Annotated in this window: 110 protein-coding genes and 1 pseudogene (2 of these 111 running past the window's edge); 63 read left to right on the forward strand and 48 right to left on the reverse strand. The window is 72.0% G+C overall.

Going from position 1 to position 112,581, the window contains the following annotated elements:
* The 5 genes in view from AC3DE3_RS11615 to AC3DE3_RS11635 are tightly spaced (at most 11 nt apart) and all read right to left on the reverse strand, a layout consistent with a single transcriptional unit that may run on beyond the window.
* A protein-coding gene (locus tag AC3DE3_RS11615) for a hypothetical protein (RefSeq protein WP_488370086.1) crosses the window boundary here: on the reverse strand, positions 1–327 show its 5' portion. The gene continues 411 nt to the left of window position 1, outside the view; only the first 327 of its 738 coding nucleotides appear in the window; the start codon lies at positions 325–327; the stop codon falls past the left edge of the window.
* Between the two features lie 11 nt (positions 328–338).
* Complete coding sequence (locus tag AC3DE3_RS11620; protein ID WP_488370087.1) at positions 339–1,961, reverse strand: alpha/beta hydrolase; 1,623 nt, start codon at positions 1,959–1,961, stop codon at positions 339–341.
* On the reverse strand, positions 1,958–2,302 hold the full coding sequence (locus tag AC3DE3_RS11625; RefSeq protein WP_488370088.1) for a hypothetical protein: 345 nt from the start codon (positions 2,300–2,302) through the stop codon (positions 1,958–1,960). Before AC3DE3_RS11625 ends, AC3DE3_RS11620 begins: the two co-directional genes overlap by 4 nt.
* A gap of 8 nt (positions 2,303–2,310) precedes the next feature.
* Positions 2,311–2,700, reverse strand: a complete 390-nt coding sequence (locus AC3DE3_RS11630; protein WP_260486592.1) for a DUF2304 domain-containing protein — start codon at positions 2,698–2,700, stop codon at positions 2,311–2,313.
* Positions 2,697–3,449 carry a glycosyltransferase family 2 protein gene (locus AC3DE3_RS11635; protein WP_488370089.1) on the reverse strand — a complete coding sequence of 251 codons (753 nt, stop codon included), beginning with the start codon at positions 3,447–3,449 and terminating at the stop codon, positions 2,697–2,699. The genes AC3DE3_RS11630 and AC3DE3_RS11635 overlap by 4 nt, the downstream gene beginning before the upstream one ends.
* A gap of 63 nt (positions 3,450–3,512) precedes the next feature.
* Between AC3DE3_RS11635 and AC3DE3_RS11640 the strand changes: the two genes are divergently transcribed.
* On the forward strand, positions 3,513–4,409 hold the full coding sequence (locus AC3DE3_RS11640) for a glycosyltransferase family 2 protein (protein ID WP_488370090.1): 897 nt from the start codon (positions 3,513–3,515) through the stop codon (positions 4,407–4,409).
* Between the two features lie 14 nt (positions 4,410–4,423).
* Entirely contained in the window at positions 4,424–4,771 is a 348-nt protein-coding gene (locus AC3DE3_RS11645; protein ID WP_488370091.1) for a hypothetical protein, read from the forward strand.
* Positions 4,772–4,795: 24 nt separating this feature from the next.
* On the opposite strand, the gene AC3DE3_RS11650 is transcribed toward AC3DE3_RS11645, so the two are convergent.
* Genes AC3DE3_RS11650 through AC3DE3_RS11660 form a run of 3 tightly spaced genes read right to left on the reverse strand, consistent with a single transcriptional unit; the run spans position 4,796 to position 9,487 of the window.
* A complete protein-coding gene (locus AC3DE3_RS11650) occupies positions 4,796–6,766 on the reverse strand; it encodes an arabinofuranosyltransferase (RefSeq protein ID WP_488370092.1) in 1,971 nt (656 codons plus the stop codon).
* Positions 6,763–8,112: a polysaccharide biosynthesis protein gene (locus tag AC3DE3_RS11655; RefSeq protein WP_488370093.1), complete on the reverse strand. Its 1,350-nt coding sequence runs from the start codon at positions 8,110–8,112 to the stop codon at positions 6,763–6,765. Before AC3DE3_RS11655 ends, AC3DE3_RS11650 begins: the two co-directional genes overlap by 4 nt.
* On the reverse strand, positions 8,090–9,487 hold the full coding sequence (locus AC3DE3_RS11660) for a M1 family metallopeptidase (protein WP_488370240.1): 1,398 nt from the start codon (positions 9,485–9,487) through the stop codon (positions 8,090–8,092). The genes AC3DE3_RS11655 and AC3DE3_RS11660 overlap by 23 nt, the downstream gene beginning before the upstream one ends.
* A 222-nt stretch (positions 9,488–9,709) precedes the next feature.
* On the opposite strand from AC3DE3_RS11660, the gene AC3DE3_RS11665 reads away from it, so the two are divergent.
* Positions 9,710–10,102 (forward strand): hypothetical protein, encoded by a 393-nt coding sequence (locus AC3DE3_RS11665; protein ID WP_488370094.1) that lies wholly within the window; start codon positions 9,710–9,712, stop codon positions 10,100–10,102.
* Positions 10,099–10,410: a winged helix-turn-helix domain-containing protein gene (locus tag AC3DE3_RS11670; RefSeq protein ID WP_488370095.1), complete on the forward strand. Its 312-nt coding sequence runs from the start codon at positions 10,099–10,101 to the stop codon at positions 10,408–10,410. The genes AC3DE3_RS11665 and AC3DE3_RS11670 overlap by 4 nt, the downstream gene beginning before the upstream one ends.
* A 13-nt stretch (positions 10,411–10,423) precedes the next feature.
* On the opposite strand, the gene AC3DE3_RS11675 is transcribed toward AC3DE3_RS11670, so the two are convergent.
* Complete coding sequence (locus tag AC3DE3_RS11675) at positions 10,424–14,272, reverse strand: Pls/PosA family non-ribosomal peptide synthetase (RefSeq protein WP_488370096.1); 3,849 nt, start codon at positions 14,270–14,272, stop codon at positions 10,424–10,426.
* Between the two features lie 67 nt (positions 14,273–14,339).
* Here AC3DE3_RS11675 and AC3DE3_RS11680 point away from each other — a divergent pair, with 67 nt between their 5' ends.
* The 3 genes from AC3DE3_RS11680 to AC3DE3_RS11690 all read left to right on the forward strand — a co-directional run bounded on the left by AC3DE3_RS11680 (position 14,340) and on the right by AC3DE3_RS11690 (position 16,449).
* On the forward strand, positions 14,340–15,194 hold the full coding sequence (locus tag AC3DE3_RS11680) for an SDR family oxidoreductase (protein ID WP_488370097.1): 855 nt from the start codon (positions 14,340–14,342) through the stop codon (positions 15,192–15,194).
* A 146-nt stretch (positions 15,195–15,340) separates the two neighbouring features.
* Positions 15,341–15,550, forward strand: coding sequence for a PspC domain-containing protein (locus AC3DE3_RS11685; RefSeq protein ID WP_260486601.1), 210 nt, complete (start codon positions 15,341–15,343; stop codon positions 15,548–15,550).
* 35 nt (positions 15,551–15,585) lie between these two features.
* Entirely contained in the window at positions 15,586–16,449 is an 864-nt protein-coding gene (locus tag AC3DE3_RS11690) for a crotonase/enoyl-CoA hydratase family protein (RefSeq protein WP_488370098.1), read from the forward strand.
* Positions 16,450–16,572: 123 nt separating this feature from the next.
* Here the strand turns inward: AC3DE3_RS11690 and AC3DE3_RS11695 are convergent, their stop codons facing one another.
* The gene (locus AC3DE3_RS11695) at positions 16,573–17,085 is read right to left on the reverse strand and encodes an inorganic diphosphatase (protein WP_260486604.1); all 513 of its coding nucleotides are present in this window, start codon (positions 17,083–17,085) and stop codon (positions 16,573–16,575) included.
* Positions 17,086–17,296: 211 nt separating this feature from the next.
* Here AC3DE3_RS11695 and dacB point away from each other — a divergent pair, with 211 nt between their 5' ends.
* The 4 genes from dacB (at position 17,297) to AC3DE3_RS11715 (ending at position 21,893) form a co-directional block, all read left to right on the forward strand.
* On the forward strand, positions 17,297–18,691 hold the full coding sequence (dacB, locus tag AC3DE3_RS11700; protein WP_260486605.1) for a D-alanyl-D-alanine carboxypeptidase/D-alanyl-D-alanine endopeptidase: 1,395 nt from the start codon (positions 17,297–17,299) through the stop codon (positions 18,689–18,691).
* Positions 18,678–19,706: a tRNA lysidine(34) synthetase TilS gene (gene tilS, locus AC3DE3_RS11705; RefSeq protein ID WP_488370099.1), complete on the forward strand. Its 1,029-nt coding sequence runs from the start codon at positions 18,678–18,680 to the stop codon at positions 19,704–19,706. The genes dacB and tilS overlap by 14 nt, the downstream gene beginning before the upstream one ends.
* Entirely contained in the window at positions 19,707–20,264 is a 558-nt protein-coding gene (gene hpt / locus AC3DE3_RS11710) for a hypoxanthine phosphoribosyltransferase (RefSeq protein WP_260486607.1), read from the forward strand.
* Positions 20,265–20,357: 93 nt separating this feature from the next.
* The gene (locus AC3DE3_RS11715; RefSeq protein ID WP_488370100.1) at positions 20,358–21,893 is read left to right on the forward strand and encodes an acyl-CoA synthetase; all 1,536 of its coding nucleotides are present in this window, start codon (positions 20,358–20,360) and stop codon (positions 21,891–21,893) included.
* Between the two features lie 102 nt (positions 21,894–21,995).
* On the opposite strand, the gene AC3DE3_RS11720 is transcribed toward AC3DE3_RS11715, so the two are convergent.
* The gene (locus AC3DE3_RS11720) at positions 21,996–22,160 is read right to left on the reverse strand and encodes a hypothetical protein (RefSeq protein WP_260486609.1); all 165 of its coding nucleotides are present in this window, start codon (positions 22,158–22,160) and stop codon (positions 21,996–21,998) included.
* Between the two features lie 192 nt (positions 22,161–22,352).
* Positions 22,353–22,517 (reverse strand): hypothetical protein, encoded by a 165-nt coding sequence (locus AC3DE3_RS11725; RefSeq protein ID WP_260486610.1) that lies wholly within the window; start codon positions 22,515–22,517, stop codon positions 22,353–22,355.
* 174 nt (positions 22,518–22,691) lie between these two features.
* Here AC3DE3_RS11725 and AC3DE3_RS11730 point away from each other — a divergent pair, with 174 nt between their 5' ends.
* Together AC3DE3_RS11730 and AC3DE3_RS11735 are read left to right on the forward strand one after the other, a co-directional pair.
* Positions 22,692–23,528, forward strand: coding sequence for a sigma-70 family RNA polymerase sigma factor (locus AC3DE3_RS11730; RefSeq protein WP_260486611.1), 837 nt, complete (start codon positions 22,692–22,694; stop codon positions 23,526–23,528).
* 89 nt (positions 23,529–23,617) lie between these two features.
* Positions 23,618–23,854, forward strand: a complete 237-nt coding sequence (locus AC3DE3_RS11735) for a DUF1059 domain-containing protein (RefSeq protein ID WP_260486612.1) — start codon at positions 23,618–23,620, stop codon at positions 23,852–23,854.
* An 82-nt stretch (positions 23,855–23,936) separates the two neighbouring features.
* Here the strand turns inward: AC3DE3_RS11735 and AC3DE3_RS11740 are convergent, their stop codons facing one another.
* Positions 23,937–25,265 carry an amidase gene (locus AC3DE3_RS11740; RefSeq protein WP_488370101.1) on the reverse strand — a complete coding sequence of 443 codons (1,329 nt, stop codon included), beginning with the start codon at positions 25,263–25,265 and terminating at the stop codon, positions 23,937–23,939.
* Positions 25,266–25,418: 153 nt separating this feature from the next.
* Here AC3DE3_RS11740 and ftsH point away from each other — a divergent pair, with 153 nt between their 5' ends.
* The 11 genes from ftsH (at position 25,419) to AC3DE3_RS11795 (ending at position 35,447) form a co-directional block, all read left to right on the forward strand.
* Positions 25,419–27,959 carry an ATP-dependent zinc metalloprotease FtsH gene (gene ftsH / locus AC3DE3_RS11745; RefSeq protein WP_488370102.1) on the forward strand — a complete coding sequence of 847 codons (2,541 nt, stop codon included), beginning with the start codon at positions 25,419–25,421 and terminating at the stop codon, positions 27,957–27,959.
* A 34-nt stretch (positions 27,960–27,993) separates the two neighbouring features.
* Entirely contained in the window at positions 27,994–28,617 is a 624-nt protein-coding gene (gene folE / locus AC3DE3_RS11750; RefSeq protein WP_260486615.1) for a GTP cyclohydrolase I FolE, read from the forward strand.
* A gap of 41 nt (positions 28,618–28,658) precedes the next feature.
* Positions 28,659–29,477, forward strand: coding sequence for a dihydropteroate synthase (folP, locus tag AC3DE3_RS11755; RefSeq protein WP_260489260.1), 819 nt, complete (start codon positions 28,659–28,661; stop codon positions 29,475–29,477).
* Positions 29,477–29,887, forward strand: coding sequence for a dihydroneopterin aldolase (folB, locus tag AC3DE3_RS11760; protein ID WP_488370103.1), 411 nt, complete (start codon positions 29,477–29,479; stop codon positions 29,885–29,887). Before folP ends, folB begins: the two co-directional genes overlap by 1 nt.
* Positions 29,884–30,408, forward strand: a complete 525-nt coding sequence (folK, locus tag AC3DE3_RS11765; RefSeq protein WP_488370104.1) for a 2-amino-4-hydroxy-6-hydroxymethyldihydropteridine diphosphokinase — start codon at positions 29,884–29,886, stop codon at positions 30,406–30,408. Before folB ends, folK begins: the two co-directional genes overlap by 4 nt.
* A gap of 1 nt (position 30,409) precedes the next feature.
* Positions 30,410–30,886, forward strand: coding sequence for a DUF3180 domain-containing protein (locus AC3DE3_RS11770; protein WP_488370105.1), 477 nt, complete (start codon positions 30,410–30,412; stop codon positions 30,884–30,886).
* A 99-nt stretch (positions 30,887–30,985) separates the two neighbouring features.
* On the forward strand, positions 30,986–32,125 hold the full coding sequence (locus AC3DE3_RS11775; protein WP_488370106.1) for a DUF6779 domain-containing protein: 1,140 nt from the start codon (positions 30,986–30,988) through the stop codon (positions 32,123–32,125).
* Positions 32,126–32,297: 172 nt separating this feature from the next.
* A complete protein-coding gene (locus AC3DE3_RS11780; protein ID WP_260486620.1) occupies positions 32,298–33,251 on the forward strand; it encodes a Rossmann-like and DUF2520 domain-containing protein in 954 nt (317 codons plus the stop codon).
* Positions 33,248–34,234, forward strand: a complete 987-nt coding sequence (gene panC, locus AC3DE3_RS11785; RefSeq protein WP_488370107.1) for a pantoate--beta-alanine ligase — start codon at positions 33,248–33,250, stop codon at positions 34,232–34,234. Before AC3DE3_RS11780 ends, panC begins: the two co-directional genes overlap by 4 nt.
* Entirely contained in the window at positions 34,235–34,660 is a 426-nt protein-coding gene (panD, locus tag AC3DE3_RS11790) for an aspartate 1-decarboxylase (RefSeq protein WP_260486622.1), read from the forward strand. It abuts the gene before it with no gap.
* 16 nt (positions 34,661–34,676) lie between these two features.
* A complete protein-coding gene (locus AC3DE3_RS11795) occupies positions 34,677–35,447 on the forward strand; it encodes a type III pantothenate kinase (RefSeq protein WP_260486623.1) in 771 nt (256 codons plus the stop codon).
* A gap of 44 nt (positions 35,448–35,491) precedes the next feature.
* Here AC3DE3_RS11795 and ygiD read toward each other — a convergent pair whose 3' ends face one another.
* The gene (ygiD, locus tag AC3DE3_RS11800) at positions 35,492–36,301 is read right to left on the reverse strand and encodes a 4,5-DOPA-extradiol-dioxygenase (RefSeq protein ID WP_260486624.1); all 810 of its coding nucleotides are present in this window, start codon (positions 36,299–36,301) and stop codon (positions 35,492–35,494) included.
* A 250-nt stretch (positions 36,302–36,551) separates the two neighbouring features.
* On the opposite strand from ygiD, the gene AC3DE3_RS11805 reads away from it, so the two are divergent.
* From AC3DE3_RS11805 to AC3DE3_RS11820, 4 genes are all read left to right on the forward strand, one after another.
* Positions 36,552–36,998 (forward strand): rhodanese-like domain-containing protein, encoded by a 447-nt coding sequence (locus tag AC3DE3_RS11805; protein WP_488370108.1) that lies wholly within the window; start codon positions 36,552–36,554, stop codon positions 36,996–36,998.
* A gap of 49 nt (positions 36,999–37,047) precedes the next feature.
* The gene (gene glsA / locus AC3DE3_RS11810; RefSeq protein WP_488370109.1) at positions 37,048–37,980 is read left to right on the forward strand and encodes a glutaminase A; all 933 of its coding nucleotides are present in this window, start codon (positions 37,048–37,050) and stop codon (positions 37,978–37,980) included.
* Between the two features lie 63 nt (positions 37,981–38,043).
* Positions 38,044–39,681: a lysine--tRNA ligase gene (gene lysS, locus AC3DE3_RS11815; protein ID WP_488370110.1), complete on the forward strand. Its 1,638-nt coding sequence runs from the start codon at positions 38,044–38,046 to the stop codon at positions 39,679–39,681.
* Between the two features lie 22 nt (positions 39,682–39,703).
* Positions 39,704–40,258 carry a DUF6518 family protein gene (locus AC3DE3_RS11820; protein ID WP_472981515.1) on the forward strand — a complete coding sequence of 185 codons (555 nt, stop codon included), beginning with the start codon at positions 39,704–39,706 and terminating at the stop codon, positions 40,256–40,258.
* Positions 40,259–40,263: 5 nt separating this feature from the next.
* On the opposite strand, the gene AC3DE3_RS11825 is transcribed toward AC3DE3_RS11820, so the two are convergent.
* The 5 genes from AC3DE3_RS11825 to AC3DE3_RS11845 all read right to left on the reverse strand — a co-directional run bounded on the left by AC3DE3_RS11825 (position 40,264) and on the right by AC3DE3_RS11845 (position 45,188).
* The gene (locus AC3DE3_RS11825; RefSeq protein WP_488370111.1) at positions 40,264–40,920 is read right to left on the reverse strand and encodes a DUF1801 domain-containing protein; all 657 of its coding nucleotides are present in this window, start codon (positions 40,918–40,920) and stop codon (positions 40,264–40,266) included.
* A gap of 85 nt (positions 40,921–41,005) precedes the next feature.
* Positions 41,006–41,746, reverse strand: a complete 741-nt coding sequence (locus AC3DE3_RS11830; protein ID WP_488370112.1) for a L,D-transpeptidase — start codon at positions 41,744–41,746, stop codon at positions 41,006–41,008.
* Positions 41,743–42,294 (reverse strand): hypothetical protein, encoded by a 552-nt coding sequence (locus AC3DE3_RS11835; protein ID WP_260486630.1) that lies wholly within the window; start codon positions 42,292–42,294, stop codon positions 41,743–41,745. Before AC3DE3_RS11835 ends, AC3DE3_RS11830 begins: the two co-directional genes overlap by 4 nt.
* A gap of 129 nt (positions 42,295–42,423) precedes the next feature.
* Positions 42,424–45,045, reverse strand: coding sequence for an ATP-dependent helicase HrpB (gene hrpB / locus AC3DE3_RS11840; protein WP_488370113.1), 2,622 nt, complete (start codon positions 45,043–45,045; stop codon positions 42,424–42,426).
* Entirely contained in the window at positions 45,042–45,188 is a 147-nt protein-coding gene (locus AC3DE3_RS11845) for a hypothetical protein (RefSeq protein ID WP_260486632.1), read from the reverse strand. Before AC3DE3_RS11845 ends, hrpB begins: the two co-directional genes overlap by 4 nt.
* 223 nt (positions 45,189–45,411) lie before the next feature.
* Here AC3DE3_RS11845 and AC3DE3_RS11850 point away from each other — a divergent pair, with 223 nt between their 5' ends.
* Positions 45,412–48,066, forward strand: coding sequence for an ATP-dependent Clp protease ATP-binding subunit (locus AC3DE3_RS11850; RefSeq protein WP_488370114.1), 2,655 nt, complete (start codon positions 45,412–45,414; stop codon positions 48,064–48,066).
* 119 nt (positions 48,067–48,185) lie between these two features.
* Here AC3DE3_RS11850 and AC3DE3_RS11855 read toward each other — a convergent pair whose 3' ends face one another.
* Together AC3DE3_RS11855 and AC3DE3_RS11860 are read right to left on the reverse strand one after the other, a co-directional pair.
* Positions 48,186–48,725: a flavin reductase family protein gene (locus AC3DE3_RS11855; protein ID WP_260486634.1), complete on the reverse strand. Its 540-nt coding sequence runs from the start codon at positions 48,723–48,725 to the stop codon at positions 48,186–48,188.
* Positions 48,726–48,816: 91 nt separating this feature from the next.
* Positions 48,817–49,995, reverse strand: coding sequence for an ROK family protein (locus AC3DE3_RS11860; protein WP_488370115.1), 1,179 nt, complete (start codon positions 49,993–49,995; stop codon positions 48,817–48,819).
* A gap of 145 nt (positions 49,996–50,140) precedes the next feature.
* Between AC3DE3_RS11860 and AC3DE3_RS11865 the strand changes: the two genes are divergently transcribed.
* The 4 genes from AC3DE3_RS11865 (at position 50,141) to AC3DE3_RS11880 (ending at position 54,133) form a co-directional block, all read left to right on the forward strand.
* Complete coding sequence (locus AC3DE3_RS11865) at positions 50,141–51,391, forward strand: LLM class flavin-dependent oxidoreductase (RefSeq protein ID WP_488370116.1); 1,251 nt, start codon at positions 50,141–50,143, stop codon at positions 51,389–51,391.
* 216 nt (positions 51,392–51,607) lie between these two features.
* Positions 51,608–52,336 (forward strand): ABC transporter permease, encoded by a 729-nt coding sequence (locus AC3DE3_RS11870; RefSeq protein WP_260489261.1) that lies wholly within the window; start codon positions 51,608–51,610, stop codon positions 52,334–52,336.
* Positions 52,337–52,376: 40 nt separating this feature from the next.
* Positions 52,377–53,108, forward strand: a complete 732-nt coding sequence (locus AC3DE3_RS11875; protein WP_260486637.1) for an ABC transporter ATP-binding protein — start codon at positions 52,377–52,379, stop codon at positions 53,106–53,108.
* Complete coding sequence (locus tag AC3DE3_RS11880; protein ID WP_488370117.1) at positions 53,105–54,133, forward strand: ABC transporter substrate-binding protein; 1,029 nt, start codon at positions 53,105–53,107, stop codon at positions 54,131–54,133. Before AC3DE3_RS11875 ends, AC3DE3_RS11880 begins: the two co-directional genes overlap by 4 nt.
* A gap of 84 nt (positions 54,134–54,217) precedes the next feature.
* Here AC3DE3_RS11880 and AC3DE3_RS11885 read toward each other — a convergent pair whose 3' ends face one another.
* Together AC3DE3_RS11885 and AC3DE3_RS11890 are read right to left on the reverse strand one after the other, a co-directional pair.
* Complete coding sequence (locus AC3DE3_RS11885; protein WP_260486639.1) at positions 54,218–54,526, reverse strand: antibiotic biosynthesis monooxygenase family protein; 309 nt, start codon at positions 54,524–54,526, stop codon at positions 54,218–54,220.
* Positions 54,527–54,546: 20 nt separating this feature from the next.
* The gene (locus AC3DE3_RS11890) at positions 54,547–55,413 is read right to left on the reverse strand and encodes an HhH-GPD family protein (RefSeq protein WP_488370118.1); all 867 of its coding nucleotides are present in this window, start codon (positions 55,411–55,413) and stop codon (positions 54,547–54,549) included.
* Positions 55,414–55,451: 38 nt separating this feature from the next.
* Between AC3DE3_RS11890 and AC3DE3_RS11895 the strand changes: the two genes are divergently transcribed.
* Together AC3DE3_RS11895 and AC3DE3_RS11900 are read left to right on the forward strand one after the other, a co-directional pair.
* A complete protein-coding gene (locus tag AC3DE3_RS11895) occupies positions 55,452–56,105 on the forward strand; it encodes a carbonic anhydrase (protein WP_488370119.1) in 654 nt (217 codons plus the stop codon).
* Positions 56,106–56,194: 89 nt separating this feature from the next.
* Complete coding sequence (locus AC3DE3_RS11900; RefSeq protein WP_260486641.1) at positions 56,195–56,851, forward strand: hypothetical protein; 657 nt, start codon at positions 56,195–56,197, stop codon at positions 56,849–56,851.
* Positions 56,852–56,915: 64 nt separating this feature from the next.
* Here the strand turns inward: AC3DE3_RS11900 and disA are convergent, their stop codons facing one another.
* Together disA and AC3DE3_RS11910 are read right to left on the reverse strand one after the other, a co-directional pair.
* Positions 56,916–57,974, reverse strand: coding sequence for a DNA integrity scanning diadenylate cyclase DisA (gene disA, locus AC3DE3_RS11905; protein ID WP_260486642.1), 1,059 nt, complete (start codon positions 57,972–57,974; stop codon positions 56,916–56,918).
* A gap of 52 nt (positions 57,975–58,026) precedes the next feature.
* Positions 58,027–58,599 carry a hypothetical protein gene (locus tag AC3DE3_RS11910; RefSeq protein ID WP_488370120.1) on the reverse strand — a complete coding sequence of 191 codons (573 nt, stop codon included), beginning with the start codon at positions 58,597–58,599 and terminating at the stop codon, positions 58,027–58,029.
* A gap of 198 nt (positions 58,600–58,797) precedes the next feature.
* Between AC3DE3_RS11910 and AC3DE3_RS11915 the strand changes: the two genes are divergently transcribed.
* From AC3DE3_RS11915 to rlmB, 5 genes are read left to right on the forward strand one after another with little or no spacing between them, the layout of a single operon-like run.
* Positions 58,798–59,292, forward strand: coding sequence for a CarD family transcriptional regulator (locus AC3DE3_RS11915; RefSeq protein ID WP_230929935.1), 495 nt, complete (start codon positions 58,798–58,800; stop codon positions 59,290–59,292).
* A gap of 13 nt (positions 59,293–59,305) precedes the next feature.
* Positions 59,306–60,100: a 2-C-methyl-D-erythritol 4-phosphate cytidylyltransferase gene (gene ispD / locus AC3DE3_RS11920; protein ID WP_260486644.1), complete on the forward strand. Its 795-nt coding sequence runs from the start codon at positions 59,306–59,308 to the stop codon at positions 60,098–60,100.
* Positions 60,097–60,579 (forward strand): 2-C-methyl-D-erythritol 2,4-cyclodiphosphate synthase, encoded by a 483-nt coding sequence (gene ispF / locus AC3DE3_RS11925; RefSeq protein WP_260486645.1) that lies wholly within the window; start codon positions 60,097–60,099, stop codon positions 60,577–60,579. The genes ispD and ispF overlap by 4 nt, the downstream gene beginning before the upstream one ends.
* 28 nt (positions 60,580–60,607) lie before the next feature.
* Positions 60,608–62,044, forward strand: a complete 1,437-nt coding sequence (gene cysS / locus AC3DE3_RS11930; protein WP_260486646.1) for a cysteine--tRNA ligase — start codon at positions 60,608–60,610, stop codon at positions 62,042–62,044.
* 1 nt (position 62,045) lies between these two features.
* The gene (gene rlmB, locus AC3DE3_RS11935; protein ID WP_260486647.1) at positions 62,046–63,014 is read left to right on the forward strand and encodes a 23S rRNA (guanosine(2251)-2'-O)-methyltransferase RlmB; all 969 of its coding nucleotides are present in this window, start codon (positions 62,046–62,048) and stop codon (positions 63,012–63,014) included.
* Between the two features lie 7 nt (positions 63,015–63,021).
* Here the strand turns inward: rlmB and AC3DE3_RS11940 are convergent, their stop codons facing one another.
* The 5 genes from AC3DE3_RS11940 to otsB all read right to left on the reverse strand — a co-directional run bounded on the left by AC3DE3_RS11940 (position 63,022) and on the right by otsB (position 67,654).
* Positions 63,022–63,987, reverse strand: a complete 966-nt coding sequence (locus AC3DE3_RS11940) for an aminoglycoside phosphotransferase family protein (protein ID WP_488370121.1) — start codon at positions 63,985–63,987, stop codon at positions 63,022–63,024.
* Positions 63,984–64,832, reverse strand: a complete 849-nt coding sequence (locus tag AC3DE3_RS11945) for a metal ABC transporter permease (RefSeq protein ID WP_260486649.1) — start codon at positions 64,830–64,832, stop codon at positions 63,984–63,986. Before AC3DE3_RS11945 ends, AC3DE3_RS11940 begins: the two co-directional genes overlap by 4 nt.
* 2 nt (positions 64,833–64,834) lie before the next feature.
* Positions 64,835–65,731, reverse strand: coding sequence for a metal ABC transporter ATP-binding protein (locus tag AC3DE3_RS11950; protein ID WP_488370122.1), 897 nt, complete (start codon positions 65,729–65,731; stop codon positions 64,835–64,837).
* Positions 65,721–66,800, reverse strand: coding sequence for a metal ABC transporter solute-binding protein, Zn/Mn family (locus tag AC3DE3_RS11955; RefSeq protein ID WP_488370123.1), 1,080 nt, complete (start codon positions 66,798–66,800; stop codon positions 65,721–65,723). Before AC3DE3_RS11955 ends, AC3DE3_RS11950 begins: the two co-directional genes overlap by 11 nt.
* A 74-nt stretch (positions 66,801–66,874) precedes the next feature.
* Positions 66,875–67,654 carry a trehalose-phosphatase gene (otsB, locus tag AC3DE3_RS11960; protein WP_260486651.1) on the reverse strand — a complete coding sequence of 260 codons (780 nt, stop codon included), beginning with the start codon at positions 67,652–67,654 and terminating at the stop codon, positions 66,875–66,877.
* Positions 67,655–67,782: 128 nt separating this feature from the next.
* On the opposite strand from otsB, the gene AC3DE3_RS11965 reads away from it, so the two are divergent.
* The 6 genes from AC3DE3_RS11965 to AC3DE3_RS11990 all read left to right on the forward strand — a co-directional run bounded on the left by AC3DE3_RS11965 (position 67,783) and on the right by AC3DE3_RS11990 (position 73,082).
* Entirely contained in the window at positions 67,783–69,279 is a 1,497-nt protein-coding gene (locus tag AC3DE3_RS11965; protein WP_488370124.1) for an amidase, read from the forward strand.
* A complete protein-coding gene (locus tag AC3DE3_RS11970) occupies positions 69,276–69,959 on the forward strand; it encodes a GntR family transcriptional regulator (RefSeq protein ID WP_260486653.1) in 684 nt (227 codons plus the stop codon). The genes AC3DE3_RS11965 and AC3DE3_RS11970 overlap by 4 nt, the downstream gene beginning before the upstream one ends.
* 105 nt (positions 69,960–70,064) lie before the next feature.
* Positions 70,065–70,940: an ectoine/hydroxyectoine ABC transporter substrate-binding protein EhuB gene (gene ehuB, locus AC3DE3_RS11975; protein ID WP_260486654.1), complete on the forward strand. Its 876-nt coding sequence runs from the start codon at positions 70,065–70,067 to the stop codon at positions 70,938–70,940.
* Between the two features lie 9 nt (positions 70,941–70,949).
* Positions 70,950–71,645, forward strand: coding sequence for an ectoine/hydroxyectoine ABC transporter permease subunit EhuC (gene ehuC / locus AC3DE3_RS11980; RefSeq protein WP_260486655.1), 696 nt, complete (start codon positions 70,950–70,952; stop codon positions 71,643–71,645).
* On the forward strand, positions 71,645–72,301 hold the full coding sequence (gene ehuD / locus AC3DE3_RS11985) for an ectoine/hydroxyectoine ABC transporter permease subunit EhuD (RefSeq protein ID WP_488370125.1): 657 nt from the start codon (positions 71,645–71,647) through the stop codon (positions 72,299–72,301). The genes ehuC and ehuD overlap by 1 nt, the downstream gene beginning before the upstream one ends.
* Positions 72,302–72,323: 22 nt before the next feature.
* Positions 72,324–73,082 (forward strand): amino acid ABC transporter ATP-binding protein, encoded by a 759-nt coding sequence (locus AC3DE3_RS11990; protein WP_260489263.1) that lies wholly within the window; start codon positions 72,324–72,326, stop codon positions 73,080–73,082.
* 4 nt (positions 73,083–73,086) lie between these two features.
* Here AC3DE3_RS11990 and AC3DE3_RS11995 read toward each other — a convergent pair whose 3' ends face one another.
* Positions 73,087–73,704 (reverse strand): LuxR C-terminal-related transcriptional regulator, encoded by a 618-nt coding sequence (locus AC3DE3_RS11995; RefSeq protein ID WP_488370126.1) that lies wholly within the window; start codon positions 73,702–73,704, stop codon positions 73,087–73,089.
* 93 nt (positions 73,705–73,797) lie between these two features.
* Here AC3DE3_RS11995 and AC3DE3_RS12000 point away from each other — a divergent pair, with 93 nt between their 5' ends.
* Positions 73,798–74,073, forward strand: coding sequence for a WhiB family transcriptional regulator (locus AC3DE3_RS12000; RefSeq protein WP_260486658.1), 276 nt, complete (start codon positions 73,798–73,800; stop codon positions 74,071–74,073).
* Between the two features lie 16 nt (positions 74,074–74,089).
* On the opposite strand, the gene AC3DE3_RS12005 is transcribed toward AC3DE3_RS12000, so the two are convergent.
* Genes AC3DE3_RS12005 through AC3DE3_RS12015 form a run of 3 tightly spaced genes read right to left on the reverse strand, consistent with a single transcriptional unit; the run spans position 74,090 to position 79,871 of the window.
* Positions 74,090–75,553: an NAD-dependent succinate-semialdehyde dehydrogenase gene (locus AC3DE3_RS12005; protein ID WP_488370127.1), complete on the reverse strand. Its 1,464-nt coding sequence runs from the start codon at positions 75,551–75,553 to the stop codon at positions 74,090–74,092.
* Positions 75,550–78,585 (reverse strand): FAD-binding and (Fe-S)-binding domain-containing protein, encoded by a 3,036-nt coding sequence (locus tag AC3DE3_RS12010; protein ID WP_488370128.1) that lies wholly within the window; start codon positions 78,583–78,585, stop codon positions 75,550–75,552. The genes AC3DE3_RS12005 and AC3DE3_RS12010 overlap by 4 nt, the downstream gene beginning before the upstream one ends.
* Positions 78,582–79,871 (reverse strand): aspartate aminotransferase family protein, encoded by a 1,290-nt coding sequence (locus tag AC3DE3_RS12015; protein WP_260486660.1) that lies wholly within the window; start codon positions 79,869–79,871, stop codon positions 78,582–78,584. Before AC3DE3_RS12015 ends, AC3DE3_RS12010 begins: the two co-directional genes overlap by 4 nt.
* 86 nt (positions 79,872–79,957) lie before the next feature.
* Between AC3DE3_RS12015 and AC3DE3_RS12020 the strand changes: the two genes are divergently transcribed.
* The gene (locus AC3DE3_RS12020; protein WP_260486661.1) at positions 79,958–80,962 is read left to right on the forward strand and encodes a D-2-hydroxyacid dehydrogenase; all 1,005 of its coding nucleotides are present in this window, start codon (positions 79,958–79,960) and stop codon (positions 80,960–80,962) included.
* A gap of 110 nt (positions 80,963–81,072) precedes the next feature.
* Entirely contained in the window at positions 81,073–81,936 is an 864-nt protein-coding gene (thpD, locus tag AC3DE3_RS12025; RefSeq protein WP_488370129.1) for an ectoine hydroxylase, read from the forward strand.
* A 39-nt stretch (positions 81,937–81,975) separates the two neighbouring features.
* Here thpD and AC3DE3_RS12030 read toward each other — a convergent pair whose 3' ends face one another.
* Entirely contained in the window at positions 81,976–82,887 is a 912-nt protein-coding gene (locus tag AC3DE3_RS12030) for a LysR substrate-binding domain-containing protein (protein WP_488370130.1), read from the reverse strand.
* Positions 82,888–82,980: 93 nt separating this feature from the next.
* Here AC3DE3_RS12030 and AC3DE3_RS12035 point away from each other — a divergent pair, with 93 nt between their 5' ends.
* Complete coding sequence (locus AC3DE3_RS12035) at positions 82,981–84,306, forward strand: Glu/Leu/Phe/Val dehydrogenase dimerization domain-containing protein (RefSeq protein WP_488370131.1); 1,326 nt, start codon at positions 82,981–82,983, stop codon at positions 84,304–84,306.
* A gap of 167 nt (positions 84,307–84,473) precedes the next feature.
* Here the strand turns inward: AC3DE3_RS12035 and kstR are convergent, their stop codons facing one another.
* Positions 84,474–85,196 carry a cholesterol catabolism transcriptional regulator KstR gene (kstR, locus tag AC3DE3_RS12040; protein ID WP_260486665.1) on the reverse strand — a complete coding sequence of 241 codons (723 nt, stop codon included), beginning with the start codon at positions 85,194–85,196 and terminating at the stop codon, positions 84,474–84,476.
* Between the two features lie 199 nt (positions 85,197–85,395).
* On the opposite strand from kstR, the gene AC3DE3_RS12045 reads away from it, so the two are divergent.
* The 7 genes and pseudogenes from AC3DE3_RS12045 (at position 85,396) to AC3DE3_RS12075 (ending at position 93,584) form a co-directional block, all read left to right on the forward strand.
* Positions 85,396–87,567, forward strand: coding sequence for an acyl-CoA dehydrogenase family protein (locus AC3DE3_RS12045; RefSeq protein WP_488370132.1), 2,172 nt, complete (start codon positions 85,396–85,398; stop codon positions 87,565–87,567).
* A 50-nt stretch (positions 87,568–87,617) separates the two neighbouring features.
* Positions 87,618–88,709, forward strand: a pseudogene (locus AC3DE3_RS12050) (acyl-CoA dehydrogenase family protein); the annotation flags it as partial.
* A 105-nt stretch (positions 88,710–88,814) separates the two neighbouring features.
* Positions 88,815–89,978 carry an acyl-CoA dehydrogenase family protein gene (locus tag AC3DE3_RS12055; protein WP_488370241.1) on the forward strand — a complete coding sequence of 388 codons (1,164 nt, stop codon included), beginning with the start codon at positions 88,815–88,817 and terminating at the stop codon, positions 89,976–89,978.
* Between the two features lie 44 nt (positions 89,979–90,022).
* Positions 90,023–91,099, forward strand: coding sequence for a bifunctional MaoC family dehydratase N-terminal/OB-fold nucleic acid binding domain-containing protein (locus AC3DE3_RS12060; RefSeq protein ID WP_488370133.1), 1,077 nt, complete (start codon positions 90,023–90,025; stop codon positions 91,097–91,099).
* Entirely contained in the window at positions 91,096–91,542 is a 447-nt protein-coding gene (locus AC3DE3_RS12065; RefSeq protein WP_488370134.1) for a MaoC family dehydratase, read from the forward strand. The genes AC3DE3_RS12060 and AC3DE3_RS12065 overlap by 4 nt, the downstream gene beginning before the upstream one ends.
* Positions 91,539–92,711: a lipid-transfer protein gene (locus tag AC3DE3_RS12070; RefSeq protein ID WP_488370135.1), complete on the forward strand. Its 1,173-nt coding sequence runs from the start codon at positions 91,539–91,541 to the stop codon at positions 92,709–92,711. The genes AC3DE3_RS12065 and AC3DE3_RS12070 overlap by 4 nt, the downstream gene beginning before the upstream one ends.
* A gap of 57 nt (positions 92,712–92,768) precedes the next feature.
* A complete protein-coding gene (locus AC3DE3_RS12075) occupies positions 92,769–93,584 on the forward strand; it encodes an oxygenase MpaB family protein (RefSeq protein WP_488370136.1) in 816 nt (271 codons plus the stop codon).
* 43 nt (positions 93,585–93,627) lie between these two features.
* Here AC3DE3_RS12075 and AC3DE3_RS12080 read toward each other — a convergent pair whose 3' ends face one another.
* Positions 93,628–94,710 carry an alpha/beta hydrolase gene (locus tag AC3DE3_RS12080; protein WP_260486671.1) on the reverse strand — a complete coding sequence of 361 codons (1,083 nt, stop codon included), beginning with the start codon at positions 94,708–94,710 and terminating at the stop codon, positions 93,628–93,630.
* Positions 94,711–94,902: 192 nt separating this feature from the next.
* Between AC3DE3_RS12080 and AC3DE3_RS12085 the strand changes: the two genes are divergently transcribed.
* Positions 94,903–96,555, forward strand: coding sequence for an AMP-binding protein (locus AC3DE3_RS12085; protein WP_488370137.1), 1,653 nt, complete (start codon positions 94,903–94,905; stop codon positions 96,553–96,555).
* 70 nt (positions 96,556–96,625) lie between these two features.
* Here the strand turns inward: AC3DE3_RS12085 and AC3DE3_RS12090 are convergent, their stop codons facing one another.
* Positions 96,626–98,011 carry a maltokinase N-terminal cap-like domain-containing protein gene (locus AC3DE3_RS12090; protein WP_488370138.1) on the reverse strand — a complete coding sequence of 462 codons (1,386 nt, stop codon included), beginning with the start codon at positions 98,009–98,011 and terminating at the stop codon, positions 96,626–96,628.
* The gene (gene treS, locus AC3DE3_RS12095; RefSeq protein ID WP_260486674.1) at positions 98,008–99,807 is read right to left on the reverse strand and encodes a maltose alpha-D-glucosyltransferase; all 1,800 of its coding nucleotides are present in this window, start codon (positions 99,805–99,807) and stop codon (positions 98,008–98,010) included. Before treS ends, AC3DE3_RS12090 begins: the two co-directional genes overlap by 4 nt.
* 34 nt (positions 99,808–99,841) lie before the next feature.
* Here treS and AC3DE3_RS12100 point away from each other — a divergent pair, with 34 nt between their 5' ends.
* The 3 genes from AC3DE3_RS12100 to AC3DE3_RS12110 are packed head-to-tail and all read left to right on the forward strand — an operon-like array spanning position 99,842 to position 101,509.
* Complete coding sequence (locus tag AC3DE3_RS12100) at positions 99,842–100,114, forward strand: hypothetical protein (protein ID WP_185951185.1); 273 nt, start codon at positions 99,842–99,844, stop codon at positions 100,112–100,114.
* Entirely contained in the window at positions 100,111–100,455 is a 345-nt protein-coding gene (locus tag AC3DE3_RS12105; RefSeq protein ID WP_185951186.1) for a hypothetical protein, read from the forward strand. The genes AC3DE3_RS12100 and AC3DE3_RS12105 overlap by 4 nt, the downstream gene beginning before the upstream one ends.
* A 10-nt stretch (positions 100,456–100,465) precedes the next feature.
* Positions 100,466–101,509, forward strand: coding sequence for an LLM class F420-dependent oxidoreductase (locus tag AC3DE3_RS12110; protein ID WP_488370139.1), 1,044 nt, complete (start codon positions 100,466–100,468; stop codon positions 101,507–101,509).
* Positions 101,510–101,548: 39 nt separating this feature from the next.
* Here the strand turns inward: AC3DE3_RS12110 and AC3DE3_RS12115 are convergent, their stop codons facing one another.
* From AC3DE3_RS12115 to kstD, 8 genes are all read right to left on the reverse strand, one after another.
* Positions 101,549–102,760: a glycerate kinase gene (locus AC3DE3_RS12115; protein ID WP_260486678.1), complete on the reverse strand. Its 1,212-nt coding sequence runs from the start codon at positions 102,758–102,760 to the stop codon at positions 101,549–101,551.
* 27 nt (positions 102,761–102,787) lie between these two features.
* Positions 102,788–104,320: an SLC13 family permease gene (locus AC3DE3_RS12120; protein WP_260486679.1), complete on the reverse strand. Its 1,533-nt coding sequence runs from the start codon at positions 104,318–104,320 to the stop codon at positions 102,788–102,790.
* Positions 104,317–104,979 carry a response regulator transcription factor gene (locus AC3DE3_RS12125; RefSeq protein WP_067711728.1) on the reverse strand — a complete coding sequence of 221 codons (663 nt, stop codon included), beginning with the start codon at positions 104,977–104,979 and terminating at the stop codon, positions 104,317–104,319. The genes AC3DE3_RS12120 and AC3DE3_RS12125 overlap by 4 nt, the downstream gene beginning before the upstream one ends.
* The gene (locus AC3DE3_RS12130) at positions 104,976–106,469 is read right to left on the reverse strand and encodes a sensor histidine kinase (protein WP_488370140.1); all 1,494 of its coding nucleotides are present in this window, start codon (positions 106,467–106,469) and stop codon (positions 104,976–104,978) included. Before AC3DE3_RS12130 ends, AC3DE3_RS12125 begins: the two co-directional genes overlap by 4 nt.
* Positions 106,450–106,845 carry a hypothetical protein gene (locus AC3DE3_RS12135; RefSeq protein WP_260486681.1) on the reverse strand — a complete coding sequence of 132 codons (396 nt, stop codon included), beginning with the start codon at positions 106,843–106,845 and terminating at the stop codon, positions 106,450–106,452. Before AC3DE3_RS12135 ends, AC3DE3_RS12130 begins: the two co-directional genes overlap by 20 nt.
* Before the next feature lie 11 nt (positions 106,846–106,856).
* Entirely contained in the window at positions 106,857–107,156 is a 300-nt protein-coding gene (locus AC3DE3_RS12140) for a hypothetical protein (protein WP_488370141.1), read from the reverse strand.
* 184 nt (positions 107,157–107,340) lie between these two features.
* A complete protein-coding gene (locus AC3DE3_RS12145) occupies positions 107,341–108,201 on the reverse strand; it encodes a MaoC/PaaZ C-terminal domain-containing protein (RefSeq protein WP_488370142.1) in 861 nt (286 codons plus the stop codon).
* 1 nt (position 108,202) lies between these two features.
* A complete protein-coding gene (kstD, locus tag AC3DE3_RS12150; protein WP_488370143.1) occupies positions 108,203–109,936 on the reverse strand; it encodes a 3-oxosteroid 1-dehydrogenase in 1,734 nt (577 codons plus the stop codon).
* A 51-nt stretch (positions 109,937–109,987) separates the two neighbouring features.
* Here kstD and AC3DE3_RS12155 point away from each other — a divergent pair, with 51 nt between their 5' ends.
* Positions 109,988–110,773, forward strand: a complete 786-nt coding sequence (locus tag AC3DE3_RS12155) for a 2-keto-4-pentenoate hydratase (RefSeq protein ID WP_407335648.1) — start codon at positions 109,988–109,990, stop codon at positions 110,771–110,773.
* On the opposite strand, the gene AC3DE3_RS12160 is transcribed toward AC3DE3_RS12155, so the two are convergent.
* The gene (locus tag AC3DE3_RS12160; protein WP_488370144.1) at positions 110,770–111,537 is read right to left on the reverse strand and encodes an IclR family transcriptional regulator; all 768 of its coding nucleotides are present in this window, start codon (positions 111,535–111,537) and stop codon (positions 110,770–110,772) included. The two genes, AC3DE3_RS12155 and AC3DE3_RS12160, sit on opposite strands and share 4 nt — an antisense overlap.
* A 113-nt stretch (positions 111,538–111,650) precedes the next feature.
* Between AC3DE3_RS12160 and AC3DE3_RS12165 the strand changes: the two genes are divergently transcribed.
* On the forward strand, positions 111,651–112,581 hold the 5' portion of the coding sequence (locus tag AC3DE3_RS12165) for an HNH endonuclease signature motif containing protein (RefSeq protein ID WP_488370145.1). It continues 617 nt past the right edge of the window; only the first 931 of its 1,548 coding nucleotides appear in the window; the start codon lies at positions 111,651–111,653; its stop codon lies beyond the right edge, outside the window.

Consider the following 112,581-nt stretch of genomic DNA (forward strand, 5'->3'; position numbering starts at 1 on the left):
AACCGGCGCCACGGTCGGCACGCTGGTCGCGGGCGACACCGGCTCGGTCGGCTCGTCTACGGAGGTTGTCTCCTCGGTCTCCCCGGCCGGCTCCTCGGTGCCCGGTGCCGTGCTGGTCTCGGAGGTCGTGCTCGCGATCGGCTCGGCGGTGGGCCCGGTGGCCTGCGCGGACTCGACCTGCGCGCGGGCCCGCTCGACGGCCTCGGCGCTGCGGTGCGAGTCGTACCAGAGGCCGGTGGAGATCAGCCCGACGGACAGGGCGCCCAGGGCGCCCATCCCCACGGCGGTGAGGGACGGGCGGGTGAACCGGGTGTCGAGCGAAGCCATGGGCCCCAGTATCAGACAGCCCCCGGGCTAACGCCAACCCCTTCCCCCGCCGCGCGCGTCGCCGGCGGGACCATGGTCAGTCGCTCGGGTGCCTCCCAGAGCACGGTCGGCGCACCATAGGGATCCGCGTCGCGACGGAGCAAGAGGCCCACGGTGTGTCGGAGGACGACGGGGACGATCCGCCCCTCCTCACCGCGGTCGACGCGGGTGTGCCGGGCCCGGATCTCCCGCTCCCGCCACAGGGGGGCCGGGCCGCCGAGCATGACGGCGAGCATCGCCCGGAACGCCCCGCAGTCGCGGTCGAACACGCCGCCGTGGCCGCGGGTGCCGTATACGGGCGTGCCGTCGGCGAAGTAGCCGGTGTCGAGGCGGACGGCACCGCCACCGAGGTCGGAGTGGGACCAGCGCCGACGGAGACCAAACCGGACCTGCAGCAGTTCGACCGGGTCGCCGGGTGCGGTGAGGGAGTACCGGCGCACCGGCCCGGGGGCCCGCCAGTCGGCGGGGATCTCCACGCCCACCCCGAGATCGGGCGACTCGGCGTAGATCACCCGGTCGGCACGCAGGCCGAGCCGTTCGGCGGTGCCCACGATCCGCCCGCCGTACGAGTGCCCCACCACGGTGAGCGAGGCGCCGGGGCACTCGATCTCCATGACCCGGCCCACCTCGCGGCAGAAGCGGACCAGCCGCGGCGCCATGGCCTCGGCGAACCGGGGATCGCCGGCATCGGCCATGATGTCCTGCGGGAACTCGCCGTCGAGGAACGCCACTACGGCCAGGCGCCCGCCGCCCGCCGTAACGAGGTCCCCCGCGACGTCGGTGTTGACGTGGGACATGTCCAGATTGGTGCCCGTGCCGGGCACGTAGACCGCCACCGCCTCGGTGTGCGGGCCGAGGTCGCCCACCACCTCGATCATCCGCCCACCGCGCCGAGGCGAGAACGCAGGAAAGGAACGACGACGACGAGCATCGCGTCGCGCCATCGTCTCCAGACGCCCGATGCGCGGACTCCACGGCGTCCCCACGAGCTGCTCGCGGTGGAGCGCCCGGCGCACGGCCACCGCGTTGGCACGGGCCCGCACGGGCCAGGGCACGCCGTACGTCCCGCCCACGGCCTCCGGCTCGGCCAGGGCGAGGACACGCCGGTCGGCGACGGGCATGTGCTCGAGGCCCGAGTACACCTCGTCCGGCTCCGCTCCGGCCCAGCCCGCGACCGTGGCGGCGGTGTCGAGCCCGCCGTGGCCGCCCCACCCGCCCGCCGCCTCCGGACCGCCCGACGTCATCCCGGTGAGCCGGGCCAGATCGGCGAACGCGTTGTCCGTGGCCCGGTCCAGCCTCGCCCGCAGGGCCGTTCGCTCCGGCTCGGGGAGCGGGTCCGGGCCGTCGAGGTCGTCCCAGGAGTCCTCGGCGAGCTCGACGAGCCGGTACACGCCCGACAGGACCTCGGTCAGTCCGCGGGCCTCGCCGTCGACGGCGTCGGCCAACGCGTCCAGGGCGGGGGAGTGGGTGGTGGAGGTGAGGAGCGCGTCGCGCGCGGTCGCCAGGGCGTCCCTCGCCGAGACGACCCCGTCGGCCAGCTCGAGAAGCCGGGTCACCCGGGCCGGCGGCGGGTTCTCCGGAAGTGCGCCGGTCACCGCGGCCGCCGCAACGGCTGGGAGCCCGAGACCGCCCGTGCGGCCTCCTCCGCCTCCGCCTGGGACAGCGCGCCGTCAACGACGGCCCCGGTCAGCTCGAGCAGGCGCGTGATCCGGGAGGCCGCCGGGCGGAGGAGGGCGCGGATCTCGTCGTCGTCGTCGTCGATTCGTGCGACACCCCCGCGCGCCCCGGCGTCCCCGCCGGCGACGGCACCCACCTCGCCCGTTCCGGGGTCGCCACCGGCACGGAGGACCGCGTCGAGTCGGTCGCGCGCGACCGCGAGTCGGCGACGCAGGCGCGCGGCCTCGCCGCGGACGTCCTCGTTCGCGCCCCCGTCCACGGCTGCGGTCAGGGCCGCATCGGGTCGTCGTCGTGCGGCGCCGGCTTCATCACCTTCGCGTCCACCCGGTCCTCGGGGCGAACCGCGTTCTGCAGGGCGATCGTCCGGGCCAGGCGCGAGTAGCGCAGCTCCTGCTCGCGGAAACGCACGTACGTGGACACGGTGACAAAGGCGAAGCCCATGACCAGCGCGTACAGCACCAGGTCGGTGCCGCGCTGCACCCCGAGCGCGTTGGCGACCACGGTGAGGTCATCGGGGCGGATCACGGCGTACACCATGAACACCACGAACAGCACGAAGCCGATCTTCACCCCGGCCTTCGCCCGCGCCTTGCGGCGGTTGGCCAGGAAGAACACGACCAGCGCGGCGCCGGCCAGCAGGAGCAGGACCTTGATCATCGGGGCAGCCTCTTTCCCACGAACCCGTCGGAGAGGATGTTGATGCCGTTGAGCAGCGACTGGCCCTTGGACATCGAGTACTCGGTGTAGAGGATGTCGACCGGTTGCTCGGCCACCCGCCAGCCGCGCGAGTCCATGAGCTCCACGAACTCGCTGGCGTGGCTCATCCCGTTCATCCGCAGGTTCAGCTCCTCGGCGACGCGGCGGTTGAACACGCGCAGACCGTTGTGGGCGTCGGTCAGGCCCAGTCGCCGGGTGCGCGGACTGAGCAGGACCACGGTCCGCAACACGAGGCGCTTGATCAGCGGGACCTGGTCGTCGTCACCGCGGGGCCGGCCGAAGCGCGTGCCCACGACGATGTCCACGGGCTCGGACCGCAGCCGCCCCACCATGGCCAGCACGTCCTTGACCTGGTGCTGCCCGTCGGCGTCGAAGGTGACGAAGTAGCGGGCCCCCGGCTGGGCGCGGGCGTACTCCACGCCGGTCTGGATCGCGGCGCCCTGGCCCAGGTTCACCGGGTGGCGCACCAGATGTGCGCCCGCACGGTGGATCGCCGCCGCCGAGTCGTCCGCCGAGCCGTCGTCCACGGCCACGATGTTGGGGAACGTCCCGCGCGCCGAGCGGAGCACCTCCTCGATCACGGTGCCCTCGTTGAAACAGGGGACGACCAGCCATACGTCGCGGTGACCGACAGGGGAATCCCCTCCCGTCGCGCCCGACTCCGTATCCCGCACACTGTCACTGCTCATCGGAGGTCGATACTATGCGACCGGACGGACAATCCGGTGACGAGAAGGACGGCGGTTCCCCTGATGGCCATCGACGTGATGCTCCCCTACTACGGGGACGTCGACCACTTCAAGAAGGCCGTGGACAGTGTCCTGGCGCAGAGCTACCGCGATTTCCGGTTGGTCGTGGTGGACGACGGCTACCCGGATCCGGAGCCTGCCCGCTACATGGGCGAGATCACCGCGCGCGACGAGCGGGTGACCTACGAGAAGAACGAGACCAACCTCGGGGCGAACGGCAACTACCGCAAGTGCCTCGGGATGGTCACCGCGCCGGTCGTCGTGGTGATGGGCGCCGACGACATCATGCTGCCCAACTACCTGCAGGTCGTGGCCGACGGGTTCGCCGCCGTGCCGGATGCCGCCGTGATGGAGGTCGGCGTCAGCGTGATCGACGAGCACGGCGCGCCCGTCCGGGGGCTGTCCGACTCGGTGAAGGCGTTCACCCAGCCCAAGGCGCAGGGCCGCACCGTGCTGCACGGCGAGAAGCTCATGACCTCGCTCATGCACGGCAACTGGACCTACTTCCCGTCGCTGGCGTGGAACTCCGAGTGGGTCAAGCGGATCGGGTTCCGTGAGGGCCTCGACGTGGTGCAGGACCTCGCGCTGCTGGTCGACGTCATCACCGGGGGCGGCCACATGATCTACGACCCCACGCTGGCGTTCCTCTACCGTCGGCACTCGGCGTCGGACTCCTCGGTCCGCGCCCTCGACGGTCGGCGGTTCGACGAGGAGGCCCGCTTCTTCGCCGGTGAGGCCGACGCGTTCGGCGCGCGCGGCTGGAAGAGCGCGGAGCGTGCCGCGCGCCTGCACGTCACCTCGCGGCTCAACGCGCTGTCGCTGATCCCGACCGCGGCCAGGGCCGGCAAGCTGACCGAGGGCGGCAAGAAGCTGCTCGGGCACACGTTCCGCAAGTTCTGACAGGCGGGTGACGCGTGATCCCCGAGACGTGGATCCCGCACCGCCGCGACGACGGCGAGGTGGTCGGCTGGGTCGACATGACGGTCGCCGAGCCGGCACTCGTGCCGATCGACAGGCTGGGTCGCCCGATGGGCCCGGTCGACGACTGGCACGAGGCGGAGGCGGCGCTCGAGCGGGTCGGCCTCCGCTTCCTCATGGACCGCTACCTCGTCGATGAGGGCGGACGCGACACCGCGGTCCGCATCGCCCACGTCTACGACGACCGCATCGTGCTGTCCACCGCGCTCACCGACGCGGTCGAGGACGTGGGTCGTGAGATCGTCGTGCCGTTCCCGGCGCCGGCGTCGCTGCGGCAGACCTGACCCCGCCCGACGGACCGCCCCGCGTCACCGGCGCACGATCACCATCCGCTCCCCGACCTCACGGACGTCGAACCTGGTGGGGTCATCGAACTGCCGCGGCCGGAAGACGATCTCCTCGCGTGAGTTGTTCCGGGGCCGCGGCATCTGGTTGACCATGACGGACAGCACCCAGCGCCGGGACCCCTCGCGGGTCAGGACCAGGACGTCGGGGCTGCGGAACACGCTCGACTCCAGTGCCTCGGTCAGCTCCTCGGGGGTCCCGGTCTCCGCCCACCGGCGGATCTCATCGAGGCGCTCCTCGTACCGACCGGCCGGCGTCGCGTATGCCTGGGCCGGCGCCTGGAAGGAGAAGTAGGGGCGGTAGGCGTAGAGGGTCGGATCCGATGTCAGCACGACGAGGTCCGAGGGCACCCGGTCGCCGGTCAGGTCGTCCACCGCGTCCAGCACGTCGCGGGGCATCGCGGGGAACGCGCGGGCCGCGGCGGCGAACTCCGCGTCCTCCTCGGACACGTGCTGCACTATCTGCACGGCCGCGAGACCGGCGACGACCACGGCCGCGGCGAGGGTCCGGCCACGGGACCTGTCCGGAGAGGTGTGCACCGCCCACCGGGCCAGGGTCAGCGCGCCGACGACTCCCGCCAGGGCGAGGACCAGCGTGATGACCGGGATCATCCGGAACGGCAGCAGCGTACTGCCGGTGACCGCCCGCAGCCCCGAGAGCACGTACCACCCCAGTACGGTCACCGTCGCCAGTCCGAGGGCCCGGGCCAGGACGAGCGTGCGGTCGGTCGGCGGGAGGGGGCCGTCGTGGTCGGGGACCACGTCGGCGTCGGGGTTCGTCCCGATCCGCGCTCGCAGCGATCCCGCGACCCGCTCGGCGGCGAGGTCGGCGCGGGCGGGCCACACGGTGACCACCAGCCACACGACGCCGATCAAACACAGCAGCCCGGCGGCGGACACCTCGAACATCGGAAGCGGCCACCGGGAGGCGACCTCGGGCGCGAAGTCGTTGGCCACCGACGACTCGGTCTCGGCGCCACCGAGGACGGCCAGCAGGAATCGATGCCAGAACAGCAGCGCGATCGCGGCGGAGATCCCGGCCATGGCGGCCAGTCGACCGAGTAGCGCGCGGACCACCGCTCGGTCGGCGCGGTACCGCCAGGAATGGAGGACGACGACGAGGCCCACCATCAGCGCCGCGACACCCGCGATGAGGGTGTAACCGAGCGCCGCCCAGCCGAGGTACACACCGATCGTCACGACCAGCGGCCACGTGGGCCGCCCACCGTCCGGGTCGTGCGCCCGCGCGGCGGCGCGGGCGCAGAGCAGGAACGTCGCCACGACGACCTGCGGTAGCAGGCAGATGAGGATCCACGAGTAGGGCTCGTAGGCATTGGTGTGCACACCGACCACCGCGGTGACCAGCCCGAACAGGACCGCGAGACGCGTGGGCACCAGCCAGCGCCAGGCGACGAACGCGATCGCGCCCGCGATGGCCATGGTGACGATGGCGTACGGCTTGTAGAACTCCCAGCCGTCGACGCCCGCGATCCGGGCCAGCTGACCGCCCACCCAGAACCACTGGGGCGGATAGAAGGGCGCGGCGTCGGCGTAGAAGGGGTCGGCGAGGGCGGGGGAGTCGGCGAAGCGGGTGACGTAGGCGACGCGGTTGAGCTGGTCGCCGCCGAGGCCGAACAGGTAGTGCGGCGTGCCGTTCAGCAGGAGGCCGAGGTGGGAGGAGGCCAGGAAGGCCGGCCCGGCGGTGCCGAGGAGCCACAGGGTCCGGCCGCTCGTGGCCCTGCGCAGCAGCAGCCACCCGGTGAGGATGACGACCCCCGCAGCGAGGGTCGCACCGAACGTCTCGGGCAGCCAGCTGGGTTCGACGAACGGCAGCGCGTCGACTCCAGCGAACGTGAGGGCGCCGACCACCGCCGCGACCAGGAGGGCGGCGAGGAGTTCGCCGGCACGGCGGGCGAGCAGGCGGGCGTCGGTCATCCGGCGGGCTCCCCGTGGCGGGAGGACGCGACCAGGCCGACGACGTGGACCGCCACCCCGACGCCGGGGCCGGCGAGCAGCGCGATCGCCGCGCGCACGTCGAGCGCACCCGGGACCGCGACGAGCAGGACCGCCGCGGCGATGACCGCGACCCACCATCCGGAGTTGTAGAGCAGGTGCCGATCGAAGGCCAGCGCCGCATTGCCCGTCACCATCAGGGCGGCGGTGCCCACGGACGCGGCGGTCAGGGCGGCCAGGACGGCGCCGGGGAGCTCGAAGTCACCGCCGAACAGGACGCGGATCAACCACGGTCCCACCAGCCACGCGGCTCCCGCTCCCACGATCCCCACGGCCGTGACCAGGCCCAGGGGCGTGGCGAGCGAACGCGGTCCACGGGCGCGACGTCGGACGAAGTAGACGATGATCGCGCTCTGGAAACTGGTGAGCGGCACGAGCAACGGCGCGCGGGTCAGGGTGATGGCGAGGATCACCGCGCCGACGAGCGGGGCCGGGTCGTCGGCCCGGACGGTGGCGGTGACGAACAGCGGGAAGCCGGTGACCAGTGCCGAGGTCCCCGCGGAGGCGAGCATCGCCGCACCGGTGTTGCGCCAGAAGCGCCGGCGACCGGCGTCGACCGCCGAGGAGAGCGCGTCGCGGGTGGCGGGGGACAGCGCGATGAGCAGTGCCCACGTCACGGCACCGGCCACCGTGGCCACGGCGAACCCGAGCCCGGCGTCGCCGAGCCACCACGCGACCCCGGCGACGGCCAGGCGCAGCGCCGCGTCGACGGTGAGCAGGACCGCGTACAGACCCCAGCGTTCGGTGCCCGACAGGGCGCCCGCCGTCGCGGCCTGGAGGGTGAAGCCGAGGATGCCGAAGGCCATGATGGCGACGCCGACACCGGAGAACGTGGGCAGGCCCAGCGCGGGCCAGGCCGGTGCACTCACGGCGACGGCGGCCGCGAGGGCCAGGCCCAGCGCGAGCCCGGCCGGCAGCAACCGGACGTCAGACCGCGGCGGCCGCGCACCGGCGGTGTCGGGGCCCCCGGCGCGGGCCCCGAGCCCGCTGCCGACCCCGGGGGCCGACGTGTCGCCCTCACGAGCCGAGCGGACGGCTCGGGTGACCTCCTGCATCAGCCCGTTGGCGACGCCGCCGAGGGCGAAGAACGCACCCCAGTAGGTGGCGAACAGCGGATAGTCGGCCGGGCCGAGGGCACGGCCGGCGACGAGCATCACCAGGTACCCGGAGGCCGCGGCGAACAGGGTCGCCAGCGTCAGTGCCCGCATCCCGCCCGCGGCCCCGCGGCCGGTGGTGGGCGTCGGCTCAGCGGCTGCCGGTGTCGTCATCGGGCATACCGAGGGTCGGCGGCAGGGGCTCGGAGAACAACCAGGCGTCCCACAGCGGGCGCAGATCGAGGGTGGTGTGGTCGGCGGCCATGTGGAGGAAGTCGGCGGTGGTGACGGTCTTGCCGGAGTACTTCGCGACCCACGCGCGGAGGAGGTCGAAGAAGCGGTCGTCGCCGATCGTCAGGCGCAGCGCGTGCAGGGTGAGGGCACCGCGCTTGTAGACGCGGTCGTCGAACATGTCCTCGGGCCCGGGGTCCGACAGGAGGATGTCCTGGGGGGAGTCCTGCAACTTGGAGTAGTAGCGCAGGGCGTGGCTGCCCGCGTCGACGCCACCGGAGAATTCCGTCCACAGCCACTCGGCGTAGCAGGCGAAACCCTCGTGGAGCCAGATGTGTTTCCACTCGGCGACGGTGACGGCGTTGCCGAACCACTGGTGCGCGAGCTCGTGGGCGATGAGCCGCTCGTCCGAGTCCGGTCGGCCGGCGGCCTCACACGTGTTCCGGCCGAACGTCGACATGCCCATCGCCTCGAGCGGGATCTCGAGTTCGTCGTCGGTCACCACGACCTTGTAGCTGTCGAACGGGTACGGGCCGAAGAGATCGGAGAAGACCGTGAGCATCTCGAGCTGCCGGGCGAAGGCCTCCTTGAATCCGCGTTTGAGGTCGGCGGGGAGGAAGGCGTGGAACGGGACCGGCCCGTCGGTGGCCTCGAGGTGCTCGTACCGGCCGAGGTTGACGGTGACCAGGTAGGTGGAGGTGGGGTACGGGAGGTCGAAATCCCAGGTGGTCGTGCTGCCGCTGCGCTTCTTGCCGACGAGCGCACCGGTGACGACGGCGCGGTACGGCGAGTCGGTCGTGAGCCTGATGCGGAACGGGGCCTTGGATGAGGGATGGTCGTCGCAGGGGAACCAGCTGGCCGCGCCGTTGGGCTGGTTGGCCACCAGGACACCGTCGGTCAGCTCCTCCCACCCGACCTCGCCCCATGCGCCGCGGATCGGCTTCGGGTTGCCGGAGTAGCGGATGGTCAGCGTGAACGCGGAACCCACGGCGAGCGGCTCGGCCGGGGTGATCGAGAGCTTGTCGCGGGGCCGGGTGTAGCGGGTGATGCGGCCCCGGTCGAGGAGCACCTTGGACACGGTCAGGTGTGGGGAGAGGTCGAGCTGGATCGTCTCGAGCGGCTCGGTGGCGGTCGCGGTGATCACCGCTTCGCCACGCAGGTTGTTGGGGCTCACCTTGTAGTTCAGGTCCAGCTCGTAGCGCGTGACGCGGTACCCGTGATTGCCGGCGCCGGGCAGGTAGGGATCGACCGGGTCGGAGCCCGACGGGGTGCGTGGGGCCGCGATTCTGGCGACGAGGTCTCTCTTGACTGCCTTCAATTCCATGACCCGCGCGAGTCTAGAGGACCGGGGGCCGGTGCCGAGGCGCCCGCCGAGCGGCTCGCCGAGGGGTTTCAGAAAATACTTGCCAAGTAGGAAAGTACTTGCATAGGCTGGCGGCAGTGCCCCGGCGGACGGCCCGGTGGGAGCGGAGAGGGCGGTGCCGCCATGGACACGCAGAACCACACATCGGATCCGGTGGATCGGGCAGAGGCTTCGCGGATGCTGGCGCATGCCGAGGGGTACGGGCCGGTGGACTCCCGCCGCGACCGCCGGGTGTACGCGGGCTTCACCGCGGCCGTGTCGGTGGCGATGGGCCTGGGCACCGTCCTGATGATGCTGTCGCCGTGGATGGTGATCCCCTACGTCGTCGTCATCCTCGGGCTCGTGTGGTGGCAGATGGGGGCGCGCCAGGCCAGTCCCCGGGGCGCCAACCGGGCGTATCTGTGGGGGATCCTGGGCGCCGGGGTGATGATCCTGCCCGTCGTCTTCGGGCTCAACGTCGTCCGTACGGAGCTCGGCCTCACCGCCTGGTGGTACCTCCTCGGTGCGGTGGCCGTCGCGCTGCCCGGACTGGTCGCCGCCTCGGTGATCGCGCGGCGGGGTGTCGCGTGACGAGCGAGCCCTCGGCGGGGCACGCCCGGCATCGGCTCGACGAGGTGATCCACGCTCCGGTGCGGTTCTCGATCGTCGCCGCGCTGGCCGGGGTCGACGACGCGGAGTTCGCGCGGATCCGCGACACGGTCGAGGTGACCGACTCGACCCTGTCCAAGCAGGTCGCGGTTCTGGAGAAGGCCGGGTACGTCAAGGTGAAGAAGGGCTACGTCGGCAAGCGCCCCCGCACGTGGCTCTCACTCACCCGGGACGGTCGTAAGGCGTACGAGTCGCACCTGGCGGCGCTGCGCGCGATCGCCGGCGGCTGACCCGCTTACCGGCTCACCCCCTCCAGGGCGCGATCGGGTTGCCCTGCCAGCGGGTGCCGGGCGGAATGCGGTCGCCGCGCATCACCAGCGAGGCGGGACCGACCGTGGAACCGTCTCCGATGGATGACGCCGGCAGCGCGACGCAGTGGCACCCCAGTGTTGCCCCGGCCTCGATCGTCACCCGGTCGATCTGCATGATGCGGTCGTGGAACAGGTGGGTCTGGACCACGCAGCCGCGGTTGATCGTGGCGCCGTCGCCGAGGGAGATCAGGTCGGCCTCGGGCAGCCAGTACGACTCGCACCACACGCCGCGGCCGATGCGCGAACCCAGGAGGCGCAGCATCGCGTTCATCACCGGGGTGCCCGTCGCGGGCCGGGCCAACCACGGCGCGGCCAACAGTTCGATGAACGAGTCGGCGACCTCGTTGCGCCACACGAACGACGACCACAGCGGTTGCTCGCCCGCACGTATGCGACCCACCAGGATCCACTTGGCCAGCACGGCCACCACCAGGGCGACCAGCCCCGCGTAGGCGAGCGTCAGCCCGGAGGTCAGTGCGGCCACCCCGAAGCCCCACTCCAGGTGGATCTCCTGCAGCACGACCAGGACGCTGAGCAGGAGGAGGAATGACATCCACACGGGGATCAGCCGCAGGGTCTCCCACGCCCCGCGGGCGACCTTGAGACGGCGTGGCGGCTGGTAGGTGCGGATGTCGTCGGTGTCGGCGACGGCTCGCGGCAGTCTCTGCGGCGGGGATCCCAGCCACGAGGTGCCCTTCTTGGCCTTCTGCGGTGCGGAGGACAGCACGGCGACGAGACCCCGTGCGGGCACCTTCCGGCCGGCGGAGGCGATACCGGAGTTGCCGAGGAAGGCGCGCTTGCCGACCCGGGCGTGCTCCAGCCGCATCCATCCGGAGCCGAGCTCGTACGGGGCGACCATGGTGTCGTCGGCGAGGAACGCCCCGTCGCGGACGGTGGTGAGTGCGGGGATGAGCAGCACGGTCGAGGCCTCGACGTCCCTGCCGATCTTCGCCCCCAGCAGGCGCAACCAGATCGGGGTGAGCATCGAGGCGTACAGCGGGTACAGCCAGTTCCTGGCGGCGTCCATGAGGCGTTCACTGCACCACGCCTGCCAGGCGATCCGCGAGTGGACCGGGTGGAAGCCGGGGTTCAGCCCGATCGACAGCACCCGGACCGCGACGAGTGTGGCCGCGGCGAAGACCGCGAGTGCGAGGAGCGTGGCGGGGACCGACCACAGCACGACGTGCAGGACCAGCTCGCCCGGGCCGCCGGCGCCGCGGGCTCCCCACGCCACCAGAGCGAGACCCGCGAGCAGGGCGGCCAGCGGCATCGCACCGAGCGCCACGGCGGAGAACTGGTAGACCAGGCTCCAGACCCGGTTGTGGGGCGCGGGCTCGGCAGGCCAGCTCGACCCCCGCTTGCCGCGCTTGAGCGCGGGGGAGCCCGCGTAGCGCTTGCCTGCCTTGACCGTGCCGACCACCGCGGAGCCGATCTCCACATGTGCCCCGCGGCCCACCACCGCGCCGGGCAGCAGGGTGGACCGGGCGCCCACCACCGCGTTCTCGCCGATCTCGACGGAACCCACGTGCACGATGTCGCCGTCGATCCAGTACCCGGCCAGGTCCACCTCGGGTTCGATCGAGGCCCCGTCGCCCACCCGGAGCAGGCCGGTGACCGGCGGGAGGGTGTGCATGTCCACACCGTGTCCGATCTGCGCCCCCAGTAACCGCGCGAAGGGGGTGAGCCACCCGGCACCCTCGAGGTTGGCGGCCCCGGAGACCTCGACCAACCGCTCGGCGGCCCAGATCCGCAGGTGCACCGACCCCGCCCGCGGGTACATCCCCGGGGTCACTCCGGCGGTGAGCACCCGGCACAGGCCGGCGGTGACCAGCATGCGGCCGGCGGGCAGCAGGAGCAGTACCGCCAGGACCCCGAGCACCCACCACGACACCGGCCGCGCCCAGGCGAGCCCGAGCGCGGCGGCGGCGTTGTTGGCGATGCCCACCCAGGTGAGCCACTGCAGGCCGGTCAGGGTGAGCAGCGGGATCGTGGCGAGCACCTGCAGGAGCTGCGCGCCGCGGCCGACGGGCCGGACGTGCCGCGGTTCGACCTCGGCCTCGGGCTCGAGCTCGTCCAGGAACCCGGCGAAATCGCCGAGGCGCGAGCGGTCGTAGATGTCGCCGACCGTCACCGAGGGGAAGCGTTCGCGAACCCGGGCCACCACGTGCGCGGCGGCCAGCGATCCGCCGCCGAGGGCGAAGAAGTCCTCGTCGACCCCGGAGACGTCGGCCCCGAGGGCCGCCGACCACAGTTCGGCGACCCACGCCTCGATGCCGTCGAGCTCGGACTCGGCGGCCGAGGTCTGTGCCAGCGGCCACGGCAGGGCGGCGCGGTCGACCTTCCCGGAGGTGCGGGTCGGTAGATCGTCGACCAGGGCCAGGCGCGGCACCACGCCGGCGGGCAGGTGCTCGCGCAGGCGCCCGGCCGCGTCGGCGAGGTCGAAGCCGCCGGGGTCCTCGGCGACGAGGTAGGCCACGAGCACGGGCTGGCCGGCGTCGGTCTTCTTCACCGCGGCGGCGCCGGCGCTCACGCCGGGCAGCGCGGACACGGCGGTGTCGACCTCGCCCAGCTCGAGGCGTCGCCCGCCGATCTTGACCTGGTCGTCGACCCGGCCGGTGAAGTACAGGCCGTCCGCCTCGAGTCGCACCACGTCGCCGGACCGGTAGGCCCGGTCCCATCCGAGTGTCCCCATCGGCGCGTACTTCTCGGCGTCCTTCTCGGGATCGAGGTAGCGGGCCAACCCCACGCCGCCGATCACCAGCTCACCGGATTCGCCGTACGCGACGGGCTGACCGGCGGCGTCGACCACCGCGAGGTCCCATCCGTCCAGGGGTAGCCCGATCGACACCTCACCGCGGCCGTCCAGCGGGGCGGCGCAGGCGACGACGGTCGCCTCGGTGGGGCCGTAGGTGTTCCACACCTCGCGCCCCTCGCCGGCCAGCCGCGCGGCCAGCTCGGGCGGGCACGCCTCGCCGCCGAGGATCACCATCCGGATGTCGCGGAGCATCGAGTCGGGCCACATCGAGGCCAGGGTCGGCACGGTGGAGATGACGGTGATCCGGCGGTCCCGCAGCCACGGGCCCAGGTCGAGGCCGGATTTCACGACTCCGCGCGGCGCGGGCACCAGGCACGCCCCGTGGGCCCAGGCCAGCCACATCTCCTCGCAGGAGGCGTCGAACGCCACGGACAACCCCGCCAGCACGCGGTCGCCCGGGCCCAGCGGCGCGCCCTGCAGAAAGATCCGGGTCTCGGCGTCGACGAACGCGGCGGCGCTGCGGTGCGTCACCGCCACGCCCTTGGGCAGGCCGGTGGTGCCGGAGGTGAAGATGATCCAGCAGTCGTCGTCGACCGTCGGGCCGCGGTGCCGCGTGGGGTCGGCGGGTCGGTCGGGGTCGGTGACGAGCATCCCGTCGGCGCTGTAGACGGCCGCGACCTGCGCCTGTCCGAACACCAGCTCGGCGCGTTCGGCGGGGTCGTCCACGTCGACGGGGACATAGGCCGCGCCGGCGGCGAGGGTGGAGAGGATGGCCAGGTAGAGGTCGGCGGAGCCGGACGGCATGTGGATGCCCACCCGATCGCCGGCGCCCACCCCCTGCTCGTGCATCCACCGGGCGGAGGCGTGGATCGTCCGCGCGACCTCGTCGTAGGTCAGGACCCGGGTGCCGTCGTCGATGCACGGAGCCCCGGGGTGGCGGGTCGCCGCGGCACCGAACACGTCGAGGAGTGTCCGGGGCTCCGCGGCGTATGAGCTGCGAAGATACTGCTCTCCAATGGTGGCCACGTGCGGATCGTATCCCGCGTAGGTGAACTGCCCGCCGCGGTCACCCGGGGCTGGTTAAGTGAGTCGGATGACAGAGAGCCTGAGTGACAAGACCATCGTGATCGTGGGGGCGGGGCCGGGATTCGGTCGCACGCTCGCCCTGCAGGCCGCCGCGAAGGGGGCGATGGTGGTCGTCGCCGCGCGGACGGAGTCGCGGGTCGTCGAGATCGCCGACGAGGTTCGTGCGGCTGGCGGAAGCGCGATCGCCGCGGCCGTGGACGCGACCGACCCGGAGTCGGTGCGCGCACTGCGGGAGACGGTGGAGGGTCACACCGATGCCGTCCACGGGCTCGTGTACAGCGCGTTCGCGGTGCCCAGCATGAAGCCGCTCGCGCAGACCGACCACGAGCAGATCTCCCGTGGCATCGATCTGTCCGTGCTGGGCGCGCTGCGCACGACCCAGGAGTTCACCGCGCTGCTCGAGGCCGGCGCCGCTCCCGCCACCGGCACCGCAGCTGGCTCCGCCGCCGCCACCACCGAACCCGCCGCCCCCGCCCCCGCCAGCGCGTCCGTCGTCATGATGGCGTCCGCGGTGATCCACCACTCCCGGGAGCGGTACGCGGGATACAAGATCGCCAAGACCGCCCTGGTCGCGCTGGGCCACTCGCTGGCCACCGAACTCGGCCCGCGCGGCATCCGGGTCAACACCGTCGCGCCGGGCTACATCTACGGCGAGACCCTCAAGGCCTACTTCGAGCACCTGGCCACCAAGTACGGCGGCACGGTCGACGACGTCTACGCCCACACCGCCGAGAAGATGGATCTGCGCAGACTGCCCTCCGAGCGCGAGATCGTCGACCCGGTGTTGTTCCTGCTCTCGGACGCCGCCTCGGCCGTCACGGGCCAGACGCTCACGGTGGACTGCGGCGAGTTCCACACCTGACCCTCGGGGGCAGCACCCCGATGCCGCATCAGGGTCTCGGAATCGGGTCTTTCCCCGATGCGGAGCGGGTGCTCGGGGGGGAGAGTGGAGGTCACCGGGGAGAGGTCCCCGATCCCCCTTTCCCGACGACGACGAGGTGTGACGTCATGACCTACTTCCCGGACTCCCGAGCCAAGCGCCTGACCAGGTCCTCCGACCGCTGGATCGGTGGTGTGTGCGGTGGCCTGGCCGACTACTTCGGGCTCGACCCGGCGTTGGTCCGCGTGCTGTTCGTGGCCTCGATCCTGCTGCCCGGCCCGCAGCTGCTCATCTACGTGATCCTGTGGTTCGTCATGCCCGATTCCCGTGCCTCCTGAGACCGCGCCCGAGGGGCACGTGGCAGGCTGAGTCCATGAGCACTCCAGACACCTCAGCAGCCCCCGGCGAGTACGCCTCCGTCCGCATCGAGAAGGGCGCACGGCACCCGCACGTCGCTCAGGTGACGCTGATCGGCCCGGGGCGCAACAACGCGATGGGTCCGGACTTCTGGGCCGAGATGCCCCGCGTGATGGCCGAGCTCGACGCCGACCCCGAGGTCCGCGCCGTCGTCCTCGCGGGCGAGGGCCGCAACTTCACCTACGGCCTGGACCTGATGGCGATGATGCCGCAGTTCATGGAGTTCCTGCCGCAGGACACGACCCCGGACGCCTCGCGCAACGAGCGCATCCTGGATTTCGTGGAGAACATGCGTCAGGCCGTCGACGCGGTCGCGTCCGCGAAGACGCCCACCGTCGCCGCGATCCAGGGCCGCTGCATCGGCGGCGGCATGGACCTCATCTCCGCCTGCGACGTCCGCCACGGTTCGGCGGACTCGAGCTACTCGGTCCGCGAGGTGAAGGTGGGGATCGTCGCCGACATGGGGTCGCTCGGGCGCCTGCCGTACATCATCGGCTCCGGGCTGACCCGCGAGCTGGCGCTGACCGGCCGCGACATCGACGCGGAGACCGCGCTGCGCTACGGCCTGGTCACGCACGTCGCCGACGACGCCGCGGGCGTGCTGGACTCGGCCCATGCGACGGCCGCCGAGATCGCGGACAACCCGCCGCTGGTGGTCCGCGGTACCCGTGAGGTGCTCAACCGGGCGATCGAGGGTCCGATCTACGAGTCCAACCGCTACGTCGCCACCTGGAACGCCGGTTTCCTGGCCTCGGCGGACATGATGGAGGCCATCGGCTCGACGCTGGAGAAGCGCGAGGCGCGCTACACCGGCCGCTGACCGCGCACGCCGGACCCGGCAATCCGCCCCCCGTCCGACGAGAAGACAGTTCCGCACACCCGCCTCCCGGGCGATGTGTGCGGAACTGTCTTCTCGACCGCGGAAGGGCCGGGCCTGACGGCGTCAGCCGCGGAAGGGCTCGGCCTTCTCCTCGGGGTGCTTCTTGAAGTTCTCGATCCCCTCGACGACCAGCTTCTCGCCGTGGGCCTTGTCCCGCCACTCGCCCGGGGTGACGTGCTTGCCCGGCTCGAGGTCCTTGTAGTGCAGGAAGAAGTGCTCGATGGCCTTGAGTTCGAAGTCCGGGACGTCGTCGACGTCCTGGATGTGCTCCCAGCGCGGGTCCAGAGCGGGCACGCACAGCAGCTTGTCGTCGCCACCGGCCTCGTCGGACATCGTGTACACGCCCACCACGCGCGAGTTGACGATCACGCCGGGGTAGACGGACTCGTCGAGCAGGACCAGGGCGTCGCAGGGGTCGCCGTCGTCCGCGAGGGTCTCGTCGATGTAGCCGTAGTCGGCCGGGTAGCCCATCGAGGTGAAGAGGAAACGGTCGAGATAGATCTTGCCGGTCTCGTGGTGGATCTCGTACTTGTTACGCGAACCCTTGGGGATCTCGATGGTCACTTCGACGGTCACGGGCTACCTCACAAATCGTCATTCTCCGGACCCGGGACGGCTCTCCCGGACAATCCGGGCCGATTCTAGTAGGCCGCCCCGGCTCCGGGGGTGGCCGCCGTCACGCGGGCCGCTAGCGTGGGTCTGATGCACCCGGCAGGAGCCGGGGACCACCGGCACCGGCCGGTGGCGGTGACAGCGGAGGCGACAGCGTCCGGGAGGGTGGGCACGAGTGACCGAGCGCGGAGTGTGGCGCGGGCGTGGGCTCGTGTGGCGGGGCGGGGTCGTCCTCGTCGTCGTCGTACTCCTCGTCGCGGGACTCGTCGCGGCGGCACTGTTCACGGACGTCGAGGACGAGGTCCGCGCGGTCGTCGACGCCCCGGCGGAGACCACGACGGAGCTGAACCCCGGACTCCACGCCGCGGACGGGACGGCGCCGTTGCCCGACCCGGCCGCGCTCGCAAGGCTCCTCGGCCCGCTCGCGACGTCCCCGGCCGTCGGCGACCTCACCGCCAGCGTGGTCGACGACGCGACGGGCCAGGTGCTGTGGGAGCGTCGCCCGCGCGACGCCAAGGTGCCGGCCTCCACCACCAAACTGCTCACCGCGGTCGCCGCCCTGACCCGACTGCCCGGTGACACCCGTGTCGACACGGTCCTGGCCACCGGCGCCGAGCCGGACACCCTCGTGGTGGTCCCCGGCGGCGACCCCACCATGTCCGGGGGCGCCGAGCCCGGGCCGCTCTTCCCCGACGCGGCCACCCTGGTGGGAGCCGCCGACGTCGTCCGTGCCGCCGGGGTCACGCCGTCGCGCATCGTGGTGGACCCGGGTCCGTACACCGGGCCGAGACTGGGTCCCGGGTGGCCACCCTCGGAGATAGCGGCCGGCAACATCGCACCCGTCGACGCGTGGATGCTCGACTCCGGCCGCCTCGACCCGGCCGACGAGTACTCGCCCCGCTCGGGCGAACCCGCTCTCGCGGCGGGTAGGGCCCTGGCCCGCGAACTGGGCGTGGACCCCGAGCGCGTACGGGTCGCGTCCGAATCGGTGGAGACGACCGGCGAACTGGGCCGGGTGTCGTCGGCGGAGCTCACCGAGCGCCTCCGCTCGATGCTCGTCCACTCGGACAACGTGCTGGCCGAGGCGATCTGCCGCGAGGTGGCCCTGGACCGGGATCCGGACGCCCGCGCCGACTTCGCCGCGGGGACCGCCGCCGTGCTCGACACCCTCACCGAACGCGGTCTGGACATGTCCGGGGTCCGCCTGGACGACTGCTCCGGGATGAGCAACGGCAACCGCATCTCGGCGGCCGTCCTCACCGACGTCCTGCGCACCGCGTCCGCCCCCGACGCCACCCGCGAGATGCGGGACCTGCTCGACACCCTGCCCGTGGCGGCCGGGTCGGGGACGCTCATCGACCGATTCACCGGCCCCTCCGCCGCCGGGGCCGGCTGGGTGCGCGCCAAGACGGGCACCCTCGCCGGGACGAGCACGCTGGCCGGCTCGGTGACCAGCGCCGACGGCCGCACCATGAGCTTCGCCCTCCTGTCCTCCGGCACCGACCCGGCCGTCGCACGGCCGGTCCTCGACCGGATCGCCGCCGAGATCAGCGCCTGTGGCTGCCGCTGACCCCGTTCGGCCCGGTGGGGACTGGACCGGACCGGCCTGGGCCGTGCGCGCGGCGGTGCGGGCCTTCCGCCGTGCGCACCCCGAGGTCGGCGACGACGTGTGCGTGGCGCTGTCCGGGGGAGCGGATTCGCTGGCCCTGACCGCCGCGGCCGCCGTCGAGTTCGCCGTCGTGACCGCCCTCGTGGTCGACCACGGACTGCAGGAGGGCTCGGATGCGGTGGCCCGGGACGCGGCCGCCGCGGCACGCGGGCTCGGTGCGTCCGCGGAGGTCCTCGTCGTCGTCGTGGATTCCGACGGTTCCGGCCCCGAGGCCGCCGCCCGTACGGCGCGCTACACCGCGCTCGACACCGCGCGCCGGGGACGTCCCGTGCTGCTCGCCCACACCCTCGACGACCAGGCCGAGACCGTCCTGTTGGGCCTGGGGCGTGGTTCCGGTGCCCACTCGCTGCGCGGGATGGCCGCGTGGGACGCGCCGTGGGGGCGACCGCTGCTCGGCGTCCGCGCCGTCGACACCCGCGACGCGTGCCGTGACCTGGGCCTGGAGGTCTGGAACGACCCGCACAACACCGACTCGTCGTTCACGCGGGTGCGCCTGCGGCACGAGGTGCTGCCGCTGCTCGAGGACGTGCTCGGAGGCGGCGTCGCCGAGGGGTTGGCGCGCACCGCGACGCTGCTGGGGGTCGACGACGACGAGCTGGACCGCCTCGCCCGCGCCGTGCCCGTCGGCCCGGACGGCGCCCTGGAGGTGAGCCGACTGGAGCCGCTGCCGGCCGCCGTCCTGACCCGTGTCCTGCGGCACTGGCTGCGGGATCGGGGGATCACCTCACCCACCTACGCGCACCTGACGGCGGTGGCCGCGCTCGTCACGGACTGGCGCGGGCAGGGCGGGGTGGCGGTCGGTGGCACCGGCCCCGGGGACGCGGGTGGAGCGGGGCCCTCGGCCAGGTTGGTCGCCCGGCGTCGACGTGGAAAGGTGGTCGTGGAGAACGACCGGGCTAGCGGAGCGGGGACGTAGATGACCACGGACAAGTACGCCGACGAGATCGAGTCGGTGCTGCTCGACGAGGACGCGATCCGCGCGCGGATCGTCGAGATGGGCGCCAGGATCGGCGAGCGCTACGCGAACTCCGAGAAGGAGGTCGTGCTGGTCGCCGTCCTCAAGGGTGCGGCGATCTTCGTCTCCGACTTCGCCCGGGCGCTGACCATCCCCTCCGAGCTGGAGTTCATGGCCGTCAGCTCGTACGGGTCCTCCACCAGCTCCTCGGGCGTGGTGCGGATCCTCAAGGACCTCGACCGCGACATCGCCGACCGCGACGTGATCATCGTCGAGGACATCATCGACTCCGGCCTCACCCTGTCCTGGCTCATGCGGAACCTGCGCACCCGGAACCCGCGGTCGCTGGAGATCGTCACCCTGCTGCGCAAGCCCGACGCGGTGAAGGCGGACCTGGACATCCTCGAGATCGGGTTCGACATCCCCAACGAGTTCGTGGTGGGGTACGGCCTGGACTTCGCCGAGCGCTACCGCGACCTGCCGTATATCGGCAAACTGCATCCGCGCATGTACTCCTGATCCGCCGCGGTCTCGATCCGGGTTCTCCGGACTTCTGGACACGTGTCTGCCTAAATCGTGATCTAGATCACGTCGGGCGGTTAACCTGACGACATGTTCCCAGGTACCTTCGCCGCCACCACCCCCGACAAGCCCGCCGTCATCCGTCCCGCGACCGGCGAGCAGATCACCTACGCCGAGCTCGAGGCCCGCTCCGCGCAGCTCGCGCACGTCCTGACCGACGACTGGGGCCTGCGCCCCGGCGAGACGATCGCGGTGGTCTCCGACAACACCCTCGAGATGATCGAGATCTATTGGGCCGCGCTGCGCGTGGGTCTGTACATCGCCGCCATCAACCACCACCTCACCGCGGACGAGTCGTCGTACATCATCGGAGACTGCGGGGCGCGGGCGTTGTTCGTCTCCGCTCCGGTCGCCGACCACGTGGACCTCACCCCGGGCGCCCATTCCGACGTCGAGCACCGGGTGGTCTTCGGTGGCGAGCTGGAGGGCTTCGAGGACTACCGCGGCCTGCTCGAGGGCAAGCCGACGGATCCTCCCGCCGACCAGCCCCGGGGCCACGACTTCCTCTACTCGTCCGGCACCACCGGCCGGCCGAAGGGCGTGCGTGTGGACCCGCCGGAGGGGCAGATCGACGAGGTGCCCGACGTCTACACCCCCGTGTTCAGTTTCCTGTACGCCTTCGACGCCGACAGCGTCTACCTGTGCCCCGCGCCGCTGTACCACGCGGCCCCGCTCCGGTTCTGCGGCGTGGTCAACTCCGTCGGCGGGACCGTGATCCTCATGGACCGCTTCGACGCGGAGGAGTCGCTGCGACTGATCGAGGAGTACCGGGTGACGCACTCGCAGTGGGTGCCGACGATGTTCGTGCGGATGCTCAAGCTGCCGGAGGAGACGCGGGCGCGCTACGACGTCTCCAGCATGACCCACGCGATCCACGCCGCCGCCCCGTGTCCACCGGAGGTCAAGCGCCGGATGATCGAGTGGTGGGGCCCGGTGATCCACGAGTACTACTCGGCGACCGAGGGCATGGGCATCACGTTCATCAACTCGCAGGAGGCGCTCGACCATCCCGGTTCGGTGGGGCGCGACGGGCTCAAGGGCATCGCCCACATCTGCGACGAGGAGGGCAACGAGCTCCCCACCGGCGAGATCGGCACCATCTACTGGCAGCAGGACGAGGGGACCTTCGAGTACCACGGCGACCCGGAGAAGACGGCGTCCGTCTTCCATCCCGACCACCCCAACTGGGCGACCTTCGGCGACGTGGGTTACCTGGACGAGGACCGTTTCCTCTACCTCACCGACCGCAAGGCGTTCACCATCATCTCCGGCGGCGTCAACATCTACCCGCAGGAGATCGAGAACGCCCTCGTCATGAACCCGGCGGTCGCGGACGTGGCGGTGATCGGCATCCCGGACGAGGAGATGGGGGAGAAGGTGCACGCGGTGGTGGTGCCCGCCGCCGATCGCGCCGGCGACCCGGGCCTGGCCGACGAACTCCTGGCCTCCCTCCGGGGCACGATCTCCGACTTCAAGATCCCGCGGAGCCTGGACTTCGTGGACGAGCTGCCCCGCACGCCCACGGGCAAGCTGGTCAAGCGCCGGATCGTGCAGCAGTACGTCTGAGCCGGGGCGTCTACGCACAACGAGAGAACCGTCGACCGGTGGTCGACGGTTCTCCGCGTATCGCGAACGAGCTGATGGTCTTCTTCCCCCCGATCGGTCGGCTCAGTCGCCGACACTCGCCGTGAGATCCAACGACGTGCCGAATCCGATCATCCCGAGGATCCTGAGGAGGAACGACGGTGCAGTGGTGAGCGCGTCGAGCAGGACTGATCCCGAATCGAGCGCGAATTCACTGGAACCTTCGGCGAATACTCCGAGACTACCCATGGTGATGGTCCTTTCCCTTGCCGGACGAGGGGCGGCCCGGAGAGCGGTTCTCCAGAGTGACGAAACCGCGAAAAAGTGATGGAGATCACTTCCCTCGCGGAAGATGATGCTCTCTTTATCAGGGCGAGTCAAGGCTCGTGGCGAAAATGGAAAACGCCATGATGTCGGTCCCTGCGCGGCGGCTACCGGGCGTCAGTCGCCGACGCTGGAGACGAGGTCACCGGCGATCCCGTTGAACAACATGTCCGCGAACTGCAGGAGCAGCGACGGCAGTCGACTACCCATGTCGGCGAGGGTGGATCCCGAGTCGAGGGCGAACTCGGCGGAGCCGGCGGCGAGGATTCCCAGGCTTCCCATGATCGTTCCTTCCTGACGGCGCCCCGGTGGGGGTGCCGGTTGGCGAGAGGTGGACGGTCGCGCCGCGGGAGCGGCGCTGGCCTGATGCTAACCAGGGCTCCGCCACGGGTCCGGGGGATCGCGAAGACTCCCGTCACGCCGTCGGATCGACGGCGCACGGGGGACACTGTCGAGGTGGACAGGACCTCCGAGTTCGAGAGTGAACGTCCCCGGCTCGTCCGGATCGCCGCGCACGTGCTCCGTGACCCGACGGAGGCCGAGGACGTGGTGCAACAGGCGTGGCTCCGGTTGGCGCGCACCGACGCCTCCGCGATCACCACCCTCCCCGCCTGGTTGACCACCGTCGTCACCCGTTTGTGCCTGGACAGGCTCAAGGCCGCGGTGCCGCCGCCCGTCGAGCCCACCGACCGTCCCGGCGCCGACCCCGGCCCGTCCGACGAGGCCCTCCTGGCGGAGTCGATGGGGTCGGCGCTGCACGTGGTCCTCGACCGGCTCACCCCGGCCGAGCGGGTGGCGTTCGTCCTCCATGACTCGTTCTCGGTCGACTTCGCCACGATCGCCGCCGTCCTCGACTGCTCGCCGGCGGCGGCCCGCAAACACGCGTCGAGGGCGCGCGCGAAGATCGCGGAGGCGGGTCCCGGCGCGGGCCGGGCGGACTGGCTCGTCGTCGACGCCTTCCTCGCCGCCGCCCGACGCGGCGAGTTCTCCCGACTCCTCCGGCTCCTCGCGCCGGACGTCGAGGTGGTGGGCGACCCGCTCGCGGTGGGCCTCGGGACGCCCGCGCGCATCGAGGGACGCGAGGCGGTCGCCGGGTTCTTCGACGGCGCGGCGGCGTCGGCGCTCCCGGTGTTCGTCCGCGACCGCCCGGGAGCGGCGTGGTTCGACCGTGGCGTGGCCCGCGTGGCGTTCGACTTCCGGGTCCTCGACGGGGTGGTCCGCCGGATCGACTTCCGCGCGGACCCGGACGTGCTCGGCTCGATCCGCCGGCGTCGTGACGGGGAGCCGAGGTGAGCCACCCGGTCACACCCGGGGCGCGGCGCTCGTCATCAGGGTGAGGCGACGCGACCCCGCGCGCCTCTCGACCGGGAGGATCAAGTGCCATGAAGACCATGACCTGCAAGGACCTGGGCGGCCCGTGTGACCTCGCCCATCGCGGCGAGAAGGCGGACGACGTGATCAACGCCCAGGACGCCCACCTCAAGGAGCGGGTCGGGGCGGGCGACGAGGCCCACGTCCCCGCGCGCGAGGACATGAAGAGCCGCTGGCGCCGGCCGCGCCAGTCACTCGGGTGGTACCGGGACGTCAAGAAGCGCTTCGCCGAGCTGCCGGAGGACTGACCGGCCCGGCCCGCCCGGCCCGGCCCGCCCGGCCCGGCCCGCCCGGCCCGGCCCGCCCGGGCCGCGCCCGCCGACCCGCGCCCTAACGCCCGCCGGCCTCGATCACGGCCGCCAGCGCGAGCAGTGTGGCCTCCGAGCCGGGCCTGCCCACCAGCTGGACCGAGGTGGGCAGGGCCCGGCCGAGGGGGCTGTGGGTGGTTCCGCACGGGACGGACACCGCGGGCCACCCGAGCACGTTGGCGAGCGGGGTGAACGGGGAGAACCGCATCGACGCCCACAGCGACCGGCCCCAGGACCGCCGGTGCCAGTCGGTCGCCTCGGGAGGCACGTCCGCCAGCGACGGGGTGAGCCACACGTCGACGCCCGCCGAGTCCATCGCCCGGCCGACCTCGGCGCGCAGTGACTCCACACCGCGGTTCCAGCGGGTGTCCCCGTCGGACGCGCCGCCGCGCCGGAACACGGTCCGGCCGAGCAGGGCGTGGTGCCGGGTACGCCTCTCCATGGCGGACAGGGGCAGGTTCTCCTCCTCGGCCGCCCGTGCCACGCCGGTGGTCCAGCGCGCGAGGTAGAGGACCGGGTCGGACGGGGAGGGCAGGGTGGTGTCGACGACGACGAGGTCGCTCGCCCGCAGCAGCGCCGCGGCCTCCCGCGCCGCGCGCGTCCAGGGTTCGTGGATGCGCACCAGGTCGCGGCCGAGCCGGATCGGGCTGGTCACGGACAGGCCGATGCGCGTCCCGCCGGGCACGGGGCCGATGTCCGCGAGCTCCGGTCGGCCGGCCATCACCGACAGGGCCAGCGCGACGTCAGCGACTGTCCTGGCCAGCGGGCCGGACTCGGCCAGGCCTCCCCAGTTGTCGCCGGACAGACGGGTCGGCACGACGCCCGGTCCGGGTTTGATGGTGACGATCCCGCAGGCTGCGGCGGGGATGCGCAGCGATCCCATCCCGTCGTCGCCCACCGCGAGCGGGACCATGCCGGAGGCCACGGCCGCCGCCGACCCCCCCGAGGACCCGCCCGCGGACAGGGCGAGGTCGCGGGGGTTGCGGGTGATGCCGTGGGCGTCGGAGTCGGTCATCCCCCAGGCGCACAACTGGGGTGCGGCGGTGATGCCCACCGGCACCGCGCCCGCGGCGAGCAGCGGAGCGACGACGGGGTTTCCCAGGGTGACGGTGCTCTTGATCGCGAGCGGCACCCCGGCCAGGGGCAGCGCCGCGCGCTCCGCCGGGGCCGTGGCGTCGACGGCGGCCCCGGCGGCGCGACCATCCGCCCGCAACAGGGTGGTGAAGGCGCGCACCGACGGATCGAGGTCGGCCACCCGGTCGAACGCCGCGTCGAGGGTGGCCAGCGCGCCGACGGCGCCGGTGCGTACGGCCTCGGCGGTCTCGGCGGCGGAGAGGGGGTCGGTGGTCACGGTCACGATCGTACGACGGTGACCGTGTCCGCCCATGGCGATCATCACGGTGGACGGCCCCGCCCGGCGGGTAGCCTGGGGCGATACCGACTCCGGTCGGATGCACGACCGGGCCCGTCGACCGGCTGGGCCGTCCTTCCACACGAGGACCGAATGGAACGCAAGAGCAACACCGTCTTCCGCAACGTCGCCATCGCGGGCGTGATCATCCTGGCGATCGTCGGCTTCTCGTTCTTCGCCAACGGTGACCGCGACTACGCCGAGGTCGACACGTCGGTGGCGTTGGCGCAGGTCGACGCGGGCAATGTGAAAGAGGCGCTGATCGAGGACCGGGAGCAGCAGCTCCGGCTCACCCTCGAGACCCCGATCGCCCCCGCGGACGGTGCGGACGAGACCGACAAGCTCCTGGCCAAGTACCCGGAACGGGCGGCGGACCAGATCTTCGACCGGGTGGCCGCCGCGGAGCCGGAGAAGTACGACACCGCTGTGAACCAACAGGGTTTCCTGTCGCAGATGCTGTCGTTCCTGCTGCCGATGCTCATCCTGTTCGGGCTGTTGTTCTACTTCATGTCCCGGATGCAGGGCGGCAAGGGCGGGCTGTTCGGCGTGGGCAAGTCGCGCGCGGTGGAGTTCACCAAGGACATGCCCCAGACCACGTTCGCCGACGTGGCGGGTGAGGACGAGGCGGTCGAGGAACTCAACGAGATCAAGGACTTCCTCCAGAACCCGGCCCGGTACGAGCGTCTCGGCGCCAAGATCCCTCGGGGTGTGCTGCTCTACGGCCCGCCCGGAACGGGCAAGACCCTGCTGGCCCGGGCTGTCGCCGGTGAGGCGGGCGTGCCGTTCTACTCGATCTCCGGCTCCGACTTCGTCGAGATGTTCGTCGGTGTCGGCGCCTCGCGGGTGCGGGACCTCTTCGAGAAGGCCAAGCAGAACGCGCCCTGCATCGTGTTCGTCGACGAGATCGACGCGGTGGGCCGGCACCGCGGCTCGGGCACCGGCGGCGGTCACGACGAGCGGGAGCAGACGCTCAATCAGCTGTTGGTCGAGATGGACGGGTTCAGTGACCGCGAGACGGTCATCATGATCGCCGCGACCAACCGCCCGGACGTCCTCGACCCGGCACTGTTGCGCCCGGGCCGTTTCGATCGTCAGGTCCCGGTGACCAACCCGGACCTCAAGGGTCGTGAGGCGATCCTCGCCGTCCACTCCGTGGGCAAGCCGCTGGCCGAGGACGTCAACATGACCTCGCTGGCCAGGCGCACGATCGGCATGTCCGGGGCGGACCTGGCCAACGTGCTCAACGAGGGCGCCCTGCTCGCGGCCCGGCTGGGGCGCGACGAGATCGACATCGACATCCTCGAGGAGGCGACCGACCGGGTGGTGGGTGGTCCGCGCCGCAAGCATCGGGTGATCAGCGAGCACGAGAAGAAGGTCACCGCGTACCACGAGTCCGGGCACGCCCTGGCGGCGTGGGCGATGGAGGATCTCGAGCCCGTCCACAAGGTGACCATCCTCGCGCGCGGCCGCACCGGTGGTCACGCGTTGGTCGTCCCGGAGGACGACAAGTCCTTGATGACCCGCGCGGACATGATCGCGCGGGTCGTCATGGCGATGGGTGGCCGTGCCGCCGAGGAGTACGTCTTCGGCGAGCCCACCTCGGGTGCGAGTTCGGATATCGAGCAGGCCACCCGTATCGCGCGGACGATGGTCGCCGAGTACGGCATGAGCGCGAAGCTCGGTGCGGTGAAGTACGGCGGCGAGGGCGGGGACCCGTTCCTCGGCCGCGGTGGTTCCGCGGCGGGGGAGTACTCTCCCGAGGTCGCGAAGACCATCGACGACGAGGTGCGCCGGATCATCGACGCCGCCCACACCGAGGCGTGGCAGGTCCTCGAGGCCAACCGTGACATCCTCGACGCGGTCGCGGGTGAGCTCCTCGAGAAGGAGACCCTGCGGCAGGACGATCTCGAGAGGTTGTTCGCCGACGTGGTCAAGCGGCCGCGGATCACGGAGTTCGACGATTTCGGCGGACGCATCCCGTCCACCCGTCCGCCCATCAAGACCCCGGGCGAGCTGGCCAAGGAGCGCGGCGAGCCCTGGCCCCCGCCGGTCACCGACCCGTTCGCCATGCCCGTACTCCCGGCCGGCCGGGAGGACGAGGGTGACCGCGGCCCGGGCGAGGGCAGCGGCCCCGCGGATCGGGAGGGTGACCGCAACGGCGTGGGCGCCCCCGCCGGGATGACCGGTGGCCGAGGCGACTCCGGTCGCGGCGGTCTCGCCGGTGGCGGCCAGCGACCGACCGGCATCCCGGCCTATGGCACACCGCCGCCCCCGGGCTGGTCGGCGCCGGGTTGGCCCCCGCGACAGCCCGCCCACCACGGGGACCGGGGGCCGAGCGGCGCCGAGACCACCCGTCTGCCGGCCGCACCGGTCAACGGGCAGGGGCATCCCGGCTCCGGGGACACGGGGGTGCGGGACGGGGCCGGCCGGGACGAGCAACCGTCCGGGGCCCGGACCCGGGCGTGGTCCGCGGTCGGCGACGGCGACTCGTATGGTGACTCGACCGGCGACGCACCGGGCGAGGCGTCGGGCGAGGCGACCGGAGACCCGGCCCGGGACTCGGCGGAGCGCGGTTCGCACCGCCGTGAGGACAAGGACCCCGACTGGCGTGCGCCGTGGGAACGTGAGGACTGACCGCACGGTCGGCTCCGTGCGAGAAGAGGATTGAATGACGACTCCTGACCTGATACCCCCTGCCGACGCCCGGTCGATCTCGACGGGACAGACCTTCGACGCCGAACGCGCCGAGGCCGCCGTCCGAGAGCTGCTCCTCGCCGTGGGGGAGGATCCCGAGCGCGAGGGGCTGCGGGACACGCCCGCACGGGTGGCCAGGGCCTACCGTGAGGTCTTCGCGGGGTTGTACACCGATCCGTCGGACGTGCTGTCCAAGACCTTCGACGAGGACCACCGCGAGCTGGTGTTGGTGCGGGACATCCCCATCTACTCGACCTGTGAGCACCACCTCGTTCCGTTCCACGGAGTCGCCCACATCGGGTACATCCCCGGACAGTCCGGCGCGGTGACGGGTCTGAGCAAGCTCGCGCGTCTGGTCGATCTCTACGCCAAGCGCCCCCAGGTCCAGGAGCGGCTCACCAGTCAGGTCGCGGACGCGCTGGTCGACAAGCTCGACCCGTCGGGGGTGCTCGTGGTGATCGAGTGTGAGCACCTGTGCATGTCCATGCGCGGGATCCGGAAGGCGGGGTCCATCACGACGACTTCCGCCGTCCGCGGCATCATGCGGTCCAACGCGTCCACCAGGGCGGAGGCCCTCGGCCTCCTGCGCGGGACGTGAGCGCTCCCGGTCTGGTGCCCCACCCGGACCGGTGCGCGGTGATGGGCGTCCTCAACGTCACCGCGGACTCGTTCTCCGACGGTGGTGAGCACCTCGCGTTCTCCGACGGGGTCGCGCACGCCCGGCGGATGGTCGCCGAGGGCGCCGACATCATCGACATCGGTGGGGAGTCCACCCGGCCCGGTGCGATCCGGGTCGAGGAGTCCGACGAGGAGCAGCGGGTGGTCCCGCTGGTCCGCGCGGTGTCCGGGCTCGTGCCGGTCTCCGTGGACACCATGCGCGCCGGGGTCGCCTCGCGTGCCCTGGAGGAGAACGCGGCGATCATCAACGACGTCTCGGGTGGGCTCGCCGACCCCGACATGCTGCGAGTCGTGGCCGATCACCGGGCCTCGGTCATCCTCATGCACTGGGTGTCGCCGGACGAGTACCGCGCCGGCGCCGGCGGCCGCGCCGACTACGGCGGGGACGTGGTGGGCGCGGTCCGCGACCACCTGGCCCGCCGGGCCGACGCGGCGCTCGCCGCGGGGGTCGACGCCGCGGGCATCGTGCTCGACCCGGGCCTGGGCTTCGCCAAGAACGCGGACGACAACTGGGCGCTGCTGCACGGACTGGACCGGCTGATCGAGCTCGGGTTCCCGGTGCTCGTCGCGGCGTCCAGGAAACGGTTCCTCGGGTCGCTGCTGCCCGGCGTGGACGGGCAGCCACGTCCGGTGTCCGGTCGGGATCCGGCGACAGCCGCGATCACGGCACTGTCCGCCGCCGCCGGGGCGTGGGCCGTCCGTGTCCACGACGTGGCGCCCAGTGCGGACGCGGTGCGGGTGGCCGCGGCATGGGCTGCCGGCGGGGCGGGGGCGCACTGATGGCCGATCGCATCGAACTCGACCGGATCGAACTGCGGGGCCTGAGGGTGCGGGGCACCCACGGGGTCTTCGAGCACGAGAAGCGCGACGGCCAGGACTTCCTGGTGGACGTGATCCTGTGGACCGATTTCACGGCCGCCGCCGCGTCCGACGACCTGGCCGACACCGTCGACTACGGGGCGCTGGCGCTGTTCGCCCGTGACGTGGTGGGCGGGCCGTCCTTCGACCTCATCGAGACCGTCGCCTCGCGGATCGCCGACGGGATCATGGAGATGGCCCAGGGTGCCCACGCGGTGGAGGTGACCGTGCACAAGCCCCAGGCGCCGATCCTCGCGGAGTTCGCCGACGTCGCCGTCGTGGCCCGACGCTCGCGCCCGGGCGTGGCCGGCGCCGCGGGGGGAGAGCGGTGAGCTGCAGGGCGGTGCTGTCGATCGGCGGCAACCAGGGGGACGCGCTCGCGCTCCTGCGCGGCGTCGTCGACGCCGCGGCCGCGGACGGGATCCTGCGCGCTGTCTCCGCGGTCTACGCCACCCCGCCGTGGGGAGGTGTGGAGCAGGACGATTTCCTCAACGCCGTACTGGTCGTCGACCACCCAGGCTCCCCGGCGGATGTCCTCGAGTGGGGTTTCGCCCGCGAACGGGCCGCCGGCCGGACTCGTGACGTGCGCTGGGGCCCGCGGACCCTCGACGTGGACGTGGTGTCGGCCGAGGTGGACGGGGAGCCGGTGACCTCGGACGCCCCGGCCCTGACGCTGCCCCATCCCCGGGCGGCCGAGCGCGCGTTCGTGCTGGTCCCGTGGCTGGAGATCCAACCGGGCGCCCGGCTGGGCGGGGTGCAGGTGACGGAATGTCTCGACGCGCTCGATCCCGGCGACGTCGCTGCGGTCCGCCGCCTCCCCGGCCCCCTGGTGCGAGACGGCGAGGGGGCCTGAGGTGACCCGCGTCGCGAAGTCGACCCTCGCGCTGGTGGCCCTCGTCGCGGCAGTGGCCGCGTACGTCCTCGTCGGCGCCTTCCTCGGTGCGCTGACGCCGATCGGTTTCGGCTGGGTGACCCTTCTGGCGGTCACGGCGGTCGACGTACTGCTGGCCCTGCGGATCCGGGCGGCGATCTCCGATGGTGGCGTGGGGCAGGACCGTAGTCAGATGCACCCGCTCACCGTCGCCCGCAGCGCAGCCCTCGGGCAGGCCTCCGCGGTGCTCGGCTCGGCCGCCACCGGGATCGGGGTCGGCCTGACCTCGTACTTCCTGACCAGGCTCGGCGACCTGGCGGTCGCGGGCGCTGAGCTCCCCGCGTCCGTCGCCGTCCTGGCGTCCGGTGCGGTGCTGGTGGGAGCGGGACTGTTCCTGGAATCGGCGTGCGAGACACCGCCCGACGACGACGAGAACGGCGGGCTGGCCGAACCCGCCTGAGGCGGGGAGGGCCGAACCGGCGGGGTGACGCCGCCCCCGTTACCGCGGACACGCGCTGGTTACCCGTGTGACCCGTGATTCTCCGCGTATCATGCGGGCATGAGTTCCGACGGCGCGATGGACAAGCCCCGGTCAGCTCGCCCGACCCGGGGCGACGACCGTGGACTGGCGAGCATCGCCCTGGGGGTGCTGCTGGTCCTGGCGCTCATCGCCACCATCGTGATGGTCTTCTCCGACAACCCGGTGTGGATGCGCATCGGCACCCTCTCGGCACTGTGGGCCGCGTTCCTGGGTGCGTTCCTCGTCGCCAGGTACCGCCGTCAGGCCGCGGCCGAGGCCGCTCGGGTCCGGGACCTGCACACCGTCTACGAACTGCAGCTCGAGCGTGAGATCTCCGCGCGTCGCGAGCACGAGTTGGTGGTGGAGCGGGATCTGCGGGCCTCCGTCCGCGCCGAGACCGGTGATTCGATCGTCGCGCTCCGGCAGGAGATCGCAGCCCTGCGCGAGCAGCTCGGGGCGCTGGGCGTGACCCTTCCCGAGGACCGCTTCGCAGTGGGCGGGGCGGGGCCCGCCGCGCAGCTGGGGGCGGGGTCGTCCCTGCCGTCCGTCCCGTCCGAGCGGGTATCGCCCCGTCGCCGTGCACCCGGCTCCGAGTCCGGGCCGGCCGGCGGGTTCGGATCGGATCACTCCGCGACACCGGCCCCCGGTGTCGGCCCGGACGCCACCCCGAGCACGGAGCGCACCGAGCGCCTCTCACCGGTCGCCGATCGGGCGTCCCGGTCGGATTCGCCGACGTCGCATCCCCGTCGCCCCGCCGTCCGCCCCACGGGCGGCGACAGTGGGTCACGTCCGTCGTCCGGAGCCCCCCGGCAGCCCCAGGTCCGACCCGGGGCGGCGGCGACCGCCGGCAGTGCGGTCACGTCAGACAGGTCCGCGAGGCCCGAGTCCGCGAAGCCCGAGGCCCCGGTGACAACCGGCGGCGCGGCGGCGTCCGCCACGACGGGGGCGTCCGACAAGACCGACAAGACCGACAAGCCCGGCAGGCACGAGTCCCCCGCGGCCTCCACCGAGACGGCCGCCCAGGCCCGCGCCCGCTCGAAGCCCGCGCCGGCCGGCGAGTCCGCCCCGTCGAGCCGCCACGGGGAGGGGTCCGGCCTGTCGGTCGCTGAGCTCATGGCGCGGCTGGGTGACGGCTCCGCTCCCACGTCGGGGCGCCGCCGGCGTCGCACCGAGGACTGAGCAGGACCCGGCGGGTGCCGCCGGTCGGGCGACGTCCGTCGAGCGGGTTCTGTGAAGTACGCCACTGAATGCTGCTCGTGGCCGCAGTCAGGACTACTCTCGCCAGCGAGATGTCCGGGACCCACCACCAGTGAGTGGGCCTGGAACGGATCGAGCACTGGAGCACCCTGAGATGTCCGACAACGGCGTCACCGGAACACCCCCTGCCCGCCTGTCCATCGGCCTCGTGTCCGCGGGACGCGTGGGCACCGCGGTGGGCGCGGCCCTCGAGCGGAGGGGCCACGTCGTCTCCGCCCTGGTCGCCCGCTCGGCGCAGTCCCGGGACCTCGCCGCCCGGCGCCTCCCCGAGGCCCGCATCACCGAGCCCGTCGGCGTGGCGGAGGCATGCGAACTCCTCATCCTCGCGGTGCCGGACGCCGCCCTGTCCGCAGTGGTGGCGGAACTCGCCGAGGCGAACGCCTTCCGCCCGGGCCACATCGTCATCCACGTCGCCGGTGCCGTCGGCGCCGAGGTGCTGCGTCCGGCCGCCGACGCCGGTGCCGTGGTCGTCGCCGCGCACCCGGCCATGACGTTCACCGGGGGATCCGCCGACGTCGACCGCATGGAGGGGTGCTCGTGGGCGCTCACCGCCCCGGACGAGATCGGGCTGGTCGTCGGCCAGATGCTGGTGATGGAGACCGGGGGCCTGCCCGTCACGGTCGCCGAATCCCATCGAGCGCTCTACCACGCGGCGCTCGCGCACGGCGCCAATCACCTGGTGACCCTCGTGAACGACGCCGCCGAGGCGCTCGCCGCGTCCTTCTCCGTCCTGCCCGGGGGCGGGGTCGAGGGTGACCCCGACGGCATGCTCGGCCAGGACGCGGAGGCGCTCGCGCGCCGGACCCTGGAACCGCTCCTCCGGGCCGCTCTCGACAACGTCCTGGCCTCCGGGGACTCGGCCCTGACCGGTCCCGTGATGCGCGGCGACGCCGTCACCGTCTCCCGGCACCTCGACGCCCTGGAGGACGTCGACGGCGGTATCGCCGCCGGCTACCGGGCGCTCGCGTTGCGCACCGCCGACCGCGTCGGTGCCGGACCCGACGTGACCGACCTGTTGGCCCCCGACCTCACGGAGCAGCTGCGATGACCCCCACCTCCTTCCCGGTCCGGACCGCGGTGCCCGGTCGGCCCGACACCGGGTACACCCGGGGCGAGCTGACCGTCCACCACGAGCCGTCCTCGTTGCGCGCCGTCACCGAGTCACTGCGCAAGGTCGGCAAACAGATCACGTTCGTCCCCACCATGGGCGCACTGCACGAGGGGCACCTCGCACTGGTCGAGGCGGCCCGCCGGACCCCGGGATCGGTGGTGGTGGTGTCGATCTTCGTCAACCCGCTGCAGTTCGGGCCCGGAGAAGACCTCGACGCCTACCCGCGCACCCTCGACGAGGACGTGGCCCGGCTCGCCGACGCCGGCGTGGAACTGGTCTTCGCCCCCAGCGCCGCCGCCATGTACCCGGACGGTCCCCGCACGACGGTGCAGCCCGGGCCGACCGGTGAGATCCTCGACGGGGCCGCTCGTCCCGGCCACTTCTCCGGGATGCTCACCGTGGTCAACAAGCTGTTCAACATCGTCGCCCCCCACCAGGCCTTCTTCGGGGAGAAGGACTACCAGCAGCTCGTCCTGATCCGCCAGATGGTGGCGGACCTGGACATGGACGTGCGCGTCGTCGGTGTCCCCACCATCCGCGAGTCGGACGGCCTGGCGATGAGTTCCCGTAACCGCTATCTGTCCGCCGACGAGCGGGAACTGGCCACCGTCCTCAACGCGGCCCTCGTGGCGGGGACGTTCGCCGCCAAGGGCGGCCGGCAGGCCGTCATCGACGCCGCCCGCGCCGTGCTGGCCGAGCGACCGCAGATCTCGATCGACTACCTCGAGCTGCGGGCCGGGGACCTCGGGGAACCGCCGGAGGAGGGCCCCGGCAGGCTCCTCGTCGCGGCCCGCATCGGGGGCACCAGACTCATCGACAACGTCGGCGTGGCCATCGGAACCGGCTTCCTCGCCGCCGCCGAGGCCACCGTCGCCGCCCAACAGGCCGAGATGGCCGAAGACCTCCAGGAAGGCCTGTAGATGCAGCGCACCATGCTCCACTCCAAGATCCACCGTGCCACCGTGACCCAGGCCGACCTGCATTACGTCGGCTCCTGCACGATCGATGCCGACCTCATGGACGCCGCCGATCTGCTCGAGGGTCAGCAGATCGACATCGTCGACGTCGACAACGGTGCCCGCCTGACGACCTATGCCATCACCGGCGAGCGCGGCTCCGGCGTGATCAGTATCAACGGCGCCGCGGCCCACCTCGTGCACCCCGGCGACCTGGTGATCATCATCGCCTACGCCCAGATGTCGGACGCCGAGGCGCGGGCCTACAAGCCCCGGGTGGTGTTCGTCGACGGCGACAACCGCACGCTCACCGAGGGCACCGACCCCGCGGACGTGCCCGAGGGGTCGGGCCTGAAGAACCCCCGCGTGCCGGAGCCCGCCGCCGTCTAGGCGGCGCGGACAGAAGATGCTGCTCACCGTCGACGTCGGCAACACCCACATCCGGCTCGGCGTCTTCCCCCCGGGCGGTGGACCGCTCCAGCGCACCTGGAGTATGCGCACCTCGCCGGCGGTGACCTCCGACGAGTTGGCATTGACGATCCGGGGACTGCTGGGGGACTGTGCGCTGCAACTCACCGGGATCTCTGCGATGTCCGTGGTGCCGTCGGTCACCGGGGAGCTACGCCGGATGGCCGCCGACTACTGGCCGGGGCTGCCGGCCGTCGTCGTCGCGCCCGGGGTGAAGACCGGGGTGCCCCTCAAGGTGGACAACCCGCGGGAGGTGGGCTCGGACCGCGTGGTCAACGCGCTCGCCGCCCACTCCCTGTTCGAAGGGCCCGTCGTCGTCGTCGACGTCGACACGGCGACCACCGTCGACGCCGTCTCCGCCCGTGGTGAGCTGCTCGGCGGGGCGATCGCGCCCGGCATCGACATCTCCGTCGACGCCCTCGCCGAACGCGCCGCCGCCCTGCGCAAGATCGAGGTCGTGCGCCCCAGGGGCGCTCTGGGCAAGAACACGGTCGCGGCGCTGCAGGCCGGCATCGTGATCGGGTTCGCCGGTCAGATCGACGCCCTGGTGGACCGGCTGCGCAGCGACGTGGCCGAGTTGGCCGACGCCTCCGTCGTGCTCACGGGGCTGCGTGCGGATGTGGTGGCGGAGGAGTCGCGGACCATCACCGACGTCGAGCCCGAGCTCGCGCTGGAGGGCCTGCGGCTGGTGTTCGACAAGAACGTCTGACCGCTCACCCCGGGCCGGCGGTCAGGCCGACCCGGGGCTCGCGGTCACGCCGCTGTGCGGTAACTGGTCATGGAGACCGAGCCCCAGGCGTAGCCCTTGCTGAACGCCTCGAGCGTTTCGCCGGAGCCCGCCGCCATGCCTGCCGTGTACAGCAGCGGCAGGAAGTGGTCCGCCGTGGGCACCGCGAGCCGCGCGTCGGGGTGCTCGGTCAGTGCGAGGGCGTCCTCCGGTCGGGAGGTGAGCAGGTCCTGGGCGTGATCGTCGAACCGGTGCGCCCAGTCCACGCCGTCGTTCCCGCGCGAGGGGTCCACCGCCGCGAGGTTGTGCACCACGTTGCCGCTGGCCAGCACGAGCACCCCCGAGTCGCGCAGCGCGGCCAGCCTGGTGCCCAGGTCGAAGTGGTAGCTCGCCGGCTTGGACGCGTCCACGGACAGTTGCGCCACCGGGACGTCCGCGTCGGGGAACACGTGGGTCAGCACCGACCAGGTGCCGTGGTCCAGCCCCCAGGAGTCCTGGTCGGCGCCCACCCAGGTGGGCTTGACGGCCTCGGCCACCTCGGCCGCGAGCTCCGGTGCGCCCGCGGCGGGGTAGTCGAACTCGTTGAGCTCACGGGGGAATCCGTAGAAGTCGTGGATCGTGCGCGGTGCGGACATCGCGGTGACCGCCGTGGCGTTGATGTACCAGTGCGCCGACACGGCCAGTACGGCCCGCGGCCGCTCGGGCAGGGACGCGCCGAGGGCGGCCCACTGGCGGGTCCACTCGTTGACCTCGAGCGCGTTGAGGGGGACGCCGTGTCCGATGAAGACGGCGGGCTGGCGTGCGGTCGAGGATGTCGGTGCGGTCGAGGCGGTCATGGTTCTCCTTCTCTCGACTACATGATGCATCAACTACATGGGTGTGCGCCAGTGCGGGTCGGGACGTCCACCCCCTGGGCGGTAGCCACCCTTGCGGCGGATAGACCGGTCTGTCTATTATTTCCCGCATGACCACGCGACGAATGCCCCCGGCCGGACCGGCGGCGTCGGTGCGCGTGCAGCACTGGTGTCCCCGGCCGGCAGGCCCCCGCCCCATCCCAGCCGACCCCACCACTCCCGGGAGCACCGTATGACCACCACCACCATTCGCGCCGCCGCCACTGCCACTGCCACGACGTCGTCCACCACGACGGCCGCGACCGTCATCGCCGCCGTGGACTATCCCGCCGCGGTCCGCTCGGGCGCCCTCGTCGTCGACATCCGGTCCCGCGCCCAGCGCGAGCGTCAGGGAGTGCTCGCGGGCGCCGTCGCGGTGGAGGCGCGGCCCGTCGTGGACCTCCTCGATCCCCGGTCGGCCGCACCCCTCGCCTCCGTCGTCGAGGGGCGGTCGGTCGTGCTCGTCAGCGACGACGGCCTGGACGCCGAACTCTTCGCGCTGGAACTCCACTCACGCGGCGTCCGCGGTGTCCGCGCGGTGGACGGCGGCCACGATGCACTCCGGGCCGTCCGGGCGCTGGGCCTGCTGTCCGAGGCCGACCACCTGCTGCGGGAGCGCTCCGCCATCTCGGCCCACTGAGCCCGGGCGACCGGGGGCGCCGCCCCGGCGACGCCGGTACGGTCGCACCATGACGGACATCTCCGCAGACCTGCTGGCCGAGATCCTCGACGAGGTCCGCGAGGACTCGTCCGGGGACGTCGTGCCCCACCTCGGTGACTACGAGCACCCCAACCCCGACGCCCTCGCGCTGGCGGTCTGCGATCTGGACGGCCACGTCGTCTCTGCGGGCGACGACGAGGTCCTCTTCGACCTGCAGTCCGCGTCCAAGCCGTTCGTCTACGCGCTCGCGCTGGACCAGAAGGGCGTCGAGAAGGTCGCCAAGCGCATCGGGGTGGAGCCGTCCGGGGACCCGTTCAACGAGATCTCCCTCGAGGTCGGCACCGGCCGCGCGCCCAACGCCCTCGTCAATGCCGGCGCGCTGGCCGCACACGCGCTGGTGGGGGAGGAGGACGACGACGAGGACTCCCGTTTCGAACAGATCCGCGTGTTGTTCTCCCGCCTCGTGGGCCGGGAGGTCGAGGTGGACGAGGAGATCATCGACATCGAGGCACGGAGCGCCCACCGCAACCAGGCGCTGGCGCATCTGCTGGCGGAGGAGGGCAACCTGGCCGACGACCCGCACCAGGTGGTGTCCGGGTACGGCCGTCAGTGCGCGATCCGGGTGGACACCCGCGAGCTGGCGCACATGGCCGCGATGTTCGCCGACGGCGGTCGGAGGCCGGGCGACGGCGAGCGGATCCTCGGACGTAGGGCCGTGCGGTACGCCAACAGCGTGATGTTCACCTGCGGGATGTACGACGCGGCCGGGGATTGGGTCTACCAGGTGGGGCTGCCCGCCAAGAGCGGCGTCTCGGGGTGCCTGTTCGCCGTGGTGCCCGGTCGGCTCGGGGTGGCGGCCTACTCGCCCCGGTTGGACGAGCACGGGAACAGCGTCCGGGCGGCCGCTGCGATCGAGGCACTGTCCGATCGGCTGGACCTGCACGTCCTCGACCGGGTGTGAGGCCGTCGGGGCGGGTGCCCACGGGTTCGGCCCCCCGGCCGGGGACGACTATCCTCGACAGTCGTGACCGATTCGACTCCCGCCGCGCCCGGGGCCGCCACCGGTGAGCCCGCCGACGACACCCCTGAGCAGCTGCGTATCCGCCGCGACAAGCGGCAACGCATCCTCGACGCCGGGGGGCAGGCCTACCCGGTGCAGGTCCCCCGCACCCACGGGCTCGCCGAGATCACCTCGGACCCCCGTTTCGCCGAGCTGGAGCCGGGCGAGGAGACCGACGCCCGAGTCTCGGTGGCCGGCCGCGTCCTGTTCGTCCGCAACACCGGGAAGCTGTGCTTCGTCCGACTGCAGGACGGGCTGGATCCCTCCGCAGACCTGTCCGCCCCGGTGGCGGAGGGCGAGGTGGGGCCCCTCACCCCGCAGCTGCAGGTGATGCTGTCGCTCGCGGCCGTCGGCCAGGAGCGGCTCGACGCGTGGAAGCAGGATGTCGACCTGGGTGACCACGTCTCGGTGACCGGCCGTGTGGTCCGGTCCAAGCGCGGTGAGCTGTCCGTCATGGCCGACTCCTGGGTGCTGGCGGCCAAGTCGCTTCGCCCGCTGCCGGTGGCGCACAAGGAACTGAGCGAGGACACCCGCGTCCGCCAGCGCTACACCGACCTCATCATGAGGGACGCCGCCCGGCGGAACGCCGTCACCCGCATCAAGGTGGTCCGCGCCCTGCGCCAGGCTCTGGAGGCCCGCGGCTTCCTCGAGGTGGAGACCCCGATGCTGCAGACGCTGCACGGCGGCGCCGCGGCCCGGCCGTTCATCACCCATTCCAATGCGCTCGATCTGGATCTGTACCTGCGCATCGCCCCCGAGCTGTACCTCAAGCGTTGCGTGGTGGGCGGTATCGAGCAGGTCTTCGAGATCAACCGGAACTTCCGCAACGAGGGCGTGGACTCCTCCCACAGCCCCGAGTTCGCGATGCTCGAGACGTACCAGGCCTACGGGGACTACGACACCTCGGCCACGATGATCCGCGAGGTCATCCAGGAGGTCGCGATCGCGGTGTTCGGCTCCACCACGGTCACGCTCGCCGACGGCAGCGAGTACGACCTCGGCGGGCAGTGGCGCGAGATGCGGATGTACCCGTCCCTCAACGAGGCGCTGCGCGCCAAGCACCCCGAACTGGTGACCGGCGACAACGGCGAGGACACCGTCACGGTCGACTCGACGGTCGACGAGCTCACCGAACTGGCCGGCAGGGTCGGGCTCGAGGTCCCCACCGGCCAGGGGTGGCTGCACGGCAAACTCGTCGAGGAGCTGTGGGAGCACCTGTGCGGCGATCAGCTCGAGGGGCCGGTCTTCGTGCGGGACTTCCCCGTGGAGACCTCGCCTTTGACCCGCGATCACCGCACCGATCGCGGCGTCACCGAGAAGTGGGACCTCTACGTCCGCGGTTTCGAGCTGGCGACCGGATACTCGGAGCTCGTCGACCCCGTGATCCAGCGGCAGCGTTTCGAGGACCAGGCCCGGCTCGCCGCGGCGGGTGACGACGAGGCGATGGTGCTCGACGAGGATTTCCTCGCCGCGATGGAGCAGGGCATGCCGCCCACCACCGGGCTCGGGATGGGGATCGACCGACTGCTCATGGCGCTGACCGGCCTGGGCATCCGCGAGACCATCCTGTTCCCGATGGTCAAGCCGCTGCCTCGGGAGTGACCCGCCGCTGGACAGCTCCGGCGTGAGCACGCGCGCGCTGGCAGTCGGACTGCTCACGGGTGTCGTCCTCACACTCGCGCACGCGGTGCTCCCCGATCGGTGGGCGGTCCTCGCCGGCACGAGTGCCCTGTGGGGAGTCGTGCCGATGCTCGTGTCCCGCCGGCCGGGTGCCAGAGGGATCGACGGGGCCGTGTGGGGAATTCTGGCCATGGTCGGAACGCTGGTCCCGTGGCTCGTCGTCCACGCCGACTCGACGTCGGCTGCCGAGCTGGGGCTCTGGCTGGTCGTCGGACCGGTCGCGGGTGCGGTCTGCGGTACAGCGGGAGCCGCGTCCGCGCGTGATGGTGGCCGTGGCGCGCTCGCCGCGGGCCTGGTTCCCGGGATCGTCGCAGGTGAGGCGGTCTACGGCCTCGTGCTGGTCGGCGGACCGGCGTGGGGTCTCGAATTGGCCGTTGCGCTGGTGCTGCTGGCGGTGGTGTCCCGACCGGCCCGGCGGGCCCCCGCTCTCGGATCGGCGGTGGTGGCGCTCGCATTGGTCTACTTCGCGTGCCTCGGATACGACGCGCTGCTCAGCTGAGCGGTTCAGCCGCCCTCGTTGCCGTCCTCGTCGTTCTCCCACCCCGCCCAGGCCGCCGCCACGAGGTCACGCAACACCTGTTCGTCGACCTTGGCGAGCGTCGTCACATAGAGGCAGCCCTTGCCGGTCTTGTGCGGCCCCAGTTTCGCGAGAAGCTCCTCCGCCCCCGGGGCCCCGAGCAGGCCGTAGAGGGTGAGGGCGGAGGCTCGGGGGCTGAAGCCCACCACGAAGGTGTCGCCCTCGCGGCCGCTGTCGTAGACGTAGTGGCTGTGCCCGTATCCGATGATCGAACCCGCCCACATCGCGGCCGCCGCCCCGGTGACCTCGTCGAACATCGCGAGCAGTCGCAGGCCGTCGTCGACGCGCCGGCCGGCGGGCAGGCCCTCGATCCACTCGCGCGGCCCGGCCCCGGAGGGCAGGAACGCGGTGTTGTCGTTGCGGCCGGTGGCCGGGGGCCGGGACACGGGGTCCGAGAACGCGAGTCCGGCGGCGGTCAGCGCGCCGCGCAGTACCCCGAGCTGGGACGGCCCCACCCCGTGGAGCGCGAGCACCTCCTTCTCCGGGGTGCCGTCGAGCTGTCGCAGGTCCGTGATGCCGGCGGAGTCGAGCGCGCGCGTCGCCGGGGCCGAGAGCCGCGGCAGGGGGAGCGGGGAACCTGTCATGGCCACGACGCTAGACCCGTGGGAACGGCCCGACCAGGCTCGCGTGGAAATCGATCGAGGCCGGATCTGATCACGGCCGGATCTGTCAGAACGCGACGATCTCGTCACCGACCCGCAACTGCTCGAAGAAGTGCGCGGCGGCGTGGTGCCCCAGGTGGACGCACCCGTGCGACGGCTCGTCCAACCGGCCCTGGTGGAACGCCATGCCGCCCACGGTGAAATACGTCGAGTACGGCATTGGGGAGTCGAAGACCCGGCTGTGGTCGTGGCGCACGTGCCGCAGGATCCGGTGCGCGCCCCGGGCGGTCTCGTAACCCGGCTTACCGGTGGTGACGGGGACGGGGCCGTACGTGATGCGGCCGTCGTCGACCATCCAGGCGCGCTTGCCGTCGACGTCGACGCACGCCCGGGCGGTGGGCGGGCACCGTGGCGGTGCCGGCGTCCCGGGCGCGGCGGCGGCACCGGGGCCGTCGCCCAGCAGGGTCTCCCGGGTGAGCCGGTCCACCTCCCCGACCTCGACCGGGCCGCCGGCCAGCACGTCGCGGGCCACGAGGTCCACGTCCGTGAGGTGTTCGGACCGGCCCTGCTCGACCAGGATCCGGCGCGCGACGGAGCGCACCATCCGGTCGTCCACGATGACGGGCCGGGGTGGCTCGTCCGTCACCTCGGCGCCGGCGGTGGTGAGCGCATCCGACGTCGCGGCCCGGGTCGGCGCGGTGGACGGCCCGGTGGACGGCACGGTCGCGGACCCCGCCACTGCGGCGCCCAGCAGCGCGGCGGCGGAAAGACCCGCGAGCCTGGCCCGGCCGGGTGGGCGGGACCTCACTCGTCCCCGTGCGCCACGGGGGAGCGCAGGTCGGGGAAGGCGTACTCGGCCGCCCGCGCGGCCCACGCGGATCCGGCTGCCACCAGGAGGAACCCGAGTGCGGCCACGAAGGGCCCGTAGGTGACGGACGCGTCGGCGGGCAGGCCGGACAGGGTGGGGTCGTCGCTGCCGGTCGAGGACATCAGCGTCCACACGAACGCGAGGTGGGCCGCGAGGACCCCGAGGGCCACGACGGCGGCGGCGGCCGCGAACGCGCCCAGTCGGGTCATCGCCGCGACCCCCACCAGGAACAGGAGGACGACCAGCCCCAGGAACAGCACGGGGGCGACGCTGCGGACGTCGATGACCTCGGTGATGCCCAGGCCCGTGATCCGATTCCCGCCGCTGCTGAGCCAGGGCAGGTACAGGCTGACGAGCGCGAGCGCGAGGCCCACGACGGCGACGAGCGCGCCGAGTCGGTTGGTGACGTGGGGGATGACCTTGGTCCTGGACGGGGTCCGGGTCGGCAGAGGGGTGCGGTGCGGGGAGGGGGGCGTGTACGCGGTCACTGCGATCACCCTTTCGGCGACGAGCGCGTTGTGGTACAAGTCACACCCTAGTCCAGGGGGCTGCGCGGATCCACCGCTCACACCCCGCCCGACGTGCCCGCTCCCCCCGCCGGTGGGGGCGGCCGCGCGTCAGCGTCTCGGGTTGGTCCGGCGGGTCGGTTCGGCGGACATGGGGTCCTCCGGCCACGGGTGCCTGGGGTAGCGGCCCCGCATCTCCGCCCGGACCCCGGGATAGGCCTCCCGCCAGAAGAACGCCAGGTCCCGCGTCACCGCGAGCGGCCGGCCCGCCGGCGAGAGCAGGTGGACCGTCACCGGCACCCGGCCGTCGCAGATGCGCGGTGAGGTGGTCCAGCCGAAGCACTCCTGGAGCTTCACCGCGAGCACCGGCGGGTCCTCGGAGCCGACCTCCGGGTAGTCGACGCGGTACGACGACGAGGAGGGCACCTGCACCCGGTCGGGCACCAGCTCGTCGAACCGACCGGCCGCCGGCCAGGGCAGCAGCCGGCGCAACGCCGGGCCGAGGTCCCGTCCCGCCAGGCGGGAGCCGTGCGCCAGAGCGTCGATCTCCGGCCCGAGCCAGTCGTCCAGTCGATCCGCGAGCCCGTCGGCGGACACGTCCGGCCACGGCGGGCCCAGCTCGCGGTGCGCGAACCCGAGGCGGCGCAGGAGCCGTGCGGCGTCGTCATCGGGTCCCAGGGCGGCGAGTCCGCCGGCCCGGACCGCCGTCGCCACGGCCTGCCCGGCGGCCTCGGGGGAGGGTCGGACCGGTGTCGAGGACAGCTCGATCGCCCCGAGCCGCCGGATGCGTCGCCCGGCGACGGAACCGCGATGGAAGACGGCGGTCTCGTCGTCGTCGAGCAGGTGTGACGCCGCCCGTTCCGCGCCCTCGCGGTCCACCGCCGCGCCGGCGCGGATCACCGCGCCCGCCTCTCCCGCCGCGCGTCCGGAGGCGCGCCCGACCTCGGCCACCGCGAGCCACTCGTGGCCCCCGAGCGCGGAGCCCGGTGGCAACACGGCACCGGTGCCGGACGCGAAGGTGTACTGGTCGCCCCGTCGACGCGCGACGCGGTCCGGGTGGGCGAGCGCCACGACCGTGCCGACGGCGTCCGCCAGCGCGATCCCCCCACCGTGCCCACCGTGCCCGCCGCTCCCGGTGGCCAGACCGGCCCGGCGGTCGCCCTTCGCGATCCGCTCGAGGCGGCGGACCTCCCGTTCCCACGCCGGGGAGTCCGGCGTGCGTCGCGCACGCAGCGCCCGCAGGTCGGCGACCAGGTCGCCACCGGGGGAACGTCGCCCGGACGCGAGCAGCGCGACCACCTCGGCGGCCACCGTCGCCCCGACCAGCCCGGCGCCGTCGAGCAGCGCGCGGGCGTGGCGCGGGTCGGCCGGGACCCGCGCGAGGTCGCGGCCGCGGTCGGTCACGCGGCCGGCGTGGTCGAGCGCACCCACACCGCGCAGCACCGCCTCGGCGCGGGTGATCTCTCCGGCCGGCGGCGGATCGGGCAGCGCGAGCCCCTCGCCGCGGGGAGCGCCCCAGCACGCGACGTCCAGCGCGAACGTGGTGAGGTCCGACGTCGCGATGGCCGGGGTGCGGTGGTCGGGCAGGTGCGCGTATTCCTGCTCCGTCAGGCAGCGCACGGCCACTCCCGGGCCGAGGCGGGCGGCCCGTCCCGCGCGCTGCACGCACGAGTCCCTCGACGCCGAGACCGTCACCAGGCCGGTCATGTCCCGCGCGGTGTCCCGTCGCGGTTCGCGGCTCAGGCACGCGTCCACGACCAGCCGGACGCCCGGCACCGTCAGCGAGGACTCCGCCAGGTCGGTCGACACCACGACCCGCGGCCGGGCGCCCCCGCCCGACCCGACCCGCCTCCCGGATCCGGACACCGCCCGGTCCTGGGCCGACGCGTCCAGGCCGCCGTGCAACGGCAGGACCTCGGCGGCCTCACCCAGCCGCGCCGACAGCGCACGCACGACCCGGTCGATCTCGCGTACACCCGGCAGGAACACCAGCGCGTCGACGCCACTCGCGGCGACCTCGTCCGCCGTCACCGAGGCCACGTGGTCGAGGAATCCGTCGGTGACCCCGCGGGCGTCCAGGCGGGCCGTCGGCGGCGGGGCGTACCGGATCTCCAGGGGGTGCAGTACGGCGGGGACGTCGACGACCGGCGCCGCACCGCCGACCGCCGCACTCCCGACCGCCGCACCCCCGACCGCCGCACCGCCGAGCAGTCGCGCGAAGCGACCGGCCTCGACCGTCGCGGACATCGCCACCACCGGCAGGTCGTCGCGCAGCTGCCGCACCTCACACAGCAGTGCGAAGGCCAGGTCGGACTCGACGTCGCGCTCGTGGACCTCGTCGAGCACCACGGCACCGACGCCGGGTAGATCGGGATCGGCGATCAACCGTCGCACCAGGACCCCCGGCGTCACGAACTCGACACGCGTGTTCCCGCTGACCCGCGAGTCACCGCGGACCGAGTACCCCACCGGGCCACCGGGGTCGGTGCCCGTGAGCTCGCCCAGCCGCCGCGCGGCCGAGCGGGCGGCGACCCGACGGGGCTGGGTGACGATGACCCGCCCCGTCACCCCGTCGGCGACGGCGACCGCGGGCGGCACGAGGGTCGTCTTACCGGTGCCGGGCGGCGCCTGGACGACCGCCGCACCGGCGGTGGCGAGGGCGTCCCGCAGTGCGGGCAGCGCGTCGGCGAACGGGAGTCCGCGGCCGATCCGCTCGAGGTCGAAGGTGTTCACCCCGGCTCGGGCAGGTGACGGGCGCCCCGGGGCCCGGGCTCCTCGGCGTCCGGGTGGATGGTGTCCGAGATGGCATCGAGCCACAGCATGAGCCCGGCCATCGCGGCCGGACCGACCTCGGCGACGCCGACGGCGCGGCCCATCCTGAATCCGCTCCCGCGCACCGCACCTCCGCTGCTCAACCGTGTCCGGGCCATGCTAGTCGGGCCCGGTCCGGGGCGTTCGCTGTCGGCGTACACGTATCGGCAATCATTCACCCACCTGCCGCGTTGCACATTCATGACGGACCTACTGCCACTCCTGTGGCTCCCGTCGTCAGACCGGGCCACTACAGTGGTGAAAACCCGAGGAATGTGAGGTAGCACGATGTTCGAACGGTTTACCGACCGCGCGCGTCGCGTCGTCGTCCTGGCCCAGGAAGAGGCCAGGATGCTCAACCACAATTACATCGGCACCGAGCACATCCTGCTGGGTCTCATCCATGAGGGCGAGGGAGTGGCCGCCAAGGCGCTCGAGTCCCTCGGGATCTCGCTGGAAGCGGTGCGGAGTCAGGTCGAGGAGATCATCGGCCAGGGCCAGCAGGCGCCCAGCGGGCACATCCCGTTCACGCCGCGGGCCAAGAAGGTCCTGGAGCTGAGTCTGCGCGAGGCGCTGCAGCTCGGCCACAACTACATCGGTACCGAGCACATCCTGCTCGGCCTCATCCGTGAGGGCGAGGGCGTCGCCGCCCAGGTGCTGGTCAAGCTCGGAGCGGACCTCACGCGCGTGCGTCAGCAGGTCATCCAGCTGCTCTCCGGTTACCAGGGCAAGGAGGCCGAGGCCTCGGGTACGCCCGCGGGCACCGGTGGTCGCGAGGCCGGGACCCCGTCGTCGTCGACGGTCCTCGACCAGTTCGGCCGCAACCTCACCCAGGCCGCCATGGAGGGCAAGCTCGACCCGGTCGTCGGTCGCGCCAAGGAGGTGGAGCGCATCATGCAGGTGCTCTCCCGGCGCACCAAGAACAACCCGGTGCTCATCGGTGAGCCCGGCGTGGGCAAGACCGCCGTCGTCGAGGGCCTGGCGCAGGCCATCGTCAACAACGAGGTCCCCGAGACCCTCAAGGACAAGCAGCTCTACTCGCTGGACCTCGGCTCGCTCGTGGCCGGCTCCCGCTACCGCGGTGACTTCGAGGAACGCCTGAAGAAGGTCCTCAAGGAGATCAACCAGCGCGGCGACATCATCCTGTTCATCGACGAGATCCACACCCTGGTCGGTGCGGGTGCCGCCGAGGGTGCGATCGACGCCGCGTCGATCCTCAAGCCGAAGCTGGCCCGCGGTGAGCTGCAGACAATCGGCGCCACGACGCTCGAGGAGTACCGCAAGCACATCGAGAAGGACGCGGCGCTCGAGCGTCGTTTCCAGCCGGTGCAGGTCCCCGAGCCGAGCGTGGAACTGTCCATCGAGATCCTCAAGGGGCTCCGGGACCGCTACGAGGCGCACCACCGCGTCACCATCACGGATGCGGCCCTGGCCGCGGCGGCACAGCTGGCGGACCGGTATATCAACGACCGCTTCCTGCCGGACAAGGCCATCGACCTGATCGACGAGGCCGGTGCCCGCATGCGCATCAAGCGGATGACCGCTCCGCCGGACCTGCGTGAGTTCGACGAGAAGATCGCGGAGGCCCGTCGCGAGAAGGAGTCCGCGATCGACGCGCAGGACTTCGAGAAGGCCGCCGGTCTGCGGGACACCGAGAAGAAGCTCATCGCCGAGCGTGCCGAGCGCGAGAAGCAGTGGCGTGCGGGCGACATGGACGTGGCCGCAGTGGTCGACGAGGAGCAGATCGCCGAGATCCTGGGCAACTGGACCGGCATCCCCGTCTTCAAGCTCACCGAGGAGGAGACGACCCGTCTGCTCCGCATGGAGGACGAGCTGCACAAGCGGATCATCGGCCAGGAGGACGCCATCAAGGCGGTCTCGCGGGCGATCCGTCGTACTCGTGCGGGGCTCAAGGACCCCAAGCGTCCCTCGGGCTCGTTCATCTTCGCCGGCCCGTCCGGTGTCGGTAAGACCGAGCTGTCCAAGGCGCTCGCCAACTTCCTGTTCGGCGAGGACGATGCGCTCATCCAGATCGACATGGGCGAGTTCCACGACCGGTTCACCGCGTCGCGGCTCTTCGGTGCACCCCCCGGGTACGTCGGCTACGAGGAGGGTGGACAGCTCACGGAGAAGGTGCGGCGCAAGCCGTTCTCGGTCGTGCTGTTCGACGAGATCGAGAAGGCGCACTCCGAGATCTACAACACCCTTCTCCAGGTGCTCGAGGACGGTCGTCTCACCGACGGTCAGGGCCGCATGGTGGACTTCAAGAACACCGTGCTGATCTTCACCTCGAACCTCGGGACGAGGGACATCTCCAAGGCCGTCGGTATGGGATTCCAGTCCTCCGACAACACCGAGGACGCCTACGAGCGGATGAAGCAGAAGGTCAACGACGAGCTGAAGAAGCACTTCCGCCCGGAGTTCCTCAACCGCATCGACGAGATCGTGGTGTTCCACCAGCTCACGCAGGAGCAGATCGTCCAGATGGTCGACCTCATGGTCAGCCGCGTCGGCGTGGCGCTCAAGGCCAAGGACATGACCATCGAGGTCACCGACCGGGCCAAGCAGCTGCTGGCCAAGCGGGGCTTCGACCCGGTCCTGGGCGCGCGGCCGCTGCGTCGCACCATCCAGCGCGAGATCGAGGACACGCTCTCGGAGAAGATCCTCTTCGGAGAGGTCGCGGCCGGCGAGCTGGTCACGGTTGACGTCGAGGGCTGGGACGGCGAGTCCGACAAGACCGAGGACGCCAAGTTCACCTTCTCGGGCGCCCCGCGTCCCGACGCCCCCGCGGACCGCGAGGGCGAGGCGATCACGGCGAGCGTCGCTCCCACCGGCGAGGCCGGCCCGGGTGACTCGCTCCCGCCGAGCACCGGTGGCTTCGGCGGCGGTTCGACCGGAGGGCCCTCGGGCACCGGCGGCGGGGCGGCTCCCGCCACCACCTGATCCGGTGCCGGTCCGATCGGACCGGGTGACGAAAGAGAACGGCCCCCGCCTCGGCGGGGGCCGTTCATCGTGTACGTCACGGGCGCGTCTCCGGCCCGCGACCACGTCAGGTGGCGCGGTCAGACAGTCCGCGGCGGGATCGTGCTGAGGCCGCCGTCGACGATGATGAGCGGATCAGTGGGATCCTCGTCGAACCACGCATCGAGAAGGCGGGCGATCACCAACACGTGGTCCCCGGCGGGGACGAGACGGTCGAGGGCCACCCGGAGCCGCGCCCGGCCACCGTGGAGCAGGGGCTCCCCGGTCTCCGCCCGGGTCCATACGGCCGTGTCGGCGAACCTCAGATGCGCGGGCCCGGCGAAACGCAGTGCCAGGTGCTCGTCCCCCTCGCCCAGGAGATGGACGACCGCGGTGCGCGCCTCGAGGACCGCGGCCAGGCTCGACGAGGAGATGCCGACGTTGAAGCTGATGAGCGCCGGCTGGGACGAGAGGCTCGAGGGTGACGACGCGGTGAAGCCGACCGGCCCCTCGGCACCGTCGAGGGTGATGACGGTGACAGCCGCGGGGTGCATCCGCATCGCGCGGCGGTGGACCTCGGGGGCGACGGACGGTTGGTCGGTGGACGGCTGGGAGGTCGACAACGACTGGTGTTCGGTCATATCGAGGAGTCTGCGGCCCACCCGCCACGGGTGTCGAACCTTCCGTTCGCGATGATGCAAAACGCTCGTCGGGATCTCCCGGCCCGCGACGTCAGGAGGCGGTCGAGAGGCGGCGACTCGCCAGCGCGGCGGTGGGGTCGGCCGCGATCACGTCCAGTGCCACGGCCATCGCGGCGAACTGCTGGATCCGGCCCCCGGCGGTCGACACGCGCAGATCGGGCGCGCCTCCGTTGAGGCGGGTCTCACGGGTGGCCCTGATGAGCGGGGACAGGTAGCGGGGATGGTCGGTGAACGCCTGGCCGCACAGGACCACCGAGTCCGGTCGCGTGATGGACGAGATCAGCCCGACGAGGCGGCCCAGGACGGTCGCACGCTCGACGAGGATGGCCTCGGCGACCGAGTCGTGGCGGGCCCGCGCGGCCAGTTCCGGAACCGAACCCACGCCGATTCCGTGGAGCGCCGCGGCCCGGACGAGGCCGGAGTCGCCCACGACGTCGAGCAGACCTGCGCCACGGTCGTCGAGCAGGTCGACCCCGCCCGCCGGCAGGTGTGCGAGTTCGGCGGAGCCCGCCCGCGGCCGGTGCACGGCGCCGTCGATCACCAGGGCCGAGCCCAGGTGCTCACGGGCGTAGACGACCAGCGTCGTGCCCTCGTGGGTCTCGTGGCCCACCAGCAGTTCGGCCGCGGCCATGGCCTCCACGTGTGGGGCCACGGAGAACGGGACCCCGATCCGGTCGGCGAAGAGCTCGGCGACGGGGACGTCGACCCAGCCCAGGAGTTCGTGGTCGATCCGCCCCGGGCCGGTCAACCGGGCGGCGGTCGCGATGCCGCCCCAGACCAGCGGGCGGTCCCGGTGGCCGTCGAGTAGACGGAACGCGACCGCGGACAGCTCGTCGGCGATCTGTTCCGGGTCGCGGCCGGGCGTGGGGATCGCGTGTTCGGCGAGGATGCGGCAAGCCAGGTCGCAGATCGCCACGACGCTGCGGTGGAGGCCGACGTGTACCGCCACGGCCACCGGTCCCGTGGGGTCGACATCCACGGGGATGCTCGGCCGGCCGACGGATCCGTCGTGCATGAGCTCGGGTCGCTCCCGGATGACGCCGGCGGCGGACAGGGCCGCGGTCGCCCGCCCGACGGTCGCCACCGACAGGCCGGTCGTGGCTGCGATCTCCGGGCGGGAGACGGGTCCGTGGAAGCGGATCGCCCGCAGGACGCGCGCCGAACTGGCGTCGGAGAGGCGCAGGTCAGCGGCGGGGGAGTGGGTCGTCATGGCCCGAGAATAACACACAAGATAGACCGATCGGTCTACTTGTGTTTAGGGTTTCGTGCACGGTGATCGGAATGGTGGCAGCCACTACGGCGACGGTCCCACGATGAGTCGGTCCGAACCGAGCCCCGACCCCGAGGAGTCATCCGTGGCCACCGACCAGCCCGTCACCTCCACCCCCCACGAGGAACCGACCGGGGACCTGCGCTTCCACTGGTTCCTGCCCACCTACGGCGATTCGCGGAACCTCGTGGCTGGCGGGCACGGCACCTTCATGGCGGGGGACAGGCCGGCGACCCTGCCCTACCTGCGGCAGATCGTGGCCGCGGCCGAGTACAACGGGTTCGAATCCCTGCTCACACCGACCGGCGCGTGGTGCGAGGACGCCCTCATCACCTGCGCGCTCCTGGCCGAGTCCAGCGAGCGCATCAAGTTCCTCGTCGCCCTGCGCCCGGGGCTGATGAGCCCCACGCTCGCAGCGCAGATGGCCGGCACCTTCCAGTGGCAGACCCACGGCCGGCTGCTGCTCAACGTGGTCACCGGTGGTGAGTCCCGTGAGCAACGCGCGTACGGGGACTTCCTCGACAAGGAGGGGCGCTACGCCCGGGCGGACGAGTTCCTCGAGGTGGTGCGCCGGCTGTGGTCGCAGTCGGAGCCCCTGACCTTCCGTGGCGACCACCTCGCCGTCGTCGACTCCGTTCTGGCGCGGCGACCCGATCCCGCGCCGCCGATCTTCTTCGGCGGCTCCTCCGCCGCCGGGATCCGTGTCGCCGCACGCCATGCGGACACCTATCTGACCTGGGGCGAACCGCTCGCCGCGGTCGCGGAGAAGCTCGACCGCGTCCGCTCCGCCGCCCGGGGGATCGGCCGCACCCTCGATTACGGGATCCGCCTCCACGTCATCTCCCGCGACACCTCGGAGCAGGCGTGGGCGGAGGCCGAGCGGCTCCTGCGTGGGGTGGACCCCGCGGACGTGGAGCGAGTCCAGGCGTCACTCCGCGCGAGTGAGTCGGAGGGGCAACGGCGGATGCTCGAGCTCCACGGTGGGCGCACGGACGCACTGGAGATCGCGCCCAACCTGTGGGCCGGGGTCGGGCTCGTCCGCGGGGGCGCGGGGACGGCGCTCGTCGGATCGCACGAGGAGGTGGCCGACCGCATCGCCGAGTACGCGCGGCTGGGGCTGGCCCACTTCGTCCTGTCCGGGTATCCGCACCTGGAGGAGACCTTCACCTTCGGTGAGGGCGTCCTGCCGGTGCTCGAGCGTCGTGGCCTGTGGACGTCCGGGGCCGCCGCGCACCCTGCCCCGTCGGTGCCGTTCGCGGGCCCCACCCCGTCCTCCGCCCAGCCCACCGCCCAGCCCACCGCCCCAGCCAGGGAACCCGCCTCCGTCGGCGGCTGACCCACCCGAGGAGCTGCCGCAATGACCACCTTCGTGCCCCCGTCCACGCCATCGTCCCCGCCGAGCGCGGGGGCCCGGGCCCGGGGCGGGGCGCCCGGCCCCGAGGTCGCGACCGCCGCGACCGCCGCGACCGTCGCGACCACCGCGACCACCGAACCCGCCGCGCGGGGAGGGGGGAGACGAGGACGACGACGAGCCCGGGGCGGCCTCTGGTGGCTGCGCTGGCTCAGTCCGGTCGCGCTGATCGCACTCTGGCAGATCGCCGGCGCCACGGGGATCCTGCCGGAGCGGATCCTGCCCGCCCCACAACTCATCGCCGAATCGGCGCTGGAGCTCATCGCCTCGGGTGAACTCGCGGACGCCCTCGCGATCTCGGGGCTGCGCGTGCTCCAGGGGTTCACCCTCGGGGCGGTCGCGGGGCTCGTGCTGGGGGTCGTCGTGGGGACGTCGCGGTACGCGGACGCCATCCTCGACCCGCCGCTGCAGATGCTCCGCGCCCTGCCCCACCTCGGCCTGATCCCGCTGTTCATCCTCTGGTTCGGTATCGGTGAGGCGCCCAAGGTCCTGCTCATCGCGTTGGGCGTGGTGTTCCCGATCTACCTCAACACGGCGTCGGGTCTGCGGCAGATCGACCCGAAGCTCCGCGACATGGCGACGGTGTTCGGGTTCTCCCGCCGCCAACGCCTGACCGAGGTGATCCTGCCGTCCATCGCGCCGCAGGTGCTCGTGGGCGTCCGGCAGTCGCTGGCGATCGCCTGGCTCACGCTCATCGTCGCCGAGCAGCTCAACGCGACGACCGGGCTGGGCTACCTCATCATGAACGCCCGGGACTACTTCCGGATCGACGTGATCATCGTCGGCCTCGTCGTCTACGCGCTGCTCGGCATCCTCACGGATGCACTGGTGCGGGTCGCCGAGACCCGCGCCCTGCGCCACTACCGCTGACCCTCCCGCTGCCCCGCCCATCCATCACAGGAGTCACCTCATGACCACGTCCCACGCCCCCGCGGGCGCACTGCGGGGCGCCACCCGTCGGTTCGGCGAGACCACCGTCCTCGACGGGCTGGACCTGGAGATCCCGCGGGGGGAGATCGTCGCCCTGCTCGGGCAGAGCGGTAGTGGCAAATCAACCGCGCTGCGGATCCTCGCCGGTCTGGACCGGGACCACCACGGGCAGGTGGTGATAGACGGCGCTCCCGCCGTGGTCTTCCAGGACTCACGCCTGCTGCCGTGGCGGACCGTCGCCGCGAACGTGCGGCACGGGCTCAACCGCGTGGAGGTCGACCGCGAGGAGAAGTCCGCCAGGGTGCCGCAGATCCTCGCCGAGGTCGGTCTCGGCGGCCGCGAGGACGCGTACCCCGGTGAACTGTCCGGCGGGCAGGCGCAGCGGACCTCGCTGGCCCGAGCCCTGGTCGCCGAACCCTCGCTCCTTCTCCTCGACGAGCCGTTCGGCGCCCTCGACGCGCTGACCCGACGCACGATGCACAGGCTCCTGCTGAGGCTCTGGGAGCACCACGGATTCGGTGTTCTCCTGGTGACCCACGACGTCGACGAGGCGGTCGCACTCGCGGACCGCGTCCACGTCCTGGACGGCGGCGCGGTCGCGCACACCGAGACCATCGACACCCCCCGCGGCGGCCGGGACACCACCCGTCACCGCCGCTCGCTCCTCGACGCGTTGGGCGTCGGGCACACGGAAGAGGATTACGCGATATGACCACCACCCCCACCCGCGGCCGGCCCGCCGTGTTCGCCCTGGCACTGGCTCTACTGCTCTCGGTCGCCGGGTGCGCGACCCGGGACTCCGAGGCCGCGGCGCCGGCCCCGGAGAGGGTCGCGGTCTCCGACCTGTCCGACGTCGTCCTCAAGGTGGGAGACCAGAAGGGGGGCACCCAGGCGATCCTCTCCGCTGCCGGTCAGCTGGACGATCTGCCCTACGAGGTCGAGTTCTCCACCTTCACGTCCGGTCCGCCGCAGGTCGAGGCGCTCAACGCGGGCCGGATAGACGTGGCCGTCACCGGCAACACCCCACCGGTGTTCGGCGCGGCGGCCGGTGCGCGGGTGTCCGTCGTCTCGGCCTACGCCAACCGGGGAGAGGGCGATCAGATCCTGGTGCGCCCGGACTCCGAGGTGCAGACGGTGGCCGACCTGGCGGGTCGTAAGGTGCTCGTGGCCAAGGGCACCTCGGCGCACGGCCACCTGCTGCTGCAGCTCCGCAGGGCCGGGGTGGATCCCGGGACCGTCGAGTTCGTCTTCCTCCAACCCGCCGAGGCGGGTTCGGCTTTCGCGCGCGGTGATGCCGATGCGTGGGCGATCTGGGATCCGTACACGGCGATCGCGCAGACGACGTCCGCGACGAGGACCCTCACCACCGCGGCGGAGGCCTCCAACGGGTTCTGGTTCGGTCTGGCCTCACACGACGCACTCGCGGACGCCCGCAGGCAGACGGCGATCGCCGATTTCCTCGTCCGCCTCGCCGAGGCCGGCACCTGGACCGTGGAGAACCCACAGGAATGGGCACGGTTCTACGGGGAGGCGGTGGATCTGACTCCGGAGGCGGCCGAGCTCTCGCAGGGTCGCAGCACCCGGCAGCCGGTGGCACTGGCGGACACGATCGCCCGCGAACAGGAGCTGGCGGACGTGTTCACCGAGGACGGGCAGATCGAGTCCGTGGACATCGGGGAGCTCGTCGACGACAGGTTCGCCGACGATCTCGCCCCGGTCGTGGGGCCGCTGGCCTGAGCTGCTCCGGTCGGGCCCCCGCGCGATGGCGAACGGCTACTGCGCCCCACCGGCGGCGAGACCGGGTGCGGTGGGGCGCCGGGGTCAGGCGGAGGGCTTGACGTCCATCACGACGTCGAACTCCAGCAGGTTCGCGCCCTCGGCGACGGGCTTGCCGTGTTGGCCGGCGTGCGCGGAGCGGGCGTCGCCGTCGCGCCACGCGGCGAACGACTCCTCGTCCTCCCAGGTGGTGACCACGAAGTAGCGGGTCTCGCCGCCGGTGGGGCGCAGTAGCTGGAAACCGAGGAACCCGGGCGAGTTCTCGACGGTGTGCGCCCGCTCCGAGAAGCGGCGCTCCAGCTCGGCACCGGCCTGCGGCGGAACGTTCAGGGCATTGATTTTCACGACGGCCATGAGGCGAGCCTACCCACGCCTCAGGGCAGTGAGTAGAGCTCGCCGACGCGGACGACGAGCCCGTCGGTGAGCAGCGAGTCCAGTGCCCGGTCGCGTTGGGTCGAGTCGGGCCACACCGCGTCGAGGGCGCTGCGCGTGGCGGCACCGTCGCCGTCGCGCAGCACGTCGAGGAGCAGCCCGCGCACCTGCCGGTCGGTCCCGGCGAACGTCTGCACCTTGCGTCGCGGGCCGTCCCATTCCGGCCGGCCGGCCGCCACCCACGCGCAGGTGGGCGCTAGCGGGCAGTCGTCGCAGCGTGGGTTCCTGGCCGTGCAGACGAGTGCGCCGAGTTCCATGACCGCCACGGAGAACGCCACGGCCTGGTCCCGGTCGTCCGGCAGCAGGGCGTCGACCGCGGCCAGGTCGCGCCGGGTCGACGGGGGACCGGCCTCGGCGGCGCCGCCCACGGCCCGCGCGACGACCCGCCGGACGTTGGTGTCGACGACGGGGACGCGGTGTCCGTACGCGAAGCAGGCGACCGCGCGAGCCGTGTAGTCCCCGACGCCCGGCAGTGCGAGGAGTTGATCGACGTCGTGCGGTACCCGACCACCGTGGAGGTCGACGACGGCGAGGGCGCACTCGCGGAGCCGCAGCGCGCGGCGTGGATAGCCGAGTTTGCCCCACATGCGGATCACGTCGGCCGGGGCGGCGGCGGCGAGTTCGGCGGGGCCGGGCCAGCGGTCGAGCCAGGCCCGCCAGACGGGCTCGACCCGGGCAACGGGGGTCTGCTGGCTCATGACCTCGCAGAGCAGGATCTCCCATGCGCCGACCCCGTCACCGCGCCACGGCAGCGGGCGGCCGACGCGGTCGAACCAGGAGAGGAGCGCGGGTGTGTCGAGGGAGGTCAACGTCGGTCTTCCGGGGTCGGCGGTGCACAATATGAGCCATGCCTCATACCAACCCGATCAGCGCATGGGCCTCGCTCCGCGACGGCAACCACCGCTTCGTCGATTGCGAGATGCGTCATCCCAGCCAGAATACCCAGCGACGTGAGCAGCTCGTCGCCGCGCAGCACCCCAAGGCGGTCCTGTTCGGGTGCTCGGACTCCCGGGTGGCGGCGGAGATCATCTTCGACCAGGGGCTCGGTGACCTCTTCGTCATCCGCACGGCCGGTCACATCATCGACACCGCCGTGCTCGGGTCGATCGAGTACGCCGTCCACGTGCTGGACACTCCGCTGATCGTGGTCCTCGGTCACGACAGCTGCGGCGCGGTCAAGGCGACCGTGGACGCGCTGGCGACCGGTGAGATCCCGCCGGGCTTCCTGCGCGACGTGGTGGAGAAGGTGTCGCCGTCGATCCTCAACGGGCGTCGCGAGGGGCTCAGCAGTATCGACGACTTCGAGGCGCGCCACGTGCTCGAGACGGGTGAGCTGCTCGAGCAGCGTTCCAAGATCATCAGCGAGCGGATCGCCAACGGCGAACTCGCGATCGTCGGCGTGACCTACAAGCTCTCCGACGGCCGCGCCTACCTGCGCAGCGTCGTGGGCGAGGTCGAGGACGTCCCCCACGGCCCCGGTGAGGAGATGGTCGCGATCTGAGGGTCGCACCGTCTGAGGGCTGCACCGTCTGAGGGACACGCCGCGCCGGGGGGCCGGAGGGGCCCCCGCTCGGCTCTAGAATTGGTCCCGTGCAGGAACCCAACGGCCCCCTACCGCGCGAAGTCTATGTGCGTCGCCGCGTCGCCGCGGTCGTCGTCGCGGTCATCGCCGTCGTCGTGGTGGTGCTCGCGCTGTTCCTCGCCTCCCGGGACAGCGGGACCGATACGCAGGAGACCGCGGCGGGCGGCGAGAGCGGCACGTCCGAGGCCGCGGAGACCACGGAGACGTCCCCCACCGAGACCTCGTCGCGTGAGGACGGTGGCGCCTCGCGGGGCCGGTGCGCGGATGAGGATCTCCGCCTGGACGTGTGGCCGGCCGAGCCCAACGTGCCCGTGGGCTCCGACGTGCGCTTCTTCGTCAACATCATCAACGTCGCGGACACCACGTGCGACCGGGACCTGGCGGAGGCACCGCTGTCGTTCGAGGTCTACCGGCTCGACGACAACTCCAAGGTGTGGTCGAGCATCGACTGCACCACACCGCGCGACGAGGACGAGGTCGAACTGCGCCCCGAGGAACCGGAGCCGCGGCAGATCGACTGGACCGGCCGTCGTTCGGCCGAGGGGGCGTGTTCCGAGTCGGATCGCACGCAGGTCGAGGTCGGTGCCTACCAGGTGTACGCGCTGGTCGGTAACGTCTTCAGCCCGGCCGCGACCTTCAACGTGGTCGAGGCGCCCGAGTCCTGACCGGCCCCGGCGCCATTGCCCCCGGCGCCCTGGCCCCCGGCCTCGCCGCCAGCTGGTTTCTCAGCTACCCGGTGCCCAGACCGGTGAGGCGCTGCCGGACGTGGCGGGCCCACAGTGCGCCGACGCCCTCGACGTCGGCGAAGTCCGACTGCTCGGCCGCCAGCAGCGCGGGCACCGATCCGAAACGCTCCACCAACGCCGTGATCTGCACGGGCCGCAGACGCGGGATGTGTGCCAGCATGCGGTGTCCGCGGGCGGTGATGTGCTCGTCCAGGTCCTCGGGCTCGGCGGGTAACCCCAGGCACCGGGCGACCGGCGCGGGCAGGAGGAGGTCGGCGTCGGACAACGCGGCCAGCCGCTCGAGCCCGGAGGTGATCTGCTCCGGGGTCGGGATCGACCGCGCGTCGCCGTCGACGGGTCCCACCTGGAGGTGGTCGGCCACCAGGCCCCATAGTTCGTCGGGGGTGTCCGACAGCAGCTCCTCGAGTTGCAGGGTGGTCTGGCGGCCGTACTCGCCCATCTCCACCGTGAGCTCGGCGAGTTCGGCACCCAGGCGCTCGAGCCGGAGCAGGCGCTGGGCCATGGTGACGACGTCGCGGACCGAGGCGTACCCGCCCATCTCCGCACGGTCGAGTCGGGCCCGGGCGCGGGCGGTGCGGGCGCCGTGGCGCTCCATCGTGGCGACCGTCTGGTCGGCCCGGGCCAACAGGACCACCGGGTCGGCCAACACCCTGGCCAGACCGCCGGCGTAGACCGTCACCGTGGTCATCGACGCCGACACGGCCACGGTGGGGACGCCGGTGTGCATCGCGGTGCGTTCGGCCGCACGGTGACGGGTTCCGGTCTCGACGGCCGGGATCGACGGGTCGGGAACCAGGTGGACGTTGGCGCGGGTGATCCTGGATCCGTCGGTGGACAGCACGACGGCGCCGTCCATCTTGCTCAGTTCCCGGAGCCGGGCGGGCGCGAACTCGACGTCGAGGTCCACGCCGCCGTCGCAGATGGCCTGGACGGCGGGATCGTCCCCCAGGACCACGAGGCCCCCGGTTCCGCTACGGCGGATCCGGTCGAGCGCGTCACGCAGCGGGGTGCCCGGGGCGAGCCGTCGGAGGACGGCCCGCATCTCCGGGTCGACCGGTGAGCCGTCGGCCGAGCGGGCGGACAGGGCGGACGTGTCAGTGCTCCTCGGACTCGCCGACGTACTCCGCCGGACGGTCGTACTCGCCGGCCTCGAGGATCTCGCCCACGACGGCGGCCTCGGTCTCGATCCGGTCGCCGTTGGAGAAGGCCACGGTCGCGGGGACGGACACCCCGATGTCGAGGTCGTCGGCCGAGGGGAGCGTCGCGGTGGCCTGCTCGATGCAGACGCCCTCCTGCACGGGGGCGGGCCGGGCGTTCTCACGCGGGTCGACGACGACCGTGCAGCCGCGTGCCAGGGGCTGGGTCTCGCCGAGCTGGACCTGCGTCCCGTCGATCTCGACCCGGTCGATGGAGACAGGGTCGCCGAGGCCGTATCCGGTGTACGACGCGACGAACCCGACGCGGGCCTCGCCACCGTTCTCGGGGATGACGACCTGGAGGTCGTTGACGTGGAGATCGCCCGCCGAACCCCGCCCGCCGTCGACCGCGGCGACCTGGTTGGCCGTCTGGGAGACCTGGCCGGCACTGCAGGCCGACGCCCCGAGGGCGGCGCCCACGGCCAGGACTACGAGCGCGGTGCGGCGCAGGCCGGTGTTCGGTGAAGTCACGTCAGGCTCCTCGGGGATGGTCGTCTCTCAGGCCGGTCTCATCGTAGTCCACGGCCTGCGCTGACCGGCGTCAGAGTGGCCCCGTCGCACCCTCGGGAATCTTCCGTCAGCCCGCCGGAGGTTGCTGACCTGCGCAAACGGAAAACGCCTGCGCTGAGGGCGTGCTAAGATAGGGCGGTCGAAAGGGGAAAGCCACTCATGGAGTTCAAGGTCGGCGACACCGTCGTCTACCCGCATCACGGCGCTGCGACCATTCAGGCGATCGAGATGCGGACGGTCAAGGGCACCGAGAAGGAATACCTCGTCCTCAAGGTGTCACAGGGCGACCTCACGGTGAAGGTACCGGCCGAGAACGCCGAGTACGTGGGCGTGCGTGACGTGGTCGACCAGGCGGGCCTCGACAAGGTCTTCGAGGTCCTGCGCACCGAGCACGCGGAGGAGCCGACCAACTGGTCGCGTCGCTACAAGGCCAACGGTGAGAAGCTCGCCTCCGGCGACGTCAACAAGGTCGCCGAGGTCGTCCGCGACCTCTGGCGCCGCGATCTCGACCGCGGCCTGTCCGCGGGTGAGAAGCGCATGCTGGCCAAGGCCCGCCAGGTGCTCGTCGGTGAGCTCGCGCTCGCCGAGCGAGCCGACGAGGATCGCGCCGACGCACTGCTCGACGAGGTCCTGGGCTCCGCCGCACCGGCGTGACGCGACCTCGAGAGTGACCGGACACGTTCCAGACGGCCACCCCGCCCCCACGGGCCGGGTGGCCGCCGTCGTCCCCGCGGCGGGATCGGGCGTCCGGCTCGGCGCGGGACTGCCCAAGGCGTTCGTCGAACTGCACGGCCGGACCATGCTGGAGCGGGCCGTCGCCGGCCTGCTGGCCTCGGGAGCCGTCGACGACGTCGTGGTGGTGGTCCCGTCGGACCGCGTCGGACAGGCGGACTCGGTGCTCGCCCCGCTCCGGGACGACGACCACCTCGTCGTCGTCGCCACCGGCGGCCCGGAGCGCACCGACTCCGTGCGCAACGGACTCGCGGCGCTGACCGCCACCCACGGGGGGTCCGGCGCGGCGGTCTACGACGTCCTGCTGGTGCACGACGCGGCGCGGTGCCTCACCCCCGCCCCACCGATCCGCCGCGTCGTCGAGGCCGTGCGCTCCGGCGAGGTCGCGGCGGTGCCGGTCCTGCCCGTCATCGACACCGTCAAACAGGTCGACGCCGACGGCTACGTCGTGGGCACCCCCGACCGCTCCGCGCTGCGCGCCGTCCAGACACCCCAGGGGTTCGCCCCCGACGTCCTGCTCGCCGCCTACGACGCGGCCGGGGACGTGGCCACCGACGACGCCGGTCTGGTCGAGCGACTCGGACAGCGGATCGCGACCGTGGAGGGTGACCTGCTCGCGTTCAAGATCACCACCGCGGCCGACCACGCCCGCGCACTGACCGAACTCGCCCCATCACGTCCCGGCGCCGCGCACCCGGCGACCGCGGGCCGCACCCAGGAGGACCCGTGACCGGACCCGTCATCCCCCGCGTGGGGATCGGCACCGACGCCCACCGCGTGGAGCCCGGCAAGCCCTGCATGATGGCGTGCCTGCACTTCCCGGACGACCACGGGTGCGAGGGACACTCCGACGGCGACGTCGTGGCGCACTCCCTGGTCGACGCGCTGCTCTCGGCCGCCGGGCTGGGCGACCTCGGGTCCCTCGTGGGCACCGGCCGACCCGAGTACGACGACGTCTCCGGTGAGCGCCTCCTCCGGGAGGCGGTGGCCGAACTCGCCGAGCACGGGTGGGCGATCGGCAACGCCGCCGTGCAGATGGTGGGCAACCGCCCCAAGATGGGCCCGCGTCGCGTCGAGGCGGAGCGGAGACTGTCCGAGATCGTCGGCGCCCCGGTCTCCGTGTCCGCCACCACCACCGACGGCATGGGCTTCACCGGCCGGGGCGAGGGGGTCTCCGCCGTGGCCACCGCACTGGTGTACCGGGCCTGAGGGGCCGACACCGGTAGACTCGGCACCCGTGACGCTCCATCTGTACGACACCGCGACCCGCTCCCCGAGGGAGTTCACCCCCGTCAGGGAAGGTCACGCGTCCGTCTATCTCTGTGGAGCCACCCCCCAGGCGGTGCCGCACATCGGCCACGTCCGCTCCGGCGTCGCGTTCGACGTGCTGCGCCGCTGGCTGATCGCGAGCGGCTACGACGTGGCGTTCGTCCGGAACGTGACCGACATCGACGACAAGATCCTCACCAAGGCCGCCGAGAACGGCCGACCGTGGTGGGAGTGGGCCGCCACCCACGAGCGCGAGTTCACCCGGGCCTACGACGCGCTCGGCGTGCTGCCCCCGTCCACCGAACCGCGGGCGACCGGGCACATGACCCAGATGATCGCCTACATGGAGCGGCTCATCGAGCGCGGCTTCGCGTACCCGGCCGAGGGCAGCGTCTACTTCGACGTCGCCGCCTGGTCGGCTGCGCCCGAGGGCGACTACGGGCACCTGTCCGGCCACCGGCTCGACGAGGTGGACCAGGGAGAGGCAGCGGATCTGCGCGGCAAGCGCGACCCGCGGGACTTCGCCCTGTGGAAGGCCGCCAAGCCCGGCGAGCCCAGTTGGCCGACCCCGTGGGGCGACGGCCGGCCCGGCTGGCACCTCGAGTGCTCGGCCATGGCCACGTGGTACCTCGGGGGCACCTTCGACATCCACGGCGGCGGACTGGACCTGCAGTTCCCGCACCACGAGAACGAGGCCGCCCAGTCCCACGCCGCCGGCGACGGGTTCGCCCGCTACTGGCTGCACAACGGCTGGGTCACCATGGCCGGCGAGAAGATGAGCAAATCGTTGGGCAACGTGCTCAGTGTGCCCAACATCCTCACCGCCGTCCGGCCGGTGGAACTGCGCTACTACCTCGGAAGTGCGCATTACCGGTCGATGCTGGAATACTCACCCGAGGCACTGCAGGAGGCGGCCGCGGCGTATCGCCGCATCGAAGCGCTCGTGCACCGGGTCAACGAGGCCGTCAGGTCGGGCGCGGGCCCGGAGGGCGATGTGCCGGTCGGCGAGTGGACCGGTGGATTCGCCGCCGCGATGGACGACGACCTCGGGGTCCCCGCCGCACTGGCGGAGATCCACGGCCGGGTCCGCGCGGGCAACACCGCGCTGTCGTCGGGCGATCTCGACGCGGCGCTCACGGCGGCCTCGTCCATCCGGGCGATGACCGCCGTGCTGGGCGTCGACCCGCTGGACCCGCAGTGGGCATCCGGCGGGGGCGGGGAGGACGCTGCGGCGACAGCGCTCGATCTCCTCGTGCGCGCAGAACTCGAGGCCCGCGCCGACGCGCGGGCGAACAAGGACTTCGCCACCGCCGACGCCATCCGTGACCGACTGGTCGCGGCGGGCATCGAGGTGGCCGACACCGCGGACGGCCAGAAGTGGTCGCTCGCCAACCGGAAGGACTGACATGGCGGGCAATTCGAGCCGGCGCGGAGCGATCCGCAAATCCGGCACAAAGAAGGGACAGGTCGTCGGCTCCGGCGGCCAGCGCCGCCGCGGGCTCGAGGCGCGCGGCGCCACCCCCAAGGCCGAGGACCGGACCTACCACCCCGCGCACCGCCGGGCCAAGGCCGCGTCGCGCAAGACGGAAGGCGCCCAGCAGCGGCGCCAGTACGCGCAGAAGAAGGCGGACGGTCCCGAGCTCGTGGTGGGCCGTAATCCGGTCGTGGAGTGCCTGCGCGCCGGTGTCCCGGCGACGGCGCTCTTCGTGGCCGTGGGGGCCGACAACGACGAGCGGCTCACCGAGGCCGTGCGGTTCGCGGCCGACAAGGGCATCTCGATCCTCGAGGTGCCCCGCCACGATCTCGACCGGATGACCTCAAACGGCATGCACCAGGGGATCGGCCTCCAGGTGCCGCCCTACGAGTACGCCGACCCGGACGACCTCATCGCCAGTGCGATGCACTCCTCGCAGCCGGCGCTGCTGGTGGCGCTCGACAACATCACCGACACGCGCAACCTCGGCGCCGTCATCCGCTCCGTCGCGGCCTTCGGTGGGCACGGTGTGCTCATCCCCGAGCGGCGCAGCGCGTCCATCACCGCGGTGGCCTGGCGCACGTCGGCCGGCGCCGCGGCCCGCCTGCCCGTGGCCAAGGCGACGAACCTCAACCGGACGCTGCTCGACTGGGCCAAGCAGGGCGCGCAGCTCGTCGGCCTCGACGCCGGTGGCGACGTCTCGCTGGACGACTACGACGGCACCGGACCCACGGTCATCGTCGTCGGTTCCGAGGGCAAGGGCCTGTCCCGTCTCGTCCGCGAGAACTGCGACTCGATCCTGTCCATCCCCATCGCCTCGAAGGTCGAGAGCCTCAACGCCTCCGTCGCGGCGGGTGTGGTGCTCTCGGAGTTCGCGCGGCAGCGGCGCGTCAAGCGCTGAGGCGGGTTCAGGCCCGCGGCCGGCGCGGGGAGCGGCACCGGTCGAACGCCGCCCGGGCGTACTCCCACGTCTCCATGCCGTAGTACAGGTGGCCGGCGATCATGTAGAGCGCGGCCAGCCGCTGATAGGTCCACGCCCGGTCGAGGAAGCTCTCGTCGACCCGGCCGGTGTAGCGGGCCAGCACGTCCTCCACGAAGCGCGGGCCGTACTCGTACAGCTCGGCGAAGTCGACGGCCGGGTCGCCCAGGCACATGTCGGTGAAGTCGATGAGGCCGAGACGACCGGATTCCGGGCCGGAGTCCGGCCCGCGGTCCCAGTACAGGTGCCGCACGTAGACGTCGTTGTGCAGCAGCACCCGGGGCAGGAGCGTGGACTGCAGCGCCGCGACCTCGTCGCAGATCTCGCGGGCCGTGCGCAACTCGTCCGGAGCGAGGACGTCGGGCATGTTGTTCTCGACGATGCCGCGGACGAAGTCCAGGTTCTCGGGCTGATAGGAGTGGGGCACCCGGTCGATCGGGGACACTGATGTGTCCTGGATGTGCAGCGCGGCCAACAGGGCGCCCAGCTGGGCGGCGAGTGTCGTCTTCTCGGTGGTGGGCAGGCTGCGGAACAGCTCCGGGGTGAGTCGCCGGCCGGCCACCAGCGGGTACCCGGCGAACCCGCCGTGCGTCGGCACGTGGGAGTAGCGGGGGAGCGCGGCGTCGACGCGTCCGGTCAGGTGCTCGAGTACCGCGATCTCGGTCGGCAGCTGCGCCATCGCCTGGTCGTCGGCGGGGAAGCGGAACACCAGCTCGCGGTGGCCGAGCGCGTCCGGGCCGGAGCACCCGCGGCAGATCACCACGACGTGGTCCCAGCCCTCGTCGATGCGCTCGGCGGACTCCCACGTCAGGGTGGGGTAGGCGGCCCGGATGGCGTCGAGTTCCGTGGCGTCGAGCTCGGGGGCACCGTCGTCCGCCCCGGCACCCACGTTCATCGCCGCACCGCGGCGACCGCGCGGCACGCCAGGTAGATGACGAACGAGATCGTGGTGACGAACACCGAGACCGGCACGCCGGGTGCGAGGGAGAGCAGCATCCCGCCGACGGCCGCGATCTCGGCGAACACGATCGTGAGCCCGATCGCCCGCAACGGGCTGGAGGTGACGGCGGCCGCGGCGGCGGCGGGCGTGATGAGCAGGGACAGGACCAACAGTGCGCCGACGACCTGCACGGCCTGTGCGGCGGCCAGGCCCACGAGCACGGCGAAGACCATGTTGATCATGCGCACCGGAACGCCCCGGGCCTCGGCGACCTCGGGATCGGCGGAGGAGAACACGAGCGGCCGGTACAGCGCGACCAGCGCGCCGCAGATGATGGCGGCGACCACGGCCATCTGCACGAGTCCGTGCTCGGAGACGCCGACGATCTGCCCGGTGAGCAGGGAGAAACTGGTGCCGGATCGGCCGGGGTAGAGATGGATGAACAGCACGGCCAGGCCGAGGCCGAACGCCAGCACCACGCCGATGGAGCTGTCGCGTTGGGACGCCCGGGAGCCCATCAGCCCGAACATCAGGGCGGCGATGACCGACCCGACGACCGCGCCGAGCCCCAGGTTCAGCCCGAACAGCAGCGCGGCGGCGGCACCGGTGAGGGCGAGCTCGCTGGCGCCGTGCACGGAGAACGACATCTGCCGCATCACGATGAACGGCCCGATCGCGCCGGCCAGCAGGCCGAGCAGCGCGATCGCGGCCAGGCCGAGGAGCACGAATTCCTGCTCCAGCAGGTACGCGGTGGTCTCGGTGTCGGCGATGGACCCGAGGATTTCGAGCAGTCGGTCCATCGTCAGGCTCCGTGTCCGTGGTCGTGGCCGCCTGCGGCGTCGTCGTGGTGGTGGTGCCCGCTCGACCAGGGTTCGGCGACGAGGTGCTGGGTGTCGCCCACCACGACGATCTGCCCGCGCACCCGCAGCACCTCGACGGGGGAGGAGTACAGGTCGGACATCACCTCGGTGGTGAACACCTCGTCCGGGGTGCCGATGCGGTGCCGTCCGTCCACCAGGTAGACGATCCGGTCGACCATCGGCAGCACCGGGTTGATCTCGTGGGTGACGAACACGACCGCGGTGTCGTGCTCGCGGCGCCGGTGGTCGAGCACCGAGGCGACGGTGCGCTGGCCGGTGAGGTCCAGGCTGAGCAGCGGTTCGTCGCAGAGCATGACGCACGGGTCGCACGCGATGGCCTGGGCGACCCGCACGCGTTGCTGTTCGCCACCGGACATCCGGCCGAGCGGTGTGTCGGCGAGCCTGCCGGCCTCGAGCCTGGCCAGGGCGTCGTCGACGATGCGCCGCTTGCCGGTGTGTCGGGACGGCCATCCGGGGCCCCAGCGGGTGCCGTCGATCCCCAGGGACACGAGGTCCCGTCCGCGCAGGGTGATGCCGGGGTCGAACGCGCGCTGTTGCGGCACGTAGCCGAGGTGGGTGCCGCGATCGCCGGGCGCGCGGCCGTCGACGAGGACCGTGCCGGAATCGGGCCGATGCTCGCCGAGCAGCACCTTGAGCAGGGTGGTCTTGCCGGCGCCGTTGGGTCCGAGCACGGCCACGAACTCGCCGGGGGCGATCTCCAGGTCGAGGTCGCGGATGAGGGTACGACCGCCGCGGGACACCGTCACGCCCTGCAGTGCGACGACCGGGCCGGGGCCGGGGGTGCCGCGGACGTGGCCCGCCCCGGGTTCAGTGGCCACCGTCGCCGACCGGGGTGGCGTCGGCCAGTGCGCCGGAGACGTCGTCGACGATCCCGGTCATCCAGCCGATGTAGTCGGAGCCCTCGGGGAGGGTTTCGGTGAGGTCGACGACGACGAGGTCGGCGTCCTCCGCCGCGCCGCGGACGCGGGCCGTCACGGAGGTCTCGGTCTGGGCGTTGAAGGCCAGGAACGCGACCCGTCGCTCGGCCATCAGGTCGAGCATGGCGGCGAGGTCGGCGGCGGACGGGTCGGTGTCGTCCTCGACGGAGGCGAGGAACCCGCGCGGCGTGAGGTCGGTCAGGTGCGCGGCCTCGAACAGGTGCGCGCCGACCCGCTCGGTCTGGGCGTAGGGGAAGTGTCCGCGGTCGTGGATCTCGTCGAGCCGGTCCTCGAGCGGTGTCAGCGCGTCGGCGAAGGCGCGGGCGTTGTCGCGGTACTGCTCGGCGTTCTCGGAGTCGAGCGTGGCCAGTTCCTCGGCCACCCGCTCGGCCACGGCCGCGGCGGTGGGCAGGCTGAACCACACGTGCTCGTTGCCGCCGTCCTCGTGGGCGTGCCCGCTGTGATCGTCGGCGGGCTCGGCCTCGTCGTGGCCGTCCGCACCGTGGCCGTCGTCGCTGTGGGTGTCGTCGCCGTGGGCGTGCCCGTCGACGGACTCGCCGGTGACCCTCTGGAACTCGTCGACCGCCCGCACCACGGGGACGTCCCCGGCGTTGCCCAGGGCGAGGTCGACGAAGCCGTCGTAGCCCGCGCCGTTGTAGACGACCAGGTCGGCGCCCGCGACCGCGGCGGCGTCGGCGGGGCTGGCCTCGTAGGAGTGAGGGTCGGCGGCCGGGTCCGAGATCACCGACTCCACCGTGGCGTTGTCGCCGGCGACCTGCTCGGCGATGTCGGCGTAGACGGTCGTCGAGGCCACGATGCTGGGGCTCTCCGTCGCCGCGCCGGCATCGCCGTCCGTGCCGCAGGCGGTGAGCGCGCCGCCGCCCAGGAGGGCGGCGGCGGCGAGGGCCAGCGCGCGGGGTGTGCGGGCGCTGGGTGTGCGGGCGTGGGGTGAGGACGACGTCACGAGCATCACTCTCGTAGTAATGGGAACCGTTGTCGTTAAGTGTAGAGCCGCGCCGCCGCCGGTGTGTGCATCCGGGGGTGTCAGGCCCGCAGTCGGGCGAGCGTGTCCAGCAGGTCGACGACGGCGGGGATGTCCGCGACCCGGTACGCGGCGGCCGTCTCCCCCTCACCGACCTTGACGCCCACGTCCTCCGGGCGGAGGCGGGCGAAGCCGCGCTCGTCGGTCACGTCGTCGCCGATGAACAGCGCCACCTCGGCCCCGGTCCGCTCGACCATCGTCTCGATGGCCGCCCCCTTGCTGGCCTCCCGCACGGCGATCTCCACGACGTTCTTGCCCTCGGTGACGAACACCCCGTCGAGCGCGGCGGGTCCGGCCATCGCCTCGGCCTGCGCGCGTTCGCGCTCCGCGGGGTCGGCCACCGGCCGGACGTGGAGGACGGCGGCCGTCGGTTTGGTCTCGACGTGGGCCCCGGGGGTGCGGGAGGCGATCTCCTCGAGGGCGGACCGCACCCGCGAGAGCAGCGCCACCTCGTCGTCGTCGAGGGGGGAGTCGAACCCGCCCTCCCACTCCGAGCCGTGGCTGCCCACCAGGACCACCGGCGCGCCGGCCCCGCTCACCTCGGCCAGTGCCGCGCGGTTGCGGCCGGACAGTAGCGCCACGGTCGTCCGGGGCAGCCGGGCCAGGCGCGCCAGCGCGGCGGTGGCGCCGGGGGCGGGCACGGCTCTGGTGGGGTCGTCGACGAACGGGGCGAGTGTGCCGTCGTAGTCGCACGCGACGACGAGGGTGGGGGCGTCGGCGGCGCGGCGCAGGGCCTCGGCCAGGTCGGGGGAGGGGGCGGCGGACGCGGCGTCGGAGCTCATGGCCCCAGCGTAGGAGTCGGAGCCGGGGACGGTGGGGCTCCCGGCCGGATCGGAGCCGCCCGCCGAGGTCGCTTGACGCGCGGGTGCCCGGCTGTAGGATTGTCGACAATCCGACGGAGGGTGAACGTATGACGACATCGATGAGCGCCCTGCAGCTGGCCGAGGCGTTCCGCAGCGGGGCCGTCTCGCCGGTCGACGCGGCCCGCGACGCACTCGGGGCGATCGAGCGGGTCGACGGCGGGATCAACGCCTTCTGCCACCTCGACCCCGAAGCGACCCTGGCGGCCGCACGCGAGGCCGAGGGCAGGTACCGCGACGGCGAACCGCTCAGCCCGATCGATGGCGTACCGACCTCGATCAAGGACATCTTCTACACCCGGGGGGTGCCCACCCTGCGGGGCTCTCGCCTGCTGGCGGACAAGGCCGACGCGGCCGACCCCGCCGCCTGGCCCGACGACGCCCCCGTCACCGCCGCCACCCTGGAGGCGGGGTGCGTGGTGATCGGCAAGACCACCACGCCCGAGTTCGCGTGGAAGGGCGTCACCGACAACACCCTCACCGGCATCACCCGCAACCCCCACGACCCGTCACTGACCCCCGGCGGTTCCAGCGGCGGGGCCGCGGCCGCGGTGGCGGCGGGCCTGGGTCAACTCGCACTGGGCACCGACGGCGGCGGATCAGTCCGGATCCCCGCCGCGTTCTGTGGGATCGTCGCGCTCAAACCCACCTACGGCGTCATCCCGATGTTCCCCTCGAGCCCCTTCGGCACCCTCGCCCACGCCGGTCCCATGACCCGTACCGTCGCCGACACCGCGGCCTTCATGGACGCCCTACTTCGCCCGGACCCGCGGGACTGGTCCGCCGTCCCCGCCCGGGCCACCACGCCCGGTCCCGGCGGCTACCTGGCCTCGGCCGCCGAGGGCGTGCGCGGCGACCGTCCGCTGGAGGGCCTGCGGGTCGCCTACAGCGCCACCCTGGGATTCGGGAGCAACGACGCCGACGTCGAGCGGGAGGTCACCCGCGCGGTGGGCCTTCTGGGGGCGCTCGGTGCCCACGTGGACGCCGTGGACCCGCCTGTGAGCGACCCCATCGACGCCTTCCACGTCCTGTGGTTCGCCGGGTTGGCGGCGGTGCTGGCCCCGCACGGACCGTCGGCGATCGACCGCGTGGATCCGAGGATGCGTGAGGCGCTCGGCCGCTACCACGACTATTCGGCCGCCGACTACCTCGACGCCGTGGCCGTGCGCATGGCGCTGGGCGCGACCATGGCCGACTTCCATCAGGACTACGACCTATTGGTCACGCCCACCACCCCGATCCCGGCTTTCGCCGCGGGTTCGGATGTGCCGCCCGGCTGGCACAGCCCCGATTGGACCTCGTGGACGCCGTACACCTACCCGTTCAACATGACGCAGCAACCGGCGCTGAGCATCCCCTGCGGGATCAGCGACGCCGGACTCCCGGTGGGGCTCCAGCTGGTCGGCGCACGGTTCGAAGACCGGCTGGTCATCCGGGCCGGCGCGGCGCTGGAGGCCGCACTGGGGTCCGCGCCGGGCGCCGCGTCGGGCGGGGTCGTCCCCGTCCCCCGGCTCCACGCCGACGCGTCGGGGGGCGACCGACCGTGACCGCCCTCGATCCGCCCGGCGGCCTCGGGCCCGTCGTGCAGGAGTCGACTCCCGCGCTCATCGCGCGGACCCTCCGCCGTGCCATCTCCGACGGGACGTTCGCGCCGGGCACGCAGCTGGGGGAGGCGGCGCTCGCCCGGTCGCTCGGTGTGAGCCGCGGGCCGCTGCGCGAGGCCATGCAGCGGCTCACCCAGGAGGGGCTGCTGGTCTCGCACCGCAACCGCGGCCTGTTCGTCGCCGACCTCACGGCCGACGCGGTGCGGGACATGTACCTGCTGCGCACGACAGTCGAGACGGCGGCGCTGGACAGGGTCTTCGAGTCCGGGTGGGCCGCCGGGACCGCCGACGCGCTCGACGCCGCCGTCGACGCGATGGCCGCCCTCTACGACGAACCCCGCTCCGCGGCGATGGTCGCGGCGGACCTGGACTTCCACCACGCCCTCGTCGAATCGGCCCGCAGCCCCCGGCTCTCGCGCGTCCACGAGACCGTTCTGGTCGAGACGAGCATGTGCCTACACGCCATGCGGAGCACGTATTCGGACGCGGAGTCCAGACTCGCCGAACACCGGGCGATCGCCGACGCGGTACGCGCCGTGGACCCCTCCCGGGCCCGGTCGCTGCTGGTCGACCACATGCGGGACGGGCACGCGCGGGTCCGGGCGGCCGGAGGTGACAGCTGAGCGCTCCATAACGGGCCGGTCACGCTTTGGTCCGTTAGCCACCAGCCGGTGAGGACACGGTCCTACGGTGCAAAGACCGTTAACTTCGGCCCACGAGAGGCACCGATGAGTACGAACATCTCACGACGTCAACTGTTCCGCGGCGCACTGGCACTGGGCGGGATGGTCGCGGTCGGCGGCTCCCTGACCGCCTGCTCCACCACCGAGCCCGGCGGGTCCGAGGCCGGCGGCGGAGGACTGCTCGAGCGGGCCAGGCAACAGGGCCTGCGCATCGCCATCGGCAACGAACCCCCCTACACCGAACTCGCGGCGGACGGCACCGTCACCGGGTGTGAGCCGGACGTCCTGCGCGCGGTGTGTCAGCGGATGGGAATCGAGAAGGTCGAGGGCATCGTCTCGGGCTACGACGCGATGATCCCGGGCCTCAAGGCCAACCGCTGGGACGCCATCGCCGCCGGTCTGTTCATGAAGCAGTCCCGCTGCCGCGAGGTCATCTACGCATCCCCTGTCATCGTCTCCACGGAGTCGTTCGGCGTCCGCCCGGGCAATCCCAAGGACGTGACGACGATCGCCGACGTGAAGGACCGCGATGACCTGCGGGTGGGCGTGGTCCCCGGCGGGTTCGAACAGGGGATCCTGGAGACCGCCGGTGTCGACCCGGCCCGGATCGTCAACGTCACCGACGCCCGCGGCGGTGCGGACGCGCTGGCCGCCGACCGGATCGACGCCTTCCTGCTCCCCACCCTGTCGCTGCGGGAACTGGACGGAGTGGAGGTCACCGACCCGATCGAGGACGCGCCCAGCACGGGCTCGTCGGCGGCCTTCCGGCCCGACGACCAGGACTTCCTCGACGCCTACAACGTCGAGCTCGAGGCATTCAAGGCCGAGCCGGAGTTCGCCGAGATCCTCGAGAAGTGGGGCTTCGATCCGACCGTCGTGGACGGGGTGACCACCGAGGAACTCTGCGCGGTCGACGGCTGACCAGAACCGATGGATGCCATAGCGGACTACCTCCCGCTTATCCGCCAGGGCTTCGTCACCACGGTCCAGGTGACGATCCTGGGCGCGGTGCTCGCGCTGGTCGTGGCCTTCGCCCTGGGATTGGCCAGGCTGTCCACCCATCGCTGGCTGCGCTGGCCGGCGGCGTGCATCGTGGAGTTCTTGCGCGGCACGTCGCTGGTCGTCCAGTTGTTCTGGCTGTTCTTCGCCCTACCGTTCTTCGGGCTCCAACTCACCGCCCTGTTCGCGGGGGTGCTGGCGTTGGGGCTGAACGAGGGGGCCTACGCCTCGGAGGTCGTCCGCGGATCGATCGCGTCCCGGCCCAGGGGACAGACCGAGGCCGCCATCGCGCTCAACATGACACCGGCGATGCGGATGCGCCGGATCCTCCTGCCGCAGTCGATCCCGGCGATGCTGCCGCCGATGGGCAACGTCATGGTCGACCTGCTCAAGAACAGTTCCCTGGTCTCGCTCGTCACCGTGGCGGACCTGACGTTCAACGCCGGGCTCATCCGGTCCTCCACCGGCGAGACCGCCCTCATCTACGGGATCATCCTCGTCCTGTACTTCCTGCTCTCGCTGGTGATCTCCGCGATCGTCGCGCTGCTCGAGCGGCGGTTCTCGCCGACCCGTGAACGACGGCCGCTGCTCACCGCCCTCACCGGCCGGATGCAGGGGGTGAGCTGATGATCTGGGACAACGCCTTCGCGATCAGCATCCTCCCGGATCTGCTGCGCGGCCTCGTCACGACTGTGCAGATCACGGTCGCCGGCATGGCGATCGCCGCCGTCCTGGGCCTGGTCGTGGCCGTGTTCCGGTACCTGCGGATCCCGGTGCTCTCACAGATCCTCGGGTTCCTCGTCTACTTCGTCCGGGGCACGCCGCTGCTGGTGCAGGCGTTCTTCGTGTTCTACGTGCTCCCCGAGTACGGCATCGCCATGAGTGCCCTGGTCACCGGCATCATCGTGATCGGCGTGAACTACAGCGCCTACACGGCCGAGGTGTACCGGTCCGGCATCGAGGGCATCCCGGTGGGACAGTGGGAGGCCTCGACCGCGCTCAACCTGCCCCGTGGCCGCACGTGGATCCGGATCGTGCTGCCCCAGGCCGTGCGCCGGGTCGTGCCGTTGCTCGGCAACTACCTCATCCAGATGTTCAAGGACTCGGCGATCCTGTCCGCGATCACCGTCTACGAGTTGATGTCCGTGGCCAAGGCGATCGGCCAGTCCGAGTTCCGCTACATCGAGCCCTTCACCATCGCGGCACTGCTGTTCCTCATCGTCAGCGTCCCGTGCACCCTCGTTCTGCGTCGATTGGAGACCCGCTATGGCACCGTCCACTGAGCTCGGAACGCCCGGGGAACCGATGGTCCGTTTCGAGAGGGTGAGCAAGAACTGGGGCGACAACCACGTCCTGCGAGAGCTCGACTTCTCCGTGAACAAGGGGGACAAGATCTCGATCATCGGCCCGTCGGGTTCGGGCAAGACCACGATCCTGCGCGTGCTGATGACCCTCGAGCACCCGACCTCCGGCCGCGTGCTGGTCGAGGGGGACGAGTTGTGGAACACGGACGACGCCCGCAAGCGTCCCCGTGAGACCAGGCGGATGCGGCAGATCCGCAGTCGGATCGGCATGGTCTTCCAGCAGTTCAACCTGTTCCCGCACATGACCGCGCTGGAGAACGTCATGGAGGCCCCCGTGCACGTCCTGGGGAAGGACAAGGGGACCGCCAGGCGGGAGGCGGAGGAACTGCTCGGGCTGGTGGGTCTGGCCGAGCACTCGTTCAAGAAGCCACCCCAGCTCTCCGGCGGCCAGCAGCAGCGCGTCGCGATCGCCCGGGCGATGGCGACCAAGCCGGACATCATGCTGTTCGACGAGCCCACCTCGGCCCTCGACCCGGAACTGGTCGGGGAGGTGCTCAAGGTCATCAGGGATCTGGCGAACGACTCCTCCATGACCATGCTCATGGTGACCCACGAGATGAACTTCGCCCGCGAGATCTCCGATCTGGTCGTGATGTTCGACCAAGGGGTCGCGGTGGAGGTGGCGCCGCCCGACCGGTTATTCGACGCCCCGGAGAACGAGCGGACGAAGCGTTTCCTCGGCGCGGTGCTCGGCTACTGACCGGTCAGCGGATGGGCTCCAGGCCGTTCGTCAGGGCCCACGCCACGGCCTGCGCCCGTGTCGTCACGCCGATCTTGCGATACGCGTCGCGGATGTAGGACTTCACGGTGTTGATCGACAGGTAGCAGGCCAGGGCGATCTCCTCATTGGACCGGCCGTGCGAGATCAGCGCGAGCATCTCCGCCTCCCGCGGGGACAGGCCGGCGTCGCCGGCAGGCCACGGGGAAGCGGGCCCGGAGTCCCCGTCGCCACCGATCACGGTGACGCACTCACCGGCCGCGATCCGCTCGATCCCGGTGACCAACGCGTCCCCGACCAGAGACTTGGCGAGGAATCCCCGGGCCCCGGCCGCCAACGCCTCGTCGACAGCCCGTGGATCGGTGATGAACGAGTAGACCGCCACCGCGCCGATCTGGGGGTCACGGGCCAACTCGGCGCACCGCTCCTTCCACCCGGGTCCGGAACCGAAGGTGTCGAACAGGGCGACGTCGACCGGCGTGGCCGCGTTGACGGCATCGGGACTCGGCACGACGAGCACCCGGTCGGCGTAGGGGCCCAGAAGAGCCTCCACGCCGGCGACGACCAGCGAGTAGTCGTTGACGACCGAGACACGGACCTGCATGAGAAAACCTTAGCAACAGAACCCATCCCACCCCGGGGGGTGTGCCGAATCACTCCCGGATTGTCAGAAGCTGGAACGGACGGTGGGGGGAAGATGCGACACAGCGTGATGACCAAGACCGACGAGCACTGGGCATGGGCCGACTCCGGGATGTGCCGAGAGATTCCTGACCTGTTCTACAACTCGGAGGACGAGGCCAAGTCGACGCGGCGCCGCAAGGAGGCCGCCGCCAAGGAACTCTGCGGGAAGTGCCCCGTGATCGACGCCTGCCTCCGGCACGCCATGGCCCAGCGCGAGCTGTACGGCGTGTGGGGTGGCCTGACCGAGGCCGAGCGGCACCGCCGCGCCGGCCGCGTCCGCACCGGCTAGACCTCACCGCCCGGTCTCAGCGCACGGGGATCGCGACCAGCTTGGTCTCGACGAACTCCTCGATCCCGCTGAGCCCGCCCTCGCGTCCCAGCCCGGACTGTTTGATGCCACCGAACGGGGCGGCGGGGTTGGACACGATCCCGGTGTTGATCCCCACCATCCCGGCCTGCAGCCGTTCGGACATGGTCATCGCGCGGTCCAGGTTCTCGGTCATCACGTAGGAGACCAGCCCGAACTCGGTGTCGTTGGCCATCTCCACCGCCTCGTCGTCGGAGTCGAAGGGGATCAGGGCGGCCACGGGGCCGAAGATCTCGGTCGACATCAACTCGGCGTCCGGGGTGACGCCGGTGAGCACGGTGGGCGGGTAGAAGTAGCCTGGTCCGTCGACCCGAGAGCCCCCGACCAGCACCTCGGCGCCGCGCTCCACGGCGTCGTCGACCAGGCCGACGACCTTGTCGACGGCCTTCTCCTCGACCAGCGGCCCCACGTCGGTGCCCTCGACGGCGCCGTCGCCCACGGTGAGGGCGGACATCCTCTCCGTCAAGCGCCGACCGAACTCGTCCAGCACCGAGCGGTGCACGAGGATCCGGTTGGCCGACGTGCAGGCCTCGCCCATGTTGCGCATCTTTGCGGCCATTGCGGCGGCGACCGCGGTGTCCATGTCCGCGTCGGAGCACACGATGAACGGTGCGTTCCCCCCGAGCTCCATGGAGGTGCGCAGCACACCACGCGCGCACTGCTCGAGGAGTGTGCGGCCGACCGCGGTGGATCCGGTGAAGGAGAGTTTGCGGGCGATCCCGGAGTCGATCCACGGTTCCACCACCCCGCCGGCGTCGGTCGTGCAGACCACGTTGAGCACGCCGTCCGGCAGGCCGGCCTCGCGCAGGAGGTCCACCACGTACAGCGAGGTCAGCGGCGTGAGATTGGCGGGCTTGAACACCATCGTGCAGCCGGCGGCGATGGCGGGTCCAATCTTGCGGGTGGCCATGGCCAGTGGGAAGTTCCACGGGGTGATGAGGATGCAGGGCCCGACCGGCTCGTGGGTGACCATGAGGCGGGTCTTGCCGTCGGGTGAGCGGCGGGCGTCACCGCGGATGCGGCAGGCCTCCTCGGAGAACCAGCGGAAGAACTCGGCACCGTAGGTCACCTCGCCGCGCGCCTCGGCCAGCGGCTTGCCCATCTCCGTGGTCATGAGCAGCGCCACCTCGTCGGCGCGCTCGACGATCAGCTCGTAGGCCCTGCGCAGGATCTCGGCCCGCTCGCGGGCGGGGACGGCCGCCCACGACGACTGCGTGCGGCCCGCGGCCTCGATCGCCGCGGTGGCCTCCATGGCCCCGCCGTCGGCGAGGGTCGCGATCACCTCACCGGTGGCGGGGTTGACCACGTCGAAGGTGGCGCCGGAGGCGGCGTCGCGCCAGGCCCCGTCGACGTGGACGCCGGTGCCGAGGGAGTCGATGATGTCGGCTGCGGAGCGGGTCATGTTGGCCTCCTGATGGGACGGGGGTCGGGGTCGAGCAGTTCGAACAGGTGGTGGCCGGTGCGGCCGGGTCCGGTGGTGGGGTCGACGGCGCCGAGGTGATCGACCTGGGTGGCGCACGAGAAGCCGTCGGTGAGGACGGGGGCGTCGGTGTCGGCGCGCAGGGCGGGCGCGAGCGCGAGTTCGGCCACGGCCGCGGTGACGGACTCGTGGCCCGCGGTGAATCCGAAGTCGCCGGCCACGCCGCAGCAGCCGGTCGCCTCGCGGACCGATCCCACGCCGAGCGCGGTGAGCGTCGCGCGTTGGACGCGGTTGCCGAAGGTCGCGTACTCGTGGCAGTGGGTCTGCACGGTGACGCGGTCCGGGGGCGCTCCACCGGGCCACGCCGGCGCGCGGCCGTCGGCGGCGAGCCGGCCCAGGTGGTCGGCCGCGGACCTGACGCGGGCGGCGACGCGGCGGGCGGCGTCCGCGTCGGGGGTGTCGGCGAGCAGGCGGGGGAGGTCCTCGCGGAGGGTGGCGGCGCAGGAGGGTTCGACGACGACAACGGGGACCTCCTGCCCACCCGGCCCGCGGATCGCGTCGAGGCGGCGCGCGGTCGAGGTCATGGTGCGGCGCGCGGCGTCGAGTCGGCCGGTCGTGACATGGGTCAACCCGCAGCACTGGTCGGCCGTGCAGGCCACGGAGGTGTGCGCGCCGCCCAGGACGCGGGCGGCGGCGCCGGCGACCGCGGGGCGCAGGCCGCGGGTGAACGAATCGAGGAACAGCACGACGTCCGCGGAGGTGCGCCCCGGTCCGCGCACGCTCCACACGCTGTCCGGGACCCTGGCGAGCTCCTCCCGCAGCTGTCGTGCGGACGCGAAGCGCGGCAGGGTGCGGTCGGTGCTCAGCCCGCCCAGCCGCGCCGCGGTCCGACCGGCGCGGGTGCCCAGCAGCGCGTTGATCGGCCCGGCCGCGCGGACGGTCCCACGCAGCCACAGCGGCAGCAGGCCGAGGGAGTAGTGCGCCATCGGCCGCGGTCGACGCCGGTAGCGACTGTGCAGTGCCTCGGATTTGAAGGTGGCCATGTCGACACCGGTGGGGCAGTCCGAGGAACACGCCTTGCACGCCAGGCACAGCTCGAGTGACTCCTCCACGGCCGGGGCGTCGATCGGCAGGGTCCCGCGGACCACCTCCTGCAGGACGCGGGACCGGCCGCGGGTGGAGTCCTTCTCGTCCCCGGTGGCGCGGAAGGACGGGCACATCACACCGCCGGAGGTGGTGCGGCAGCGGCCGACGCCGATGCAGGCCTGCACCGGGTGTGCGCCGTCGGGGGAGATGGCGGTGCCGAGGAGGTCGCGGCCGCGGTGGCCGGGCCCGGTGGGGGAGATGTCCGCAAGTGCGAGGTCGGCGTCGAACGGACGGGTGCCGGTGAGCCCGCCGGGTGCGAGCAGCCCCGCGGGGTCCCAGATGCGGGCGAAGCGGTCGAAGGCGCCGATCATCTCGGGCGAGTACATCACCGGCAACAGCTCGGAGCGTGCGCGGCCGTCGCCGTGCTCGCCGGACAGCGATCCGCCGTGCCGCACGACGAGGTGGGCGGCGTCGGTGCAGAACGCCCGCATGACGGCCCGGCCGGCGTCCGAGCGCAGGTCGAAGCTGATGCGGATGTGCATACAGCCCGCGCCGAAGTGCCCGTACATGACGCCCGTGAGCTGGTGCCGGGCCAGCAGGTCGCGGAACTCGGCCAGGTAGTCGGCCAACCGATCGGGCGGTACCGCCGAGTCCTCCCACCCGGGCCAGGACTCTGTGGTGACGCCGGTGACGGGGTCGGTCAGCCGCGAGCTCAGCCCGGCGCCGTCCTCGCGCACCCGCCACAGGTCGGCGCGGGCCACCGGATCGGTCACGACGAGCACCTCGAGGGCGTGGCCGTCCCGTGTCAGCTCCTCGGCCAGTTCGGCCACCCGGGCGTCGAGCCCACGACCGCCGGCGCCGGCCTCATCGTCGTCGTCGCTCCCGTCGTCGTCGAGTTCCACGAACAGCCACGCGTGTCCGCGCGGCAGCTCGGCGACCGAGTCCGCGCCGCGGCGCTGCCGCATGGTCTCCACGATGACCTCGTCGATGCCCTCTACGGCCGTAGGGCGGTAGCGCAGGATCGCGGGGACGTCCCGCGCGGCGTCCACCACATCGGCGTATCCGACCACTGCCAGGCCGGTGCGCACGGAGCGGGGGACGGCCCGCATCGTGGCCGCGGTGACGACGGCGCACGTGCCCTCGGAGCCGACGAGCGCGCGGGCCACGTCGAAGCCGAACTCGGGGAGAAGATGTCGCAGGTGGTAGCCGGACACCTGGCGGGGGATGCGTCCGAGTTCGGTGCGGATCGCCGCGAGGTGGTCGGCGGCCAGGTCCCGCAGGTGGGTGGTGAGGTGCTCGGCGCGGGCGGTGGCGGCCGGGTCGGCCGGATCGGTGGCCTCGACGCCGGTGCGCGTGGCGGTGAGGCGCAGACCGTCGGCGGTGACGATCCGCAGTGCCTCGACGTGGTCGGCGGTCCGGCCGTGGCGCACCGAGTGGTTGCCGCAGGCGTCGTTGCCGATCGCGCCGCCCAGGCAGGCCCGGGACTGGCTCGACGGGTCCGGTGCGAAGGTCAGGCGGTCGCCGGTCGCGGTGTGGACGGCGGCGCGCAGGGCCGTGAGCACGATCCCGGCCTCGGCGGTGACGGTCCCCGCGGCCTCGTCCACGGCGAGCACCCGGGTCATGTGCCGGGACAGGTCGAGCACCAGCCCGGACCCGATCGCGTTGCCGGCCATCGACGTGCCGCCGCCGCGGGCGGTCGCGGGCACCCCGAGCCGGTGACACACGGCCAGGGCAGCGGCGACCTCGGCCTCCGACCGCGGGAACAGTACGGCGGCCGGCTCGACGCGGTAGTTGGAGGCGTCGTAGGAGTACTCCGCGATGCGACGGGCGTCGGCCTCGGGCGCCAGGCCCGCGTCCCGGAGTGCCCCCACCAGCGCCTCGGCTGTCCCCGTCCGCCCGGGGGCGGCGGGTGCGGCGCCGGAACTCACGCCGCCCCGTCGCACACCCGGTGCACGGCGCGGGCGAAACGCTCGACGCCGGTGTCGACCTCGTCGGCGGTCACCACCAGGGCGGGGATGAGGCGCACCACGGACCCGGTCGGGCCGCAGGTGAGGGTGAGCAGGTCCTCGTCGACGCACGCCTGCTGTACCGCTCCGGCCAGGCGGGCGGCCTCGCGTGCCCCGGCGCTGCCGGCGGGTGCGCGGGCGTCGCCGAACTCCACGCCCAGCATGAGCCCGGTCCCGCGGATGTCGCAGATCTCGCTCACGTCGCCGAGGGTACGCCGGAGCCCGTCGAGAAGCTGGGTTCCGCGGGCGGCGGCGTTGTCCACCAGACCCTCGCGCTCGACCACGCCGAGGGTCGCCACGCCGGCCGCCGCGGCGACCGCGTTGCCGCCGTAGGTGCCGCCCTGCGAGCCGGGCCAGGCCTTGGCCATGAGCCCCGAGGGCGCGGCGATCGCGGAGATGGGGAAGCCCGAGGCGATGCCCTTGGCCGTGATGATGATGTCCGGCACCAGCCCGTCGGTGTGCTGGTGGCCCCAGAACCGGCCGGTGCGCCCGATGCCGGCCTGGACCTCGTCGAGGACCAGGAGGGCACCTGCCGCGTCGGCCCGCTCGCGCAGGCCCTGAAGGTAGCGCGGGGGAGTGGCCATGTAGCCGCCGTCGCCCAGCACGGGTTCGATGAGGAAGGCCGCGATCTCGCGGGCGTCGACGCGGGTGGCCATGAGGTAGTCCAGCTCGGCCAGGGCGAAGTCCACGGCGTCGTCGGTGGTCCACCCGTGCCGCAGGGCGTGCGGGAACGGGGTCATCACCACGCCGCCCATCAGCGGGGAGAAGCCGGCGGAGAACCGGGTCCCGGCGGTGGTGAGGCTGGCCGCTGCGACGGTGCGACCGTGGAAGCCACCCTGGACGGTGACGATGTTCGGCCGACCCGTGGCCATCCGCGCCAACCGCACGGCGGCCTCGACCGCCTCGGAGCCGGAGTTGGCGTAGAAGACCGAGTCGATCCCGGCGGGCAGGTGCTCGCCGAGCTTCTCGGTGAGCTCGAGCAGCGGCTGGTGCATGACGGTCGTGTACTGGGCGTGGATGATCTTCCCGCACTGCTCGCGTGCCGCGGCGACCACGTCGGGGTGGCAGTGGCCGGTGCTGGTCACGCCGATGCCGGTCGTGAAGTCCAGGTAGTCGCGGCCGTCGGTGCCGTGGATCCACGAGCCGAGCGCGTGGTCCACCACGACGGGCGTGGCCTGCTTGAGATGGGGCGACAGGTGCGCGGTCATGGTGCCAGTGTGTGGCGCACCCCGGCAGATTGTCAACAATCCGACGATCCTGGTTTCCGGGAGGGTCGGCGCGTTACGGTGGGGCCATGACGCAGCCGCACCGTGACCCGGACAACCGCGACCCGGGCGCCCGGCCGACCGTCGTCCTCCTCACCGCGGACGGCGTGGAGCCGCCCACCACCCTCGCGCGGATCCGCGAGCTCGCCGAGGTCCGGGAGTGCACCGCGGACACGCTCGCCGACGCGCTCCCCGGGGCCGAGATCCTGTTGGTGTGGGACATCTTCTCCGACGCCCTGGCCGCCGCCTGGCACGCCGCCGACGCGCTGCGCTGGGTGCACGTGGCCGCCGCCGGGGTCGACAAACTGCTGTTCGACGAGCTGCGCGAGTCGGAGGTGCTGGTCACCAACGCCCGCGGAGTGTTCGATGGGCCCATCGCCGAGTACGTCCTGGCCTGCGTCCTCGCCCACGACAAACGGCTGCACGAGACCGAGACGCTGCAGCGCGCGGGCCGGTGGCACCACCGCGAGACCACCCGGGTGGCCGGCCGGCGGGCCCTCGTGGTGGGCACCGGCGGGATCGGACGGGCCACCGCGCGTCTGCTGCGGGCGGTCGGGCTCGACGTCAGCGGGGCGGGACGTCGACCACGCGACGACGACGAGGACTTCGGTCGCGTCCTGGATTCCGCGAGCCTGGTAGAGCATCTGGGCGACGTGGACCACCTCGTCATGGTGGCGCCGCTGACCGACGCCACCCGGGGGATGCTCGGCCCCGCGGAACTGGCAGCCCTTCCCGACGGCGCCCACGTGGTGAACGTCGGTCGCGGGGAACTCGTCGATCAGGACGCCCTGGTGCGCGAGATCGGGACGGGCAGACTCTCGGCGCATCTGGACGTCCTCGTCGTCGAACCCCTCCCGGACGGCGACCCGCTCTGGACCCTCGAGGGCGCGCACATCAGTCCCCACATGTCCGGCGACGTGGTGGGGTGGCGGGACACCCTCTCCGGGCAGTTCCTCGACCACCTGCGCACCTGGACGGGCGGCGGGACCCCCGGCCCGAGTGTGGACAAGAGTCGAGGATACGTCAGCGGCTGAGTGGTTGTCCGCGGTCGCGGACGCGGATACGGTCGGCGCCGCGAGGGGCGGCACCCCTCGCTTTCCCGAGTCAGCCGGGGTTGTCAGGCTGAGGAGAGAAAGGAATCGTCGTGACCATTGCCCTAGATGACTACCGGACCCGCGTGAGCGGGCGACCCGAGATCGTCGAGCGCCGGGACCCCGCCGCGTGGGGAGACGTCTCGGATCCCGAGGTCGAGCAGTTCGCCGAGCGCGGGTACATCCAGCGCGAGGGCGCCCTGGACGAACGGCGGATCGATGCCTGTCTGGCCGAGATCGACCGCATCGGATCGGATCCGCAGATGGCCGGAGACCCCCGGATCATCCGCGAGTCCGGCAGTGAGGCCGTCCGCTCCATCTTCGACGTCCACGCCCTGAGCGACGTGGTGTGGGAGGCGGTCGAGCAGTCCGGCGCGATCGAGCTGGCGCGGGAGATCCTCGGGTCGGACGTCTACGTCCACCAGAGCCGGCTCAACTACAAGCCGGGTTTCGCCGGCGGCGCGTTCTACTGGCACTCGGACTTCGAGACCTGGCACGCCGAGGACGGTATGCCCCGGCCGCGGGCCTGCAGCGCGTCGCTCGCGCTGACGCCCAACGAGACCTACAACGGCCCGCTGATGATCATGCCGGGCACGCACAAGTACTACGTGCAGTGCGCGGGTGAGACGCCGGAGGACTACTACAAGGAATCGCTCGTCACCACGGCGCCGAGGATCGGCGTGCCGTCCGAGGAGCACATCGCCGAGATGTACGAGCGTCACGGACTCGACGTGCTCACCGGCGGGGCGGGCTCGATGACGATGTTCGACTGCAACGCCCTGCACGCCTCGGGCGGCAACATCACACCGCTCCCGCGGGCGAACGTGTTCATCGTCTTCAACAGCGTCGAGAACGAGCTGACCGAGCCGTTCGCGGGCACCCCGCCGCGGCCGGACTTCCTCGCGCGCCGTCCCTGAACCCGGCACCGTCCCTGAAGCCGGCAGCGGGGCCGCCCGTCAGGTGGGGTCCAGGCCCACCTCACGGGCGGCGTCGGTGAAGGCCTCCACGAACGCCCGGAGCGGTCGCCGGCGCGCATCGCGTCGGCGGTAGGTGATCGCCACCGTCCTCGACAGGCTCTCGGTCAGCGGGAGCGCCTCCACGTCCGACGGGAACGTGCTCAGGCCCAGGTCGGAGGCCAGCGTCACACCGAGTCCCGCCGCGACCAGGGCCAACGCCGTGGACTGCTCGCCGGCCTCGTGCCGGACGTCGGGGTCGAAGCCCGCCTCGCGGCACGCGATCCGCACCGCTCGGCCGAAGTGCGAACGCGGGTGGGCGAGCACCCAGGGGGCCGCCGCGAGGTCGCTCAGGGACACGGTCTCGGAGTCCACCGAGCCGCGGGGCACCACGGCGTGCAGCGACTCCCGCGCGATCGGCACCCGCACCAGGTCGGGGACGTCCGCCATCGCGTAGCTGGAGTAGTCCAGGACGAACGACAGGTCGAGCGATCCGTCCCGGACCGCGCCGGTCGTGTCCTCCGGGGCGAGCTCCCGGGTCCGCACCACGATTCCCGGGTGGTCCCGGGACAGGATCCGGATCCCGGTGGGCAGCAGCGTGGACGCCACCGACGCCCACACCCCGGCCGTGAGTGTCGTGCCGACGCCCGCGCGGGCCGACTCCATCGCGTGGCCGGCGTCCTCCACGGCGGTGAGGATCGTCCGCGCGTGCCCGGCCAACACGAGCCCCGCCTCGGTCAGGGCGAGCCCGCGGCCCCGCTTCTCGAACAAGGGGGTCCCGGCCTCGCGTTCGAGCAGCGAGAGCTGCTGGGACACGGCCGAGACGGTGTAGCCCAGAGCGGCCGCGACCGCGGTGACGGTGCCCCGGCGCTCCAGCTCGTGGAGCAGCCGCAGTCGGTGCAGTGACGGCTCCATGCCCCGAGCGTAGGAGGGTGCGGGCGCACCGTGCAGGAAAAGTGAACGGTCGGGTCCACCAAGTCTCGCTGGACCCCGGGGGGGACGGCTCCCATGCTGGAGACACCCCCGCCGGACCAGCCGGCGGACGAGGTCGCCGAGGAGGCGAGCACCATGACGTCCATCGAGATCCCGGGCACCGCCGGCCACACCGGAACGGTCCCCCAGGCCGTGCCCGCCGCACACACCGCACCCCCCGCCCCCGCGGCGCCGGGGGCGGGTACCCGATCGAACCGCGAGCCCTATCTGCGGCTCCACTGGGAGGACGACGAGACCGCGGCACGCGGATACCTCGTGGTCGACACCCTCGTCGGTGGCCTGGCCACCGGAGGCACCCGCATGCGCGCCGGGTGCACCCTCCGCGAGGTCGAGGACCTCGCCCGTGGCATGACCAGGAAGACGGCGGCGTTCGACCTGCCCGTCGGCGGGGCCAAGGGCGGCATCGACTTCGATCCCAAGGACCCCCGGGCGGTGGACGTACTGGGCCGGTTCTGCGAGGCCATGCGGCCGTTCCTCGACCGGCACTGGGTCACCGCGGAGGACCTGGGCGTACCGCAGCACCTGATCGACGAGGTGTTCTCGCGACTGGGGATGCGGCAGTCCTACCATGCGGCGATCGAACGGTCGGTCGACCCCGCCGCCACCGCCGACAGGATCCTTCGTGGGTTGAACGCCGAGGTCCCGGGCGGGTTGCTGGGAGATGTGATCGGTGGATACGGGGTCGCGCAGGCCTGCCTGGCGGCGGCGTACGTCCGCGGGTGGGACACGGAACGCACCTCGGTGGCCGTCCAGGGCGTGGGCACGATGGGCGGCGGCGCCGCGTGGTACCTGCACGAGGCGGGGATGCGCGTGGTCGCGCTGGCCGACGCCGCCGGCGCCCTCTACGACCCGGCGGGGCTCGACGTCCCGGCGCTGTTGGCGACCCGCGACCGGTTCGGGGAGATCGACCGCTCGGCCGTCCCCGCCCGCGTGCAACTGCTCGACCGGGACCGGATCCTCGGCATGGACGTCGACGTCCTCGTGCCGGCCGCGGTCTCGTACGCGATCACCGCCGACAACTGCGGCGAGGTCACGGCACCGATCGTGGTCGAGGCCGCCAACGCCGCCACCACGGCCGACGCGGAACTCGACCTCACGGCCCGTGGGATCGCGGTGCTGCCGGACTTCATCGCCAACGCCGGGGCGGTCGCCTGGGCGTGGTGGCTGATCCTCGGAGAGGTCGACGAGCAGCCCGAGAGTTCGTTCCTGCGTCTGGGCCGGGAGATGACCGCCAAGGTCGCGGACCTGCTCACCGACTGGACCCCGTCCGACGGGCCACTGCGGTGGTCGGCCGACGTCTCCGGCACGGTCCGCACGGTGCCGCCGGTCGTCGTGCCCTGACCGCCCCTACGCAACCGCCCGGGCCCGTCGCCCCTCGACATGGCGTCTCGCGTGCCCCGATGGGCAGGCGAGACGCCATCTACGGGAGCGGCGGCCGTCTTGGCGGTCAGGCGCGGGAGCGGGACGCCAGCCGCGGGAGCGGTTGCGGTGCCGATCTGGGCGGGCGGTCAGTCGGTGTCGGGCTCCCCGGCCGGTGCGCCGGGGTCGGAGCCGTGGCCGTTGCCGATCGCGGAGTGCATCCGCGCCCGGCGGGGGGAGTCGTCGCTGCCGAGCAGCAGATCGATGGTCAGGCCGAGCCGGGTGGCGACCTCGGCGGCCGACGACCTGCGGGTCAGCCACGACACGAGGTTCGACATCCACACGTCGGAGACGACCCGGGCGATGGAGAGCTGTACCTCGTCCGGCGTGCCCTGGGCCATGGCCCGCGCGAGGATCCGGTCCATGTAGAAGCCGACCTCCTCGACCTCGGTGGCCACGGACGCGTCGGCGAACATGAACGCCCGCGTCATCGCCTCGGTGAGGTTGGGGTCGCGTTGCATGGACTTGGTGATCATCTCCACCACGACCTTCATCCGCTCCTGCGCGGTGTCGCCGGGCGGGGCCGACCGCTCGGTGCGCTGGTCGAGTCGGCGGAACTCGCGGGCCAGCGCGGACACCAGCAGGTGGACCTTCGACGGGAAGTACCGGTAGAGGGTTCCCACCGCGACCTCCGCCTTCTCGGCGACGGCGCGCATCTGCACCGCCTCGTACCCGCCCTTGGCGGCCAGGGCCAGCGTGGCGTCCAGGATCCGCCGCCGGCGCTCCCGTTGCGACGACGTGGTGGGTTCGTCGCTCCGGGGGACGGGATCCGAGGCGGCGGCGGAACCGGACTCGGCTGAGCTCTTGGTCATGGAAGCGAACCTTCTGCGCTGGTCGGAGCGGAACCGCGGGACTCTCCGGCGGTCTGGTGCGGGACCCGGGTGTGCGTGGAGGTCCCTGCTGGTGCATTCTAGAACACGTTACTTAGAACACGTTCTACTATGGCGTGGAGTGCGCGGGTCAGCGGGTCCGCGCCGGGTATGCACCCCGCCCGAGTCGAGGAGCCCAGCAGTGAGTATCGCCACCACCCCGGACCAGACCGAGATCCAGAACTCGATCAAGGCCTGGGCCAAATCCGCCGATCCCGTGGCCACCGTACGCGCTCAGGAAGATGATCCGGAAGCCTGGAAGGCGTTGTGGCCACAGCTCGCCGAGCTCGGGTTGTTCGGCGTCGCGATCGCCGAGGAGCACGGCGGGGCCGGAGCCGAGATCGTGGACCTCGCCTGCATGCTCGAGGAGGCCGCGGCGAAGATGGTGCCCGGCCCGGTGCTGTCCACCGCGCTGACCGGCGTGTTGGTCTCCCGCGCGGGCGGTGCCCTCGCCCGGTCGCTGGGGGAGACCCTCGCGGAGGGCGGGCTGCCGGTGGGCGTGTGCCTGGGCATCGGCACCGCGACCCTGGACGGGTCGGGTGCGGTCACGGGCGACCCCGGGGTCGCCTACGGCGGCACCCCCGGTGGTGGGTTGCTGCTGCCCGTCGAGATCGACGGCGTCACCCGATGGGCGCTGCTCGACGCGGACACGCCAGGGCTCAACGTCACCCCGGCGACCCCGTACGACATCTCGGCGTCGATCGGCCACGTCAGCCTGCAGGACGTGACGATCCCCGCCGACCGCGTCCTCGAGGGCGTCACCACCGAGCACGTCCACCAGTTGTTCGTCACCCTGGCCGCCGCCGAGGCCGCGGGCGTCGCCGACTACACGCTCGCCACCGCGGTCGACTACGCCAAGATCCGCGAGCAGTTCGGCCGGACCATCGGCTCGTTCCAGTCCATCAAGCACCTCGCCGCCGACATGCTCTGCCGCACCGAGCAGGTCCGCGCCCTGGCGTGGGACGCCGCCGCGGCCGCCGAGGACCTGCTCGCCGCGGACTCGGAGCTGCCCGTTGCCGCGTCGGTGGCCGGAGCCCTGGCCTTCGACAACGCCGTGCGCAACTCCCAGGACTGCATCCAGATCCTCGGCGGGATCGGCTTCACCTTCGAGCACGACGCCCACTTCTACATGCGGAGGGCGGGCGCGCTCCGCCAGGCGATCGGCGGATCGGCCCGGTGGCGGCGCTCGCTGGCCGAGCTCACCCTGGCCGGCAAGCGTCGCCACCTCGACATCGACCTGTCGGAGATCGAGGGCCTCGACGCCAAGCGGGAGGACATCCGCGCGTTGGTGGCGAAGGTCGCGGCGGTCGAGGGCGATGAGCGCAAGCGGGCCCTCGCCGACACGGGCCTGTTCATGCCCCACCTGCCGGAGCCGTGGGGCCTCGGCGCGAGCCCGGCCGTGCAGCTCCTCATCGACGAGGAGCTCGAGGCAGCCGGCGTGTCCCGCCACGACATCACCATCGGTGGCTGGGCGGTGCCGACCATCCTCCAGGCGGCCCCCGAGCACGCCGACCTGCTCGTGCGCGACACCATGGCCGGAAAGATCAGGTGGTGCCAGCTGTTCTCCGAGCCCGGCGCCGGCTCCGACCTGGCCGCCCTGCGCACCACCGCCGAGAAGGTCGACGGCGGCTGGAAGCTCAACGGACAGAAGGTGTGGACCTCCCTGGCCCGCGAGGCCGACTGGGCGATGTGCCTGGCCCGGACGGACAAGGACGCCCCCAAGCACAAGGGCATCACGTACTTCCTCGTGGACATGCGCTCCGAGGGCATCCGCACCCGGCCCCTGCGCGAGATCACCGGCGAGGCGCTGTTCAACGAGGTGTACCTCGAGGATCTCTTCGTCCCCGACGAGTTCCAGGTGGGCACCGTCAACGACGGGTGGAAGATCGCCCGCACCACCCTGGCCAACGAGCGCGTGGCCATGGGCGGAGGCTCGTCGCTCGGCGACGCGGCGGAGGAGATCATCGGGCTGATCAACGCCGCAGGTGTGGCCGACGACGCCCTCGTGCTGGACGAGTTCGGCAAGCACGTCGCCGACGGCGTCGTCGGCAACCTGCTCGACCTGCGCACCGCACTGCGCAGCCTCGCCGGCTCGGGCCCGGGCGCCGAGTCCTCGGTCCGCAAGATCGTGGGCGTGCGCCACCGCCAGGACATCGCCGAATTCGGCCTGCAGCTCACCGGCACCGGCGGCGTCGAGTTCACCGAGCAGGGCCGCAAGTTCCTCATGGTGCGTTGCCTGTCGATCGCCGGCGGCACCGAGCAGGTCCTGCTCAACGTGGTGGGCGAGCGCATCCTCGGCCTGCCCCGCGACTGACCCCGCACGACCCGGCCCGCCCCCTACCGACCGAACAGGACTGATCCCCCGTGGACTTCACCCGTACCGAGACCCAGGCCGCCGTCGCCGAGGCGGTCGCCGGCGCACTCTCGACGGCCGCCCCCGCCGAGGAACTGCTCACCGCGCTGCCCAGCAGGAGCGTCGACGACGCCGGATACGACGAGCGGCTGTGGGCGACGTTCGCCGAGTCGGGTCTGCTCTCCCTGGGCCTGCCCGCCGCGGTGGGGGGCGACGACCTCACGCCCGCCGACATCGCGGTGGTGCTCGAGGAGGTCGGCCGCGCCGGAGTGGTGATCCCTGTCCTGGAGACCCTGGGCTTCGGCGTGGCGCCGATCGTCGCGCTGGGCACCCCCGACCAGCAGGCCCGGCTTCTCGAGGGCATCGAGGACGGCCGCATCCTCACCGCCGCCGTCGCCGAGCCCGGACGCCCACTGCCGCTCGAGCCCACCGTGCGGCTCGACGGTGGGAAGCTCACCGGGACCGCCACGTCGGTGCGGTACGCGGCCCAGGCCCGTTCGGTCCTCGTGCCGGTGTCCACGTCCGAGGGCGCCGCACTCGTCGTCGTCGCCCCCGACGCCCCGGGCGTCACCCTGACGCCCACCCTCGGCTCCCTGGGGGTGCCCGAGTACGCGATGCGGTTCGAGGCCACCCCGGTCGACGACGACGACGTGCTGCGCGGCTCGGGAGCGGAGCCCGTTCTCGAGGTGTTCCGACGTCTCGTCCTGTCCGCCTGTATCGCGCACGGTGACGGTCTCGTCGCCGGCGCGCTGGACATGACGGCCGGCTACCTCAAGGACCGCCACCAGTTCGGCAAGCCGTTGGGGTCGTTCCAGGCGGTCCAGCAGGAGCTCGCGGACGTGTACATCGTCTCGAAGACGCTGCACGTGATCGCGCAGTCCGTGTCCTGGCGGATCTCGGAGGGGCTCGCCGGCTCCGGCGACCGCTACGAGACCGACCCGATGATCGGTGCCTACTGGCTGGCGGCCGAGGGCCCCCGCGCGGTCCAGATCCTGCACCACCTGCACGGCGGGGTGGGCGTGGACGTCACCTACCCGATGTTCCGGTACTCCTCGGCCGTCAAGGACCTGGCGCGGTTCGTCGGCGGCGCGCAGCTGCACCTGGACGTCCTCGGTGCCGCGGTCGCCGCGGACCCGGTCGACGGCATCGATACAGGCGGTGCGGCCGCCACCGACGCCGACGCCGCCGCCTCGGGGGACGGGGCGTTCATCGACCTCACCCCGGAGCAGCGCGCGCTGCAGGCCGAGCTGCGCGAGTACTTCTCGACGCTCATCTCGCCCGAGGAGGCGGCGGACATCGCCACGACCCGCCACGGCGACACCTACGCGGAGATCATCAAGCGCATGGGCCGGGACGGCTGGCTGGGCGTGGGCTGGCCGACCGAGTTCGGCGGCAAGGGCTTCGGCCACATCGAGCAGGCGATCTTCACCAACGAGGCCACGCGCGCGGACGTGCCGCTGCCGTCGGTGACGCTGCAGACCGTGGGCCCGACCCTGCAGAAGTACGGCAGCGAGGCGCAGAAGGCGAAGTTCCTGCCCGGCATCCTCGACGGGTCGATCCACTTCGCGATCGGCTACTCCGAGCCCGACGCCGGCACCGACCTGGCCGCCCTGCGCACCACCGCCAAGCGCGACGAGGCCACGGGCGACTGGATCATCAACGGTCAGAAGATGTGGACCACCGGCGGCCACCACGCCGACTACATCTGGCTGGCCGCCCGCACCGGCACCCCGGACTCGCGGCACCGCGGGCTGACCATCTTCATCGTCGACACCACTGACCCCGGTTTCTCCTTCACGCCGATCATCACCTGCGACGGTGCCCACCACGTCAACGCCACCTACTACTCGGACGTGCGCGTGCCGGCCGACATGGTGGTCGGCGAGGTCGACGGCGGCTGGAAGATGCTCACCACGCAGCTCAACCACGAGCGCGTCATGCTCGCGCCGTCCGGTCGCCCGGGCGGGTACTACGACGAGCTGGCCGCCTGGGCCCGCGGCACCGGCCCGGACGGGGTGCGGCACCTGGACCGTCCCGAGGTGCGGCGCGGACTGGCGGAGATCTTCGCGATCGTCCGGCTCAACGAGCTCCTCAACTGGCAGGTCTCCTCGACGGGCGACAACCCGTCGATGGGCGACTCGGCGGCGTCCAAGGTGTTCTCCACGGAGAAGATCCAGCACGTCGGCAGGATCGTCGAGGAGCTGCTCGGCCGCTTCGGCGACCCCACCGATCCCGACACCGCGGCGCTGCAGCGCTGGTTCGACATGATGAACAAGCGCAACGTGGTGATCACCTTCGGCGGCGGTGTCAACGAGGTCATGCGCGAGCTGACCTGCATGGGCGGCCTCGGCATGCCCCGCACCTCCCGCTGACCCGACCCCTGCCCACACGCCCACGAAAGAACGAGAAGGCACCCATGAGTGACGAGCAGGCCGCCCGTATCCTCGCCGCCGCCGAGGAGGTCCGCGCCTCCGGCGGCAGCGCGCGCCGCGCGGGCCGCGACCCCATCAACACGCCGATGATCCGCAACTGGACCGAGGCGATCGGGGACTCCAACCCGATCTACTCCAGCGAGGACGCGGCCCACGCCGCCGGCCACGGAGGTCCGGTGGCGCCGCCGGCCATGGCCCAGGTCTGGACCATGCGGGGGCTCGGGAAGACCCGCGAGGCCGACGACCCGCTCGGCCGCATGACCGACCTCCTCGACGCCGAGGGCTTCACCTCGGTCGTCGCGACCAACTGCGACTCCACCTACCACCGGTACACGCGCCCGGGCGAGGAGGTGACGATCGAGTCCGTCCTGGTCGACGTGGTCGGCCCCAAGACCACGGGCCTGGGGGAGGGCTGGTTCTTCACCACCCGCAACTTCTGGAGGGTCGGCGACGAAGTGGTGGCGGAGATGGACTTCCGCATCCTCAAGTTCCGCCCGGCCGCGAAGGCCGCCGACCCCGCGCCGGCGCCCGCGGACCAGATCGTGGCCAGTTCCGGATCGGCCACCGACGACCTGGTGGTGGGCAAGGTCCTGCGCCCGTCGGTCTCGCACGACACCCGCTTCTTCTGGGAGGGTGTCCGCGCCCACGAGCTGCGCATCCAGACCCGCGAGGACGGGTCGCTGCAGCACCCGCCCGTGCCGGCGCTGTGGAAGGACAAGACCGAGCAGACCGATTACGTGGTCTCCTCCGGCCGCGGCACCGTCTTCAGCTTCGTCACCCACCACGCCCCGCGCGTGCCTGGCCGCACCAGGTTCCCGTTCGTCATCGCGCTCGTCGAACTGGAGGAGGGCGTGCGCATGCTCGGCGAGCTGCGCGACGTCGATCCGGCCGAGGTGCGGATCGGTATGGAGGTCGAGGTCGAGTACCTGGACATGCCCGGCGACCCGGCCGAGGACGCCGCGTTCGGCACCGAGCCGTGGACCCTGTACGCGTGGCGCCCCGCCGGCGCGCCGCCGGTCGACCGCCAGATGGCCGAAGTCACGGAAGGTGGCGCGAAGTGAGCGAGAACAGTGCCGTGAACGTGATCTGCCCCGCCGAGCCGCCCGCCGCCCGGGTGGGGGACCGGCTCCCCGAGCTGACCATCGAGGGGACCCCGACCTTCATCGTGGCCTCGGCGCTGGCGACCCGGGATTTCCAGGACGTCCACCACGACCGCGACCTGGCCCATCAGAAGGGCTCGAAGGACATCTTCGTCAACATCCTCACCGACACCGGGCTGGTGCAGAGGTTCGTCACCGACTGGGCGGGCCAGCGCGCCCGCATCACCTCGATCAAACTGCGTCTCGGGGTGCCCTGGTACGCCTACGACTCCCTCACCCTGACCGGTGAGGTCACGGGGGTCGACGACGACGGGCTGGTCACGCTGAAGATCGTCGGCACGGACTCACTGGGCGCGCACGTCACCTCGACGGCGACCCTCTACATGAACGGAGACCCGCAGTGAGCACCCTGGCAGACAAGGCTGCGATCGTCGGGATCGGCGCCACCGACTTCTCCAAGGACTCCGGCCGCTCCGAGCTCCGCCTGGCGGCCGAGGCCGTCCGCGCCGCTGTCGCCGACGCGGGTCTTCAGCCCTCGGACGTCGACGGCCTGGTGTCGTTCACCATGGACACCAACACCGAGATCGCGGTGGCCCGCGCCGCCGGTATCGGCCACCTGAACTTCTTCTCCCGCATCCACTACGGCGGCGGTGCCGCGTGTGCGACCGTGCAGCAGGCCGCGATGGCCGTGGCGACGGGCGTGGCCGAGGTCGTGGTCTGCTACCGCGCGTTCAACGAACGCTCCGGGATGCGCTTCGGCCAGGTCAACTCGGCGCTGGTGCAGCAGGTCAACTCCTCCGGCACGGACAACGCCTTCTCCTACCCGCACGGGCTGTCCACCCCGGCGGGATTCGTGGCGATGGTCGCGCAGCGCTACATGCACGAGTACGGCGCCACCAGCGAGGACTTCGGCCGGGTCGCGGTGGTGGATCGCAAGCACGCCGCGGTCAACCCGGCCGCGTTCTTCCACGGCAAGCCGATCACGCTGGCCGACCACCAGAACTCGCGCTACATCGCCGAACCACTGCACCTGCTGGACTGCTGTCAGGAGTCCGACGGGGGCCAGGCGATCGTCGTGACGACCCCCGAGCGGGCGCGGGATCTGCCGCACCGGCCGGTGTCGATCGCGGCGGCGGCCTCGGGATCGGGGCCGGATCAGTACATCATGACCTCGTACTACCGGCCGGAGCTCGCCGGACTCCCGGAGATGGGCATCGTCGGCGACCAGCTGTGGGCCCAATCGGGCCTGCGCCCCGAGGACATGGACATGGCCGTCCTCTACGACCACTTCACGCCGTACGTCCTCATGCAGCTCGAGGAGCTCGGATTCTGCGGCCGCGGCGAGGCCAAGGACTTCGTCCGTGAGCCGGGCGCTCTCGAGGTGGGCGGCAGGCTGCCGCTCAACACGCACGGCGGCCAGCTCGGCGAGGCGTACATCCACGGCATGAACGGCATCGCCGAGGGCGTGCGTCAGCTCCGCGGTGACTCGGTCAACCAGGTCCCCGGCGCCGAGAAGCTCGTCGTGACCGCCGGGACCGGCGTGCCCACCTCGGGTCTGGTGCTCACCGTCTGACCGCCGCCTCCGGAGGAAAGCGCATCACATATATGTGATCGGCGATAGGGTGGTGGCATGACCGCGACCGCCGCCACCCGCGCCACCGACGGGCCCACACTCCACGATGTCGTGGGCGACGTCGGGTTCCTCGTGGGGGCGCCTCGGCGCTTCCTCATGGAGATCGCATTGCGACCGGTGGGTCACGGGGTGGCCGACCACAGTCGGGCGCTGCGGGACCCGGTGGGGCGGTTCCGCAACACCACCGCCTACATCTATCTCGTGGCGTTCGGCAGCGCGGACGAGCGGGACGCGGTGGTCCGCATGGTCAATCGCGCACATCGCCCGGTGAGGTCGGCGCCCGGCGCGGAGGTGGGGTACACGGCGTTCGACCCCGACCTGCAACTCTGGGTGGCCGGGTGCATGTACTACGGCGGTCGTGACATGTGGCAGCGCATGGTCGGGCCACTCGACGCCGGTTCCGCCGATCGGCTCTACCGTCGGTTCCAGGCCTACGGGACATCGTTGCAGGTACCGGCGGAGCTGTGGCCGACCGACAGCAGGGCCTACGACGCCTATGTCGAGCGGATCCTGGACGGGATCGTCATCGACGAGCGAGTGCGTGACTACGGGGCCGCGCTGCTCGATCCCGCCGGGCACCCGTTTCCGGCCCGGCCGGTGATCCGCCTCATGCGCTTCGTCACCGTCGGGCTCCTGCCCGATCAGCTGAGGGCCGCCTACGATTTCCCGTGGAACCCGGCCGATCAGCGCCGATTCGACCTGCTGATGTGGGTGGGTGCGCGCGTGCACCGTGCGACGCCCCGCCGTGTGCGCGAGTTACCCAAGGATCTGCTGCTGCGGGCCTCCCGGCGAGCGGTGGCCGCCCACGCCTGAACGCGACCCGTGGCAGGGGCCTTCCCGTCCGCGCCCGCCCGGCTCAGCCCCGGAGGCAACCGCGGACGAACGACCCGATGTCCCGAACCGCGACCTTCGCCTCCGGGACGAGCGGGTGGAAGACCTGGAAGACGTGGAACTGGTGGGGCCACAGCTGGAACTCGTGCCGCACCCCGTGTTCGGCGAAGTTCTCGGCCATCTTCTCGATCCCGCCGCGGAAGATCTCCTCACCACCACACTGGATGAGGAACGGCGGCCAGTCGGGAGAGGGTTCGTAGTTGATCGGCGAGATCGCCGGGTCGTCCGTGTCCACGCCCGGCGCGTACTGGCGACGACACAGCTCGGCCAACCCCAGTGCGAGGAACGGGTCCTTGCGCGCCCGGTCCCGCGCGGTCATGTCGGTGAAGTCGAGGTCGACCCACGGTGAGAGCAGGACCACGCCGGCGGGCATCGGCGCTCCGGTCCGCTCGAGATGGGCGACCAACTGCATCGCCAGATTTCCCCCCGCGGAATCTCCCGCGACGACGATGTTCTCGGCCGGGAAGCCCATCTCCAGCAACCACTCCCACCCGGCGATGGTGTCCTCGGTGGCCGCGGGATGCGGGTGCTCCGGGGCGAGCCGGTAGTCCGGGAGGAACACGGGGACACCGGTCTCGCTGGCGATCCGCGACGCCAGCGCCTTGTGGGACCACGGCGATCCGAAGGTGAACCCGCCGCCGTGGACGTGGTAGATGACCTTGTCCGAGTCGAAGAAGCGCTTGCGCCCCACCCACAGTCCGGGGACGGGCCCGTCCGAGGACCAGTCGTTGGTGCTCTCCAGGGCGGCCGCGCGCCCGGCCCCCGACGTCAGTGCCCGGAGGCGACCGAGGGAGGCGTCCGTCGCGGGCATCCGGTCCAGGGCCGGTCGGACGAACAGCCGCAGCCCCCCGGCGAGCCCGCGGGACCGCAGGGTGCCCTGCTCGGACGGGCCGTGCAGGGCCGGTCCGCGGCGCCGTGAGGGGCGGTCGGCCTCGCGCTCCGAGGAACGACGCCCGTCCTGCGGCACCTCACCCGATCCCGTCGATCGCGGCAGCCGGAGACCGCCGTCGTACGGCGGGCCGGGATTTCTGGACCGTGATCCGTTCATGTGCGCAATCTAGGCGTTCCCCGGCCACGCCGCTGCACCGACGTGCCGGTGTGGCAGCCTATAGTTAATAGAACCTGTTCCAACTCTCCGGGATCAGCGCAGGTCAGCCCTGCGTCTGGACACGAGAACAAGTTCAGGTAACAATGTGAGAGACGACACAGTTAGCCCCCCGCGTGCAAAGGACCCGCCCCGATGACGGATACAGCAGCCGACCAGTCCACCGATCCCCTCGCCGGGACGAATCCGGAGATGAACCAGGCCGCCGTGTTCGAGGCCGTGGCCGACAAGATCCCCGACAACCTCCTGCTCACGATGGACGGTGTCGACTTCACCTACCGTCAGATCGACGAGCTCGCCAACCGGATGGGGCACCTGCTCAAGGCCCACGGCGCGGAGCCGCGGAGCCACGTCGCGCTGTACATGAAGAACAGCACCGAGCACATGGCCGCGATCGTCGCCTGCATGAAGATCCGGGTGGCCGGGATCAACGTCAACTACCGCTACACCCCGGCCGAACTGGTCTACCTCTTCAACGACTCGCAGTCGGTCGCCGTGGTCGTCGACGCGGAGTTCGCGGACACCATGGCCGCCGCCGTGCCCAAGCTGGAGACCGCCCGGACGGTCCTCGTCGTGGGCGGCGTCCCGCAGGTCCTCGCCGAGGCCTGTGCCGAGAGCGGCCTCACGGTGGTCGACGTGGACGCCGAGCTGCCGAAGCAGTCCGTGGAGCGGGACTTCGAGCCGGCCCGCGGCGACGACCACTGGATCGTCTACACCGGCGGTACCACCGGGTTCCCGAAGGGCGTCCAGTGGCACATGTCGGACTACTACTACGCGTGCCTGTCCGGCGGTAACCCGTACGGCGACAAGCGGCACAGCCCGCAGGAGGTCGCCGACAACGTCTCGCCCGAGGGCGGCTTCAAGATCGTCATCTCGGCACCCCTGATGCACGGCGCCGGCCTGTTCACCCTGCTGACCTTCGTCAACCTGGGTGGCCATCTGGTCATGTTCCGCGACTTCGACGCCGAGGTCATCGTGGACTCGACCGCCGAGTTCAAGGCCCAGCTGTTGATGTTCGTCGGCGACGGCATGGCGGTGCCGATCACCGACGCCCTGCTCGCGGCCAAGGACACCAAGGATTTCAGCTCGCTGTTCATGGTCGCCTCGGGCGGCGGTATCTGGTCCAAGACCTCGCGTGACCGGCTGGTCGCGGAGTTCCCGAACGTCATCATCCGTGACAACTTCGGGGCCTCCGAGTCCGGCAACGACGGTGAGATGAGCCTGAACGAGGACGGCGAGATGCTCCTGCCGCCCGGGCCGCGGCTGGGTCTGATCGACGAGTCGAACCAGCCGATCGAGCCGGGCTCGGACGAGATCGGGTACATCGTCCGGCGCGGTCACGTCCCGGTGGGCTACTGGAACGACCCGGAGAAGACCGCCAAGACCTTCCCGGAGGTCGACGGTCGCCGCGTGTCGATCCTCGGTGACATGGGCAGGGTCCGCGAGGACGGGACCATCGTGTTCCTGGGCCGCGGCTCAGGCTGCATCAACACCGGTGGCGAGAAGGTCTTCCCGGAGGAGGTCGAGCAGGCGCTCAAGGCGCACCCGGCCGTCCACGACGCCCTGGTCGCCGGCGCCCCCGACGAGCGCTACGGCCAGAAGGTCGCCGCGGTCGTCTCGTTCCGTGAGGGCATGTGGGCCGAGCCGGAGGAGCTCTCGGCGTTCCTGCGCGAGTCCCTGGCGAACTACAAGGTCCCCAAGGTGATCGTCGACGTCCCCGAGATCCGCCGTTCGCCCGCGGGCAAGGCCGACTACAAGTGGGCCAAGGAGCGGATCTCGAGCAACTGACGCCCCGCGGCGCCCCTCCGCCGCCCACCCGCCCGGCCGGGCCCGCAGCAGCGGGCCCGGCCGCGCACGTTCAGCCGGTGGCGAGGATGCGCTCCACCGCGCCCATCGGCACGGCGACCCACCCGGGTCGGTTCCGCGTCTCGTACACCACCTCGTACAGCGCCTTGTCGAGGGTGTAGGCCCGCAACAGTGCCCCGGAGTCCCGGGGGTCGTGGTCGCTGACCTCGGCGTACCCCGCGCAGAACGCGTCGACGTTGCGGTCGCGCCATTCGCGGGCCCGGAAGCGCAGCTGCCGGTCCTCGACGCCGACCAGGGTGTGTTGTGCGGCATAGTCGAGGCTGCGCAGGATGCCGGCCACGTCGCGGGCGGGCGAGTCCGGTACCCGCCGCTCGGCCAGGGGCGCGGCCGGTTCGCCCTCGAAGTCGATGACGATCCACCGGTCCGGCACCCGCAGCGTCTGCCCCAGGTGGAGGTCGCCGTGGATGCGGTGCACCCGGACCGGTCCCGACCCCGCGACCTCGTCGAACACCGCCCGGGCGGCGTCTGCGTACGCGGCCAGTTCCGGCACCTCCGCCACCGCCGCGTCGAGCCGGGCACGCATCGACGCCACCAGGTCGGTACCGTCGCGCGTGCTCACCCCGGTCGCCGCGGCCAGGTCCTCGTGCACCTGCGCCACGGCGGCGCCCAGCCGGAAGCTCTCGTCGGCGAAGTCGGTGCCGACCTCCTCGGCGAGCAGGTCGGCCTCGGCGAACAGGTCGCGGACGCTCGCCGTGGCCATCGCCCACCCGTCCGCCGCGCCGGCCATGAACTCCTGGGCCATGGCGAGCGTGGTGGGCTCGGCTCCGGTGTCGCCGGCGGCGGCCTCGTCGTCGTCCAACTCCACCCAGCCCCGCAGCGCCGCCACCGCCGGGCACTCCCGGTCCGCCAGCGCGGCGTGGAGCTCCACGTCCGGGTTCACACCCGGCTGCACCAGCCGGAACACCTTCACCATGAGGTCGTCGCCGAACACCAGTGACGAGTTGGACTGCTCGCCCTCCAACAGCCGCCCCCACGTGGGCTCGGGAAGCGTGGCGTCGGCGACGAGCCGGAACCGCAGCCCGCCCACCTCGTCCTGCCCGGCCAGGTGGCGGAGCAGCGATTCGGTGCCGCGGCGGTCGCGCAGTCCGTCGTAGACCACGGGGGAGGCGCCCTCCGGGGTCAGCGGGAACGCCCGCCGGTCCCCGGGCAGCTCGGCCGCGGTCGCGATCGGCACCTGGTAGCGCTGCGGCCGGCCGTCCACCTCGAGATCCACCAACAGGTGCTCGACCAGCACCTCGGGATCATCCAGGAAGACCTCGCGCCGGGTGATGCGCACCCCGGTGAGCTCGAGGCCCTTACCGGCGAACCACCGCTGCTCGGGCAGCCAGTCGGTGAGCAGTCGCGCCAGGGTGTCGTCGTCGACCGGGGAGATGCTCATCTCGGTCCCTCCTCCGTGCTGCGCAGTTCGAGCCAGTAGAACCCGTATCCGGGCAGGGTGAGCTGGTACGGATCGGCGTCGATCTCCGGGAACGGCACCCCGCCGGTGAGCTCGACGGGCTGGCGACCGGCGTGCTCCGCCAGGTCCAGGCGCACCGCCTGCGGGAACCGCGACAGGTTGTTGACGCACAGGATCACGTCGGTGCCCGCGCCGTCGGAGTCGAGCGTGCGCAGGTAGGACAGGATCGACGGATTGGACCCGCCGAGGTCGGTGAACTCGCCCAGCCCGAACGCCGGTTGGCTCTTGCGGACGTGGATCATGCGCCGCGTCCAGTGCAGCAGGCTGGCGGTGGAGTTCATCTGCGCCTCCACGTTGACGCCCTGGTAGCCGTACAGGGGGTCCATGATCGCGGGTAGGTACAACCGGCCCGGATCGCAGCGGGAGAACCCGGCGTTGCGGTCGGGGCTCCACTGCATCGGCGTGCGGACGGCGTCGCGGTCGCCGAGCCAGATGTTGTCGCCCATGCCGATCTCGTCGCCGTAGTACAGCATCGGCGAACCGGGGAGGCTGAGCAGCAGTGCGGTGAACAGCTCGAGTTGGTTGGTGTCGCCGTCGAGCAGCGGGGCCAGACGCCGGCGGATGCCGATGTTGGCCTTCATCCGCGGGTCCTTGGCGTACTCCGCGTACATGTAGTCGCGTTCCTCGTCGGTGACCATCTCGAGTGTCAGCTCGTCGTGGTTGCGCAGGAAGATCGCCCACTGCGCCGACGACGGGATGTCCGGGGTCTGGGCGAGGATCTCGGTGACGGGGAACCTGGACTGCCGCCGCACCGCCATGAAGATCCGAGGCATGAGCGGGAAGTGGAACGCCATGTGGCACTCGTCGCCCACCTCGGACTCGCCGAAGTAGTCCACCACGTCGTCGGGCCACTGGTTCGCCTCGGCCAGCAGGACGCGACCCGGGAACTCCTCCTCGACCACGGCACGACACTTGCGCAGGAATTCGTGGGTCTCGGGCAGGTTCTCGCAGTTGGTGCCGTCGCGCTCGAACAGGTAGGGCACGGCGTCCAGTCGGAAGCCGTCGATGCCCAGGTCCAGCCAGAAGCGCAGGACGTCGATCATCGCCTCCTGGACCTCGGGGTTGTCGTAGTTGAGGTCGGGCTGGTGGGAGAAGAAGCGGTGCCAGTAGAACTGCCCGCGTACCGGGTCGTAGGTCCAGTTGGAGGACTCGGTGTCGACGAAGATGATGCGGGCCTCCGGGTACCGCGTGTCGTCGTCGGACCACACGTAGAAGTCGCCGTACGGGCCGGTCGGGTCGGCGCGGGACTCGGAGAACCACGCGTGGGTGTCCGAGGTGTGGTTCATGACCAGGTCGGTGATCACCCGGATCCCGCGACTGTGGGCCTGCTCGAGGAGTTCAACGAAGTCCTCGACGGTGCCGAACTCCGGCAGCACGGTGCGGAAGTCGCGGATGTCGTACCCGCCGTCGCGCAGCGGCGAGTCGTAGAACGGCGGCAGCCACAGGCAGTCGACGCCCAGCCACTCGAGGTAGTCGAGCTTCTCGATGAGGCCGCGGAGGTCGCCGGTGCCGTTGCCGTCCGAGTCGTAGAAGGCCCGGACCAGGACCTCGTAGAACACCGCGGACTTGTACCAGTCGTGGTTGATCTCGAGTTCGGTGGCGTGACGGTAGTCGTCCGCGCTGGGCTCGACGACGTGCCCGTCGTCGGTGAGCTCCGGTTCGGCAGCACGGGGATCGCCGGGGTGGGATTCGGACTGAAGGCTGGGCTTCGGTGCCATGGGGGCGAGCCTACGGCCCCGTACGATCCGTTGCATGCGGAAAATCGACCCGACGACGCGGATCCGCGACCTGCAGCGGTCCCACCGGGACCGGCACGGCCGGCGCGCCCGTGCGCTGGCGGTGCGACTCGACGGCGACGACGACGAGGTGGTCCTGCGCCCCTGGGAACTGCGGCTTCCCCGGTCGGTCATCTACGCGGCGGCCCGGTCCAGGGGCCTGGAACCCGTGGGGGGCACGCGGGCGCTCGTGCAGCGTGGCCCGTGGCTCGAACCGATGCGGTTCGCCCGCGTGGAGGTCGGGCGGTGAGCCCCGGCTGGGCGCTCACGATAGTGGCGTTGCTGCCGCTCGTCGCGTGGGGGATCGCGGCCTGCGTGGTGGCGGTGCGCCGGTGGCTGCGTCGCCGGGGGGACGAACCGGCGCGGCGACTGCGACTCGCCCGGATGCTGGGGACCGCGGACCTCGTCGTCGTCCCCACCTCCGACGTAGACCTGCCCGAGCGCACCGTCCTCGAGGTGGCCTCCGGGGCGGGCATGCGGCTGGTGGGCTACGAACGCGCCGACTCGCCACTGCGTCGCCGTGTCGGCGTGTTCGTGCGGATCGGCGGCGAGGTCGACGCGGTGATCCGCGGCGACCGGACCCCCCGGTAGCGTTGCGCCCATGCGCATCGGAATGGCTCTCAACTACAGCGGCGGGTTCGCCGAGACGGCCGCGGAGGCCGCCGACCTCGAGCGGGCGGGACTCGACATCGCGTTCGTCCCCGAGGCCTACTCGTTCGACGCGGTGAGCCAGCTGGGCTACCTCGCGGCCAAGACGTCCACCATGGAGCTGGCCTCGGGGATCCTGCAGATCTACACACGCACGCCGACCCTGACCGCGATGACCGCGGCCGGCCTGGACTTCGTCTCCGACGGCCGCTTCACCCTCGGCCTGGGCGCCTCCGGGCCGCAGGTGGTCGAGGGTTTCCACGGCGTGAAGTACGACGCGCCGCTGGCCCGGACGCGGGAGATCATCGAGATCTGCCGCAAGGTGTGGCGCCGCGAGAAGGTCGTCCACGACGGGAAGAAGTACCAGATCCCCCTGCCCGCCGATCAGGGCACGGGACTGGGCAAGCCGCTCAAGCTCATCAACCACCCCGTGCGCGAGAACATCCCGATCATCCTCGCCGCCCTGGGACCGAAGAACGTCGAGCTCGCGGCCGAGGTCGCGAACGGCTGGCAACCGCTGTTCTTCCACCCGGAGAAGGCGGACGTGGCGTGGGGTGACGCGCTGGCCAAGGGCCGGGAGAAGCGTGATCCTTCGCTGGGCGAGCTCGAGGTCTACGCGGGGCCGGCACTGGCGATCTGCGAGGAGAGCGAGGTTCCGGGTTACCTGGACTTCGTGCGCCCGCACCTGGCCCTCTACATCGGTGGCATGGGTGCACGCGGCAAGAACTTCTACAACGAGCTCGCCTGCCGCTACGGCTACGAGGCCGAGGCCGCCCGGATCCAGGACCTGTACCTGGACGGCAAGAAGGAGGAGGCCGCCGCGGCCGTGCCCGACGAGTTGGTCCGCTCGGTCTCGCTGATCGGCCCGGCGGGGTACGTGGCCGAGCGCGTCGAGGCGTTCCGCGAGGCCGGGGCCACGACCCTCACCGTCACCCCGATGGCGCTCGACGCCCCGGGTCGTCTCCGGCTGGTGGAGCAGTTCCGCGAGCTCTGCTGAACCGTCGGGTCAGGCCGTGCTGTCTCAGGCAGTGCTGTCTCAGGCCACGCGGTCCCCGGCCCGCCGGGACACCGCAGCCCCGAGCTGGAGCATGCGCATCGACCGCTCGGTGGCCTCGACCAGCAGTCGTCGACCCTGGGCGACGGCGTCGGCCAGGGGCATGGGGACCGCCATGATCGAGGTGACGGCACCGATGCCGATGTCGTGGACATCCGGCGCCCCCCGGCCCAGCGACCCGGCGATCGCCATCACCGGCACTCCGGCCAGCCCGGCGCGGCGCGCCACCTCGGCGGGCACCTTGCCCCGGGGCGTCTGGAAGTCGATCGCCCCCTCGGCGGTGATCACCAGGTCGGCGGCGGAGATCTCGGCGTCCAGGTCCGCCCCGAGCAGGTCCGGGGTGAGCAGGGTGTCGAATCGGGAGCGCAGTACCGCACCGAGCCCACCTGCCAGGCCGGCCCCTAGCCCGCCGGACGCACCGGTCCCGGCTCCCGTCCGCAGGTCGAGCCCACCGGGGGCGCCCACCCCGTCGCGCCGGAGCACGTCGGCCCACCGTTCCAGTCCCCGCTCGAGGTGTGAGACCTGGTGCGGGGTCGCCCCCTTCTGCGGGCCGAACACGCGGGCCACCCCGCGGGGTCCGCACAGGACGTTGGTCGCATTGCAGGCCAGCTCGACGGGCACGCGGGCCAGCCGCGGATGCACAGGGGACAGGTCCACGCGCGCCACCCGGTGGAGGTGACGGCCACCGTCGGGGAGCACCTCGTCGTCGTCGTCGAGGATCAGCGCCCCGAGCGCGGCGAGGGCCCCGACCCCGCCGTCACACGTCCCGGAGTCGCCGCAGCCCACCACGATCCGGTCGGCACCGGCGTCCAGCGCGGCGGCGATGAGCTCGCCCACGCCACGCGTCGTGGTCTCGCCCGGATCCCGCAGGTCGTGCGGCACGAGCGACAGCCCGGCTGCCGCGGCCATCTCGATGACCGCGGTGCGCGGCCCGCTCCCGCCGAGCATCACCCACGTCGCCGTGACCGGGAGCCCCACGGGACCGGTGACCACCGTCTCGGTCGTCACGCCACCGGTCGTGGCGGCGAGGATCGACACGGTCCCCTCCCCACCGTCGGGCACCGGCAGCGTCGAGACGTGCACCCCCGGCAATGCGCGGCGGACCCCGGCGGCGATGGCGTCGGCCACCTCGATGGCGTCGAGGGACTCCTTGAAGCCGGACGGGGCGACGAGAATGCGATCGGGCAGGTACATGAGTCATTTCCTTCAGGGGGAGGGGGTTCAGGACAGGAATAGGGGCAGGCCCAGGACGGGCCACACCCACCAGGCGAAAGCCAGGAACACCACACACATCAGCGGGGTGAGCCAGGCGGACAGTCGGAGCAGGTCACGACGTTCGAACGTGGGCACGTCGACCACACCCGCGAAGATCGTCACCGGCTTGGCGGAGGACGGCAGCGTGTGGCAGAGGCCCGCGGCGGCGGTCGACAACAGGGCGGCCGCAACCGGGGACACGCCCACTCCCGGCGCGAGTGACAGGACGATCGGCACGAGGACCGCGGACCGGGCCGAGCGCGACTGGATCACCAGGTGCGACAGGGCGGAGACCACCACCACTGCCACCACGAACACCGCGCCGGCGACCGGCCCGGAGTCCGGCACCCGACCCAGGGCGACCCGGGCGAGCAGGTCCGCCGCGCCGGACGTGCCCAGGGCGTGGCCGAGCGTGACGGTGGCCGCCATGAAGAGCAGCAGGGCCCACGGGATCTTCTTCACCGCGTCCCCCAGCTCGACCCCGCCGTAGCGCGGGGACGTCACCACCAGGGCGCCGATCAGGGCGATCAACGCCGGTGGCGCCCCGTGGAGTGCCTCGGTGGACCACAGCACGATCATCGCCGCGAGCAACAACACGGTGCGGGACTGCTGGACCGTGAGCGGACCCGTCACCCGGCCCGCGCCGGCGGCCTCGAACTCCGACACCCCGATCTGCAGCCCGCGGCCGCGTTCCTCGGAGGTGGTGAACAGCAGGAGGACGAGTTCGGCGGCCAGGTGCGAGGAGACCAGCGCCAGCGGCAGTCCGAGGATCAGCCAGTTCGCGAAGTCGAGCCCCTCGTGGCCGGCGGTGGTGAGCAACTGCACGGTGATGAGGTGGGCGCCGGCCCCGATGAGCGAAGCGACGGCGGACAGCAGGATCACCGTGGGGAACAGCAGTGCCAGCATCCGCACGAGCGCCGGCCGGTCCGCGAGCACCCTGGCCAGCGCCAGGAAGACCGGCAACGCGAGCGCGGCCCGCCCGGACGTGGCGGGGACGGCGAACGCCGTCGCCAAGAGCGCGGCGGTGAGCAGGTGCACCAGGCTCCGCGGCCCGCGGGCACCGGTCACCACGAACACCGCCGCCCGGGTGGCGAGTCCCGACGCGGACACCGCGAACGCGATGATGAACGCCGCGATGAGCAGCCACATCGTGTCGTCGCCGAGGGACCCGAACAGGGCGTCGGGGTCGGAGATGCCCAGAACGGTGAGGACGACGGCCGCTCCCAGCGCGACGAACGTGTCGTCGACATCGGTGAACACCCAGAACCACGCCGCCGCCGCGAACACGGTGAGGGTGGGGATCGCGGACGCCCCGGCGTCGGGGCCGGCCACGGCGAGCGCGACGACACCGGCGGCGAGGACCAGGGCGGCGACGGCCGCGCGGAGCACCCGCGTGGATGGCCGGAAAGAGCTCGGCCGGAGCCCGCGCCGCGGGGTGCTGCGGGCATGCGGGGACGACCCACCGGGCCCCGGGGTCCGGTGGTGGACGGTGGTGGTCACGACAGTTTGTATCCGGCCCCGCGGACGGTGACCAGCCGTTCGGCGCCGATCTTGCGGCGCAGTGTGCGGACGTACACGTCGACGACGTTGGAGGCGGGATCGAAGTCGTATCCCCAGGCATGGGCCAGGATCTGCTCCCGGGAGAGAACCTGGCCCGGGTGCTTGAGGAACACCTTGAGCATCGCGAACTCCCGGCTCGTCAGCTCGACGGGTCGCCCGGCGACGGTGGCGATCCGGGTGAGCAGGTCGAGGGTGAGGTCGCCGTGGTGCAGGACGGGTGTGGCCTCCGCTGACTCACCGCGCTCGCCCAGCCGGATACGCACCCGGGCGAGCAGTTCGGCGAAGTGGAACGGCTTGGCCAGGTAGTCGTTGGCCCCGGATTCCAGGCCGAGGACGGTGTCGTCCACCGAGTCGCGGGCGGTGAGAACGACGACCGGCGTCGTGATCCCCGACCCGCGGGCGGTGGCGAGCACCTCGAACCCGTCCATCAGCGGGAGGCCGATGTCGAGGACCACCAGGTCGTGGTCGCCGGCCCGCATGGCCTCGAGGGCGGAGCGGCCGTCGGCGACATGGGAGGTGACGAAGCCGGCGGCGTGCAGGCCCTTCTGGAGGAACGACACGATCCGGGCGTCGTCCTCGGCGATGAGGATGCGGTTCACGGCTGGGCCTCCTGAGGGCGGTCTGGAACGGGGATGTCGACGGCGAAGGTGGCGCCGTGACCGGGCGTGGAGTCGAGGGTGACGGTGCCTCCGTGGGCAGTCGCGATCGCGGTGACGATGGCCAGTCCGAGGCCGGCGCCACCGGAACCGGAGGTCCCGGCGGTGCCGCGGTCGAAGCGGCGGAAGATGCGTTCGGCGTCCTCCGGCGCGACCCCGGGGCCCTCGTCGGCCACGGAGATCACCAGGCGGCCGTCGACCCACCGGGACCCGATCCGGATCCGGTCGCCCACCTCGGTATGGGTGACCGCGTTGGACGCGAGCTGGAGCACGGCCTGGGTGATCCGCTGCGGGTCCACGGACGCCCTGCCCTCGGCGATCTCGACGAGTTCCCACCGGCGGTCGCCCAGCTGTTGGGCCTGGGACTCGATGTCCAGCAGCAGCTCGGCGGCGTCGACGGGTCGGGGCCTGACGAAGTCGGGTCGCTCGGACTTGGCCATGGTGAGCAGGTCGGAGACGATCCGGGACATGCGGTCGAGTTCGGAGTCGACGAGGCGGAGGGTCTCGGCGCGGGCGGCGGGGTCGTCGTCGGGATCCATCGTCTCGAGGTGACCGCGGATCACCGTGATCGGAGTCCGCAGCTCGTGACCGGCGTCGTCGACGAACCGACGTTGGGTGTCGTAGGCACCCTCGATCCGGTCGAGCATCGCGTTGAACGTCTCGGCGAGCTGGGAGATGTCGTCGCGACCGTGTACCGGAACCCGGCTGTCGAGGTCGCTCTCCTGTATCCGCTCGGCCACCAGGCGCACCTCTCGGACGGGCGCGAGGATCTGTCCGGCCACGAGGTAGCCGAACAGTGCGGTCAGCGCGAGGCCGCCGAGCGACCCCCAGCCGAAGACGCGCATGGTGGAGTCCACCTCGGCACGTTCCGGCCCGGTGAACACGGCGATCACGAACGTCGACTCGCCGGCGGCCGCGTCCGCCCCGCCCGGTGTCTCACCGGCGGCGATGGTCATCTTGCCCCACCGGACCGGGCCGACAGGACTGTCGGCGATGCCCGACGGGGCGGCCGAGGCCCGGATGGTCTCGAGGAGTTCCGCATCGGCCGCGAGGTCGTAGGGGCTCGGATCGCCGGCGGAGCGGTCCACGGCGAACACCCTGGCCTCGTCCATCCCCAGGTGGACCTCGTCGGCCGCAGGGATCTGGCGGCTGAGATAGAGCCGCAGCAGTCGTTCGGGATCGTCGAACGGCTCTGCGGTCGTCGGATCGACGCCCTCCCGGACGAACGCGCGGAACTCGTCGAGCTCCTGGACCACGTCCGCGTTCGCGGTCCGGTCGACGTCGGCCATGAGCAGTGTCCGGAGCGTCAGACCGAGTGCGAGCAGCACCAGGGCGGTGGTGAGCACGATCCACCCGACGATCCGCCACCGCGCCGGGATCGAGGTGGCGTCCGCCCGTTCGGCGGCGCCGGTCTCAGTCGTCCCAGTCGTCATCCCAGTCATCCCCGTCGTCGTCCCACCCATCGTCCCAGTCGTCATCCCGGTCGTCTCCGTAGTAGGGCACCACCGGCTGAACCGGTTGCACGGGCACCGGTCGCGCCGGTGCCGGTGCCGGTGCCGGCGCGGGCGCCGACGCCGGTGCCTCGCCGGGGGATGAGGTGGTGGTCGGGGAGGAGCTCGTCGTGGGAGATGACGACGACGAGGTACGCCCGTGCTGGCCGGGGGGCGCGTGCAGGTCGACCGTCGCGTCCTCGACCCGGACGGGCGGGGCGCCGGTATCGGAACCGATCGCCACGGCGCCCAGTGCGAGTCCGGCGGGCACGAGCACCACCGCGGCGATGAGGGCGAGCTTGCGCGTGAACTCAGACATGGCGGGCCCGGTCAGTCGTCGAGGTCGTCGTCGTCGTTGTCCCGGTCGTCGTCGCGGTCGTCGCGGTCGTCCCGGTCGTCGCGGTCGTCGTCGTCCCGGTCATCGTCCTGATGATCCAGGTCGTCGTCCGTCGACGGGGCGGCGGCTCCCGCGGTCCCGTCGACGGACTGGGCAGGCGCGGTCACGGTGGTGGTCTCGGAGGCAGGGGCATTGCTCCCGGCGTCATTCCCCGCGCCGCATCCGGACAGGATGAGGGCGGCGGAGGCGGACAGGGCGAGGAGGACGGTGCGGAGGCTGTTGTTCTCTGTCATGAGTGCCATCCTGGGTGCCCGGTATGACGGGTTGATGAAACCTCCATGACGGAGTCTTCATGTCGCACCTCGGCGGGCGCCGGTGTCGGCCGGACGCGAGAACACCCCGCGGTGGTCGACCGCGGGGTGTTCTCGGGTGTTCTCGGGTGCTCTGGGCTGCCGCCGAGGGGGCGACCAGCGCCGGTCAGGCGAGGTCGACCACCACGTTCTTCAGCACGGGGGCGTCGTCGCGCTCGGCGACGGTCGCCGCCACGAGCAGTCGCGAGCCCTCCTCCCACACCCGAATGCGCATGGTCTCGCCGGGGAAGAAGATGCCGCCGAAGGTGACTCCGTAGCCGCCGACGCGCGCCACGTCGCCGCCGAGCACCTGATCCACGACCGCCCGCAGGAGCAGGCCGTACGAGCACAGGCCGTGGAGGATCGGGCGGGGGAACCCGGCTGCCTCCGCGAACGCGGGATCGGAGTGCAGCGGGTTGCGGTCGCCGCAGAGGCGGTAGAACAGCGCCTGCTGGGGGAGCGTGGCCACCTCGATGGTGTGGTCGGCCTCCCGCTCGGGGTACTCGACCTTCTCGGAGGTCCCGCGATCGCCGCCGAAGCCCCCCTCGCCGCGGGCGAAGATGCCCGAGCGCGAGGTCCACAGCTTCTCACCGTCGGCGGAGACCGTCTCGGACTCCTGGATGATCACCGCGGCCGAGCCCTTGTCCTGGATCTCGGCGATCGTCGTCGTCGTCGTCGCCGTTCCGGCCGCCGGGATGGGCCGGTGCAGCGTGACGGACTGGCTGCCGTGGACGACCTTGGCCAGGTCGATCTCGACGCCCGGGAAGGACACCCGGGGCGCCTCGGTGACGTTCATCGTCGCTGCGACGGTGGCGAACGACGGCAGCACCTTGGGCGCCGTGTCGTGGACGTACTCCAGACCGGTGGTGTCCATCGGGTCGGCGGCGGCGCCCACCGACAGGGCGTAGAGCGCCACGTCGGAGGCGGTCCAGGAGAACTCCTGCGAGGGGAGCTCGGCCCCGAGGGCCTTGTCGAGGTCGATCGGCACGTCAGACTCCCGTCTTCGCGGTGGTGGTGGGGGTGGAGGCCAGCATGTTCTCCACGGCGAGGTAGCCGAAGACCATCGCGGGGCCGATGGTGGCGCCCGGGCCGGCGTAAGTGTGACCCATGACCGGCGAGGAGGCGTTGCCCGCGGCGTAGAGTCCCTCGATCACGGAGCCGTCCTCACGCAGGACCCGGCCGTGGACATCGGTGTTCGCGCCGCCCTTGGTGCCGAGGTCGCCGGGCACCATCTTGGCGGCGTAGAACGGCGCCTTGCGGACCGGGCCGAGGCTCGGGTTGGGCTTGTTGGTCGGGTCGCCGTAGTAGTGGTCGTACCCCGACTCGCCGCGGTTGAAGTCCTCGTCGACGCCCTTGGCGGCGAAGCCGTTGAACTTCTCGGTGGTCCGCTCCAGCGCCTCCGCCGGCACGCCGATGAGATCGGCGAGCTCGGCGAGGGTGTCCGCCTTGTGGAAGTTCTCGGTCTCGAGCCACTTCCTGGGCAGCGGCTGCTTGGCCTGCAGACCGGCGAAGAGGTACCTGTTCTTGTACTCCTGGTCGAAGATGATCCAGGCCGGGACGTTCTCGCCGGGCGTCCCCTCCTGCCCGGCGGGTGCCTGTCCGAACTCGCCGCCGTACATCTTGTGGCCGGCCTCGACGTAGGGCAGCGACTCGTTCATGAACCGCTCGCCTCGGGAGTTCACCATGAAGGAGCACGGCAGCGACCGCTCCGCCAACGCGAACCAGGGGCCGCGGGGCAGCAGGATCGACGGGCCCCACCAGGAGTCCTCCATGAAGGACAGCGAGGCGCCGGCCTTCTCCATGTACTCGATGCCCTCACCGGTGTTGGCGGCGGCGCCGACGGTCCACGAGGTGGGGATGGGCTGACGCTGGTACTTGTCGCGCATCTCCTGGTTGTGCTCGAAGCCACCGGACCCGATCACCACACCGAGCCGCGCACGGAGGGTCACCTCCTCGCCGCCGCGGGTGACGGTGATGCCCACGACGCGCTCCTGGGTGCCCGAACCCTCGGTGACCAGGCCGGTCATGGGGGTCTCGAGCCACACCGGAACGCCGGCGTCGAGCAGGCCCTTGCGCATCGCGGCGATGAGCGCGCGACCCATCCCCACCGAGTTCTGCCCGCGCGCCTTGGCGAGGAACATCCGGAGGGCGACCCGGATCGAACGCCTGATGCCCTTGGTGTGCGGACGCTGGAGGAGGTTGAGCCAGCGGTAGTCGGACTGCATCACCACCATGTTGACCGGCGCCTTGGCGTAACCGGGCTCCAGCTTGTCGGCCTCGGACCCGAGCTGGCGGAGGTCGAACGGCTTGGGCTCGACGGACCGGCCGCCGAGACGCCCACCGGGAGCCTCGGGGTAGTAGTCGGAGTAGTCCTTGACCCACTCCAACCGCAGGGGGCTGTTGGCGAGGACGAAGTCCAGGACCTCGGGACCGCGGTCGACGTAGGTGTCGATCTTCTCGGGCTCCACCGCGTCGCCGATGATCGAGCGGAGGTACGTGCGGGCCGCCTCCGGGGTGTCCAGGACGCCGTCGCGTCGGAGCACGGAGTTGTTAGGGATCCACACGCCGCCGCCGGAGCGCGCGGTGGAGCCTCCGTAGTGCGGGGCCTTCTCTACGAGGACCACGCTGAGGCCCTTCTTTGCTGCAGCGAGGGCGGCCGTCATGCCTGCTCCACCGCTGCCGACGACGACGACGTCGAATTCCTGGTCTGCCATGTAGAACACGTTATAGAACTGAGCGCCGTGGCGCCAGACGGCCCAGGTAGCATCCCCCTCATGCTCAACGAGGAGACCCGCGCCACACTTGCCCAGCGACTCTGGGACGCCGAGTCGGACGTCGCGCCGATCGCGCCGCTGACCGACGACCATCCTGGCATGACCCCGGACGACGCCTTCGAGATCCAGCTGGTCAACATCCGCCGCAGGCTCGATGCCGGCGCGGTGGTGACCGGCCACAAGGTGGGCCTGGCGTCCAAGGCGATGCAGGAGATGATGGGCGTCGACGAGCCCGACTACGGGCATCTGCTCGACACGATGGAATACCCCGAGGGCACCGCGATCGAGGCGGCCCGGTTCTGCTTCCCGCGGGTCGAGGTGGAGGTCGGCTTCATCCTGGGCGCCGACATCCCGCCGGAGGGATGTTCCCAGGAGGAGGCCGCCGCGGCGATCGAGTGGGTCGTCCCCTCGATCGAGTTGATCGACTCCCGCATCCGGGACTGGAAGATCACGCTGCCCGACACGATCGCGGACAACGCCTCGTCGTGTGGCTACGTGGTGGGCGAGCAGCGGGTCCGGCTCGCGGACATCGACGTCGCGGCGATCGACGCGACCCTCTACAAGAACGGCGAGTTCCTCGCGTCCGGGCGTTCCGACGCGGTGCTCGGTAACCCGCTCAACTCGGTCGGGTGGCTCGCGTCGACGGTCGCCAAGTTCGGTGTCCGTCTGCGCAAGGGTGACGTGATCCTGCCGGGCACCGCGATCCGCGCGATGGACGCCGCCCCGGGCGACAGCTTCCGCGCCGAGTTCGCCGGGCTTGGCGACGTCACCATGGACTTCCGCTAACCGTCCGCGGCCAGCGCGCGACCGGCCGCCGCGGCGACGCGGGTGACCAGCGGCTCGAGCCGGGCCAGCGCGCTCTCGTCCGCCGCGCTGGCGGACAACGCGGCGACGGCCCGCGTCCCGCCTGCGAGCTCCTCGTCGTCGTCGTCGTCGAACACCGGCGCCGCCACGCAGTACAGGCCGGGCGTGAGCTCGGCGCGGTCGATCGCGCGTCTCCTCCGTCGTATCTCGGCGAGCTCCACCGCCAGGGCGTCGGGGGAGGTCACAGTGGTGTCCGTCCACTCGACCAACGGCCCCTGCGCCACGCGCTCGGCCGCTGCCTCGTCGAACGCCAGCATCGCCTTTCCTACCCCTGTGCAGTACGCCGGCAGGCCGCCGCCGATCCTCGACGGCGACGGGATCGGCCGCGGCCCGTGCAACTTGTTGAGGTAGACCACCTCGTCGCCGTGCAGGGTGGCCAGGTGAACGGTCGCGCGCGTGGCCTCGAAGAGGTGCGCGAGGAACGGTGTGAGCACCCGGCGGATCCGCTCGTACGCCGGCGAGACCGGGATCGGGTCCAGCTCGTGCACCAACGGCCCCAACCGGTAGCGCTGCCCGATCCTCGTCACCGCGTCGTTGCGCTCGAGCGCGACCAGGAGGCGCAGCGTCGTGGATTTGGCCAGCCCGGTCTCGCGCGCGATCTCACTGAGCGTCATCCCTGTCCCGCCCGCCGTCGCGCGTAGCACCTCGAAGGCGCGGTCGACGGGAGAGGAGGGGGGCTCGGTCATGCGGCGAGTGTAGCGCGCGGGTCGGACACGGGAGGCCGGGCGGATCGAACGCTTGCGCTAACACCTGCCGGGTCATAGTATCGAACGCAAGTTCTAGATCGAGCACGCCGGAGGTGGGGGAATTGTCGACGACGAGGTCACTGTTCGCGGTTCCGGAATCCCTGGGCGGGCTCGACTCGACGGCGGTGAGCGAGGCGGCACGGGCCGCGACCCTGGCGCAGAACCGGGCAGGTGCCACCAGGCTGGAGGCGGCAGCGGCCCTGGTCGAGCAGATGTCCCGGGCGGACGAGGTCGGCACGGGCGTCGACCGCGCCGAAGGGGTCGCCGGGAGCGGTGCTCGTGCACGTCCGGCATACGCACGGTTGGACCCGCAGTCCAGGGCTCGTGACCATCTCGTGGCGGCCTGTCAGCTCACGTGCTGGCACGCCGCGCGTCTGGTCACCGCCGGGGTCCAGATCCATTCGCGGCTCGCGCGACTGCGGGCCTCGGTGGAGCGCGGGGTCGTTCCCGAACAGCTCGCCATCGACATCGCCTGCAAGCTGGCCGAGGTGCCCGACTCGATCATCTCGGACGTGGAGGACGAGGTGGTGGCGGGCATCGTCGACGACCTGGACGGCGGTGACCGGCCGACTCGCAATTCGGTGGACGGCCGGATCGATGAGGCCGTCGGCCGGCTCGACCCGGAGGGCGCCGAGGATGCCCGGGCCCGGGCGGCGCTCACGCGTACGGTCCGGTTCCGGTCGGGCCGGGACGGGATGGCCTCGATGTGGGCGAAGCTGCCTCTGGCCGATGCGGAGTTGCTGCGGGGACGTATCGAGACCGACGCCCGCGCTGCCTCCGGAGACGGCTTGCCCGGCACGCTGGATCAGCTGCGTGCCGACGCTCTCGCCTCCCTCGCCGTGTACGCCCCGGCGCCCGCCCCGGCCCCGGCGCCCGCCGACGCCGGCGGGACGGACTCCGGCCCGGGGGACGACGGATCGATCGAGCTGGGTGAGGTCACCGTGGGTGCGGACATGCCCAGGCCGTCGCTCGGTAACGCCGCCG

It is taken from the genome of Dietzia sp. IBK-p2-16D (assembly GCF_057773085.1).

Coding starts and splice junctions, on each gene's coding strand:
- AC3DE3_RS11630 (WP_260486592.1), bottom strand. CDS start 2,700: ATGATCAAGGTCCTGCTCCTGCTGGCCGGCGCCGCGCTGGTCGTGTTC.
- AC3DE3_RS11635 (WP_488370089.1), bottom strand. CDS start 3,449: ATGAGCAGTGACAGTGTGCGGGATACGGAGTCGGGCGCGACGGGAGGG.
- AC3DE3_RS11640 (WP_488370090.1), top strand. CDS start 3,513: ATGGCCATCGACGTGATGCTCCCCTACTACGGGGACGTCGACCACTTC.
- AC3DE3_RS11650 (WP_488370092.1), bottom strand. CDS start 6,766: ATGACCGACGCCCGCCTGCTCGCCCGCCGTGCCGGCGAACTCCTCGCC.
- AC3DE3_RS11655 (WP_488370093.1), bottom strand. CDS start 8,112: ATGACGACACCGGCAGCCGCTGAGCCGACGCCCACCACCGGCCGCGGG.
- AC3DE3_RS11665 (WP_488370094.1), top strand. CDS start 9,710: ATGCTGGCGCATGCCGAGGGGTACGGGCCGGTGGACTCCCGCCGCGAC.
- AC3DE3_RS11680 (WP_488370097.1), top strand. CDS start 14,340: ATGACAGAGAGCCTGAGTGACAAGACCATCGTGATCGTGGGGGCGGGG.
- AC3DE3_RS11685 (WP_260486601.1), top strand. CDS start 15,341: ATGACCTACTTCCCGGACTCCCGAGCCAAGCGCCTGACCAGGTCCTCC.
- AC3DE3_RS11690 (WP_488370098.1), top strand. CDS start 15,586: ATGAGCACTCCAGACACCTCAGCAGCCCCCGGCGAGTACGCCTCCGTC.
- hpt (WP_260486607.1), top strand. CDS start 19,707: ATGACCACGGACAAGTACGCCGACGAGATCGAGTCGGTGCTGCTCGAC.
- AC3DE3_RS11715 (WP_488370100.1), top strand. CDS start 20,358: ATGTTCCCAGGTACCTTCGCCGCCACCACCCCCGACAAGCCCGCCGTC.
- AC3DE3_RS11720 (WP_260486609.1), bottom strand. CDS start 22,160: ATGGGTAGTCTCGGAGTATTCGCCGAAGGTTCCAGTGAATTCGCGCTC.
- AC3DE3_RS11725 (WP_260486610.1), bottom strand. CDS start 22,517: ATGGGAAGCCTGGGAATCCTCGCCGCCGGCTCCGCCGAGTTCGCCCTC.
- AC3DE3_RS11735 (WP_260486612.1), top strand. CDS start 23,618: ATGAAGACCATGACCTGCAAGGACCTGGGCGGCCCGTGTGACCTCGCC.
- ftsH (WP_488370102.1), top strand. CDS start 25,419: ATGGAACGCAAGAGCAACACCGTCTTCCGCAACGTCGCCATCGCGGGC.
- folE (WP_260486615.1), top strand. CDS start 27,994: ATGACGACTCCTGACCTGATACCCCCTGCCGACGCCCGGTCGATCTCG.
- folP (WP_260489260.1), top strand. CDS start 28,659: ATGGGCGTCCTCAACGTCACCGCGGACTCGTTCTCCGACGGTGGTGAG.
- folB (WP_488370103.1), top strand. CDS start 29,477: ATGGCCGATCGCATCGAACTCGACCGGATCGAACTGCGGGGCCTGAGG.
- AC3DE3_RS11775 (WP_488370106.1), top strand. CDS start 30,986: ATGAGTTCCGACGGCGCGATGGACAAGCCCCGGTCAGCTCGCCCGACC.
- AC3DE3_RS11780 (WP_260486620.1), top strand. CDS start 32,298: ATGTCCGACAACGGCGTCACCGGAACACCCCCTGCCCGCCTGTCCATC.
- panC (WP_488370107.1), top strand. CDS start 33,248: ATGACCCCCACCTCCTTCCCGGTCCGGACCGCGGTGCCCGGTCGGCCC.
- panD (WP_260486622.1), top strand. CDS start 34,235: ATGCAGCGCACCATGCTCCACTCCAAGATCCACCGTGCCACCGTGACC.
- AC3DE3_RS11795 (WP_260486623.1), top strand. CDS start 34,677: ATGCTGCTCACCGTCGACGTCGGCAACACCCACATCCGGCTCGGCGTC.
- ygiD (WP_260486624.1), bottom strand. CDS start 36,301: ATGACCGCCTCGACCGCACCGACATCCTCGACCGCACGCCAGCCCGCC.
- AC3DE3_RS11805 (WP_488370108.1), top strand. CDS start 36,552: ATGACCACCACCACCATTCGCGCCGCCGCCACTGCCACTGCCACGACG.
- glsA (WP_488370109.1), top strand. CDS start 37,048: ATGACGGACATCTCCGCAGACCTGCTGGCCGAGATCCTCGACGAGGTC.
- AC3DE3_RS11825 (WP_488370111.1), bottom strand. CDS start 40,920: ATGACAGGTTCCCCGCTCCCCCTGCCGCGGCTCTCGGCCCCGGCGACG.
- AC3DE3_RS11845 (WP_260486632.1), bottom strand. CDS start 45,188: ATGGGCCGCGCCGTCGGCGTCGCCGAGGTCGGTCCGGCCGCGATGGCC.
- AC3DE3_RS11850 (WP_488370114.1), top strand. CDS start 45,412: ATGTTCGAACGGTTTACCGACCGCGCGCGTCGCGTCGTCGTCCTGGCC.
- AC3DE3_RS11855 (WP_260486634.1), bottom strand. CDS start 48,725: ATGACCGAACACCAGTCGTTGTCGACCTCCCAGCCGTCCACCGACCAA.
- AC3DE3_RS11860 (WP_488370115.1), bottom strand. CDS start 49,995: ATGACGACCCACTCCCCCGCCGCTGACCTGCGCCTCTCCGACGCCAGT.
- AC3DE3_RS11875 (WP_260486637.1), top strand. CDS start 52,377: ATGACCACGTCCCACGCCCCCGCGGGCGCACTGCGGGGCGCCACCCGT.
- AC3DE3_RS11880 (WP_488370117.1), top strand. CDS start 53,105: ATGACCACCACCCCCACCCGCGGCCGGCCCGCCGTGTTCGCCCTGGCA.
- AC3DE3_RS11885 (WP_260486639.1), bottom strand. CDS start 54,526: ATGGCCGTCGTGAAAATCAATGCCCTGAACGTTCCGCCGCAGGCCGGT.
- AC3DE3_RS11895 (WP_488370119.1), top strand. CDS start 55,452: ATGCCTCATACCAACCCGATCAGCGCATGGGCCTCGCTCCGCGACGGC.
- disA (WP_260486642.1), bottom strand. CDS start 57,974: ATGCGGGCCGTCCTCCGACGGCTCGCCCCGGGCACCCCGCTGCGTGAC.
- AC3DE3_RS11915 (WP_230929935.1), top strand. CDS start 58,798: ATGGAGTTCAAGGTCGGCGACACCGTCGTCTACCCGCATCACGGCGCT.
- rlmB (WP_260486647.1), top strand. CDS start 62,046: ATGGCGGGCAATTCGAGCCGGCGCGGAGCGATCCGCAAATCCGGCACA.
- AC3DE3_RS11940 (WP_488370121.1), bottom strand. CDS start 63,987: ATGAACGTGGGTGCCGGGGCGGACGACGGTGCCCCCGAGCTCGACGCC.
- AC3DE3_RS11945 (WP_260486649.1), bottom strand. CDS start 64,832: ATGGACCGACTGCTCGAAATCCTCGGGTCCATCGCCGACACCGAGACC.
- AC3DE3_RS11955 (WP_488370123.1), bottom strand. CDS start 66,800: ATGCTCGTGACGTCGTCCTCACCCCACGCCCGCACACCCAGCGCCCGC.
- otsB (WP_260486651.1), bottom strand. CDS start 67,654: ATGAGCTCCGACGCCGCGTCCGCCGCCCCCTCCCCCGACCTGGCCGAG.
- AC3DE3_RS11965 (WP_488370124.1), top strand. CDS start 67,783: ATGACGACATCGATGAGCGCCCTGCAGCTGGCCGAGGCGTTCCGCAGC.
- ehuB (WP_260486654.1), top strand. CDS start 70,065: ATGAGTACGAACATCTCACGACGTCAACTGTTCCGCGGCGCACTGGCA.
- ehuC (WP_260486655.1), top strand. CDS start 70,950: ATGGATGCCATAGCGGACTACCTCCCGCTTATCCGCCAGGGCTTCGTC.
- ehuD (WP_488370125.1), top strand. CDS start 71,645: ATGATCTGGGACAACGCCTTCGCGATCAGCATCCTCCCGGATCTGCTG.
- AC3DE3_RS11990 (WP_260489263.1), top strand. CDS start 72,324: ATGGTCCGTTTCGAGAGGGTGAGCAAGAACTGGGGCGACAACCACGTC.
- AC3DE3_RS11995 (WP_488370126.1), bottom strand. CDS start 73,704: ATGCAGGTCCGTGTCTCGGTCGTCAACGACTACTCGCTGGTCGTCGCC.
- AC3DE3_RS12000 (WP_260486658.1), top strand. CDS start 73,798: ATGCGACACAGCGTGATGACCAAGACCGACGAGCACTGGGCATGGGCC.
- AC3DE3_RS12005 (WP_488370127.1), bottom strand. CDS start 75,553: ATGACCCGCTCCGCAGCCGACATCATCGACTCCCTCGGCACCGGCGTC.
- AC3DE3_RS12015 (WP_260486660.1), bottom strand. CDS start 79,871: ATGACCGCGCACCTGTCGCCCCATCTCAAGCAGGCCACGCCCGTCGTG.
- AC3DE3_RS12020 (WP_260486661.1), top strand. CDS start 79,958: ATGACGCAGCCGCACCGTGACCCGGACAACCGCGACCCGGGCGCCCGG.
- AC3DE3_RS12030 (WP_488370130.1), bottom strand. CDS start 82,887: ATGGAGCCGTCACTGCACCGACTGCGGCTGCTCCACGAGCTGGAGCGC.
- AC3DE3_RS12035 (WP_488370131.1), top strand. CDS start 82,981: ATGCTGGAGACACCCCCGCCGGACCAGCCGGCGGACGAGGTCGCCGAG.
- kstR (WP_260486665.1), bottom strand. CDS start 85,196: ATGACCAAGAGCTCAGCCGAGTCCGGTTCCGCCGCCGCCTCGGATCCC.
- AC3DE3_RS12060 (WP_488370133.1), top strand. CDS start 90,023: ATGAGTGACGAGCAGGCCGCCCGTATCCTCGCCGCCGCCGAGGAGGTC.
- AC3DE3_RS12075 (WP_488370136.1), top strand. CDS start 92,769: ATGACCGCGACCGCCGCCACCCGCGCCACCGACGGGCCCACACTCCAC.
- AC3DE3_RS12080 (WP_260486671.1), bottom strand. CDS start 94,710: ATGAACGGATCACGGTCCAGAAATCCCGGCCCGCCGTACGACGGCGGT.
- AC3DE3_RS12085 (WP_488370137.1), top strand. CDS start 94,903: ATGACGGATACAGCAGCCGACCAGTCCACCGATCCCCTCGCCGGGACG.
- AC3DE3_RS12090 (WP_488370138.1), bottom strand. CDS start 98,011: ATGAGCATCTCCCCGGTCGACGACGACACCCTGGCGCGACTGCTCACC.
- treS (WP_260486674.1), bottom strand. CDS start 99,807: ATGGCACCGAAGCCCAGCCTTCAGTCCGAATCCCACCCCGGCGATCCC.
- AC3DE3_RS12100 (WP_185951185.1), top strand. CDS start 99,842: ATGCGGAAAATCGACCCGACGACGCGGATCCGCGACCTGCAGCGGTCC.
- AC3DE3_RS12110 (WP_488370139.1), top strand. CDS start 100,466: ATGCGCATCGGAATGGCTCTCAACTACAGCGGCGGGTTCGCCGAGACG.
- AC3DE3_RS12115 (WP_260486678.1), bottom strand. CDS start 102,760: ATGTACCTGCCCGATCGCATTCTCGTCGCCCCGTCCGGCTTCAAGGAG.
- AC3DE3_RS12130 (WP_488370140.1), bottom strand. CDS start 106,469: ATGACGACTGGGACGACTGAGACCGGCGCCGCCGAACGGGCGGACGCC.
- AC3DE3_RS12135 (WP_260486681.1), bottom strand. CDS start 106,845: ATGTCTGAGTTCACGCGCAAGCTCGCCCTCATCGCCGCGGTGGTGCTC.
- AC3DE3_RS12140 (WP_488370141.1), bottom strand. CDS start 107,156: ATGACAGAGAACAACAGCCTCCGCACCGTCCTCCTCGCCCTGTCCGCC.
- AC3DE3_RS12155 (WP_407335648.1), top strand. CDS start 109,988: ATGCTCAACGAGGAGACCCGCGCCACACTTGCCCAGCGACTCTGGGAC.
- AC3DE3_RS12160 (WP_488370144.1), bottom strand. CDS start 111,537: ATGACCGAGCCCCCCTCCTCTCCCGTCGACCGCGCCTTCGAGGTGCTA.